The sequence below is a fragment of the Rhizobium acidisoli genome (assembly GCF_002531755.2).
GTDB lineage: Bacteria > Pseudomonadota > Alphaproteobacteria > Rhizobiales > Rhizobiaceae > Rhizobium > Rhizobium acidisoli.
The window spans coordinates 114,594-229,936 of the sequence record NZ_CP035000.1; the positions used below are offsets into that span (position 1 = coordinate 114,594).

The 115,343-nt window shown below is 61.0% G+C and carries 103 protein-coding genes and 3 pseudogenes (1 of these 106 only partly in view); 46 read left to right on the plus strand and 60 right to left on the minus strand.

Going from position 1 to position 115,343, the window contains the following annotated elements:
* Window positions 1-95: 95 nt before the first annotated feature.
* From CO657_RS26195 to CO657_RS26205, 3 genes are all read right to left on the minus strand, one after another.
* The gene (locus tag CO657_RS26195) at window positions 96-1,244 is read right to left on the minus strand and encodes an ABC transporter ATP-binding protein (RefSeq protein ID WP_054185271.1); all 1,149 of its coding nucleotides are present in this window, start codon (window positions 1,242-1,244) and stop codon (window positions 96-98) included.
* A 329-nt stretch (window positions 1,245-1,573) separates the two neighbouring features.
* Window positions 1,574-2,515, minus strand: coding sequence for a PfkB family carbohydrate kinase (locus tag CO657_RS26200; protein ID WP_054185272.1), 942 nt, complete (start codon window positions 2,513-2,515; stop codon window positions 1,574-1,576).
* Between the two features lie 3 nt (window positions 2,516-2,518).
* Complete coding sequence (locus CO657_RS26205) at window positions 2,519-3,319, minus strand: beta/alpha barrel domain-containing protein (RefSeq protein WP_054185273.1); 801 nt, start codon at window positions 3,317-3,319, stop codon at window positions 2,519-2,521.
* Window positions 3,320-3,566: 247 nt separating this feature from the next.
* Here CO657_RS26205 and CO657_RS26215 point away from each other — a divergent pair, with 247 nt between their 5' ends.
* Window positions 3,567-4,328 carry a DeoR/GlpR family DNA-binding transcription regulator gene (locus CO657_RS26215; RefSeq protein WP_054185285.1) on the plus strand — a complete coding sequence of 254 codons (762 nt, stop codon included), beginning with the start codon at window positions 3,567-3,569 and terminating at the stop codon, window positions 4,326-4,328.
* Window positions 4,329-4,407: 79 nt separating this feature from the next.
* Here CO657_RS26215 and CO657_RS26220 read toward each other — a convergent pair whose 3' ends face one another.
* Window positions 4,408-5,226 carry a sugar phosphate isomerase/epimerase family protein gene (locus CO657_RS26220; protein ID WP_054185274.1) on the minus strand — a complete coding sequence of 273 codons (819 nt, stop codon included), beginning with the start codon at window positions 5,224-5,226 and terminating at the stop codon, window positions 4,408-4,410.
* Between the two features lie 285 nt (window positions 5,227-5,511).
* On the opposite strand from CO657_RS26220, the gene CO657_RS26225 reads away from it, so the two are divergent.
* Window positions 5,512-6,660 (plus strand): Gfo/Idh/MocA family protein, encoded by a 1,149-nt coding sequence (locus tag CO657_RS26225; RefSeq protein ID WP_054185275.1) that lies wholly within the window; start codon window positions 5,512-5,514, stop codon window positions 6,658-6,660.
* A complete protein-coding gene (locus tag CO657_RS26230; RefSeq protein ID WP_054185276.1) occupies window positions 6,657-7,592 on the plus strand; it encodes an alpha/beta hydrolase in 936 nt (311 codons plus the stop codon). The genes CO657_RS26225 and CO657_RS26230 overlap by 4 nt, the downstream gene beginning before the upstream one ends.
* 20 nt (window positions 7,593-7,612) lie before the next feature.
* Here the strand turns inward: CO657_RS26230 and CO657_RS26235 are convergent, their stop codons facing one another.
* Window positions 7,613-8,647 carry a LacI family DNA-binding transcriptional regulator gene (locus CO657_RS26235; protein ID WP_054185277.1) on the minus strand — a complete coding sequence of 345 codons (1,035 nt, stop codon included), beginning with the start codon at window positions 8,645-8,647 and terminating at the stop codon, window positions 7,613-7,615.
* 373 nt (window positions 8,648-9,020) lie between these two features.
* Here CO657_RS26235 and CO657_RS26240 point away from each other — a divergent pair, with 373 nt between their 5' ends.
* The 7 genes from CO657_RS26240 (at window position 9,021) to CO657_RS26270 (ending at window position 15,600) form a co-directional block, all read left to right on the plus strand.
* The gene (locus CO657_RS26240; protein WP_054185278.1) at window positions 9,021-10,268 is read left to right on the plus strand and encodes an ABC transporter substrate-binding protein; all 1,248 of its coding nucleotides are present in this window, start codon (window positions 9,021-9,023) and stop codon (window positions 10,266-10,268) included.
* Between the two features lie 152 nt (window positions 10,269-10,420).
* Window positions 10,421-11,359, plus strand: coding sequence for a carbohydrate ABC transporter permease (locus CO657_RS26245; RefSeq protein WP_054185279.1), 939 nt, complete (start codon window positions 10,421-10,423; stop codon window positions 11,357-11,359).
* Window positions 11,360-11,364: 5 nt separating this feature from the next.
* A complete protein-coding gene (locus CO657_RS26250; RefSeq protein ID WP_054185280.1) occupies window positions 11,365-12,207 on the plus strand; it encodes a carbohydrate ABC transporter permease in 843 nt (280 codons plus the stop codon).
* A gap of 181 nt (window positions 12,208-12,388) precedes the next feature.
* Complete coding sequence (tnpA, locus tag CO657_RS26255) at window positions 12,389-12,808, plus strand: IS66-like element accessory protein TnpA (protein ID WP_082366448.1); 420 nt, start codon at window positions 12,389-12,391, stop codon at window positions 12,806-12,808.
* A complete protein-coding gene (gene tnpB / locus CO657_RS26260; protein ID WP_054186397.1) occupies window positions 12,789-13,142 on the plus strand; it encodes an IS66 family insertion sequence element accessory protein TnpB in 354 nt (117 codons plus the stop codon). Before tnpA ends, tnpB begins: the two co-directional genes overlap by 20 nt.
* Window positions 13,143-13,195: 53 nt before the next feature.
* Window positions 13,196-14,785 carry an IS66 family transposase gene (gene tnpC / locus CO657_RS26265; RefSeq protein ID WP_128715614.1) on the plus strand — a complete coding sequence of 530 codons (1,590 nt, stop codon included), beginning with the start codon at window positions 13,196-13,198 and terminating at the stop codon, window positions 14,783-14,785.
* 476 nt (window positions 14,786-15,261) lie between these two features.
* Complete coding sequence (locus CO657_RS26270) at window positions 15,262-15,600, plus strand: hypothetical protein (protein ID WP_054186090.1); 339 nt, start codon at window positions 15,262-15,264, stop codon at window positions 15,598-15,600.
* Between the two features lie 44 nt (window positions 15,601-15,644).
* On the opposite strand, the gene CO657_RS26275 is transcribed toward CO657_RS26270, so the two are convergent.
* On the minus strand, window positions 15,645-16,688 hold the full coding sequence (locus tag CO657_RS26275; protein ID WP_054186089.1) for an SIR2 family protein: 1,044 nt from the start codon (window positions 16,686-16,688) through the stop codon (window positions 15,645-15,647).
* A 1,409-nt stretch (window positions 16,689-18,097) separates the two neighbouring features.
* Between CO657_RS26275 and CO657_RS26280 the strand changes: the two genes are divergently transcribed.
* Together CO657_RS26280 and CO657_RS26285 are read left to right on the plus strand one after the other, a co-directional pair.
* Window positions 18,098-18,739 (plus strand): DUF47 family protein, encoded by a 642-nt coding sequence (locus CO657_RS26280; protein WP_054186087.1) that lies wholly within the window; start codon window positions 18,098-18,100, stop codon window positions 18,737-18,739.
* Window positions 18,739-19,740, plus strand: a complete 1,002-nt coding sequence (locus CO657_RS26285) for an inorganic phosphate transporter (protein ID WP_054186086.1) — start codon at window positions 18,739-18,741, stop codon at window positions 19,738-19,740. The genes CO657_RS26280 and CO657_RS26285 overlap by 1 nt, the downstream gene beginning before the upstream one ends.
* A 55-nt stretch (window positions 19,741-19,795) precedes the next feature.
* Here CO657_RS26285 and CO657_RS26290 read toward each other — a convergent pair whose 3' ends face one another.
* From CO657_RS26290 to CO657_RS26315, 6 genes are read right to left on the minus strand one after another with little or no spacing between them, the layout of a single operon-like run.
* The gene (locus CO657_RS26290) at window positions 19,796-20,770 is read right to left on the minus strand and encodes a sugar kinase (protein ID WP_054186085.1); all 975 of its coding nucleotides are present in this window, start codon (window positions 20,768-20,770) and stop codon (window positions 19,796-19,798) included.
* Between the two features lie 18 nt (window positions 20,771-20,788).
* The gene (locus tag CO657_RS26295; RefSeq protein WP_003591396.1) at window positions 20,789-21,604 is read right to left on the minus strand and encodes a carbohydrate ABC transporter permease; all 816 of its coding nucleotides are present in this window, start codon (window positions 21,602-21,604) and stop codon (window positions 20,789-20,791) included.
* Window positions 21,604-22,545: a carbohydrate ABC transporter permease gene (locus CO657_RS26300; RefSeq protein WP_003576105.1), complete on the minus strand. Its 942-nt coding sequence runs from the start codon at window positions 22,543-22,545 to the stop codon at window positions 21,604-21,606. Before CO657_RS26300 ends, CO657_RS26295 begins: the two co-directional genes overlap by 1 nt.
* Window positions 22,545-23,873, minus strand: coding sequence for an ABC transporter substrate-binding protein (locus CO657_RS26305; RefSeq protein ID WP_054186084.1), 1,329 nt, complete (start codon window positions 23,871-23,873; stop codon window positions 22,545-22,547). The genes CO657_RS26300 and CO657_RS26305 overlap by 1 nt, the downstream gene beginning before the upstream one ends.
* Window positions 23,874-23,928: 55 nt before the next feature.
* Window positions 23,929-24,606 carry a GntR family transcriptional regulator gene (locus tag CO657_RS26310; RefSeq protein WP_012556246.1) on the minus strand — a complete coding sequence of 226 codons (678 nt, stop codon included), beginning with the start codon at window positions 24,604-24,606 and terminating at the stop codon, window positions 23,929-23,931.
* Between the two features lie 7 nt (window positions 24,607-24,613).
* Entirely contained in the window at window positions 24,614-25,498 is an 885-nt protein-coding gene (locus CO657_RS26315; protein WP_054186083.1) for a dihydrodipicolinate synthase family protein, read from the minus strand.
* A 319-nt stretch (window positions 25,499-25,817) separates the two neighbouring features.
* Here CO657_RS26315 and CO657_RS26320 point away from each other — a divergent pair, with 319 nt between their 5' ends.
* From CO657_RS26320 to CO657_RS26330, 3 genes are read left to right on the plus strand one after another with little or no spacing between them, the layout of a single operon-like run.
* Window positions 25,818-26,804, plus strand: a complete 987-nt coding sequence (locus tag CO657_RS26320) for a TerC family protein (protein ID WP_054186093.1) — start codon at window positions 25,818-25,820, stop codon at window positions 26,802-26,804.
* 58 nt (window positions 26,805-26,862) lie between these two features.
* On the plus strand, window positions 26,863-27,171 hold the full coding sequence (locus CO657_RS26325; RefSeq protein WP_054186082.1) for a hypothetical protein: 309 nt from the start codon (window positions 26,863-26,865) through the stop codon (window positions 27,169-27,171).
* Window positions 27,117-27,785, plus strand: coding sequence for an exopolysaccharide biosynthesis protein (locus tag CO657_RS26330; RefSeq protein ID WP_245293086.1), 669 nt, complete (start codon window positions 27,117-27,119; stop codon window positions 27,783-27,785). Before CO657_RS26325 ends, CO657_RS26330 begins: the two co-directional genes overlap by 55 nt.
* A gap of 131 nt (window positions 27,786-27,916) precedes the next feature.
* On the opposite strand, the gene repC is transcribed toward CO657_RS26330, so the two are convergent.
* The 7 genes from repC to CO657_RS26365 all read right to left on the minus strand — a co-directional run bounded on the left by repC (window position 27,917) and on the right by CO657_RS26365 (window position 34,732).
* Complete coding sequence (gene repC, locus CO657_RS26335) at window positions 27,917-29,221, minus strand: plasmid replication protein RepC (RefSeq protein WP_054186080.1); 1,305 nt, start codon at window positions 29,219-29,221, stop codon at window positions 27,917-27,919.
* A 154-nt stretch (window positions 29,222-29,375) separates the two neighbouring features.
* Window positions 29,376-30,377, minus strand: a complete 1,002-nt coding sequence (gene repB / locus CO657_RS26340; RefSeq protein ID WP_054186079.1) for a plasmid partitioning protein RepB — start codon at window positions 30,375-30,377, stop codon at window positions 29,376-29,378.
* 3 nt (window positions 30,378-30,380) lie between these two features.
* On the minus strand, window positions 30,381-31,574 hold the full coding sequence (gene repA / locus CO657_RS26345; RefSeq protein WP_003591382.1) for a plasmid partitioning protein RepA: 1,194 nt from the start codon (window positions 31,572-31,574) through the stop codon (window positions 30,381-30,383).
* 277 nt (window positions 31,575-31,851) lie between these two features.
* A complete protein-coding gene (locus CO657_RS26350) occupies window positions 31,852-33,159 on the minus strand; it encodes a hypothetical protein (RefSeq protein ID WP_054186078.1) in 1,308 nt (435 codons plus the stop codon).
* A 117-nt stretch (window positions 33,160-33,276) separates the two neighbouring features.
* On the minus strand, window positions 33,277-33,681 hold the full coding sequence (locus CO657_RS26355) for a type II toxin-antitoxin system VapC family toxin (RefSeq protein ID WP_054186077.1): 405 nt from the start codon (window positions 33,679-33,681) through the stop codon (window positions 33,277-33,279).
* Window positions 33,678-33,911 (minus strand): AbrB/MazE/SpoVT family DNA-binding domain-containing protein, encoded by a 234-nt coding sequence (locus CO657_RS26360; protein ID WP_054186076.1) that lies wholly within the window; start codon window positions 33,909-33,911, stop codon window positions 33,678-33,680. Before CO657_RS26360 ends, CO657_RS26355 begins: the two co-directional genes overlap by 4 nt.
* A 68-nt stretch (window positions 33,912-33,979) precedes the next feature.
* Window positions 33,980-34,732 carry an SDR family oxidoreductase gene (locus CO657_RS26365; RefSeq protein WP_054186092.1) on the minus strand — a complete coding sequence of 251 codons (753 nt, stop codon included), beginning with the start codon at window positions 34,730-34,732 and terminating at the stop codon, window positions 33,980-33,982.
* 342 nt (window positions 34,733-35,074) lie between these two features.
* On the opposite strand from CO657_RS26365, the gene CO657_RS26370 reads away from it, so the two are divergent.
* The 7 genes from CO657_RS26370 to CO657_RS26400 all read left to right on the plus strand — a co-directional run bounded on the left by CO657_RS26370 (window position 35,075) and on the right by CO657_RS26400 (window position 42,506).
* Window positions 35,075-38,710: a PAS domain-containing protein gene (locus tag CO657_RS26370; RefSeq protein ID WP_054186075.1), complete on the plus strand. Its 3,636-nt coding sequence runs from the start codon at window positions 35,075-35,077 to the stop codon at window positions 38,708-38,710.
* Window positions 38,707-39,348, plus strand: coding sequence for a response regulator transcription factor (locus CO657_RS26375; protein WP_054186074.1), 642 nt, complete (start codon window positions 38,707-38,709; stop codon window positions 39,346-39,348). The genes CO657_RS26370 and CO657_RS26375 overlap by 4 nt, the downstream gene beginning before the upstream one ends.
* 2 nt (window positions 39,349-39,350) lie before the next feature.
* Complete coding sequence (locus CO657_RS26380; protein WP_054186073.1) at window positions 39,351-39,728, plus strand: response regulator; 378 nt, start codon at window positions 39,351-39,353, stop codon at window positions 39,726-39,728.
* 1 nt (window position 39,729) lies between these two features.
* Window positions 39,730-40,422, plus strand: a complete 693-nt coding sequence (locus CO657_RS26385) for a response regulator transcription factor (protein WP_054186072.1) — start codon at window positions 39,730-39,732, stop codon at window positions 40,420-40,422.
* A 210-nt stretch (window positions 40,423-40,632) separates the two neighbouring features.
* Window positions 40,633-40,992: an ArsR/SmtB family transcription factor gene (locus tag CO657_RS26390; protein WP_054186071.1), complete on the plus strand. Its 360-nt coding sequence runs from the start codon at window positions 40,633-40,635 to the stop codon at window positions 40,990-40,992.
* 192 nt (window positions 40,993-41,184) lie between these two features.
* Window positions 41,185-41,850 carry a nitroreductase gene (locus tag CO657_RS26395; protein ID WP_054186070.1) on the plus strand — a complete coding sequence of 222 codons (666 nt, stop codon included), beginning with the start codon at window positions 41,185-41,187 and terminating at the stop codon, window positions 41,848-41,850.
* An 83-nt stretch (window positions 41,851-41,933) separates the two neighbouring features.
* Entirely contained in the window at window positions 41,934-42,506 is a 573-nt protein-coding gene (locus CO657_RS26400; RefSeq protein WP_054186069.1) for an NADPH-dependent FMN reductase, read from the plus strand.
* A 60-nt stretch (window positions 42,507-42,566) separates the two neighbouring features.
* Here CO657_RS26400 and CO657_RS26405 read toward each other — a convergent pair whose 3' ends face one another.
* The 6 genes from CO657_RS26405 to CO657_RS26430 form a co-directional block, all read right to left on the minus strand.
* Complete coding sequence (locus CO657_RS26405) at window positions 42,567-43,754, minus strand: galactarate dehydratase (protein WP_054186091.1); 1,188 nt, start codon at window positions 43,752-43,754, stop codon at window positions 42,567-42,569.
* Between the two features lie 12 nt (window positions 43,755-43,766).
* Window positions 43,767-44,978 carry a mandelate racemase/muconate lactonizing enzyme family protein gene (locus CO657_RS26410; protein ID WP_054186068.1) on the minus strand — a complete coding sequence of 404 codons (1,212 nt, stop codon included), beginning with the start codon at window positions 44,976-44,978 and terminating at the stop codon, window positions 43,767-43,769.
* The gene (locus CO657_RS26415) at window positions 44,975-46,726 is read right to left on the minus strand and encodes an ABC transporter ATP-binding protein (RefSeq protein WP_128715615.1); all 1,752 of its coding nucleotides are present in this window, start codon (window positions 46,724-46,726) and stop codon (window positions 44,975-44,977) included. The genes CO657_RS26410 and CO657_RS26415 overlap by 4 nt, the downstream gene beginning before the upstream one ends.
* A gap of 7 nt (window positions 46,727-46,733) precedes the next feature.
* Window positions 46,734-47,855 carry an ABC transporter permease gene (locus CO657_RS26420; RefSeq protein WP_054186156.1) on the minus strand — a complete coding sequence of 374 codons (1,122 nt, stop codon included), beginning with the start codon at window positions 47,853-47,855 and terminating at the stop codon, window positions 46,734-46,736.
* 8 nt (window positions 47,856-47,863) lie between these two features.
* On the minus strand, window positions 47,864-48,850 hold the full coding sequence (locus CO657_RS26425) for an ABC transporter permease (RefSeq protein WP_054186173.1): 987 nt from the start codon (window positions 48,848-48,850) through the stop codon (window positions 47,864-47,866).
* A 122-nt stretch (window positions 48,851-48,972) separates the two neighbouring features.
* The gene (locus CO657_RS26430; protein ID WP_054186157.1) at window positions 48,973-50,910 is read right to left on the minus strand and encodes an ABC transporter substrate-binding protein; all 1,938 of its coding nucleotides are present in this window, start codon (window positions 50,908-50,910) and stop codon (window positions 48,973-48,975) included.
* A 293-nt stretch (window positions 50,911-51,203) separates the two neighbouring features.
* Here CO657_RS26430 and CO657_RS26435 point away from each other — a divergent pair, with 293 nt between their 5' ends.
* Genes CO657_RS26435 through CO657_RS26475 form a run of 9 tightly spaced genes read left to right on the plus strand, consistent with a single transcriptional unit; the run spans window position 51,204 to window position 59,888 of the window.
* Window positions 51,204-51,917 carry a FadR/GntR family transcriptional regulator gene (locus CO657_RS26435; protein ID WP_012556232.1) on the plus strand — a complete coding sequence of 238 codons (714 nt, stop codon included), beginning with the start codon at window positions 51,204-51,206 and terminating at the stop codon, window positions 51,915-51,917.
* 21 nt (window positions 51,918-51,938) lie between these two features.
* Window positions 51,939-52,769: an NAD-dependent epimerase/dehydratase family protein gene (locus CO657_RS26440; RefSeq protein WP_054186158.1), complete on the plus strand. Its 831-nt coding sequence runs from the start codon at window positions 51,939-51,941 to the stop codon at window positions 52,767-52,769.
* Window positions 52,766-53,653, plus strand: coding sequence for an SMP-30/gluconolactonase/LRE family protein (locus CO657_RS26445; RefSeq protein ID WP_054186159.1), 888 nt, complete (start codon window positions 52,766-52,768; stop codon window positions 53,651-53,653). The genes CO657_RS26440 and CO657_RS26445 overlap by 4 nt, the downstream gene beginning before the upstream one ends.
* A 19-nt stretch (window positions 53,654-53,672) precedes the next feature.
* Window positions 53,673-54,626, plus strand: coding sequence for a dihydrodipicolinate synthase family protein (locus CO657_RS26450; protein WP_054186160.1), 954 nt, complete (start codon window positions 53,673-53,675; stop codon window positions 54,624-54,626).
* A 44-nt stretch (window positions 54,627-54,670) separates the two neighbouring features.
* The gene (locus CO657_RS26455; RefSeq protein ID WP_054186161.1) at window positions 54,671-56,257 is read left to right on the plus strand and encodes an ABC transporter substrate-binding protein; all 1,587 of its coding nucleotides are present in this window, start codon (window positions 54,671-54,673) and stop codon (window positions 56,255-56,257) included.
* Between the two features lie 5 nt (window positions 56,258-56,262).
* On the plus strand, window positions 56,263-57,357 hold the full coding sequence (locus CO657_RS26460) for an ABC transporter permease (protein ID WP_054186162.1): 1,095 nt from the start codon (window positions 56,263-56,265) through the stop codon (window positions 57,355-57,357).
* A 4-nt stretch (window positions 57,358-57,361) separates the two neighbouring features.
* Complete coding sequence (locus tag CO657_RS26465) at window positions 57,362-58,294, plus strand: ABC transporter permease (RefSeq protein WP_054186163.1); 933 nt, start codon at window positions 57,362-57,364, stop codon at window positions 58,292-58,294.
* A complete protein-coding gene (locus CO657_RS26470) occupies window positions 58,291-59,148 on the plus strand; it encodes an ABC transporter ATP-binding protein (RefSeq protein WP_054186164.1) in 858 nt (285 codons plus the stop codon). Before CO657_RS26465 ends, CO657_RS26470 begins: the two co-directional genes overlap by 4 nt.
* Window positions 59,145-59,888 (plus strand): ABC transporter ATP-binding protein, encoded by a 744-nt coding sequence (locus tag CO657_RS26475; protein ID WP_054186165.1) that lies wholly within the window; start codon window positions 59,145-59,147, stop codon window positions 59,886-59,888. Before CO657_RS26470 ends, CO657_RS26475 begins: the two co-directional genes overlap by 4 nt.
* A 32-nt stretch (window positions 59,889-59,920) precedes the next feature.
* Here the strand turns inward: CO657_RS26475 and CO657_RS26480 are convergent, their stop codons facing one another.
* Entirely contained in the window at window positions 59,921-60,763 is an 843-nt protein-coding gene (locus CO657_RS26480; protein WP_054186166.1) for an alpha/beta fold hydrolase, read from the minus strand.
* 190 nt (window positions 60,764-60,953) lie between these two features.
* Here CO657_RS26480 and CO657_RS26485 point away from each other — a divergent pair, with 190 nt between their 5' ends.
* Window positions 60,954-63,833, plus strand: a complete 2,880-nt coding sequence (locus tag CO657_RS26485; RefSeq protein ID WP_054186167.1) for a helix-turn-helix transcriptional regulator — start codon at window positions 60,954-60,956, stop codon at window positions 63,831-63,833.
* A gap of 182 nt (window positions 63,834-64,015) precedes the next feature.
* Entirely contained in the window at window positions 64,016-64,624 is a 609-nt protein-coding gene (locus tag CO657_RS26490) for a class I SAM-dependent DNA methyltransferase (RefSeq protein ID WP_054186168.1), read from the plus strand.
* A 60-nt stretch (window positions 64,625-64,684) separates the two neighbouring features.
* Here CO657_RS26490 and CO657_RS26495 read toward each other — a convergent pair whose 3' ends face one another.
* On the minus strand, window positions 64,685-65,779 hold the full coding sequence (locus CO657_RS26495) for a hypothetical protein (RefSeq protein WP_054186174.1): 1,095 nt from the start codon (window positions 65,777-65,779) through the stop codon (window positions 64,685-64,687).
* 432 nt (window positions 65,780-66,211) lie between these two features.
* Between CO657_RS26495 and CO657_RS26500 the strand changes: the two genes are divergently transcribed.
* A complete protein-coding gene (locus tag CO657_RS26500; RefSeq protein WP_003572688.1) occupies window positions 66,212-66,415 on the plus strand; it encodes a cold-shock protein in 204 nt (67 codons plus the stop codon).
* 159 nt (window positions 66,416-66,574) lie between these two features.
* Here the strand turns inward: CO657_RS26500 and CO657_RS26505 are convergent.
* Both CO657_RS26505 and CO657_RS26510 read right to left on the minus strand, forming a co-directional pair.
* Window positions 66,575-66,915, minus strand: a pseudogene (locus CO657_RS26505) (GMC oxidoreductase); the annotation flags it as partial.
* Complete coding sequence (locus CO657_RS26510; protein WP_054186169.1) at window positions 66,912-67,154, minus strand: DUF982 domain-containing protein; 243 nt, start codon at window positions 67,152-67,154, stop codon at window positions 66,912-66,914. The gene CO657_RS26510 and the pseudogene CO657_RS26505, both read right to left, overlap by 4 nt.
* A gap of 200 nt (window positions 67,155-67,354) precedes the next feature.
* On the opposite strand from CO657_RS26510, the gene CO657_RS26515 reads away from it, so the two are divergent.
* Window positions 67,355-67,924, plus strand: a complete 570-nt coding sequence (locus CO657_RS26515; RefSeq protein ID WP_054186170.1) for a nucleoside 2-deoxyribosyltransferase — start codon at window positions 67,355-67,357, stop codon at window positions 67,922-67,924.
* Window positions 67,925-67,998: 74 nt separating this feature from the next.
* On the opposite strand, the gene CO657_RS26520 is transcribed toward CO657_RS26515, so the two are convergent.
* Window positions 67,999-68,319 carry a YkgJ family cysteine cluster protein gene (locus CO657_RS26520; protein ID WP_082366407.1) on the minus strand — a complete coding sequence of 107 codons (321 nt, stop codon included), beginning with the start codon at window positions 68,317-68,319 and terminating at the stop codon, window positions 67,999-68,001.
* A gap of 322 nt (window positions 68,320-68,641) precedes the next feature.
* On the opposite strand from CO657_RS26520, the gene CO657_RS26525 reads away from it, so the two are divergent.
* On the plus strand, window positions 68,642-69,559 hold the full coding sequence (locus CO657_RS26525; protein ID WP_054186171.1) for a DMT family transporter: 918 nt from the start codon (window positions 68,642-68,644) through the stop codon (window positions 69,557-69,559).
* 188 nt (window positions 69,560-69,747) lie between these two features.
* Window positions 69,748-70,197, plus strand: coding sequence for a pyridoxamine 5'-phosphate oxidase family protein (locus CO657_RS26530; protein WP_054186172.1), 450 nt, complete (start codon window positions 69,748-69,750; stop codon window positions 70,195-70,197).
* Between the two features lie 22 nt (window positions 70,198-70,219).
* On the opposite strand, the gene CO657_RS26535 is transcribed toward CO657_RS26530, so the two are convergent.
* A complete protein-coding gene (locus CO657_RS26535) occupies window positions 70,220-71,212 on the minus strand; it encodes an IS481 family transposase (protein ID WP_128715616.1) in 993 nt (330 codons plus the stop codon).
* 170 nt (window positions 71,213-71,382) lie between these two features.
* A complete protein-coding gene (locus CO657_RS26540; RefSeq protein ID WP_054183961.1) occupies window positions 71,383-72,627 on the minus strand; it encodes a DUF763 domain-containing protein in 1,245 nt (414 codons plus the stop codon).
* 117 nt (window positions 72,628-72,744) lie between these two features.
* On the opposite strand from CO657_RS26540, the gene CO657_RS26545 reads away from it, so the two are divergent.
* A complete protein-coding gene (locus CO657_RS26545) occupies window positions 72,745-74,301 on the plus strand; it encodes a phospholipase D-like domain-containing protein (protein ID WP_054183960.1) in 1,557 nt (518 codons plus the stop codon).
* On the opposite strand, the gene CO657_RS26550 is transcribed toward CO657_RS26545, so the two are convergent.
* Window positions 74,248-75,207, minus strand: coding sequence for a lysylphosphatidylglycerol synthase domain-containing protein (locus CO657_RS26550; RefSeq protein ID WP_054183959.1), 960 nt, complete (start codon window positions 75,205-75,207; stop codon window positions 74,248-74,250). The two genes, CO657_RS26545 and CO657_RS26550, sit on opposite strands and share 54 nt — an antisense overlap.
* A gap of 114 nt (window positions 75,208-75,321) precedes the next feature.
* Here CO657_RS26550 and CO657_RS26555 point away from each other — a divergent pair, with 114 nt between their 5' ends.
* On the plus strand, window positions 75,322-76,050 hold the full coding sequence (locus tag CO657_RS26555; protein ID WP_054183958.1) for an endonuclease/exonuclease/phosphatase family protein: 729 nt from the start codon (window positions 75,322-75,324) through the stop codon (window positions 76,048-76,050).
* A 41-nt stretch (window positions 76,051-76,091) separates the two neighbouring features.
* Here the strand turns inward: CO657_RS26555 and CO657_RS26560 are convergent, their stop codons facing one another.
* The 4 genes from CO657_RS26560 to CO657_RS26575 all read right to left on the minus strand — a co-directional run bounded on the left by CO657_RS26560 (window position 76,092) and on the right by CO657_RS26575 (window position 80,361).
* Window positions 76,092-76,598 (minus strand): hypothetical protein, encoded by a 507-nt coding sequence (locus CO657_RS26560; RefSeq protein WP_054183957.1) that lies wholly within the window; start codon window positions 76,596-76,598, stop codon window positions 76,092-76,094.
* A gap of 110 nt (window positions 76,599-76,708) precedes the next feature.
* On the minus strand, window positions 76,709-77,845 hold the full coding sequence (locus CO657_RS26565) for an NAD(P)/FAD-dependent oxidoreductase (protein ID WP_054183977.1): 1,137 nt from the start codon (window positions 77,843-77,845) through the stop codon (window positions 76,709-76,711).
* A gap of 85 nt (window positions 77,846-77,930) precedes the next feature.
* Window positions 77,931-79,469: an amino acid ABC transporter permease/ATP-binding protein gene (locus CO657_RS37965; RefSeq protein ID WP_054183976.1), complete on the minus strand. Its 1,539-nt coding sequence runs from the start codon at window positions 79,467-79,469 to the stop codon at window positions 77,931-77,933.
* Window positions 79,470-79,533: 64 nt separating this feature from the next.
* Window positions 79,534-80,361, minus strand: a complete 828-nt coding sequence (locus tag CO657_RS26575; protein ID WP_054183956.1) for an ABC transporter substrate-binding protein — start codon at window positions 80,359-80,361, stop codon at window positions 79,534-79,536.
* A 182-nt stretch (window positions 80,362-80,543) separates the two neighbouring features.
* On the opposite strand from CO657_RS26575, the gene CO657_RS26580 reads away from it, so the two are divergent.
* Window positions 80,544-81,614 carry a LacI family DNA-binding transcriptional regulator gene (locus CO657_RS26580; protein WP_054183955.1) on the plus strand — a complete coding sequence of 357 codons (1,071 nt, stop codon included), beginning with the start codon at window positions 80,544-80,546 and terminating at the stop codon, window positions 81,612-81,614.
* 24 nt (window positions 81,615-81,638) lie between these two features.
* Here CO657_RS26580 and CO657_RS26585 read toward each other — a convergent pair whose 3' ends face one another.
* The 11 genes and pseudogenes from CO657_RS26585 to araD all read right to left on the minus strand — a co-directional run bounded on the left by CO657_RS26585 (window position 81,639) and on the right by araD (window position 92,036).
* The gene (locus tag CO657_RS26585) at window positions 81,639-81,902 is read right to left on the minus strand and encodes a hypothetical protein (RefSeq protein ID WP_054183954.1); all 264 of its coding nucleotides are present in this window, start codon (window positions 81,900-81,902) and stop codon (window positions 81,639-81,641) included.
* 85 nt (window positions 81,903-81,987) lie between these two features.
* A complete protein-coding gene (locus tag CO657_RS26590; RefSeq protein ID WP_037074096.1) occupies window positions 81,988-82,218 on the minus strand; it encodes a hypothetical protein in 231 nt (76 codons plus the stop codon).
* 313 nt (window positions 82,219-82,531) lie between these two features.
* A pseudogene (locus tag CO657_RS26595) lies at window positions 82,532-82,780 on the minus strand (hypothetical protein).
* A 67-nt stretch (window positions 82,781-82,847) separates the two neighbouring features.
* A complete protein-coding gene (locus CO657_RS26600) occupies window positions 82,848-83,255 on the minus strand; it encodes a hypothetical protein (protein ID WP_054183953.1) in 408 nt (135 codons plus the stop codon).
* Between the two features lie 35 nt (window positions 83,256-83,290).
* Window positions 83,291-83,581 (minus strand): hypothetical protein, encoded by a 291-nt coding sequence (locus CO657_RS26605; protein ID WP_054183952.1) that lies wholly within the window; start codon window positions 83,579-83,581, stop codon window positions 83,291-83,293.
* A 171-nt stretch (window positions 83,582-83,752) separates the two neighbouring features.
* A complete protein-coding gene (locus CO657_RS26610) occupies window positions 83,753-84,814 on the minus strand; it encodes an Ldh family oxidoreductase (protein ID WP_197283900.1) in 1,062 nt (353 codons plus the stop codon).
* Between the two features lie 71 nt (window positions 84,815-84,885).
* Window positions 84,886-86,406 (minus strand): ABC transporter substrate-binding protein, encoded by a 1,521-nt coding sequence (locus tag CO657_RS26615; protein ID WP_054183950.1) that lies wholly within the window; start codon window positions 86,404-86,406, stop codon window positions 84,886-84,888.
* Window positions 86,407-86,731: 325 nt separating this feature from the next.
* Window positions 86,732-88,249, minus strand: coding sequence for an aldehyde dehydrogenase (NADP(+)) (locus CO657_RS26620; RefSeq protein ID WP_054183949.1), 1,518 nt, complete (start codon window positions 88,247-88,249; stop codon window positions 86,732-86,734).
* 117 nt (window positions 88,250-88,366) lie between these two features.
* Window positions 88,367-89,077: a ribonuclease activity regulator RraA gene (locus CO657_RS26625; protein WP_054183948.1), complete on the minus strand. Its 711-nt coding sequence runs from the start codon at window positions 89,075-89,077 to the stop codon at window positions 88,367-88,369.
* Window positions 89,078-89,099: 22 nt separating this feature from the next.
* Window positions 89,100-90,290 carry an L-talarate/galactarate dehydratase gene (locus tag CO657_RS26630; protein WP_054183947.1) on the minus strand — a complete coding sequence of 397 codons (1,191 nt, stop codon included), beginning with the start codon at window positions 90,288-90,290 and terminating at the stop codon, window positions 89,100-89,102.
* Between the two features lie 9 nt (window positions 90,291-90,299).
* A complete protein-coding gene (gene araD, locus CO657_RS26635; RefSeq protein ID WP_054183946.1) occupies window positions 90,300-92,036 on the minus strand; it encodes an L-arabinonate dehydratase in 1,737 nt (578 codons plus the stop codon).
* 143 nt (window positions 92,037-92,179) lie between these two features.
* Between araD and CO657_RS26640 the strand changes: the two genes are divergently transcribed.
* Window positions 92,180-92,899: a GntR family transcriptional regulator gene (locus tag CO657_RS26640; RefSeq protein WP_003591308.1), complete on the plus strand. Its 720-nt coding sequence runs from the start codon at window positions 92,180-92,182 to the stop codon at window positions 92,897-92,899.
* Window positions 92,900-92,928: 29 nt separating this feature from the next.
* On the opposite strand, the gene CO657_RS26645 is transcribed toward CO657_RS26640, so the two are convergent.
* The 5 genes from CO657_RS26645 to CO657_RS26665 all read right to left on the minus strand — a co-directional run bounded on the left by CO657_RS26645 (window position 92,929) and on the right by CO657_RS26665 (window position 98,369).
* Entirely contained in the window at window positions 92,929-93,876 is a 948-nt protein-coding gene (locus CO657_RS26645) for a 2-hydroxyacid dehydrogenase (protein WP_054183945.1), read from the minus strand.
* Window positions 93,873-95,507: an ABC transporter ATP-binding protein gene (locus CO657_RS26650; protein WP_054183944.1), complete on the minus strand. Its 1,635-nt coding sequence runs from the start codon at window positions 95,505-95,507 to the stop codon at window positions 93,873-93,875. The genes CO657_RS26645 and CO657_RS26650 overlap by 4 nt, the downstream gene beginning before the upstream one ends.
* Window positions 95,500-96,441, minus strand: a complete 942-nt coding sequence (locus CO657_RS26655) for an ABC transporter permease (protein ID WP_197283899.1) — start codon at window positions 96,439-96,441, stop codon at window positions 95,500-95,502. Before CO657_RS26655 ends, CO657_RS26650 begins: the two co-directional genes overlap by 8 nt.
* A 3-nt stretch (window positions 96,442-96,444) precedes the next feature.
* Window positions 96,445-97,359, minus strand: coding sequence for an ABC transporter permease (locus CO657_RS26660; protein WP_054183943.1), 915 nt, complete (start codon window positions 97,357-97,359; stop codon window positions 96,445-96,447).
* Between the two features lie 134 nt (window positions 97,360-97,493).
* A complete protein-coding gene (locus CO657_RS26665) occupies window positions 97,494-98,369 on the minus strand; it encodes a DMT family transporter (protein WP_054183942.1) in 876 nt (291 codons plus the stop codon).
* A 453-nt stretch (window positions 98,370-98,822) separates the two neighbouring features.
* Here CO657_RS26665 and CO657_RS26670 point away from each other — a divergent pair, with 453 nt between their 5' ends.
* Complete coding sequence (locus tag CO657_RS26670) at window positions 98,823-100,010, plus strand: hypothetical protein (RefSeq protein WP_054183941.1); 1,188 nt, start codon at window positions 98,823-98,825, stop codon at window positions 100,008-100,010.
* Between the two features lie 87 nt (window positions 100,011-100,097).
* Here CO657_RS26670 and CO657_RS36935 read toward each other — a convergent pair whose 3' ends face one another.
* The 7 genes from CO657_RS36935 to CO657_RS26700 form a co-directional block, all read right to left on the minus strand.
* On the minus strand, window positions 100,098-100,259 hold the full coding sequence (locus CO657_RS36935; RefSeq protein WP_003591297.1) for a hypothetical protein: 162 nt from the start codon (window positions 100,257-100,259) through the stop codon (window positions 100,098-100,100).
* 105 nt (window positions 100,260-100,364) lie between these two features.
* On the minus strand, window positions 100,365-102,254 hold the full coding sequence (gene malQ / locus CO657_RS26675) for a 4-alpha-glucanotransferase (RefSeq protein WP_197283903.1): 1,890 nt from the start codon (window positions 102,252-102,254) through the stop codon (window positions 100,365-100,367).
* A gap of 26 nt (window positions 102,255-102,280) precedes the next feature.
* The gene (gene treZ, locus CO657_RS26680; RefSeq protein ID WP_054183974.1) at window positions 102,281-104,038 is read right to left on the minus strand and encodes a malto-oligosyltrehalose trehalohydrolase; all 1,758 of its coding nucleotides are present in this window, start codon (window positions 104,036-104,038) and stop codon (window positions 102,281-102,283) included.
* Between the two features lie 142 nt (window positions 104,039-104,180).
* On the minus strand, window positions 104,181-104,471 hold the full coding sequence (locus CO657_RS26685; protein WP_054183939.1) for a type II toxin-antitoxin system RelE/ParE family toxin: 291 nt from the start codon (window positions 104,469-104,471) through the stop codon (window positions 104,181-104,183).
* Complete coding sequence (locus CO657_RS26690) at window positions 104,464-104,721, minus strand: type II toxin-antitoxin system ParD family antitoxin (RefSeq protein ID WP_003591288.1); 258 nt, start codon at window positions 104,719-104,721, stop codon at window positions 104,464-104,466. Before CO657_RS26690 ends, CO657_RS26685 begins: the two co-directional genes overlap by 8 nt.
* Window positions 104,722-104,815: 94 nt before the next feature.
* Window positions 104,816-106,492 carry a response regulator gene (locus tag CO657_RS26695; protein ID WP_054183937.1) on the minus strand — a complete coding sequence of 559 codons (1,677 nt, stop codon included), beginning with the start codon at window positions 106,490-106,492 and terminating at the stop codon, window positions 104,816-104,818.
* A gap of 10 nt (window positions 106,493-106,502) precedes the next feature.
* A complete protein-coding gene (locus CO657_RS26700) occupies window positions 106,503-112,802 on the minus strand; it encodes a HAMP domain-containing protein (protein WP_054183936.1) in 6,300 nt (2,099 codons plus the stop codon).
* Between the two features lie 169 nt (window positions 112,803-112,971).
* Here CO657_RS26700 and CO657_RS26705 point away from each other — a divergent pair, with 169 nt between their 5' ends.
* From CO657_RS26705 to CO657_RS26720, 4 genes and pseudogenes are all read left to right on the plus strand, one after another.
* Window positions 112,972-113,424, plus strand: coding sequence for a hypothetical protein (locus CO657_RS26705; RefSeq protein WP_054183973.1), 453 nt, complete (start codon window positions 112,972-112,974; stop codon window positions 113,422-113,424).
* Window positions 113,425-113,451: 27 nt separating this feature from the next.
* Window positions 113,452-113,733 carry a hypothetical protein gene (locus CO657_RS26710; RefSeq protein WP_054183935.1) on the plus strand — a complete coding sequence of 94 codons (282 nt, stop codon included), beginning with the start codon at window positions 113,452-113,454 and terminating at the stop codon, window positions 113,731-113,733.
* Window positions 113,705-114,597: pseudogene (locus CO657_RS26715) on the plus strand (alpha/beta fold hydrolase). Before CO657_RS26710 ends, CO657_RS26715 begins: the two are co-directional and overlap by 29 nt.
* A gap of 153 nt (window positions 114,598-114,750) precedes the next feature.
* Window positions 114,751-115,343, plus strand: partial view of an ABC transporter substrate-binding protein gene (locus tag CO657_RS26720; RefSeq protein WP_054183934.1) — the 5' portion only. Its footprint extends 433 nt past the window's final position; 593 of the gene's 1,026 nt are visible here — the first part of the coding sequence; the start codon lies at window positions 114,751-114,753; its stop codon lies off the right edge, out of view.

Genomic DNA, 115,343 nt, shown 5'->3' on the forward strand with positions numbered 1-115,343 from the left:
TCTCTAGGTCGAATGTTGAAGATAAACGCCGGTTTCGGCGCCGAAAGGAATGGCCCTTAGTCGAACTGCCATCAGCGCCTCCCGGATCTGCCTCGTCAGTTCAAAGCCATATGCGTTTGAGGATGGAAAAAGTGCAGTTTCGCCGGGTCGATTGCCAGATTGATCGATTGGCCCGTCTCGACCGTGCTGACAGCCTCGAAGCGGGCGACGGCGTTGGCGGCACCGCTCAAATCTTCGACGGCATCGGGGTCGCCCGAGTCGATCCGGACCGCGTCGATCTTCAAGTGCACGATCAACTCGGAGCCGAGCTCCTCGATCGACTTCACGACAACCGGGATCGTCGGATAGGAGGCTCCGGACGGCAACCGGCTGTCATAGAGGTCTTCGGGCCTGACCCCAAAGATCAGCGCCTTTCCCTCGAAGGCGGAAAGGCCGGGAGCCCGCTCGAAGGCGCTGTCGGACAAGGGGATCGAGAAGCCCGGCAGATGGATCCGCATGCCCTCCAGCCGCCCTTCGAAGAGGTTCATCGACGGCGAGCCGATGAAGCCTGCGACAAACGCATTGACCGGGCGGTGATAGAGGGCCTTGGGCGTGTCCACCTGCTGGAGCACGCCGCCCTTCAGCACCGCGACGCGATCACCCATCGTCAGGGCTTCGGTCTGATCATGCGTCACGTAAATCGTCGTCACGCCCAGCTGCCGCTGCAGGCTTGCGATCTCGGCGCGCATCTGCACACGCAGCTTGGCATCGAGGTTGGAAAGCGGTTCGTCCATCAGGAATGCCGCGGGCTCGCGGACCATGGCGCGACCCATCGCAACACGCTGGCGCTGGCCGCCGGAAAGCTGGGCCGGCTTGTTGCCGAGCAGGCTTTCCAGCTGCAGGATCTTGGCAATCTCGTGAACGCGCTTGGTTCGCTCGGCCTTGGTCTTTCCGGCCAGCTTCATCGAAAAGGCAATGTTGTCGAACACCGTCATGTGCGGATAAAGCGCATAACTCTGGAAGACCATGGCAATGTCCCGGTCCTTCGGCGCAAGATCGACGACGTCCTGACCGCCGATACTCAAGGTTCCACTGCTGATTTCCTCAAGCCCGGCGATCATGCGGAGCGCGGTCGATTTTCCGCATCCGGACGGGCCGACCAGGATCAGAAACTCGCCATCATGGATCGTCAGGCTCAGATCCTTGATCGCATGGTAGCTGTTTCCATAGGTCTTGCAGATTTTGTCCAGTACAACCACAGCCACGTCTCATCCTCCCGTGTCAGTCCGCTCACGTCTTCGACCGGCGCTCTTCCCGCCACCTCCGATCCTTTCGACAAGAAAGCTCAGGCCTGAGCTTCAATGTCAACAAAAGAATCGAGCGCATTCCACGTCAGCGTTGTCGACACCTCACCGTATCCATTTGAAATATTTCACATTTAATCCGAAAAATAAGATTAATCTGCGCGCTAATATTTTTTTACGCGCGTAATTTTTATAACCGGCGCGAAAGCTTTTGAAGGATCTTTAAACCCTGCGATCAAGGTGTTGTTCTGCTCGGGCGGCAAGCCAGGTCGACACCGACTAACGGCACACTAATCGTGACATCCAGGAATCGGGCGCGGCGCCGGCGCATTTTCCCCTGCCATCCATGCCAGACAGGTCCGGTTGTCCGGAAGGCCCCGGCGCCCTCCGCGTGCGGTCACGGAAATGGCAGCAGCCACCGTGGCATAGGCTACGCAATCAAGCGGGGTTTTGCCCTCGGCAAGGGCAAGAGCGTAGGCCCCATGAAAACAGTCGCCGGCGCCGGTCGTGTCGACCGCCTGAACCTGATAGGCCGGCAAAAGCCACCGGGTGGGATCGCCTTTCTGGCGAAGGCAGGTCCCTCGTTCGCCATCTGTCAGCACGACAGCGGACCGATCCGTTGACCAGAGCTTCTCCAGGATGGTCCTTGGATCATCTTCACCGGTGTACTCTCTGGCGAAAGCGAGCGGCAGCACCAGATGGTCGGCGAAGGCGAGGAGCCGGTCCGTCGCGGCACCGACCGTCCATTCGATATCGGCTATCACGGCAAGCCCGAGTGAACGCGCCCGCGCCACGACGCTTTCCGAATGCGTGGCATATCCATCGATCAGCAGGACCGGGGCCTGCATCAAAACGTCATCGGGGAGCGCCTCGGATGTGCCGTGCAGCACATCGTCGTCATAGGCGATGAACCGGTCGCCGTCGGGAGCGACGGTGATCACGGAGCGGATCGGCGCGGCAGCGGCGTGGCGGGGCGCCAGGGATATGTCGACGCCCTCACGCTCGAGCTCGGCACCGGCCGGGTCGGTCGCAGGTTCATCGCCGAGCCAGCCGATAAAGCCGGCGCGCCCGCCAAGCCGGGCGACAGCAACAAGGGCCGTCGCCACGTTGCCGCCGTGATCCGTGGCACGCTTCGTCACCTTCCCCTTGCCGGCCGAAAGCCCGCGATCGACATAGATGATGTCATCGATGGCAAGGGCGCCGAAACCCAGAACCTGGAGCGGGCGCAACACCTCTCACACACCGGCAGCCGCCAGCGCCTCCTCTGGCGCCATCCCCTTATGGATGACGAGCTTGAAGGCGCGCGCGGCCATGGTCGTATCGCCGTGGCCCCACAGGTTGCGGCCGACGACGGCCCCTTTGGCGCCAGCCCGCAGGGCTTCCGAGGTCTGGACGAGCGCGCTGAGCAGCGTATCGGTCTTCGGGCCGCCGGCAATCACGACCGGAATCGGGCAGGTGGCGACGGTCTCCCGGAAGGATTCGAAATCTCCGGTGTAGCCGACCTTGATCACGTCGACGCCGGCTTCGAAACCGATGCGCACCGCATAGGCGATTTCATCCGGGGTGAACACGATCTTGCCGCCGTCGGAGAAATCGCGGGGATAGACGTGGGCAACGACCGGCATCTCGAAGCGGGCGGCAGCGTTGACCGTATCGGTGAGCCAGCGGATGTACTCTCCTTCGGTGGCGCCGCGCACGGGGATGGCGACAGCCAGAGCATCCGCGCCATAGCGGACCGCGTCTTCCGGGGTGGCGATGAGCTGGCGAATCCGGTCGTCGGCCGTGAAGCAGCCGCCCTGAATGACGAGGGCTGCCTTGCCGGCATAGTCCGACCAGAGGTGGCGGGCCGCGCCGGGCTGGATGCTGATGTAGTCGGGGCCTCCGGCCATGACACGCCTCAGCGCCCCCGGCAGATCGGCAAGCCCGCCCTCCCGGACATTGCCATAACCGACAAAATGATCGACCGCGCCGCCAAACAAATGACCCGACGGGTTCGAGAACAAGCGTGCGAGGCGAATTTTGGTTCCGAGACCCATGGCGAGACTTCCTTTGCGATTGCGGCGTTGCGACGGCCGGCGTCGTTGCTGAGAAAATCCTAACTCGAAAGCAAACAAATGTTCAATATTTCGAATTCTTTCGTTTTTCACATGGAAAGAGATTTTTTGACGTGCATTTCGGCGGAGTAGCGGCTATTTTTGCAGATGAGGCTGCAGGATGGTGCGGCAAACTTTCGCTTTTCAAAAGGCGCGCAGCTTCAAAGGGCGCGCGCAGTCGGGATCGCATATGCTTGCAGAACAGCGGCGGCAGCAGATCATGCTGGAACTTCAACGGGTCGGCCAGGCGCGCACCCGCCAGCTCGCGGAATTCTTCGAGGTCTCGGAAGTGACGATCCGCTCCGATCTCGAAATCATGGACGCGAAGAAGCAGCTGATCAAAACCCATGGCGGGGCAATCGCCCTGCCGTCCGACTCGCCGGCCGCAGCCTTCGAGGAGCGCATGCAGCACAATTTCGATGCGAAGCGGCGCATTGCCCAGATGGCCGCGCGGCAGATCATCGACAACCAGTCGATCGTGTTCGACAGCGGCTCGACGCTGCTGCATGTGGCCATGCAGATGCCGCCGGTCAACAACGTCGTGGTTGCGACGACGGCGATGAACATCGCCCAGCATCTGATGTACCGGCCGGGGCTCGACGTGCACATGATCGGCGGCCGGGTATTCCCCAGCTCGGTCAGCACGATCGTCTCGGATTCCGACAAGGCGGTCGGCGGCCTTGTCGCCCACCAGGCTTTTGTCGGCGCTCATGCGATCGATCAGGCCTTCGACGTCGTCGATGTTTCCGAGGATATGGCGCGCACCAAGCGCAACCTGGTTCGCATGGCCCGGCGCGTCGTGCTGGTGGCGGATTCAAGCAAGTTCGACATCGGCGCCTCCTCCAAAGCCTTCTCGCTGTCGCGCGTCGATCTGATCATCACCGACAGCAACATGCCGCACAGCATCCGCCACCGGTTGGACAAGCTCGGCGTGGAGGTGCGCTACGCGTGACCGGCAGGCAACCTCCCAGCTGAGAAAAGTTTGGGTGCGCACGAAAGCTTTTCGGCCGAGGCCGGGAAAACGAAGTCGCCTAAAACCCCAGTCGTCGAAGCGTCTCGCGGTTCATTCGAACCGCCGTGGCGGGATCGGTTCCGGCATAGTCCGACTCTTCCTCCACCACGATCCAGCCGGTGAACTCCGGCGCCTCCCGAACGGCCGAAATCACCGCCGGCACATCGCAGACGCCTTCGCCGAGCATCGCCCAGATCCCGCCGGCATCGACATCCTTCAGGTGCACGTAGCGGATGCGGTCACGGTAGGCCGAAAGCGTGTCGTCGATCTCCTGGCCGCCACGCAGGATATGGCCGGTATCCGGCACCCAACCCACGCGTGGATCGAGGAGAGCAAACAGCCGGTCATAGTCGGCTCTGGTGAAAAGCAGCGTATTGTGGTGCGAGGAAGGGTGGACGGCAACGGCGACGCCGGCCGATCGTCCGATCTCGGTCGCACGATTATAGCACTCCGCCGCGATGGCGAACTTCTCCTCGCGCGGACCATCCGAGACGACCGTAGCCGATCCCATCGACACCATCGCACCGGGAAAATGCGCCACGAAATCCACCCATCGCCGGGCCGTCTCCAGATCGGAGGCGATCTTTTCGGCAACCGTGAAGCCGCTGGTGGAGCCGAAGGCAAAAGAAACCAGCGTCAAACCGGCATCCGCGAGTGTCCGGGCAAAGCCGGCTGGATCGAGCGCGTAGTGACCGATCATCGTGTCGGTGATCTCAAGACCGGCATATCCGCCATCCGCAATGGCGCGCACCAGATCATCCGGCCCACCGCTCCAACCCTTGCCCAGCATTTCCCAGGTGAATGTCTGGCAGCCGATCTTCAGCGCAGCATTGTTCATGAGTTGGTCCTGACCTATTTCGTTGGCGACAGCCGATATTGAAGCCAGAGCCCGCCCAACGAACATCGAGGCGCCTGGCATCCGACATTTGCAAAAAAGCCTTCTTCAAGAAGGAGTCGATATCCCGAACGAAGGGTTTTTCCCCGGGGAATTGCGAAGCCTCCCAGCGTCTTGTCATTTTGTAGGGGAAAATGTTACCGTGCGTCAACATAATTTATTCCTCGCGCATTCAACGCTATGCATCCCCAACTCTCCGAATACGGAACGGCAAGGTCAGGTTCTTCGATGGCACAGACCAATCATATGAAACTCAGGATCGGCGTTGTGGGATGCGGCAGCATCTCACTCGCCTATATGCGCAACGCGCCGCTGTTTCGCGGCGTCGAAATCACCGCTTGTGCGGATATCAATGCAGATGCCGCCAAGCGGCGCGCAGCCGCGTTCAACCTGCGGGCGGCCGACGTGGACGCCCTCATTGACGATACGAATATCGACCTCATCCTCAACCTGACGATCCCGGCTGCGCATTTCGACGTCTCGATGCGGGCGCTGTTGGCGGGCAAACATGTCTTCACCGAGAAGCCGCTCGGCGTCACGGCCGCGGAAGGGCGCCTGCTGGTCAATGCGGCCGCCGAAAAGAGCCTCATGCTCGGTTCAGCACCGGACACCTTCCTGGGGGCGGCGGGGCGCCATGCCCGACGGCAGATGGAAGCCGGGGCTATCGGCAGGCCGGTAACGGGAACAGCCTTCATGATGGGCCGCGGCATGGAGCATTGGCACCCGGATCCCAGCTTCTACTACCAGGCCGGCGCAGGCCCGGTAATGGATATGGGCCCCTATTACCTCACCATGATGGTCAATCTGATGGGGCCGATCCGCCGTGTGCAGGCCGTCGCCACAAGCGGAGAGGAAGAACGGCTCATTACCGCCGAAGGGCCGAAACAGGGCACCACGTTCAAAGTGGGCACGCCGACCAGCGTGCTTTCGCTGCTGGAATTCGATTGCGGCGCCACGGTCACCTTCGGCACCTCCTGGGACGTCTTCCGCCACTCCAACCACCCGATCGAGCTGCACGGCACCGAAGGCTCGCTGCGCCTGCCCGATCCGGACAATTTCGGCGGCGGCGTCGCGCTCTCCAGCCGTGGCGCGCCCTGGCTGGAAACCGATACGTCAAGCGCACTCTTCGGCGCCGTCAACTGGCCGATTGCAGCGCCGGACCGCGCCAACTACCGCATGCTTGGCCTTGCCGATCTCGCCCGCGCCATCATCGAGGCCCGTACGCCCCGCGCTTCGGGCGATCTCGCACTGCATGTGCTCGACGTCATGGAAGCAATCCTCCGGGCAGGTGAAACCGGTGTCGCCCAGACCATTCCGAGCACCGTTGCCCAACCAGCGGAATTGCGGGAAGACGAAGCAAGGAGCCTGCTCGCATGACGCAACTGGATGAATCCGCAAGACGCGCACTGGCCTGGCCTGGCGATCCGCAGGAGCCGGTGGAAAGCTGTACGCCGGCGCTGGCGCGACAACAGTATCTGGACGGTTTCGCAGATATTCAGTGGCCGCTCGAGGATGTGGCGGAGATCCTGGAAAGGCATGCCGGCACAACCCGCTTGAAGATATGGCGCGGCCGCACCGCGCCGCACCAGCAGGCCCCCGCCTTGCTGTATATCCATGGCGGCGGCTTTGTGATCGGCGCGCCGGAAACCCATGAAGACATCTGCCGGAGCCTTGCCAATATGGCCGGCGCCGTCGTGGTTTCGCCCGACTATCGCCTCGCCCCGGAACATCCCTTTCCGGCGGCGATCGAGGACTGCGCGGCCACGCTCGTCTGGATGAGGGATCAGGCCGATGCACTCGGCATCGATCCGGCGCGAATTGTCATTGGCGGCGACAGCGCCGGCGGAAATCTCGCCGCTGTCATCGCTCTTCTGGCGCGGGACGGACAGGTGCCTGATGTCATCGGCCAGGTGCTGATCTATCCGGTGACCGACCAGACGCAGGCAACCGACAGCTACTTGCGTTACGCAGAAGGCTTCGGCCTGACGGCAGCGGCAATGCGATGGTTCCGGGACCACTATCTGCCGGACCCTGCGAGCGGATCCGACTGGCGGGCCTCGCCGCTTCGCGCAACGTCGCTGGCGGGCGTGGCGCCCGCCGTCGTCATCCTTGCCGGCCACGACGTGCTGTTCGACGAAGGCGCCCTCTATGCCGAGCGGCTCAGCTCGGAAGCCCAGGCGACAAGCCGGACATGGCCCGGACAGATCCATGGCTTCGTCTCGAAGCGGCGGGCCATTCCGGAGGCGCAGGAGGCTCTCGAAGCCATTGCAACGGCATGGCGCGCCATGGACCCGGCGCTGACGCGTTAAGCCGCAACCAACGACTGATCTCAAGCCGAGTCGCGCATCACCAGCGTCGCTTCCAGGATCACCCTGTTCGTTGAGGGGGTCGTCCCCTCGTCCTCGCTTTCAATATGAGAGAGCAGCAGTTCCACCGACTTCGCCGCGATCTCCGGTGCGTTCTGGGCCATCGTCGTCAGCGACGGGCAGGTATACCGACTGAGTGGGTGGTCGTCGTGCCCGGCAATCCGCACGTCGCAGCCGTCACTGCGGCCGATTTTCAGGCCGGATGCGAAGGCCGCCGCCATGGCGCCGAAAGCGAAGCGGTCGTTGGCGCAGAGCAGTGTTTTGCCGGGCAGGCCGCCACGCGCAAGAATCCTCTGCATCTGCTCGTATCCGAGACGCTCGAACTCCCAGGACGGCGGTGCGTCGCAATCGATGACCAGCGGCGAATGCCCTTCCCTTGTCATGGTCGCACGGTAGCTCGCCTGCCGCTCGCCGGCGTTTTCCGTCAGATGCGGAATTTCCAGGAATATCGGCGGCTCACCGGACCGGCAGAGATATTGCACAATGGCTGCCATGCTTTGGGCGTTGTCGTTGCCGACATAAGGAAGATCGCCGCTGGCAGGATTGTCGAAGCAGACGACGGGGATGGCGTCCTTCAGTCTTTCCAGCGCGGAACGGCGCGAACCGGCCCCGAGCGGCGCCACGATCGCGCCCGCCACCTTCAGCGACAGTAAGGTCCGTACTGCCTCCGCCTCCAGCTCCGGCCGCGTGTGCGACGAGATTTGGACCGGCCAAAATCCCTTGTCGCGCAACTCGAGTTCGATCAGCGACACGACCTGCACATAAAAGGGATCCGACATGGTCGGGACCAGGATCCCGATATTCCTGGTCCGTTTGCGATTGAGATGCCGCGCGAAAAGGTTCGGCTCGAAATTCGACTTCTTGAGAGCCGCCTCGATGCGCTTGCGTGTCACCTCTTTGATCTGCGAGGGATCATTGAAATATTTCGACAGCGTCGGACGCGACACGCCGGAGGCGGTCGCGAAATCATCCATCGACTTATAACTCTTCTTGGCCATTCAGTTCCTTAACGGCGGGATGATCACGTTGGATCGGATTGATAATCGCAGTGGCGGCACTGCCTTTCTAAACACGAAATAGTTGCCTCCATCCACCCGTTCCTCTCCCATGCCGGCAGCTGCAAACTTTCATTTGTTTACGAAAGTAAAGAAAAAATGCATCACAAGCAATACAAATTCTGCGAAAAAATCTCGGTCGCGACGTTGGACAATACACTTTTTTATCAATGATTTAGAAAGGCATGCATCACCCACACCGACGTCAATTTTTTCCCGCGTCGCATTTCTTCATTGACAGAAAGGCGCCTCAGGGAACCTAATTTGCCTACGGTCTTGAGGAGGATCGATCACTGACAATCTATGGGAGGCACAGATGAATATCAGAAAATTCAGCGTGACCATGCGGGCTGCCGTGGCGGTGTGGGCGCTTTGCGCCACCTCGGCATTCGCCGACACCACCATCGAATTCATTCAATGGTGGGAACCGGAAATGCCGTCCGGCGCACTGCGCGGCATCATGAACGATTTCGAGGCGGCGAATCCCGGCATCAAGGTGACGCTCGTCAGCGGTCCCTATGCCACGACCCGTGACCAGATCGTCGTCGGCGCCGCCTCCGGGACCTTAAGCGACGTCGTCGGCCTGGATGGCGCCTGGGTCAACGGTCTCTCCAAGCAGGGCGCGATCGCCTCCATGGACGAACTGATGGAGAAGGCGAAATACGACAAGAGCCAGATCACCGATATCGTCAAGGTCGACGGCAAGAGCGTGATGTTCCCGCTGGCATCCTTCGTCTACCCGGTCTTCGTCAACCTCGATATCGCCAAGGCGGCGGGCGTCGACAAGCTGCCAACCACGCGCACGGAATTTGCCGAAGCCGCCAAGAAGATGACCGACGCGTCAAAGAACCAGTATGGCTGGGTTCTGCCGCTATCGCTGCAGTCTCCAAGCGGAATCCAGAACGACGTGATGTCCTGGGTCTGGGCCTCCGGCGCCTCGATGATGAAGGACGGCAAGCCTGACCTCGAAAATGAGGCGGTCGTCGGCACGCTCGATTATCTGGCTTCCCTCAACAAGGAAGGCGTTATTTCTCCCGGCATTTTCGCCAAGAAGGAGCAGGACAAGGTCGAGGAATTCGTCAATGGCCGCGTCGGCATGATGGTCGATTCCCTCGCCCATGTGAATCTCATCCGCGAACGCAATCCGAAGCTCAAATTCGGCATCTCCGCCTTGCCGGCGACCGACGGCTATACGGGCAAACGCGGCATGCCCTATGCGTCCTGGGGCATCGGCATCAGCGAGGGCAGCAAGCATAAGGAAGAAGCCTGGAAGCTGGTGGAATATCTGATGAGCCCAGACGTCAACGGCCGCCTGGTGTCGATTGCCAACGCCTTCCCCGGCAACGTCCATGCCAAGCCGGACTTCGTGGCGTCGGACCCGATTTTCGCCGAAGCTTTCAAAATCTTCCAGAGCGGCTATCCTGCCAACGAATTCGTCGGCCTTCCGGTTGCTGAAGAGCTGATGCGCGACATGAACGTCGAGGTTCAGAAGATGTTCGATGGCGGCCAGTCGGCCAAGGACGCGGCTGCCAATACCGAGAAAGCCTGGCTCGCGAAGTTCTGATGCCTGTCGCCCGGAGGTGCCCAGCGGTTCCGGGATAACGACATGCATAACACGAAGGATAAAGCACATCGCTTTCACGAGATCGCCGGCAGCGCGACGTGGCGCTGCCGGCGTAAGTCGTCAAATCTCGGCAGAATGGGAAGTCACAGCTCATGGTTCATTCCGCTCCGGCTCTGGTGGCTGCGCAAGTCAACGCGCGGAAGAAAAGATGGCTTCGTTACAGCACCTTGAGCAAGCTGGTGCCGTATTTCTACGTGTCGCCGGCGACCTTTTTGCTTGTTCTGCTGATGCTGTTCCCGATGGTGATGGTCTTCAAATATTCACTGATGGACGGCGCCATCATGAAAAAGGACGCTGCATTCGCGGGCGTCCAGAATTACCTGACCATCTTCGAAAATCCGGTCTTCTGGCAGTCGGTCGGCCAGACGATGTATTTCACGATCATGAGCGTCGTCTTCCACTTCATCATCGGCCTGGCCTTCGCGCTGCTGCTGAACACCAACCGCGTCGATCCGCTGATCAGGAGCATATTGCGTGTGCTCTTCATTCTGCCGTGGCTGTTTACCGCCGTCATCATCGCCATCATCTGGCGCTTGCTGCTCGACCCGAACGGCGTCGTCAACAGCGTGCTGATGGCGCTCCATATCATCAACTTCAAAGTCGAGTGGTTCTCCTCGACCCACACCGCCATACACGCCCTGACCTTTGCAAACATCTGGGCGGGTTATCCGCTCTACATGGTCAGCCTGCTTGCCGGTCTCCAAGGCATTTCGAAGGAGCTTTACGAGGCAGCCGGGATCGATGGCGCCAACGAACTGGAAAAATTCTGGTACATCACCATTCCGCAACTGATGCCGATCATCATCAGCATCGCGCTTCTCGACTTCATCTGGACGATGCAGGTTTTTCCGCTCGTGTGGATGACGACGGGCGGCGGTCCGATCTACTCGACGGAAGTGCTTTCCACCTTCACCTACAAGCTCGCCTTCTCCCAATATGAATTTTCGCTGGCTTCGGCGAGTGCAATGATCATCCTGATCATTTCGATGAGCGTCACCTACTTCTACATCAAACACCAGCAGCGCAGGTGACCGCCATGGCAAAGCGTTCCAAGAACTCGATACTGCCAACCATCCTGACCTATCTCGGGCTGGCCGTCGGCCTTGTCTTTTCGTCTTTCCCGATCGTCTGGATGTTTTTCAGCTCACTGAAATCGAACACGGAGATCTTCGCTCTTCCGCCGCGGCTTTTGCCGGAGGATTTTACCCTGGCCGCCTATCTGACGATCTTCAACGATCCGGTGAAAGTGCGGTTCTTCATCAACAGCTACTTCGTCGCCGGCGTCGTCACCTGCCTGACCCTCGTCATCGCCATCCTGACCGCCTATGGCTTCAGCCGCTACTCGTTCCGCTTCAAGAACACCTTGAACATCTTCATCATCAGCACCCAGACCGTTCCGCCGATCACCCTTCTCATCCCCTATTTCGGCATGGTCGTCGCCTTCCGGATCTTCGACACCTATCTGGCACTGATCCTGACCTATATGGTCTTCACTCTGCCTTACGCCGTCCTGCTGATGACAGGTTACCTCAACACCTTGCCGAAGGAATTGGACGAGGCCGTCCTTGTCGACGGCGGCTCGAGCTGGACGGCGCTGTGGCGCGTCATTGTGCCCGTCTCCATCCCCGGGATCGTCGCCACCGCGGTCTACACCTTTCTGCTGGCCTGGAACGAATTCCTCTTCGCGCTGACGCTGACAAAATCGATGGATCTCAGAACCGTTCCGATCGGCATCCAGCTGCTGATGGGCCAGCACGCTTTCGAATGGAATGAAATGATGGCGATGAGCGTACTGGGATCCCTTCCCCTCCTGGTGCTTTACCTGGTTGCCCAACGCTATTTCCTGGCGGGCATGACCGCCGGTTCGGTCAAAAGCTGAGGGATACTGTCCGGAACGACAAAACCGGGCGCGGTCCCCGGCGGCGTAACGCCAAGAGAGAACCGGTACTTCTCAGGCATTGCCTCGGCCGATTGCTCGTAAGCGCGAATTTCTATGCGCCTTCTGAGGCGCAGTGCTCTGATGCATGAAGTGTCCACCAAAAATAGGTGGACACCAAATCATGAACGATACTCCTAAACTGCAGGTGCGGCTTGTTGGTCGCGATGGCCGCCGTCGATATGACCCTGCGTCTCGTGATCTGCTCGTTGCAGCGTGTTTAGAACCCGGCGTTTCGGTCTCTCGGCTAGCACGGGAATACGGTGTGAATGCCAATCTCGTTCGTAAGTGGATAAAGAAGGAACTGGAGCAGCATCCTTCGCCATCGGTCTCGGCTTTTGTTCCAGTTCAGATTGCTCCAGCTATGCGGCCGGGTTCTGGCGGCGATTTACTGACGAAGAGCGTGGCGGCGGGCAAGCCGTGTCATGCATCCAAGGTGAGCGCACTCCTACCCAACGGGATCAGCCTGACCGTCGAGTGCGACGATGAGAGTCGACTGATCGCAATCATAGGAGCGTTGGGTCATGTTCAGACTGGGCGCTGATCTGAAGGTCTACCTGCATCGAGAGCCCATCGACTTCCGGGCCGGCATCAACAGCCTTGCGGTCCTGGTCCAGGAGACGATGGCGTTGGACCCGTTTGCTCCCGCAGTTTTTGCCTTCTGCAATCGTCGCCGTGACCGGGTTAAGCTGCTGTTCTTTGACCGCTCGGGCTTTGTGTTGATCCTGAAGCGGTTGACGGAAGACAAGTTCCGATGGCCGCGCCGAGAGGCGGCGGTGGTTACACTGACGACCGAGCAGCTCCACTGGATTCTCGACGGGATTGATATCGACGCGATGATCCGTCATCCGGTGCGGCAATATCAGATCGCCGGTTGAAGGCGGCGAATTGAACTGTTGACGCAACGGGGCGGTTCAGATTCAAAACTGGGATGACCCGAACCGGCGAGCCGAGCGTTGCAGAACTGATGGCGCAGTTGGCGGCAAATGCCGCCGAAATCGCTGCGCTCAAAGCTGAGAAGGAAGCGCTCTCGCGACGGGTCGTCAAGCTGGAAGAAGAACTGGCGCTCGCAAGGCTGCATCGATTTGCGCCGCGCAGCGAAAAGCACATTGACCGCCTCTTCAACGAAGCCGAAGAAGCCGCGGACGAGAGTGATCGTGATTATGGCGACGGCGTTGCCGATCTCCCGGATACAGGCCTGCCAGCAGTCGATGGCGCCGTGGGTAAAAAGCGGGGCCGCAGACCTCTACCAGAAGACCTGCCGCGCGAGCGTGTCGAATACGACCTTCCCCACGATCAGAAGGCCTGTCCATGCTGCAACAGCCAAATGCATCGCATGGGCGAGGCCGTTACCGAGCAGCTCCATATCGAGGTCAAGGCAAAGGTCCTGCAGAATGTGCGGTTCAAGTACGCCTGCCGCCATTGCGACCGTACCGGGATCAACACGCCTGTCGTTATCGCATCGATGCCGCCGCAACCATTGCCGGGCAGCATTGCCACCGCCTCGACACTGGCTTTCGCGCTCGTCCACAAATACGTCGATGGAACGCCGCTCTACCGCGTGGCTCAGACATTCGAGCGTGCCGGCGTTCCGATCAGCCGAGGTGCTCTCGCTCACTGGGTGATTGGCTCGAGTGAGAAGCACCTGCATCGTATTTATGACGCTCTGAAGCTGCGGCTTCGATCGCAGCCTCTTGTTCATGGCGATGAGACGACCGTTCAAGTCCTGAAAGAAAAGAACAAGGAAGCCACCAGCACGTCTTACATGTGGGCATACCGCAGCAGCGAGGACAGTGACGAGCCAATCGTGCTTCTCGATTATCAACCGGGCCGCGGTCAGGTCCACCCGCAGACCTTTCTCGGCGACTACCGCGGCATATTGGTGAGCGATGGCTATACAGCCTGGCGCACATTGCATGGCGCAACCCATGTCGGATGCATGGCTCATTCACGGCGGCGCTTTGTCGAGGCTCTCAAAACCAGGAAGAATGGAGGCGGACCGCCGGAGCAGGCGCTCCGCTTCTTCGAGCAGCTCTATCGGATCGAAAAGCAGGCACGAGAGAGCAAGCCCAACACCGGTGAAACGCAGGCCGATTGCGTTCGCCGTTTCCGGCAACAGCATAGCTTGCCTGTCCTGGCCGCACTCAAGTCATGGCTCGACAATATCGCGCCAAAGGTCGTACCGGATACCAAGCTAGGCGATGCCGTGTCCTACACCCTGAACCAATGGGATTATCTGACGCGCTACACCAGCGACGGCATGATGCCGATCGATAACAACATTCTGGAACGCGACATCAGAGTTTTTGCGACCGGAAGAAAATCTTGGCTGTTCAGCGATACCGCCGACGGAGCCAGGGCAAGCGCCGTGATCTACAGCCTGATGCTAACTTGCCGAGCCTGCGGCGTCGATCCGCTCTCCTGGCTGCGCCACGTGCTCACTGAGTTGCCTCAGCGCAAAGAAGCCGACGACATCGGCAACCTGCTGCCGTTCAACTTCTCCAAACCCTCCGCCGACTGATAGAGCCGGATATCGCTTCGCAAAAAGAGCCCGTTCGGAGATGCCGCCAACGTCAATGTGCATGGAAAATCTCGCTTACGATTGCTCTGCCTGATAACGGGCGTTGCTCACTTGCCATGATCAAATGTTCAGATGAACATTCGTCCTAAATTCTGCGGGTGCATAGGCAGTGCGGCCCAGCTCAAGGCTTATGTCCCGAATTCTTCAGCCATCAGGAAGATTCGGACGCATCCGGCTGAATTCTTGCTATTATTAAGGGTTGAGCACTCGATCCAGAAAGGGGGTGATGCCGCTTGGGCCCGATCGAACCTCTAGACTTGTGACCAGGCCCGCCTAGTGCGGGCCTTTTCTTTGAGAGTACGCACTACTCCCGCCTTTCCCGGAATGTCTCCCCTGTGGTGGAGAAGCTACCGGACTCCCCGCAACCTTCATCACGGAGATCCCATGAGGAAACTCTTCTGCGAAAGGACCCACTAATGACCCATAAATTTCGCAAGGGTGACATCGTCACCCTCCAGGCAGTCGTTGACAACCACTATAGCGACAACGAAGTGAACTACCCCGTTCTGAGTGGGAAGGTCAGCATCAGGGTAGGTGATCAACGCGACACCTTTCTGGTGACGCCCGATCAGCTCGAGATCCGCGTGCCTCACTTTTCCAAGGGTGATCGTATTCGTAAAACCGACTCAAAGCACATCGAAGGGACGGTCGTGGCGACCGTCGAAGATAAGGTGTGGGTCCAGTTCGACCACGGAGCAGCTATGGGTACAGTGGATGCCACGGCCATCGAAATGATTTCTAGCTCCGCATCGTAATCGAGGCAAGTCGGCGGGGGACGGACCAACAGTCTCACCGCTGCTTACATCATGAAATTCAAATGTTGAGTCTTGAAAAATTCAGCACACTTCATGCCATACTTGATATTGATCCAGTTATGATATCTCGGATCCTCACTATTGTTGGCATAAAGCGCTGTAATTTGCTTCTTGAGTTTCCTCTCAACATCCGGCGTTAGACCATAACCAGTTGCGTAGACTTTCGTGAAGTAGCTCTTTGCATCATCTACCGACGCGTTGAGTAGGCGCATATTCTGATTGGCGAAGGCGAAACCCATAAAGACAATGTTTCGTGCGTCTCTAATGGCCTCGTGTATATCTTCTACCAAATTATCTTCTTGGATCGATTCTGACCATGTGATCAGGCTTTTCGTAACGTGGTACAAATCGACATGCTCAAGCGGGGTCCCGAATGCGACCCGACTGATGTCTCCGAGCGATCCGTAAGGGTGAATGATGTTCATGCTCTTGACGATTTGCCGAGCTAGCTTGCGATCAACGTCGCGATAAGCCCGCTGGATTGCATACTCGAGGTAATGCTCGATGCAGCGGTCGTAATTGAAGCAGATGATCGAGATATTGCTACCGATTGTTTCGACTTCACTTGCTCTAACTCCCTCGAACAGTTTTCTTGCAAACGGTCCAATCCACGAGCTGTCGGCATTGTCCCAATTGACGCCATCAGCTAGGCTGCCCGCATGGGGGACGAGGTTCGAATTGACCTCTGCATGCATGATCGCAAACGCGATTTGGAGTTTGCTGATTTCAGCGATCACCGCATCATCGCTGTGGCGATTGATGTACTCGTCGATCGATTCCGCCGTGACCACGCGCCTATGAATGTCGACAAAGCCCTGAAAGATCCTCTTGATCATCTCGGGATCGTCTTGATGCTTGCCATAAACCGCTTCGTAGATCGCCCTTGCTCCTCTCGACGGATAGGCTCCGCCATCAAACAAGAAGAAACTATTATCGCGGATTTGTGTGAGCAGGTCCCAGCCGACTGGTAATCCGAACTCTTGGCTGGCACCCGCGCCAATCACAAATGTCGTGTTGTCTTCGTACATTCTCGCTCAATTAAATCCGTAAGAACCGAGAAGGGCTTTTCTAACAAGGGGCCTACCGCGCCGAGCCCCACATTCACCATTTGCGTGAACTGTCTAACGACGACAACTGATTTGCCATCCCTCCTATGAATTATCCGCAGGAATCTTGCGCCCCAAACCGGAGGCAAGTTCGTCGATGGAATGCTCATTCTAGGCCATGAACTCATAAATTGAGTAGAATCGGTCAGGGTCTGTGCCATTACCGAGGAGCGGCCTGTTCAACGTCCCGGGCAAACCAACCTGTGGCCCACTTAGCAGGATCGCGGATCAGGTCCTGGGCTCGCGAGAGGAGATCGTGGATCTGGTTCATGATGTCGCTTTCTTCTGCTGGGCGTCGAGCTCCCGCATGATCTTCAGCTGCCGATCGACTTCGGCGGCCGACAAGGTTCCGGGGAGGCGAGGCCGCCATGCCTTCATAGGTGGCGATCGTCAAAGGCCCACGGTCTGTGGTGACGTGCTGGATGTTCACGTTGGTCATCTTCAGGATTGGAATAGGGGGGAGGTGACCCTTTGTTACTTCATGCTCAGGAAGGGTCTTCGTCTCGGGAGGCCCAGCTATTAGTCCCGGCTGGGCACCGGCGCAGCGCTTTCGTGACTGCTCTACGTGTCCGAGGGGTCCATGGCTTCGGAATTGGGATCGGCGGGCTGTGGATAACTGGCTTTCGGCAAACGATTCGGAGAATCGTCAAGGCGATTCCACCGGCTCGATCAACCGAATCATCAGGTGTGACCGAAAAGCGAAACTTTGTTCGCCGTCCGTTCACGCCTTTAATCCACAGACCGTGCAGCTTATGCCATTGAAACTACACGAGAAAAAAATTTGACTTGTGGACGTTGGGGCATACACAGATTTCGCCCTTGTGCGCGAATACTGAAGTCTCGTACATTGCTCGTGTTAATGCACCAAACAGCGGAGGTGACCATGGTCAACATGGTACTGAAGTGGGCGGTGATAGCTACGTACGCGTCGATGACGATCATATACGGTCTTCACTTCGCTGCGGAAATGAAGGAAGCCGTCCCATGGTTTAAGCACCATGAAGACGGCTCCGATACGACCACGAAACCGTGAAAGCGGTAAGCTATCGAGAGAGCCGGTGTTCCCGCACTGGCTCTTTTCGTTTTCGTGTAAGCATAGCTTTAGCCATTGCACGAGTCCTGTCAAAGGATTTTTCCCTTCATGGGAATTTCAGGACTCCAACTCGACTTCTAGCCTGTTAATTGCCCGCGTCGAGTCTTTCGATTTAATTTCTGCGGTTCGAGGATTGCAATTCCTGATTCACCCTTCGGACAATTTGTCCATTGACCTCGAGGCTTTCCATGACAGCCACCGTGCTTTATGACGCTTTTGTGACAGCCATGGAGCGCCGATGTTAAGCTGGTTTCGAAAACTCATGCCGCGGGAAGATCGTTTCTTCGATCTCTTCGCCCAACACTCTAAGACCGTCGTCGGTGCGGCCGAAGCGCTTAACGAACTCTTGGGCGGCACGGACATTGAAGGCCATTGCGCCCGGATCATCCAGTTGGAGAATGAAGCCGACGACATTACCCGCGAGGTGCTGCTTGCGGTGCGCCGCAGTTTCGTCACGCCGTTCGACCGCGGCGATATCAAGGATCTCATCCAGTCGATGGACGATGCGATCGACATGATGCAGAAGACGGTGAAGACCATCCGGCTGTTCGAGCAGAAAAGCTTCGACCCCGTGATGCAGGAAATGGGAAAGACGATCGTCCAGGCGGCCCATTTGATCGCCGAGGCCCTTCCTCTTCTCGACCGGATCAGCACCAATGCTCCTCGCCTGGCCGCGCTGGCGGAAGAAGTAACACGGGTCGAGGGCCGGTCCGACGAGTTGCATGAGCAAGGACTGAAGGATCTTTACCGCCGCCACGGCGCATCGAATGCGATGGCATATCTTATCGGCAGCGAGATCTATGGCGAGCTTGAGAAGGTCGTCGACCGTTTCGAGGATGTCGCCAATGAAATCAGTGGCATCGTCATCGAGAACGTTTGATGGAAGCCACCCTCGCCCTCCCCCTTCTGGCCGCTCTCGTGGCCGTTGCACTCTTCTTTGACTTCCTCAACGGCCTGCACGATGCGGCCAATTCCATTGCCACGATCGTGTCGACGCGGGTGCTGCGTCCGCAATATGCAGTGTTTTGGGCGGCTTTTTTCAATTTCATCGCCTTCTTGTTCTTTGGTTTGCACGTCGCAGAAACACTCGGGACCGGCATTATCGATCCGGCCATCGTCACGCCGCAGGTGATCTTCGCGGCATTGGTGGGCGCGATCGTCTGGAACATTGTCACCTGGGTCTTCGGCATCCCTTCGAGTTCATCGCATGCACTGGTCGGCGGGTTGGTCGGTGCCGGTCTGATGAAGACAGGTTTCAGTTCGATCGTGTGGAGCGGATTGTTGAAAACGGCCGGCGCCATCGTGATGTCGCCGGCGATCGGGTTTTTCCTTGCGCTGCTGCTCATCCTGATCGTGTCGTGGATCTTCGTGCGACAGACGCCTTTCGCTGTCGATCGGACATTCCGGGTTTTCCAGTTTGTCTCCGCCTCGCTCTATTCCCTCGGCCACGGCGGCAACGACGCTCAAAAGACGATGGGCATCATTGCCGTGTTGCTCTATTCGCAAGGCTATCTGACCGGCGGCTTCCATGTGCCGCTCTGGGTCGTTCTCTCATGCCAAGGCGCAATGGCGCTCGGCACGCTTTGCGGCGGATGGCGCATCGTCCACACCATGGGATCGAAGATCACGCGCCTCAACCCGATGCAGGGCTTCTGTGCCGAAACCGGCGGAGCATTGACGCTGTTCGGCGCAACTTGGCTGGGCATCCCGGTCTCGACGACGCACACGATCACCGGCGCCATCATCGGCGTCGGTGCCTCCCGACGACTGTCTGCTGTTCGCTGGGGCCTGGCCGGCAATATTGTTATTGCCTGGATTGTCACACTTCCCGCCGCAGCAACGATTTCAGCGCTCTGCTACTGGCTTTCGGACCTCTTTTGATCGTGATGTCGCTCAAAATGTGCGGGGATTCTGGATTGCGATTCACAAAACGCGCTTAGCGATCTCTCATCGTCGTCACCAGCGCGTCCCAACCCCGCAGCGCATCGCAAACCTCGGCTCTTGTGGGCGCGCCGATACGGCCACCGAACACCTGGCATTTGAGCGCTGCCGCCATGGAGGACAAGCGCATCGTCTCGGCGATCGACATGCCTTCTGCGATCGCCAGAGCGAAAGCGCCGTGGAAGATATCGCCTGCTGCGAGCGTATCGACGGCCTTCACCTTCGGAGCGGCAAGATGGGCGATTTCGCTGGTTTGGTCGTCGAACCAGAAAGAGCCGTTTTCCCCTGAGGTGACGCTGGTGAAGGCGTGCTCGAACTTTCGCCGGAGAAGGCCGACGGCCTTCGCCGGCTCGGCAGTTCCGGTCAGGCGCTCGGCGGCCGGCTGCGAGAACACGATGTGACTGGCAGCCGGCGCCAGCATCTCGATCACGCCGTCGCCTGCAACGTCGCCATCGAGGATGGCCGGCTTGCCTGCCTCTCCGGCGGCCGACAGCGTCCGCAATGCAAGCTTCGGCCAACGAACGTCGACCAGCACCGCATCGAAAGCGGACAGGTCCTGCTTTGTGACCGGCTTGACCGTCTCGTGCAGGGCCGCATCGTAGAAGGGCACGATCAAACGCTCGCCCTGATCGTCGACAAGGATCGTCGAGACCGCCGAATGGGCGCCTGCCACACGGACCATACCGCCCGTATCGATACCGCTCTTGCCCAGGTCGGCAATGATGCGTTCGCCGGTGGCATCATCACCGACCGCGCCCCAGAGGCTGGCATGGCCGCCCAGCCGGGCGACGGCAAAGGCCGCGCTTGACGCCATACCTTCGGCGATCTGCAGCATATCGTAGGGGAGAATTTTGCCTTGGCCGGTCGGCAACGAGCGCACGCGAAACAGCGTGTCCAGGACGGCCGCGCCGACGCACAAAACGCTGCGCCCCGGATCGGCAGGCGAATCGAACACGGAAGAACTCGTCAAAACCGTCGTCTCACCTGCTCACTTGACGGCGCCGGCCGTCAGCCCCGCCACGATCTGCCGTTGCGCAAACACCGTCAATATCAGCACTGGCAAGGTAACGATCAACGCCGCCGCCGCAAGCGGCCCCCAACTGACCTGTTCGAATGAGAGCATGTTGTAGACCGCGACCGGAAGCGTTCGCGTCTCGCGGCTGGCGAGAACGATGCCGAAGACGAAGTTGTTCCAGGAGAAGATGACCGACAGGATGAAGGCGACGACAATGCCGGGCTTGGCGATCGGCAAGGCGACCAGGCGGAAAATCTGCCAGGGCGTCGCGCCGTCGATGCTTGCAGCCTCTTCCAGCTCCATCGGCGTCGTCTCGAAATAACCGATCATGATCCACACGACGATCGGCACGGTGACGACGAGATGGATGATGATCTGCGGCATCAGCGTGCCGAGCAGGTTCAGCCACTGGAACAGCAGGAAGAGCGGGATCAGGAAGGAAAGGCCGGGCGTCATACGCGCGATCATGATGACCATCGCAGACTTCTCCGCCTTTAGCCGCGCGATGCCGTAGCCGGCCGGCACGCCGATCAGCAGCGCCAGAAGCGTCGCGGCCCCCGTCACCAGCACCGAATTCCACAGATAGAGGAAGAAGTTGTTCTCTTCGAAGACCTTCAGATAATTCGTCCAGGCGAAACGCTCCGGAATGAAGATCGGCGGATAGGCGCCGTTGTCGATCTCGTATTTCAGCGACAGCGAGATCATCCAGAGAAAGAACAGAACGACCGGTGAGATCATAACCAAGGCGACGAACAGCAGTCCGATACGATCGAGTGTCTTGCGCTTCATCAGCGTGCCTCTCCATCGGACCAGTTGGCGCGCTGCCGGAGCATCAGAAGGACGAAGGAGAGCAGGACGATGAGGACGAAGAAAACCACAGCCATGGCCGAGCCATAGCCGATATCGTAGTAGGCGAAAGCGGTGTTGTAGAGATAGATATTAATGGTTTCCGACGCCGTTCCCGGGCCGCCCTGGGTCATGGCATAGATGATGTCGAAGCTTTTCACCGCATCGATGCTGCGGATGATCACCGCGATCATCAGGAAGGGCGCGATCATCGGCAGCGTCAGATAGCGGAATTTCTGCCAGACATTGGCGCCGTCGATCTCCGCACTTTCATAGGGTTCGCGCGGGACCGCCGCCAGGCCGCCGAGCACGATCAGCATGATAAGCGGCGTCCATTGCCAGGTCTCGACCAGCACCAGCGAGGGGATGACGCTGCTCTGATTATAGATCCACTCCTGCGGGCCGATACCGATGAAGGAAAGAAGATAGTTGAGGACGCCGAGCTGCGGATGGAACATCATGGTCCAGACAAGGGCGATGGCGACCGGTGTCGCCATCATCGGCATCACGAATATGCCGCGCAGAAGGCCGCGCAGCGGAAATTGCGTATCGAAAATCAGTGCGGCGAGCGTCCCCAGGAAAAGGGGCGCCACCACGGAGAGCGTCGTATAGAGCACCGTATGCCACAGCGATTCCCAGAAGCGCATGTCCACGGCCAGGCGGGCATAGTTGTCCAGCCCGGCAAAGACCTGGGACTGGCCGAGCGTCCAGCTGTTGACGCTCATCCAAAGGGTAAACACCCATGGAAAAACGATGACCGCCGCAATGACGATCAGCGCCGGGATGACGAAGGGCCAGTAGTTGGGAGCAACGCGACCCGCGTTGCTCCTTCCCTTCGAGGCGGCCTTGGCGGCTGCGGCCGTTTCGATGCTTGCCGAGGCCATTATCCCTCGCTTTTCGCCAGGACGGGTTCGAATTGCGCCGTCGCGGCCTTGAGTTCGGCTTCCGGATCGGCGCCGCCAATCATATTGGTGAGACCGACGCCATAGATGTCGCGGAACTCCGTAACCGGAATGATGACCGGCAGCGCGAGCTGCGAGATCTTGCCGGAACCGACGACGGCATCGAGCCACGCGCCGGGCATCTTGACGCCTTCGCGGACCTTCGCATCCTCAAGGACGGACTGGCGGAAAGGAACACCGGCACCGGCCTGCAGCAGGCGGGCACCCATGTCATGCGAAATCGCCCATTGGCAGAAGAGGTAGGCGGCTTCCTTTTTCTGGCTGGCCGCGACGACGCCAAGCCCGTCGCCGAAGGTTCCCGCGGCCTGCGCCTTCGGTCCCTTCGGCATGATTCCGTAACCGACCTGGCCGACGACGCGCGACTTTTCCGGATTCTCGATCGGCGGTGCAAAGCCGACGCCGTCGAGCCACATGCCGATCTTGCCCTGCAGGAAGGCCGACTGGGCCTCGGCCCAGTTGAAGCCGGAAACGCCGGGAGGGGCGGTCTTGGTCATCAGCTTCTGGTAAAGCTTGGCGGCATCGATTGCTTCCGGCGATGTCGTGCGCAGCTTGCCGTCAGGGCCGAGCGGGCTCGAACCATAACCAAGCAGCAGCGACGTCCAGACCGGCGTGTTGGCGTTCTTCAGGCCGCGGGCGACGAAACCATAGGTATTGGTCGACGGATCCGTGAGGGCTTCGGCCGCACTTGCCAGCTCTTCGAACGTCGTCGGGTAGGAAAGACCCTTCTTTTCGAACAGCGCCTTGTTCCAGTAGATGATCCAGTAATCGACCGAGAAGGGAAGAGAACGCAGAGCGCCGCCGGCGTCCTTGGCGAAGGCGAGGCCGGCTTCGGCGAAATCACCCTCCATCAGCGATGGGTCGGTCAGCGCGGGATCCTTGAGGAAGCCACCGATATCGGCAAGCCAGCCGCCCTTTTCGAACTGCCGCTTCTGCACGTGATAGCTCATATGCACGACGTCGAAGCTCGGCTTGCCGGAGCTGAGCTCGATCGTCGTTTTCTGGCGCTGCTGCTGCTCGGGCGTCGCTTCGGCATTGACCTTGATGCCGGTGAGCTCCTCGAATTCGGGCAGGTATTTCAGAAGTATTTCGCTGCGCGGACTCTTGACCAGATTGACCTCGAGCGTGGTGCCGGTGAAGCGCTTCCAGTCGACGGCAGCAGATGCCGAGCGCATGCCGAGCATGCTGCTTGCGCCAAGCGCGGCCGTGCCCGCCAGAAAACCTCTCCGCGTCGGATTCAAAAATGATGGCATGTGATTTCTCCTCCTTTTGCCGGCGATCTCCTCATCTCCGGCTGATTATTCCCGATTAGATCCTCAGCGCACGGTCCCTTGCACCGTTGATGTGTGCGACAAGGCTGTTGACGGCGTCCTCCGCCGATCGTCGTTCAATCGCCTCGAGCACCTTCAGATGCTCGCCCATGACAGGCCCGACGTGACCCTCGATGCGAAACCGGTCCTGGCTGATCAGGCGCATCTTGATCGAGTTCACGCGGTAGGCGTTCGAAATGATGGTATTGCCAAGCGCATCGATAAAGGCGTCGTGCATGCCCCAATCGACGGCCTGCGCGCGCAGTTCCAGTTCATGCGAGCCATCGCCGCTTCGAATGGCGTCGGCGATATCCCGATGCTGCTTCAACAGCCCGGCGATCGTCTCGTCCGACGCCGACCGGGTGAAGAGTGCCACCGCCTCCTTCTCCAGGAAAACGCGCAGCTGGAATGCCTCGCGGATCAGATTGAGATCGATGTGAGCGATCTGCAGCCCCCGCTGCGGCACGGTCTTGATCAGGCCTTCGGCTTCCAGCCTGGGGATGAGCTCACGGATGGCGCCGAGCGTCAGTCCCGTCAGCTCCACGAGACGGCGCTGGGACACGAACTGGCCGGGACGCACGTCACGCGCAAGAAGATGGCGCGTGAAGCTCGCATACGCCTTTTCCCGCAGCGTCGGCTGCTCGTCCATTCCGTCCATCGCCTCTTCCCGCAGCATGCCTGACCTATGCCGCTTTCGACTGGAAAAGCTTATCGAAAGCAAGAGCGAGTTGCATCTGCCCCTCACCCGATATTGAAGCGAGTGGTGGACGAACCGCAAGCCAGATTTCCTCCGACATCACGTGCGCCACCATCGTCTTCACGGCGGGGACAACAGGATATTTCAGCAGTTCGGCCACGAAACCCTCGATGCGGGGGTCGTCCTTGCCTTCTTCGGCCATCAACTTGACGTCGCGGGGCACGAAATTCGCCATGCCGGATATCGCCCCCTGGCCGCCGAGCCGTACGCCCTTGGCAAGGTGGCGTTCGTCACCAATCAGGATGATGAGATCGCCATGCGCCTTGAGCAGGCTTTCGGTATACGGCCAGTCGCCGGAAGAATCCTTGACGCCGGTCACGATCTTGGGGAAGGCGGTCCGCAGCCGTCCGATCAGCGACACGGTCAGCGGAACCATGGTGAGCGAAGGAAGGTTGTAGACGATGATATCGCGCGCCTTGTCGCCCAGCATGGCGAAGACGGCCGAAAACCACTGGAAGACACCGTCGTCGCTGACATTCTTGAAATAGGACGGCGGGGCGAGAAGGATATTCCGAGCGCCCTTGGAAAGTGCATGGTCGGCCTGCATCGCCGCATCCTCGGCGGCGTCGACCAGCACGCCGACGATGATGTTTTTCGCCGCGATCCCGGCATCGAGAAAGGCCGCGAAGACGCGATCACGTTCCCGGCTTCCGATCGAAGAGCCTTCACCCGTGGTCCCGAACAGCGTGACGCTGGAGCATCCGGCAGCAAGGCATCGCCTTGCCTGCGCGATCATAACATCGATCGCGATATCGCCATTGCCGTCGAACGGCGTGGCGAGAGCGACTGACAGCCCGAATTTCTGGGTCAAATATATCCCTCCCAATTATTGGGATCAGACGTAGCAGAGTAACATGTTAGTTGTAAAGAGATGATTGCATGCGGACATTTCTGGTGCCCGAGCGTGCTCGAAACGCGAGAGGTGTTTTCGATCGACGCATCAATAAGTTTACGAAACCAAACATGGGCCGATTCCCGAATGCAAAAATCCGCACCGGGTTCTTGAACCGGAAACGGAGTATTCCCATCTGTCGCCTGACCCGCTGGTCCGGGCCCCTCTGGTGAGAGCCGTCGGCGCTCTCGCGATGTCGGACCCTTCCGACATCATGCGCCGACAGAGGTTCCATTTCTTGGAAATATCATTTTTGTTCGTGGAGTGGCTGGGCAAGCCTCTCTGGATGTGGGCTGGCTTTTTGGGCCTCGTGATCGCAATCCTGTCGTTCGATCTCGGCATTCTCCATAAAGAAAACAAGGAAATCGGCGTCGGCGAAAGCATCAAGCTTTCCGTGCTTTACATCTCGCTCGGTCTCGCCTTCGGCGGCTGGGTATGGTGGTATCTGGGAGCCGAATCCGGCCTTGCCTACATGACGGGCTTCGTCGTCGAAAAGACGTTGGCTCTCGACAATGTCTTCGTCATTGCTCTCATCTTCTCCTTCTTTGCCGTTCCTCGCCTATATCAACACCGCGTGCTCTTCTGGGGTATCCTCGGCGTCATTATATTGCGCGCCATCATGATCGGCGTTGGTGCGACCCTGGTGGCCGAGTTCTCATGGCTCCTCTATGTCTTTGCCGCGTTCCTGATCGTTACCGGCATCAAGATGCTGGTGATGAAGGATGCCGAGCCGGATGTGTCGAAGAACCCGCTCGTTCGCTTCATGCGCAACCGCTTTAATGTTACCGACAGTCATCACGACGAACGCTTTTTCGTGAAGCAGGCGCATCCGCAAACCGGCAAGATGGTCTGGTTCATCACGCCGCTCTTCATGGCCCTCGTCCTGATCGAAGTCGCCGACCTCATCTTCGCCGTAGATTCGGTTCCCGCGATCTTTGCGATCACGACCGACCCGTTCATCGTCTACACGTCGAATATCTTCGCGATCCTCGGCTTGCGCGCCCTCTACTTCGCGCTGGCGGCAATGATCCACCGCTTCAAATATCTGAAGCCGGCCCTTGCGATCGTCCTAGTATTCATCGGCTCGAAGATCTTCGTCGCTGACATGCTGGGTCTGGAAAAATTCCCGGCTGCTCTCTCCCTCGGCGTCACCTTTGCGATCATCGCGAGCGGTGTCGTCTGGAGCCTGCTCAAGACTCGCGCCAAGCCACAGCCTTCCCGCTGATCTGCCCGGCACACCGCTCGGCCACCTCACAACTCAACGAACCTGAAGGAGCACATCCATGTTCTCAGAAATTGTCGCTGCGATTTTTTCAATGTTTTTCATCGAACCGCTGCAAGCCGAAATAGCGGAGCGTGTGGCGGCGGCCAAGGCGCCCCCCGAGATCGTGCGCGCCTCGCAAGATTGCCTGGCGGCAGAGGCGCCCCGCCTTCTCGATCGCGCAACGAATAATATGGGTTGGGCGGTCTCCAATGCCGTCAGCGTTTCGCTTGGCTGGAGTGATCCACTCGATCTCTTGGACAGGAGCGCGCCGGGTTGCGCAGCATTGGTGATCACTATGAAACAGAAGGGAGAAGACAGCACAGTATGAGGGGACGGAGCGAACAGCGGTGGCAGAGCGAAGGGATCGCATCCAGCCGCCTCCGGGAATTGGCCGCTCTTGGCCAGGCTGAAGGCAGCATTGAAATCGGAAAGGCTTTGTCCCTCATGGGGCAAGCCGGCACTACCCTCGTCATCCTGCTTCTGACGCTGCCGGCGCTTACGCCGATACCAGGACCTTTCGGAATGGTCTTTGGAACGGCGCTCGCGCTGGTCGCGCTTCAGATTGCTTCTGGATGCGAAACCATCTGGTTGCCGGCAAGCCTTAGGCGGCGTCACCTGTCGTCAGGCACTATCGATGTTACCCTTCGCTACGCGGGCCCGCTGATCGTTCAGGCGGAAAAATTCACGCACCGCGACCGGCTTGCTGTCCTGACCCGCAAACCAGTTCAAATGTTGCTGGGCTTTCCCATCTTCCTGCTGGCAATCGCCATCGCTCTGCCCATACCCTTTGGAAATTTTCTGCCGGCCTTCGCCTTGATCGTCATTGCCGTCGCCCTCTTGGAACGCGATGGGCTCGTCACGCTGATCGGGCTGATCTTGTCGGTCGCGGCTTTGGCCGCAACGGCCGCTTTGGCATATGGCACCGTCACCGCATTTGTGTGAACTGAAACCCAGGATCGATCGTCGAGGCGGTTGGAAGGCTTGTGGGGCCATCGTCGTCTTTTCCCTCCCGCCGTTTGGGTGGCTCGGACTGGATCGACTAATCGCTTCATTTTTTCGATCCCGGCGCTTGATCACCCGGCATGACGTCTTAGCCCGCCATTGGCTCGCGCAAGCGCCATCAGCATCGGGCCGATCGCAAACTCGCCTCTTTCAGTCCTTCGGGTGAGATCGCGGAGATAGCCGCCGGGCGAATTGATGTGCCCTCCCCTTTCCAGGATGCAGGCGATTACGGTCGCGGCATTTTCCGGCCCCATGCCGGCGCAGGCTTCCTCATAGGCCGAGGGACTGACGCCGAGCATCGAGCGAACGACGACGGCGGCCGACATCAGATCCCGCCAATTGCCGATCGCGCCTCCCGGCCCATAGTCGAGAATGGCAGGGCAGGCTTGAAGAACGAGGCCAAGCGGGAAGGATTTCAGGCCGGGGCCGGACACCGGAGCGGCGGCATCCGATACCTTGCCGACCATTCCAGCCGCCGGTTTGAGCGACCTCGGCCTTTGCTCGGCCGGCGGTTCCGCAGTCCCCTCGTTGTTTGTCGCCGCCTTTTCGCCCTGCTTCGTTTCGAAGCTTGGTTCAAGTTCATAAGGGGAGTCGGGGTTTGAACTCTGTTTGTGACGCTCAATCTGAGACTCATTGGCGTCTATTTTTTGTCTTTTAATGTGCCTTTGCAGCAGGTTGACGGCTTCGTCCCGCAGCAGCCCCATCTCGTCGAGCAGCGATGCCAGTTCGTCGATACCAGCCACGCGCGGAATCCTGGCGACGATTGCGCGAAACATCATCGTCATCTGCTCCCAATCGCCCGGAACCGCTTCTTCAATCGCCGTTGAAATCAGCTTGGAAATATCGCGCCGGCAGACCGTCAGGCGCTCCCTGGTCGCCCGCAGCAACTCCCGGTCGGCAATCGCCTGGGCGGCCAGACCCTCGATCTCGGCCGCGCGTGCAAGCAGCGGCGCGATGCTGAAGCCGAAAGCCTCGCCAATGACCCCTGCCCTGTCGCGCCGGGCATAACGCTTACCGTTCGGACTGTCCTTGCGCAGGATAAGACCCGCCTCGACCAGCACCGCCAGATGCCGCCTGAGCGTTGCCGGCGTCATGCCGCGGGCGCGAAGCGACAGCTGCGCGTTCGACGGAAAGACGATCAGGCCTTTCTCCTCGGAGATTTCGTCATCGGGATAGAAGGTCAACAGCGCGTCGAGCACCGTCAGCGCCCGATCGGTCACGCCGAGGGCAGGCCGCGCTTCGCAGATTGCCCGAAACAGCTTCCACTTGCTGCGTTTCATTCCCGGCTCGATGGTCTCGGCCAGTTGCTGGTTTGCCAGCATGCCAAGCGACATCGGCCGCCGCCCAAAGGGCGTCGTCACATATCCACTCTCCATTTGCCTTCACCTTCGTTCAGGCAAAAGAAAACCATCCACCAATTTGGTGCCTAAGACGCTTGACTGTGATTCGTGGAAATGCGATTCTCGATGTGCTTAAGATCTGAGAAGGGCTTCCACGACGCCGTCGTTGGGGGCCTTTTTCTTTTGCGCGCTACGCTCCTCTGTCCTTGTTGAACTCCTGGAACAGGCCCTTCAGCCTTTCCTGGACGAATTGATCGAAACCGGGCGCGATCTTGCCGTCGAAGACGAAGGTTGCACCGGACGCTGTCTTTTTCACCGTCACCGGCACGCCGCTAACCTGGGTTTTGGCAATCGCCGGCTTTGGGGCCGATGTCCGCTTGGTTGCGAGCACAAATGCGCGCTGAAACCGTTCGTCGCTTGGAATTTTGCGAGCGTCGTCCGCGGACAACTCGGCGATGATCCTCTCGATATCGGCACCGTCCAGCCGATCGCCCAGCTCCAGCCACCGCCGGCGGCCGATATCCGGCGCCGCACCGATGGTGTTGATGAGATCAAGCGGAACCTGCCGTATGACAATCAGCATTCGCGACAGCGCCGCCTTATCGACGCCGAGAGCCGCCATGATCACATCGCGGCCAAAGCTTCGTTCTTCAAGCCTCGATGCAAAGAGCGCACGCTCGATGTAGGAAAGGTTGGTTCGAGCGCTGTTTTCCTGTCCCTGGCTGACGACCAGCTGGCCGTCGGTGAGATCGCGGATGACCGCGCGCACCCTGATGCCGATTTCTCTGGCGGCGGCCAGGCGACGATGGCCGTAAGCCACCTGATAGCGTCCCCTGATTTCGGGATGCGGCCGCACAAGGATCGGAACCTGCTGCCCATGCTCGCGGATCTGTTCGACAAGCTGTGCGAGTTCGGCCGCGTCGATCGCCAATCGATCGCTGACGAAGGACGCGTCGATCAGGCCGGGATCGAGATCGACGATGGTCTGGCCGGCGGCAAGCTGCCGTTCCAGTTCACTCGCCCGTTCCATTTTTTCGGTAATGTTGCCGAGCGTCTTGGTGATGCCGCCGACGGGTGCGGCACTGCGCTCCTGCGGCACGAATCCCGCGATCGGGCGATTGTCGCGCGGCGCGACGGTTTCCACCCTGGCCGGGCTCGGAGCAGAGATTTCGATGAGGTTCTTGCGCGCCATCGACTATTTCCTTCCCCAGGTGGAGCGAATATGCGCCTCGATCTCGCTGTTCACCAAGTTGAGGGACTCCAGGGCCCGATCATAGGTTCCGCGGGTGAATTGCGATCGCTCGACCTCGTAAAGCGTCTGCTTGGTGACGCCGGCATCGGAGACCGCCGTCGACTTCACCATGGCATTATGGAGCATTCGATTGCCGAAGATTGCCCGCATGAAGCCGGTCATCTGGCTCTGCGGTCCGTCATTCGGCTCGAAGCGCGTCACCAGATAGCGCATCCAGTCATAGCTGGTGCGTCCGCCGGCCTTCTCCACGACCGACATCAGCTCGCTCGTCATCGTCAGGAACTGCGACATCGACATGACGTCGAGCATCTGCGGATGGACGGTGATCAGGACCGATGTTGCCGCGCAGAGCGCCGACATCGTCAGAAACCCCAGCTGCGGCGGGCAGTCGATGACCACGACGTCGTAGAGGCTTTCGATTTCGGTCAGGACCTCGCCGATGCGGGCAAAGAACATCGTCTCCGCCCTACCCGACGACATCGCCTTCGGCGTCTCGTGCTCGAATTCCATCAGCTCGAGATTTCCGGGAATGAGATGCAGATTGGGCGTGTAGGTGGCGCGCACGATGTCGGCGATGGGGCGCGGCTGCTCATAGCGGATCGCACCGTAGATCGTTTCGCCCTCTCCAACGTCGAATTCCGGCTGATGACCGAACAGGGCGGACAGGGAAGCCTGCGGGTCGAGATCCACGGCAAGCACGCGGTAGCCTCGCAACGCCATGAACTGCGCCAGATGGGCCGCGGTCGTGGTCTTGCCCGAGCCGCCTTTGAAATTCATGACGGAGACGATCTGGAGCTTTTCTCCCGGCCTGCGGGCCGGCACATATTTCGGCGTTCCGTTTCGCTCGTCGAGGACCCGGCGAATGCGATCCATATCCGTTGCGCTGTAGAGCCGCCGTCCATTTGCCAGCGGATCGGGCCCATGGCCATCGGCAGCCACCTGCCGGAGATAACCTTCGCCGATGCCGATGAAAGCCGCAGCTTCGGCCGGCGAAAATGTTCTGATGGTCTTTTGAGAAAGCGGCGGGAAGATTTTTGCCTGATGCTGCTGAAGTTGATAGGACAACTCCTTCGCATCTGTTGCCAGAAGTGAGGGGAGATGCTCTTGATCGTCCTGGAGAGCAAGACTCGGCTGCATGATCTGTTTCCCAAATAACTGCGCAATTTTGAACGAAAGCGCCTCAGTTGCGCATTTACTATATGCCGCGATTCGTGACCGAATTACAAATGCTTAACCAAAAGACGGCCGGAGGCATGTCAAACGAGGGCGTGAATCTGGCAGTTTCGCGGCTCAATCGGCGGGTGATTCGCACTCTCCCACGGTGCTGACGAGCAAGGCCGGCGCTGGTGTTATGCACATGAAATTCATTGAATTTTATGTGAAGCCGCCGGCGGGACGGAAAGGCTCGGCCTGTCTATTGTCCGTCGTCTTTCAGGTAGTTGCTGCCGTTGATCACCAGGAGCCCGTCGGACGCTTTGTCCGGTTCGAATATGCTCATGGTTTCCGTCTTGCCACTCGCGTCGGTGAGGTCGAGACGATAGCCGGAAAGCGTGTAGCGTCCGCTGGCGCCCGGCCGGTTGCCCGACGTGGTGACGCCCGATCGCGATCCGCCGATTTCGTTCGTCATCGAGGCGCCGGACCAGCCTGTGCGTTCAAACGTGCCGTTTGAATGAAGAACCAGCGTGCGGCTGGAAGCGACCGATCCCGACGAGGTCGCGGTCATGCCGCTCGAGGCGAAGGTGGAGACCCATTCGCCGTCGAGCGTCGCGCCATCCTTAAACGGCGGCACCGCCCGATGGTCATCCTCGTCGATCACCAGGTCGTCGCCTTTTTTCGAGAATGGCTTCGTCTCGGTCTCGATCGTGCCGTAGGCGGAGGTGACGCTGCGCATCTCGATCGACCCGGCGTAGGAGAAGAAGCCGCCGCCGGTGAGCTTGTAAAGGCCGCAGTCGGTCGGGTCTTCCTTGCAGTGCTCGGCAATGCTCCGGCCGCCCTTCGGCAGCTCCGTACTGAACAGGCCCTTCGGATCGAACATAGTGATCTCGCTATCGGAATAGAAATCCATGCCGCCGAAGACATTCGGCCGGACACCGGTATCGAGATGGGTGAAGACGCCGTCGAGCCCGCCGTCGCCGCCTGCCGGCACAAGATCGAAATCCTGATCGGAGGGATCAAGCTTGACCGAACGCACCAGCGCCTCGAAATCGGCTTCGGCACTTTCGCTTCGGTCGCCATTCAGGTTCAACAGCACAAGCTGAAGATAGGCCTGCTGCTTGTCGCCGGCGATGCCGACGACGATCTGACTGATGCTGACATTTTTTTGATTGATGCCGCAGCGTTCTTCCACACGGATGTCGTGGCCGTTTATCGTTATCCCGTAATGCTTGATCAGGATATCTTCCTTGGCCATGTCGGGCAACGTCGCGACGAAGGTCTTCATGCCGGCCGTGAGGGACGCGCGCGGGCTCGACAGCGGCTTGGTGATCTGGATCAGGGCACTGCCGCGCTTGTCGTCATCCGTTTCCGGAAAATCCTTCTGCAGCATAAAGAGATCGCCCTTGCCCGCCTTTCGCCAGCCGGCATCGGGCAGCGTCACCGTCAGGCCGCCGATATCGGCGGCCGCGGCAAACGCCGACGGACAGGAGAAGAGACAAATAAGGCCGAGAACGAGCCCCAGGGCCGAGCTGATCCGGCCGATTCGATCGATATATATGCTGCCCATGCGCCCTACCCGCCCGTTTCGGCAATCGCCAACGGGATTTGGAGCCGTGCAAAAGCTTTTCAACCCGGAGCTTTCATGAAGATTTCTTGAAACCTCGCATAGGCGACGGCCTATGCCTCAGGAACCGGGCGCTATCAATTTCAGCGAGGGGAAATAGCTGCGATAGCGGCCGACATCTCGCGTCAGGAGCGGCAATTGTTGCACGGCAGCGTGAGCGCCGATGAAGAAGTCGGGAAGCACGCCGGTGCGCGTCCCGCCAGCCCTGCGATATTGCGTGAACACCTTGCCGGCAAGAAACAAAGCGGGCTTGGGTATAGGCCTCATGTCGAGGCCAGCCTCTTCCACAAAAGCCTCCAGCGCCTCGATCCTTTCATATCGAACCGCAAGTTCGGCATAAATTACATCGTTGATCAGCATGGGACCTTCGATACTCGCTGCCTCGAGTTGGGCAATAGACCAATCCGACCATTTCGGATCGTCGGTCACGAGGTCCAGGAGCACATTGGTATCGACGAGTGTCACGTGTCGCCGCGTGTCAAAGCCATGATGGCTTCCGTATCGAGGCCCTTGCCGGCATGACCGCGCAGCTTCTCGAAACGGCTGGCAGGCCGCTTCTTGTCGGCGCGCGTCAGAACCACACTGCCGTCGGCAGCACGATGAAAATCGACCTTGCTGCCTGGAACGATGCCAAGCATATCCCGCACGGGCCGGGGAATGGTCACCTGCCCTTTCGCGGTAACGGTTGTGGCCATAGCGAGCGCCTTTGTAATACTCTGTTGACGGAAGGTATTACTTCATCCGAGAAATTTCAAGGCTGCCGCTAATCCGCCATCGATTGGTAGAGCCAGTCGGGTAGCGTCTGCGCCGCCACCCGTGCGCCGGCATCGGGAAGCAATGCGTCATCGGTCAATTCGACACCAAAATACGAGGTTGACGGATCCGTTATTACCGGACGCTCGTCTTCGTTCGCGGCGAGATAGATCCGTGCGACGTCATCGATACCGAGCTGTTCCGGGCCGCCGATTTCGACGATACCGCCCAAAGGCGTGGCGACGGTCAATTCGGCCAGAAAGGCGGCGACTTCCGCGGCTGCGACCGGCTTCATCAAGGCTGGCGGCAGCCGGAAGACGTCGCCTTGCGCGCCGATGTCGATCAATCCGTTTATGAACTCGTAAAACTGGGTGGAGCGGAGGATTGTGTAGGGGCGATTTGAAGCACGGATGAGATTTTCCTGCACCATTTTCGCGCGAAAATAGTCGCTTTCCACGAGCCGGGGCGTGCCGACGACGGAGAGGGCGAGATAATGCCCGACGCCTGCCTCGGAGGCGGCGGCAAGCAAATTCTTCGTCGACGCCCTGAAGAAATCCAGTGCCGCGCTGTCGCCGAATGATGCGGCGTTGGTCACATCGACGACGGCGTCGGTTCCCGCGATAGCCGCGTCAAGGCCTTTGCCGGTCACCGTATCGACGCCAAACGACAGGGACGCGTCGGTAACCTCGTGGCCCGATCGGCGCAGCCTTTCGCTGAGCCGCGTTCCGATGAGACCGCTTGCTCCCACCACGGTGATTTTCATGTCGGCATCCTCGCGATCTTTTGGATCGACCATGACCCGAAGCCCAAAACCCTTCCATCATGCGTGTGGCTCGGCGCCTTCGCCTTAGGTATAGCGGAGTAGACCTAAGGTCTAGGATGACCCACCGGAACGGGAGTGATCTCACACTTGCTCTTTCGCGCCGAGGATCCGGGCTCGGTGCAACACTACCCCTCCGCGCGATGTATGGAATTCCATGAGTTGCGGCTGTGCTATGACGGGACTACGGTTCGCAGCATGAGCTCGCCAGCCCCGACATCAAGAACGAGTGCTGCACCAAATGCGAATGATCCCCCTGCCTTGTCTGCCCGGCAGGAGCGGTGGATGATCAGCGTCTGGTCGCACCGCCCCCGCGCCCTGTATCTGGGGCTCTTCATCGCCGCCTATGTGCTCGGCTGCGGCTTTGCCCAATCACTTGCGATCGTGCCGGGAACGGGCATTTCCATCTGGCCTCCGGCCGGGCTTTTCATCGCAACGCTCATCCTCGCCTCCAGGCGCAGCTGGCCATGGTGGATATTGGGGGGGTGCTTGGCTGAGCTGTTCAGCAATGCCCTCTGGTTCTACAGTCCGCTGCCGGCGGCCTTTCTGATATACGTCGGCAACGCTCTTGAAGCCGTGGTCGCGGCATGGCTGGTCAATCGGGCCTTGAAGCGGCCGGCTCAGCTGGAAACCTTGCAGGAGGTTCTCGCATTCGTCGTCCTGGGCGCCGGAATTGCGCCAATCGTCAGCGCGACGGTGGGAAGCGCGACCCTCTCATGGTTCGGCATTCAATCGCAATCCTTCGTAACCGCCTGGCCTCTCTGGTGGATCGGTGATGCAACCGGTGTCCTGATCGTCGCGCCGCTGGCGCTCTCCGTCTTTCATAACTGGCGCGGCAAGACCCGCCTCTCGGCGGCGCAATGGGTGGAAGCTTGCGTCCTTGGGCTGATTTTTCTCGGTGTCGCCGCTCTTTCGCTCAGCGGCTACCTTCCCTTCGCCTACATCATCATGCCGCCCCTTCTTTGGGCCGCGGTCCGCTTCGAGTTCAAGGGCGCGGCCATATCGCTCGTGCTCCTCGCCCTGATCACGGCCGTCTTCACAATCACAGGCGCCGGCCAATCTGTCGGCGATGCCGAGTCCCAGAAACACAAGCAGATCATGCTGCAGCTTTTCCTGGCGATCTCGGCATTTTCGGCGCTGATCGTCGCCGCTATATCCAGGCAACATCAGCTGGCCGTGCTCACATTGCGGCAAAGCGTTGAGACGTTGCGCGACAGGGAGCAAGAGCTCTCGCAGCTTGTCGACATGGTTCCGAGCCACGTCTGGCGTCTGACACCCGAGGGCGAACCGACCTTCTTCAATAGACGAATGGTCGACTTCCTCGGCCTCGATGTCGCGGATACGGACAGGCCCGGCATGAGCCGGCTGGAAGCGGTCATCGAGGCCATCATTCACCCCGATGATGCAGCAGGCTTCCGGGAGGCTCTCAATCATAGCCTCGTCACCGGCGAAAACTTCGCCACGCGGTATCGGCTGCGCCGTGCCGACGGCGTCTATCACTGGATGTCGAGCCGCGCCGAACCGATGCGGGATCAGACCGGCATCATCGTCCAATGGTACGGCCTTTGCCACGACATCGACGATCAGGTCCGTGCCGAAGAGGCGGTGCGCCAGAGCGAGCGAGCGCTGCAGCAGATGATCGACGCGGTGCCGGTTCGCGTCTGGAGCGTGGAGCCGGCGAGCGGGTCGGTCTATTTCAACAAACGCTATCAGGATCATTTCCGCGCCGTCATCGCCAATTTCGACGCTCTCGGCGAGCCGCGCATCGAAGACCTGCTGCGGCAGCTGATTCACCCCGAAGACGCGCCCGACGTCCAGCGCACGCTGCGGAATTGTTTCGAAAGCGGCGGCGGCACCGCCATGCGGTTTCGCTGGCGCGAAAAAGACGACGTCTACCGCTGGGCGGAGTGCCGGGTCGAACCCCGGCACGACGACGATGGAAGGGTCGTGCAATGGTACGGCGTGTCTCTCGATATCGACGAGGAGGTGCGTGCCCTCGAGGCATTGCGTGATCGCGAACGCGAACTCTCGCAGCTCGTCGACATGGTCCCGGCCCAGATCCGGCGGCTGACACCGACAGGCGAGCCTGTCTTCTTCAACAAGCGCCTGATCGATTTCTTCGGTCTCGACGTCGGCGACATGGATAAGCCGGGCGTGAGCCGCCTGTCGGCTGTCATCAACACTCTCGTTCATCCCGATGACGCACCGAGGCTGCTTCAGACGATTCATCATTCCCTCGCCAGCGGCGATCCCTTCTCGATCAAATACCGTATGCGCCGTTTCGACGGAGCCTATCGCTGGGTCGACGGCCGCGCCGAGCCGCTGCGGGATCAGAACGGCACGATCACGCAATGGTACGTCATCTCGGTCGATATCGATGACGAGATGCGCGCGCAGGAAGCCTTGCGCGACCGGGAACGCGAACTCTCGCAACTGGTCGACATGGTTCCGAGCCTGCTCTGGCGGCTTGATCCGGAAGGGACCCCGACCTTCTTCAACCAGCGCCTGAAAGATTTTCTTGGTCTCGACATCATTGATATGGAAACGCCGGGGATGAGCCGGCTTGCGGACCTCATCGAGGCCGCCGTCCACCCCGACGATTCCGTCAGCCTCACCCAAGCACTCCACCATTCCCTCGCCACCGGCGAACGCTTCTCCAAGCAGTATCGCCTGCGACGCGCCGACGGCATCTATCGCTGGATCAAAGGCAGCGCCGAGCCGCTGCGGGACGAGAGCGGCCGGATTGTCCAATGGTACGGCCTCTCGCACGACATCGACGATCAGCTGCGTGTCGAGGAGGCGCTGCGAGAAAGAGAGCGCTCGCTCTGGCAGATCGTCGAAACCCTGCCGGCCATGATCGATTGCGCGGCCCCCGACGGAGAACCGGTCTATCGCAACCCCCAGCTCCGCGACTTCCTCGGATATAAGCTCGAAGAGCTTGATGGAACGGGGAAAACCCGGCTGGACGGCACGCTCGACGCCGGCGTTCATCCCGACGACGTGGCAGGTGTCAAAGAGAATTATGCGCATTCATTGTCCACCGGCGAGCCCTATGCGCGCCGGCATCGTCTGCGGCGCTACGATGGCGAATATCGCTGGGTCGAGACGCGCGCTGCGCCGATGCGCAATGCCGAAGGCGTCATCGTCCAGTGGAACGTCATCTGCCTCGATGTCGACGCTGAAGTTCGGGCGGAGGAAGATCTGCGTCAGGCGCGCGAGGGCCTTGCGCGGGCGAGCCAGGTGGCGAGCCTTGCCGAGCTTTCGGCCTCCATCGCTCACGAGGTAAATCAGCCGCTCGCGGCCGTCGTCGCCAACTCGCATGCCTGCCAGCGCTGGCTGATGGCCGAACCGCCGAATATGGAGCGGGCGCAGAGGACGGTCGAGCGCATCATCCGCGACGCCAACTCTGCCGCCGATGTCGTCAGCCGCATCCGCGCCCTGTTCAAACAATCCGCAGACAGAAGGGTTCATACGACGCTTTCAGGCGTCGTCAGTGAAGCGCGCAACCTCATGGCCGAAGAAGCGGCGCGCCGTCGCGCCCGTATGGACGTGGAGGTTGACGGCAACCTTCCGCTCATTGCCATCGATCGCATCCAGATCCAGCAGGTTCTGATCAATCTCGTCCGCAACGGCATCGAGGCGATGGACACGGTCGACGGCGACAGGGTGATCGGGATGCGCGTGCGCCATATGGGGAATGCCATTCAGACCGAAATCAGCGATCGCGGTCAGGGTATCGAGTTCCCCGAGAAGATGTTCGAACCTTTCTTCACGACCAAGGAAAACGGCATGGGCATGGGTCTGGCGATTTGCCGCTCGATCGTCGAGCTGCACGGCGGACGATTGTGGGCAGAGAAGAACGATCCGCACGGGGCGACGTTGATCTTCACCTTGCCGATAGAAACGAAGGCGGCGTCATGACGGACGATGACCATATTGTCTTCATCGTCGATGACGACGAACGTGTCCGGGAGGCGCTCAGCGAGCTCATGGACGCACATGGCATGCGCGCCATCGCCTTCGAATCCGCCGGCGATTACGTGAGGGCGAACAAGCCTGATGTGCCGGCCTGCCTCATCCTCGATATCGAGCTACCCGACATCAACGGCCTCGATCTGCAGAGGCAGATTGCCGACGGCGATCATCCGCCGATCGTCTTCATTACCGGCCATGGCGACATCCCCTCCTCCGTGCGTGCGATCAAAAGCGGCGCCGTGGATTTCCTGACCAAACCGTTCAGTGACGCGGACCTCCTGACGGCAATCCATGCAGCGCTCGCCGAGGATCGGGAAAAGCGATCGGGACGCGCCGAACTCGACATGCTCAAACGACACTATCTCGACTTGACGCCGCGTGAGCGCGAAGTGCTGCCGCTCGTGGTCAGCGGTCTTCTCAACAAGCAGGCGGCAGCCGAACTCGGGATCAGCGAGGTTACGCTGCAGATCCATAGAAGAAACGTGATGCAGAAAATGGCGGCGGCGTCGCTCGCCGATCTCGTACGGATCGCGGAGAAACTGGAAATACCGATTACCCACTCGCGCCGGGTGGGGGGGAATTGAACATGAACGAGACAAGACATATCGTCGCAATCGTCGATGACGATCCAAGACTGCTTGAATCGATGGGCGACCTTCTGGAATCGGCGGGTTATGTGGCCCGCGGCTTCCCGTCGGCGGGCTCGCTGCTCATCAGCGGGCTGTCGGAGCTCGACCTACTCATCACCGATATCGGAATGCCTGGCATCGACGGCTTCGAACTTCGTGACTTGGTGAGAAAATCACGTCCCGAGTTGCCAGTGTTTCTGATTACGGGCCGCCATGAGATAGCCGATCAGGGCCGCGCTCAGGGAGGCGGCGGTTTCTTCCGCAAGCCCTTCGATGCCCAGGCGCTGCTGGCGGCTATCGCCAATGCTTTACACCAATCGAGAGATGGAGGGTAACATGAGAGTTGACCAGCCGTTGCTGCGGAGATCGGCGCCGTTATCATTGCAGGGCAGATATGAAGAGGATCAGCCGCTCGTCATTATCGTCGATGACGACGCATCGGTTCGCGAAGCGCTGTCGGAGCTGATCCTGTCGGCGGGTTTCCAGTCGGTCAGTTTTGCCTCGACCCGCGAATTGCTTGATGCCGATATCTTGGAAAACCCCGGCTGTCTGATCCTCGATGTGCGCATGCCCGGAGCAAGCGGTCTCCACCTGCAGAGCCATCTGGCCGAAAACGGCATTTCCAAGCCGATCATTTTTCTGACCGGCCACGGCGATATCCCGATGACCGTCCAGGCGATGAAGGCGGGTGCTGTGGATTTTCTCACCAAGCCGGTGCGGGACCAGACGCTGCTCGACGCCATCACTGCGGCCATTGCGATGGATGCCGAACGACGGGCGGAAGCCGCAATCGCCAAACGCAATGTCAAACGCCTGGAGACGCTGACGCAGCGCGAGCGTGAAGTTCTGCACGAAGTGGCGCGCGGACGCCTCAACAAACAGATTGCCTTCGATCTCGGCATCAGCGAAGTGACGGTCAAACTGCATCGCAGCAACGTCATGCACAAGATGGAGGCCACCTCGATCGGCGAACTGATCCGGGCCTGGGAGACGCTGCCGGCGCAAATGCGGCAGGCTGGCTCGCGTTAGTTTTTTCCCGGGCGCTTCCCAACGGTTGAGGAATGCCGGCCTAAAACATCCGTTGCCTGTCCATTTGATGCGCGCCGTATCCGATTCGCGTTGAAAAAGACGGCGCGGCGCCGGCAATGGGTTTCGCCGTCGCTCCCATGCGTTATCTCTAAATTAAAGCTCAGGGATATGACTTCATACCCGGCTTAGATTTCATAAAGGAGATCACGCCTGAACAATCAATCATCAGCCGCGCCTTCCCCTGAAACCAACGCCTTCGACATCGAAGCAAACTTCTTGTCGGCCATGGGGAACGCCAAACGGCTTCACATCCTGCATGTCTTGACCGAAGGAGAAGTGTCGGTGACCGACCTGGCCGAGGAAGTGGGATTGAGCCAATCGTCGACTTCCCAGCATCTGGCAATTCTTCGAGAACAAGGACTCGTGCAGACGCGAAGGGTTGCCCAGACGATCTTTTATTCGCTTCAATCCGGCACAGCGAGGACGATGCTCGATACGCTCGCAGAGATCTTCGGATCGCGCCGTCAATCGCCACCAGAGCGCGTCCACGCCGGGCGCCTGATGAAGTGACCAAGCCTCGCTCCTGCCGCTCGTGATTGGTCTCCAATCGCTGAGGATAGGATGACCTTGCAGACAATCAGGTCACATCGAGCCCTGATGGACGTTTGATGTACGCCTCCTAGACCAGGGTGTGATTACGCCTCCGTTGCGAATGGAGATAATCAACCACACCAGCAACGAAACGGTCAGGAAGAGGCGATCATGGACGTATATGAGGCAGTCACCAGCCGACGGTCGGTGCGCGGATTTAAAGACAGGCCTGTGGCAAGGGAGATCCTTGAGCGCGTGCTGTCGGCTGCGGCTTGGTCGCCGTCGGGATCGAACATCCAGCCATGGAATACCTACGTGATGACCGGCGCGCCGCTGGCCGAACTCAAGACATCCGCCGTCGAGCGCGTCGCCCACGGCGACGCCTGGGACAAGCGGCAGTACGAGATGTATCCGCCGGCGCTGAAGTCCCCTTATGGAGAGCGCCGGTCCGCTTTCGGCAAGGAGCGCTACAGCGCGCTCGGCATTGCGCGGGAGGATTGGGAGGCGCGCCAGCGGGCAGCGATCGCCAACTGGAACTGCTTCGGCGCGCCCGCCGCCCTGTTCTGCTACATCGACCGTGAGCTGGGTCCGCCCCAATGGGCCGACGTCGGCATGTATCTGCAGACCGTCATGCTGCTGCTCCGAGCCGAGGGACTGCACAGTTGCCCGCAGATGGCGTGGTCACAGGTTCACGAGACGGTTGCGGAGGCCTTGTCACCCCCGGACGGGCTCATCCTCTTCTGCGGCATGTCGATCGGATACGAGGACGCAGCGGTCAGTTTTGCCCGTACGGGCCGCGCCCCGCTTGCCGAGACGGTCACTTTCGTCGACAATTAGGCGCTTGCGCTCAAAGGACGAGAGATCCCTTCCATGTTTCCTGCGCATGATGCGTCCTATCGTGCGCGATATTGGAGAACGCCATGACCACGCATAAAGTAGGCTATCTCATTGGCAGCCTTGCCAAGGGCTCGATCAATCGCAAGCTGGCCAAGGCGTTGGTGCGGTTCGCCCCGCCGGAACTTGAAATGTCGGAGATATCCTTCAAGGACCTGCCGCTCTACAGCTACGACTATGACGCCGACTACCCTCCGGCCGGCAAGGCATTCAAGGCTGATATCGCGGCCGTCGACGCCGTGCTGTTCATCACGCCCGAATACAATCGATCCATACCCGGCGGGCTGAAAAACGCAATCGACTGGGCAAGCCGCCCCTACGGCACCAACTCGTTCACTCGCAAGCCTTCAGCAGTTATCGGCACGTCGCCGGGCGCGATAGGCACAGCGGTTGCCCAGCAGAATTTGCGCAGCGTGCTCAGCTTCTGCAATTCGCCCCAGATGAATGCTCCGGAAGCCTACATCCAGTTCACACCGGGGCTGATCACCGATGACGGCGAGGTTACGAATGAGGCCACCGCGGATTTCCTTCGCAAATTCATGCAGGATTTCCATGTTTTCATAGCACGGGTTCGCTCGGTCCTGCCAAAAGACGCCTAGATTGCACTTAAGAGGAACTGGCCGCTCCCATGCGGCAGCGGCCGGTTCCCCGTTTTCGTCTTAAGCGAAGGCGTAAGAACCGTCCGGCCGCTTTGGGACGCGCCGCTGCCAGTGGATGTAGCCTTCCTCCTCCATCGCCTTCTCGTCCATCTCGACGCCCCAGCCAGGCCGATCCGGGCGCAGCTCGAGATAACCGTCCTTCGGCAGATAGGGATCGACGACGTAACGGGTTTCCCCTTCCCGCTTCTCGATATTGTTGCCACCATAGACGTAGGCCTGGCCCTTCGGCAGCCGGTATTCGAGGATGCGGAAATTCTGCGCCGCGGCCGAAAAATGCACGTTGACCGCCGTTGCCAGCGGCCCCATCGGATTGTGCGGCGCAACGCCGACGAAGAAGGCTTCGGCAAGTGTCGCAATGCGGCGCATTTCGCTGATGCCGCCGACGACGCAGATATCCGGCTGGATCAGATCGGCGCCCTTGACCTGCAGCAGCCGCAGGAACTCGTTTCGGCTGTAAAGCGACTCACCGGTGGCGAGGACGCAGTTGAGCCCCTGTTTCAGGTCGCCCCAGGCCTCGATGTTCTCAGGGCGTAGCGGCTCCTCGAAAAACAGCGGGTCGTAGGGCGCCAGCGCGTTGCCGAGCTGGCGAGCGGCGATCGGCTCGAAAATCTTGGCGTGGGCGTCGAAGGCGATCTCGTATTCGTCATTGACCGTTTCGCGCAGCGAACGGAAATAGTCCGCCGAAGCTTTGACGACATTGCCCCAGCGATTGGCGTGCATGTCAATCCGCCAGGGGCTGAGCTTGAAGGCGGTGAACCCCCATCCCTCCTTCAGGCGATCGAATTCGTCGCGGGCCGCCGGCGCATCCGGTGCGGTGTAGACCCCGGCATAGACTTTGATGCGGTCGCGCACTTCGCCGCCGAGCAGCTTGTAGACCGGGACGTTCGCCGCCTTGGCCGCCAGGTCCCACAGGCAATGATCGAGCGCGGAGATCGCGGCAAGACCGAGCGCGCCCGGCGGGAACCGGCTTTGCTGGATCAGCAGGTTGACCAGATAATCGACGCGTGTCGGATCCTGCCCGGCCACAAACGCGTAGAGATAATCGAGCAGCGGCGGCAGCGCCTTGTCGGGGCCGTGATTGTAGCATTCGCCCCAGCCCGTCAGCCCGTCATCGGTATCGAGCGCGACGATCACGCGCGGACGGTCCTTGTCGCGGGTCATGAAAACCCGCATGCGGTCGATCTTCATCATTCTGTCCTTCTAGCGATTGAAATAGCTGCGGCGCGCCACGCGCGTCTGCACATAGACATGCTCTTTGTCGGTTCCGGGATTGTAGGCGCCGGCGGCTTGCGGCACCGAGACGTTGCCGCCGCTTGGGAAGCGCGCCACGAAGGCCTCGTCGATATCGCAGCCGAGGCCGGGACCATCGGGAACGGCGATCAGGCCGTCGACCTGTTGCGGATGCGGCACGATCGTCTGGCGGCGGCCGTCCCAATCGTCGTCGAGGCGCTCGAGAATGAGGGCATTCGGGATGGCGGCCAGCAGATGCAGGGCCGCATATTCCGCCACCGGCCCGAGCGAGCCGGAATGCGGCGCCATCTGAATATGATGGGCCTCAGCCATGGCGGCGATCTTCTTCATTTGGGTGATGCCGCCGGCCCTGCCGGTGTCCGGCTGGATGACGTCGACCAGTTCCTTTTCAATGAGCTCGCGCTCGCCGAAAATGGTTGCCGAGCGCTCGCCGGCCGCAAGCGGCACATGAGCGGCGTCGCGGATGCGACGGTAGCCGTCGATATTCTCCGGCGCGATCGGATCTTCCACCCACATCAGCTCATAGGGTCCGAGCGCCCGCACCAGCCGGCAGGCATCCGCAGGCGTCAGCCATGGCGGCCCATGCAGATCGATGGCGATATCCATGTCGTCGCCGACCGCATCGCGGAGTGCTGCGACCTTGCGGACCGGGTCGGCGACGCCGCCGCACTTGATCGCCTTGATGCCGCGCGCCTTGAGCGCAAGCGCCCGCTCGGGCGTATTGGCATGCGAATAGATCGGAATCCGGTCGCGCACCTTGCCGCCGAGCAGCATCCAGACCGGCACGCCAAGCGCCTTGCCCTTGATGTCCCAGAGCGCCATATCAATCCCGGTCATCGCGCCGCCGCCGACAGTCCCGAGCATGCCATGGCCCATCATGGCGACATGCATCTTCTGCCACAGCCGTTCGATATGGGCCGGATCTTCGCCGATGAGGAGGGCCGCAAGGTCCTGGATCGCCGTCTCGACGACACGCGGCCAGCCCGAGCATTCGCCGATGCCGGTAATGCCCTCGTCGGTGTCGATCTTCAGAAACAGCCAGTTTCGGGTGCCTCCGAACTGCTTCGCGGCACCACCGCCGGGAGCTTGGTCGGACGCCCAGTTCGAAGGGTCGGGCTGACCGACATGCATGAGAAATGTGCGGATGCCGGTGATTTTCATCTCTGAGAACTTCCATTTTTCAGATGGTCTGGCTTCAGATTGCCGGGCTCCAAATCGACGGGCGCGACGTAGCGGAAACGCCTGGAGTGATCGCGGTCGCGCGGATCGGGGCGTGGGATCGCCGATATCAGCGCCTGCGTGTAGGCATGCTCGGGTGTGCGGCAGACCTGCTCCGCCTCGCCGATTTCGACGAGCTGGCCTTTGTACATGACGCCGACACGGTCGCACATGTAGCGGATGACGCCGATGTCATGGCTGATGAAGATATAGGCTAGGCCGAGCTCGTCCTGCAGGCGCATCAGGAGGTCGAGCACCTGCGAGCGCACCGAGACGTCGAGCGCCGAAGTCGCCTCGTCGGCAACGATCACACGCGGATTGAGCGTAATAGCGCGGGCAATGCCGATGCGCTGGCGCTGACCGCCGGAGAATGCGTGCGGGTAGCGTTCGCGCGCCCTCGGATCGAGGCCCACCTGTTCCATGAGGTGACAGACCCGCTCCTCCAGCGCCCGCCCTTTGGCGACACCGTTGACGAGCAACGGCTCGCCGATGATCTGGGAGACGGTCATGCGCGGATTGAGGGAGCCGAACGGGTCCTGAAACACCATGCGCAATTCGCGGCGTGCCGCAGCCAGCGTCTGACCCTTTGCCGTTGCCAGATCGATGATGTCGCCGCCGGCATTGCGATAGAGGATTTCGCCGGCGGTGGGATCGATCAGCCGCATGATCGAGCGGCCCATCGTCGTCTTGCCGGATCCGCTTTCGCCGACGATGCCGAGCGTCTCGCCCGGCAGCAGCGAAATGGAAACATCGTCCAGCGCTTTCACTTCACCGAAATCCATCGAAACGTTGCGCAGTTCGAGGATCGGCGCTTTCGTCCTGTCGAGCGGGGGGCGTGCGAGGCGGATTTCGGCCTTCTGCTCCAGCTTCAGCACCGAGCCGATCAGCATGCGGGTATAGTCGTCTTGCGGCGCATGAAAGATCTGCTCGACCGGCCCATATTCCTTGGCGACGCCGTTGTGCATGACCAGCACGTCATCGGCGATCTGCGCCACGACGCCCATATCATGCGTGATGAACAGAACGGCCATGCCGTTGGCCTTCTGCAGCCGGGCGATCAGGTCGAGAATTTCGGCCTGCGTCGTTACGTCGAGCGCCGTGGTCGGCTCGTCGGCGATCAGCAATTGCGGTTTGCAGGCGAGCGCCATGGCGATCATCGCGCGCTGGCGCATGCCACCGGAATATTGGAAGGCATAGCGGTCCAATGCCTTTTCCGGCGAGGGAATCTCGACCTGCTTCAGCAGCGATATGGCTTCAGTGCGTGCCTCCGCCTTGCTCATCCGGGTATGCAGGCGAAGCGCCTCGACGATCTGGTTGCCGACCGTGTGGATCGGCGACAGCGACGACATCGGCTCCTGGAAGATCATGGCGATGTCGCGGCCGCGGATCGCCCGGATCTGGCGCCCGCGCGGATTGAGGCTGGTCAGATTGGTCGAGCCGCCGTTCTGGTCGTTCAGGATGATCGATCCGGCCGCAATCCGGCCGGGTGCATCAACGATCTGCAGGATTGAACGCGCCGTCACCGACTTGCCGGATCCGCTTTCGCCGACGACGCAGAGCGTCTTGCCCGGCTCGATCGAAAAAGACAGATCGCTGACGGCGCGAAAGACGCCGGTGCGCAGCGGAAATTCGACGGTGAGGTTCTTCACTTCGAGCAGCGGCCTGCCGGCAATGGGAACGATATCGGTCATGCCGGCCTCATTTGTTGTAGGGATCGGCCGCGTCGCGCAGGCCGTCGCCGAGAAGGTTGAGCGCCATCACGGCAACGACAACGGCGCAGCCCGGCATGAAGAGCCAGGGTGCGGTGGCGATCGAGCGAATGTTCTGGGCCTCGCGCAGCAGCACGCCCCAGGAGATGGTCGGCGGCTGCAGCCCGAGCCCCAGGAAGGAAAGCGAGGTTTCGGCAAGGATCATCGCCGGCACGGCAAGGGTGATCGACGCGATGATGTGGCTCGCGAAACTCGGCAGCATATGGCGGAAGATGATGCGTCCCTCGCGAACGCCGTCGAGCCTGGCGGCAGCGACGAATTCCTCGGTGCGCAGCGACAGGAAGCGGCCGCGAACGACACGGGCGAGCTGCGCCCAGCCGGTCAGCGACAGGATGATCGTGATCATCATATATTGCAGCGTTGCCGGCCAATCCTGCGGCAGCGCCGCGGCCATCGCCAGCCAGATCGGGATCGTCGGCAACGACAGCACGAAATCGATCAGCCGCTGCATGAAGAAATCGATGCGGCCGCCGTAATAGCCGGAGATGCCGCCGATCACGATGCCGAGCATCAACGACAGGAAGACGCCGACGAGACCGATCGATAGGGAAACCTGCGAGCCTTGCACCGTCCGGCTGAAGACGTCGCGCCCAAGCCGGTCGGCGCCGAAGAGAAGCAGCGGCGTGGTCTTGTCGGGCGAAGCGATCAGATGGATGTTTGTGTTGAACAGGCCGAACACGGAATATTCATAGCCGCGCCCGAAGAACTGGACGTCGACACGCTTCGTCGTGTCTTCCTTGAAGATGGCGGCCAGCGTTTCCGGATCGCGGGTGAGCTTCATCGGATAATAATGCGGGCCGAAGGAGAACCCGTTCTCGGTATCGATCAGATGCAGTTTCTGCGGCGGGTGAAAGGTCGCCCGCGCATTCTGCAGGTTCGGATCGTTGATGGCGAAGAAGCCGGGAACCAGGGCAACGATATACATCATCACGGTGACGACGAGCGCCACCATGGCCAGCCGGTGCCGGCGGAAAGCCCACCAGATCAGCTGCCATTGCGATGCGACGGCGGCGCGATCCGGCTGAATATTTGTAATGGCAATGTCGGCCATATCGGCTCCTATTCCAACCGGATGCGGGGATCGACCAGCGCAAGCAGGATATCGCTGATCAGAGAGCCTATCAGCGTCAGAGCGCAGATCAGCAGAACGAAGGCACCCGCCAGATACATGTCCTGAGCCATCAGCGCCTGCAGCAGCAAAGGTGCGGCCGTCGGCAGGTTGAGCACGATGGCGACGACGACCGAGCCGGAGATGAGGTTGGGCAGCAGCCAGGCAATGGTCGAGATGAACGGATTGAGCGCGATCATCATGGGGTATTTCATCAGCAACCGGAATTCCGACAGACCTTTTGCCCGTGCGGTGGTCACGTAAGGCTTCGGCAGTTCATCGAGCATGTTCGCGCGCATGACGCGGATGAGGCTCGCTGTCGACGAGACCGCAAGAATGATGACGGGAAGCCAGAGATGCGAGAATAGGTCGACCATCTTGGCGAAGCTCCAGGACGCGTTCTCGTATTCCGGCGAAAACAGCCCGCCGACATCCTGTCCGAATTCGACCGCCGCGATATACATCAGCACCAGCGCCAGCAAGAAGGACGGAACGGCCAGGCCGAAGAAGGTGAAGGCGGTGAAGAAATAGTCACCGATCGAATATTTGCGCACGGCGGAATAGACGCCGATCGGCAGCGCGATCGCCCAGGTGGCGATCAATGTCGACAGAGCCAGAACAAGCGTCAGCGCCATTCGCTCCCAGATCAGATCAGAGACCGGCTGCTGCCATTCGAAGGAGATGCCGAAATCGCCGCGCGAGAGGATGCCCCATATCCATTTGAAATATTGGATGAGCATCGGATCATCGAGGCCGAAACGCTCACGCAATTGCGCCGCGGTATTCTGATCGACGATCTCGTTGGAGGCTGCCAGCGTCGCGATATAAGTGGTGACATAGTCGCCGGGCGGCAGCTGGATCAGCACGAAAGCCAGGAAGCTGACGGCAAAAAGCGATGGAATCATCCATAGCAAGCGTTTGGCGATGAAGACCAGCATGGGCGCCTCTTGCATTGAACGCCGCCTTCCGTGCCTTGCCGGCTGTCAGGGCCGGCAAGGCATCTCGGAGGGCGAACCGAAAGAAAGCGCCGTACCGTCAGGCACGGCGCCGGAGATCCAAATCAGCTTGTGAAGGTGAACTGCTGCGGCAGCGCAGGCCCCGGATTGGGCCAGGACCAGCTGTCCGGCTCCTTTTCGGGCACATTGCGCAGATTGTTGCGGATGATGCCGAAGCCGCCGACGGCAAGGCAAAGCCCGACGGTCTCGAATTCCTCCGCTGCGATATCGAAGATCTGCTTCATGACCGCGCCGCGCTTGTCGAGATCGGCCGTCGAACGCGCCTCGTCGAAAAGCTTCATGCGCTTCTTCTGGCTCTCCGGCGGTTCTTCGCCGCGTGCACCGTTGGAGGTGTACCACAGCGTCCACGGAATGGCGTAACGCGAACCTTGCGGATGGAAGGCGAAGAAATCGCGCGGATCGAGCATCGGATCGAGACCGCCGGGGCCCGGCCACACCTGCGCATCATGGGCATTGTCGTCGCCGCGGGTGTAATAAAGCGCCCGTTCGATGGTATTGACCTTCATGTCGATGCCGATCTGGGCCCAATGCGTCTTGACCAGCTCGAGTGCGTCGACGAGGTCGGGATAGAGCGTCGGAATGACGTCGATCGAGAAGAACACCTTTTGGCCGTCCGGTCGGAGGCGGAAACCGTCGCCACCTTTCTTGTAGCCGGCCTGATCGAGCATCGCGCCTGCCTTGTCGGCGTCAAATTCGGTGAACTGGCGCGCGTATTTCTCGTTGTACCAGGGATGGGTCGGACGCGGCCCGGCCTGGTAGGGCTCGCTCTGCCCGAAATAGACGATATCGATGAGCTCCGGACGATTGATGCCGATCGATAGCGCCTGCCGGAACGACTTATCCGCAAACATCTTGCGCATGGCAGGATCTTTGTGGGTGATGTTGAAGTAGATCTGGCACTGCTGCGAGGCCGAAGGCACGAGCGTCAGCAGACGATAGTCGCCCTTCTGCATGTTCTGGGACAGCGTCGGCTTGTTGGCAAGCACGCTGATATGGCGCTCCTGGATGTCGATCTTGCCCGAGATGACGTTCAGCATCAGCGATTCGACGTCCTGCGAGATGCCGAAGTTGATCTCATCGATATAGGGAAGCTGATTGCCCTCGGTATCGACCTGCCAGAAATAAGGATTGCGGGTCATGACGACACGCGTAGCGCCACCGACATAGGGTTCCTTGACCACCCATGGATCGAGCGTCGGCTTGTCGACATTGCCCCATCGTGTCGGGATCTCGATGTCGCCGCAGCGGCTGCGGAACAGCTCCGTCCAGCTGGTGACGCCGGCCTTCTTCGCATCGGCTTCGATGTTGGGATTATATTTCGGTAGGAACTGGCTGCAGTAGTGCTTCGGAAAGAGCGTCGGATGCTGCCCGAGCGGCGTGGCGAGGTTTTCCAGGTAAAGCGCGTTGGCAGCAGCAAAGGTGAACTTCACCGTATGATCGTCGATCTTCTCGACGGTAACCGGCTTGCCGGCGACAGCAAGCTGCGCCGGTGTTGCACTGTAGAGCTCGGTGTTCTTGACGCAGTCTTCGATCGCGAAAACGACGTCATCGGCGGTGAAGGGATGACCGTCCGACCAGCGCACACCCTCGATCAGATGGAAGGTGAATTGCGTCGCGTCGTCGCTGACTTCCCAGCGCTCGGCAAGGTTCGGCTCCACAGCGGTAAATTCGAGGTTCCAGCGTACGAGGCTCTGGTTGCCGACCATGCGCAGAATGCCGTTATGGTCGGATGAACCGCGAAGGCCGCGGCGCAGAGAGCCGCCATAGGTGCCGACTTTTTCGAACGGCTTGACGACCATCGGCTTCTTCGGCAGGCGCTCGGCGAGCGGCGGCAGTTTTCCATCTTTCACAAGTTGTGCAAGGGCGGGCGCTTCGCCGCCTGCGGCGAAAGCGCGGCCCGCGATGGACAGCGCCGCTGCACCGGCCATGCCGCCAAGCACGGCGCGGCGGGTAACGCCGCGCGACAGAATTTCATTAGGCATCGAGTTCCTCCCTTTCTATGCCGGCGCAACTTTTGAGCCGGCTGATGCGGCGGGCTCCCGACCTGCCGCTGCGCCCTCCTCGGCGCCCGACCGAACCATAGACATGTTCCCAAATGATTACAAGAGTTGACAGATAATTACAAATTTTGTAGCGATGCAGCATGGAAGCTTGAATACCGCGCCTTAAAAGCCAGACTAGAGCGCATAAAAGACGTCGATCTGTCAGAATCTGTGCACTACCATGGGCGAGTCGCTGGCGGACCACAGCCTGGCGTTCAGAGAAAAGGACGATAATGACATTCGCGGCCGACGCCGTTTCGAACAGAGGCGCAACGCGCTTCAGCGACATCATCTACGAGAAGATCGTGGGGATGATCGCCGACGGCAATTTCCCGGTAAACGAACGGCTGCCGTCGGAGACGAAGCTTGCCGCCGATTTCGGCGCGTCGCGGCCCGTCGTGCGCGAGGCGCTCGAGCGCTTGAGAGCCGATGGTCTGGTCGTTTCGCGCAAGGGCTCCGGCTCCTATGTCCGGCAAAGACCGGATTCGTCGATGCTAAAAATGGTGCCTGTGGGATCACTCGCCGATGTCCAGCGGTTTTTCGAATTCCGCGCCGGCCTCGAAGCCGAGGCGGCGGAGCTTGCCGCGCGAAACTGGCAGCCGGCCGACAAGGAGAGGATATCGGCAGCGCTTCTTTCGATCGAGCAATGTCTCCGCAACGGAGAGCTCGGCGCCGAGGAGGATCAGGCTCTGCATGATGCCATCGCCATGGCGACCGGCAATCAGTTCCATATCACCGTGCGCGAATGGTTCAGGCCGCATTTCGCCATCGGGCATTCCGTTACGCGAAGCCTGAGCCTGAAACGCACGCTGGAGCAGATCCGCAGCGTCCAGGACGAGCACGCGGTGATCGTGGAGGCGATCTTCGCACGCCGGGAAACCGAAGCGCACGATGCGATGAAGAAACACATACTGAACGCTCGCGCCCGCATGTTCCAGGGCGTTTGAGCGAGAATGGGAGGAAGAACGATGAAACGGATCGCTTTGACGGGGGCTACTGGGCGTGTCGGAACGCTGCTGCGCCCGCTCCTCCGCGCACATTTCGGGCACGTCAGCCTGATCGATCTGCAGGAGCCTGCCGGGCTTGGCGACAACGAGACCTTTGTCAGGGCCGATCTCACAAAGCTCGACGAGGCTACAGCTGCGCTGAAGGATATCGACGGCGTCGTTCATCTCGCGGGTATCGCAAGCGGCACCGACATGAACGCCATTCTGCACGCCAATGTGCTTGGAACCTACAATCTCTACGAAGCGGCGCGGATCAACAAGGTCGAGCGGGTCGTCTACGCCTCGAGCAATCATGCGACCGGCTTCTATCCGCGTGGCGAAATCATATCGCCGCTCGATCCGATGCGTCCCGACAGCCCCTATGGACTTTCCAAATGCTGGGGCGAACTGGTGGCGGGGCTTTATTACGACACGTCGGGCATTCGCTCCCTTTCGATCCGCATCGGCAATGCCGGGACCTATCCCAACAGCGAACGATCGATTGCGATCTGGATCAGCGCGCGGGATCTGGCGCAGTTGGTGCGGATTGGGCTGTCCCACCCGTCGATCGCCGCGACGGTCGTCTACGGCGTTTCCGATACCGACGAGAAATGGTGGGACAATGATCTGGCGACAAGGCTCGGCTACCGGCCAGAGGACCGGCCGCGCGATCACGCCCGCATCGAACAGGGATCCGAAGGACCGGTTGCATTGGCGTTCCAGGGTGGCGGGTTCTGCGAAATCAATCACGACGGCACCATCCGCATGCGCGATGCCGAAGGTTTGGCCAAGAGCCTCGAGGCGGCCGAATGACGGCGCCTCGGATCATCCGCCCGCAAATCCGTTCCGTCATCCAGCAGCCGCTGACGGTCGGTGAATCGCCGGTATGGGACGATGAGACCGGCACGCTGTGGCTCGTCGATATCCTGGCGCCGGCGGTTGTCCGTGTCTCCCCGCAAGGAAAGATCGACCACTTCGACATGCCGGCGCCGATCGGCAGCCTCGGGCTTTGCCGCGATCACAGGATCGTCGTCGGCCTCCAGACGGGCGTCCATCTCTTCGATCCTGTCTCGGGAAAAATCGGGTTTCTGTGCGATCCGGTCGGGCGCGATATCAATGGTCGCCTGAACGACGGCAAGGTCGGCCCCGACGGGCACTTCTGGGTCGGTTCGATCAGCGAAGCCAAGCCGCAGGTCAATGACGCAGCGCTTTTCCGCGTCGGCGCCGATGGCAGCATGCGCACCGTTGCAACGGGGCTGACGAGCTCCAACGGTCTCGCCTGGTCGCCGGACGGGCGGCGGATGTACCACTCCGACAGCCGGCAATGTTTCCTGCAGGCATTCGACTTCGATCCCGAGACGGGCAGTCTCGGCGAAGGACGTCGGCTTCGCAGCTTCACCGAAGATGAAGGGCGGCCGGACGGGGCGACGACCGATCGCGACGGATTTTACTGGAGCGCCGGCGTCTCGGCCGGCCGCCTTAACCGCATATCGAGCGAAGGCGAAATCGTCGAGATCTACATTCTGCCGGTCCCGGCACCGACCATGCCGTGTTTCGGAGGGCCTGATCTCAGCACCCTCTTCGTCACCAGCCTGTCGACGGACCGCACCGGGCAGTTCGAGGCGGGCACGGTCATCGCCTTCGACGTGGATGCAGAGGGGCTGCCGCCCTTCCGCTTCGGCAACCAATCATCTTGAAAGCGAACGGGGAAGAAAAATGAGCATCGCGATCATGCGCAAGGCGCTCACGGGCGTTTCGGGTGTTCCCGTCACGGCCTATGACGGCAAAGGCGAAGTCGAACCGCGGATTACGGCCAAGGTCTATGCGCGGGTGGCGGCTGCCGGCATTCACAACATCGTCGCTGCCGGCAATACCGGGGAATTCTACGCGCTGACGCCGCAGGAGATCCGGATCGTCCACGAAGCGGCGGTATCAGGCGTCAACGGCCGCGGGCCGGTGACGGCGGCGGTCGGACGGTCGCTGCGCGAGGCGATCGGCATGGCGAGGGATGCGGCCGCGATCGGCGCAACCGCCGTCATGTCGCATCAGCCCGTCGATCCTTTCGCAGCACCTTCGGCCCAGATCGGCTATTTCTGCAATCTTGCCGATGCGTCCACCCTGCCGCTCGTCGCCTATGTCAGGGCCGAGGGTTTCGGTGTCGACGATATCGTCCGCCTCGCCAATCACGGCAACATCGCCGGCATCAAGTTTGCCACGACCGATCTGATGCTCTTGTCGCGCGCGATCCCGGCGGCCGATCCCGATGGTGCGCTGTTCGTCTGCGGCCTGGCCGAGAGCTGGGCGCCGACATTTACCGCAGCCGGGGCGCGCGGCTTCACCTCGGGCCTCGTCAACGTTGCGCCGCAGCTTTCGCTTGCCGTCCACGCCGCGCTCGAAAAGGGCGACTTTGCCGCGGCACGGGCGATCGTCAACACGCTCGAGCCGTTCGAGCGGATGCGAACCAAATTCCGCAACGGCGCCAATGTGACCGTCGTGAAAGAGGCCGTCACCTATTCCGGCCTCGATGTCGGCCCCGTGCGCGTGCCGGGGTTACCGCTGCTCGACCAGCATGATCGCGAGGAACTTCATCGGCTGCTTCGAGGCTGGGAGGCCGAGGGCAGTATTCAAACTGATCCGGACCGGCAGCAGTCCGCCAAGGCGGCCGGCTGAGTTCGACACTATTTCCGCAAACAACAGGATTGGGAGGTCTAGAGATGCTGAAACAGCTACTGACAACGATCGCAATTACCGGCGCCCTGATGACGACGCAGCCTGCCTGGGCTGCCTCGCCGCCCAATATGCTGGTCATCGGCACCAATCTCACCGGTATCCGCACGCTCGATCCGGCCCAGAACAATGCCCGCACCGTTTCCGAGCTGATCTCGAACCTCTACGACAACCTGGTGCAGCTGTCGCCGGACGATCTCAAGACGCTGAAGCCGATGCTTGCGAAGCAATGGAGCGTCTCGGACGACGGCAAGATCATCACGCTCACCCTGCGCGACGACGCCGTCTTCCAGAGCGGCAACAAGGTGACCGCCGAGGATGCGGCCTGGTCGATCCAGCGCGTCATCAAGATGGGCCAGGTCGGCTCCACCGACGTGGCGCTTTGGGGCTTCAAGCCCGATAACGTCGAAAAACTCGTTCGGGCAAAGGACGAGCATACGCTCGAAATCGAGCTGCCGCAGTCGGTGAATACTGATCTGGTGCTTTATTCGCTGGCCGGCTCGTCGATCGGCATCGTCGACAAGAAGACGGTGCTGTCGCATGAGGCGAACGGCGATTTCGGCGGCGCCTGGCTTTCGGCCAATTCCGCCGGCAGCGGACCATTCAGCCTGGCGCAATGGCGGCCGAACGACGTGGCGATCTTCAATGCGCAGCCGAAATATTGGGGCGGCAAGCCGGCCATGGCCCGCGTCGTTGCCCGCCACATCCCCGAATCCGGCAATCTCAGGCTGCAGCTCGAAGCCGGTGACGTCGATGTCGGCCAGTATGTGGCCAGCGGCGATCTCGATGCGCTGTCCACCAACAAGGATATGGTCATCGACAATGTCCCGGGTCTCGGCTTCTATTATATCGCCCTCAACCAGAAAGACCCGGATCTGCAGAAGCCGAAGGTTCGCGAGGCCTTCCAGCACGCCTTCGACTGGAAGGCGATCTCCGGCAACATCATGCGCTATACGGGCTTTCCCTGGCAGTCGATGATCCCGCGCGGCATGATCGGCGCGCCCGACGAGGCTGCCGCCCGCTATGATTACGATCCCGCCAAAGCCAAGCAGCTGCTGGCGGAAGCTGGATATCCGAACGGCTTGAAGAAGGTGCTCAATCCGTCGGGGGCAGCGACCCTGCCCTTCGCCGAAGCGCTGCAGGCGAGCGCGCGGGCCGCCGGCCTCGATCTCGATCTGGTGCCCGGAGAGTTCACGCCCGCCTTCCGCGAACGCAAGTTCGAAGTGCTGCTCGGCAATTCCGGCGCCCGCCTGCCGGACCCCTTCGCCGTCGCCACGCAATATGCCTTCAACCCCGACAATAGCGACGAGGCGCGCCTCGGCAGCTATTATCTCTGGCGCACGGGCATGAAGGTGGACGACCTCAACACTCTCATCGATCAATCGATGAAAGAGCGCGATACGGCCAAGCGCACGGATATTTTCAAGAAGATGGACGGCATCTATGCCGGTATGGCCGCCCCGCTCGTCATCTTCTTCCAGCGAACCGACCCCTATGTCATGCGCGCCAACGTCAAGAATTATCACGGACACACGACATGGTCGACGCGCTGGCACGACGTGACCAAGGAGTAGAGCGCGTGGTAAGCGCCGATCTGACATCGAAGCAGGAGAGCCGCCGCTCTCAGGCGGGCGGGTTCGCCGATGCGGCCCCGCACCCCTTGATGAGCCTGCTGCGGCGCCTGGCGGGACGCGTGGTGGCTGTTGTCACCACGCTGCTCGGTCTGCTTTTTCTGACCTTCTCGATGGGCCGCCTGCTGCCTGCCGATCCGGTACTCGCAATCACCGGGCCGGAGGTCAGCAAGGAAGTTTATGATCGGGTTTATAACGAGCTGGGGCTCGGACAGCCGATCTGGATGCAGTTCCTCTCCTATGTCGGAAAGATCGCCACCGGCAATCTTGGCACGTCGGCGACGACGGGCCAGCCGATCCTCACCGATCTGATGACGATCTTTCCCGCCACAATCGAGCTTGCGATCATCGCCATGATCATCGGCGCCATTATCGGCATTCCCCTAGGCGTCACGGCTGCCGTCAGGCGCGGAACCATCATCGATCACATCGCCCGGATCGTCGCCCTTGCCGGCCACTCCATCCCGATCTTCTGGACCGGGCTGATGGCGCTCTTCCTCTTCTATGGCAAGCTCAAGTTGGTCGGCGCATCAGGCCGGATCGACGTCTTCTATGAAGGCCTCGTCACTCCGATGACCGGCTTTCTGCTGATCGACGCGGCGATACAGCAGCAATGGGACGTGTTTTACAACGCGCTCGGCCACATCATCCTGCCGGCGTCGATCCTCGGTTACTACTCCGTCGCCTATATCAGCCGCATGTCGCGAAGCTTCATGCTGGAACAGCTGAGCCAGGAATACATCATCACCGCGCGGGCAAAGGGGCTCGGCACCCGCAAGGTCGTCTGGCGCCATGCCTTCCGGAACATTCGCGTGCAACTCCTGACGATCCTGGCGCTGACCTTCGGCGGGTTGCTCGAGGGCGCGGTGCTGATCGAGACGGTTTTCGGCTGGCCGGGGCTCGGCCAGTATCTCACCCGCGGGCTGCAGATGAACGATATGAACGTCGTCATGGGTTCGGTTCTGACGATCGGCGCCGTCTTCCTGACGATCAACATCCTGTCGGATGTGCTCTACCGCATCCTTGATCCGAGAACACGGTGACGCCATGACGATCTCCTCAGAAGATGCAGACGCCCACACCCTCGGCTTTCGCAGTTGGTTGCGGGCCGATGAGCCTCAGGGTTGGTTCCAGTCGTCGGCGCAGCAAATCCATCAGGGCTGGCTGAAATTCAGCCTGCATCCGCTTGGGCTCGCCGGCCTTGCCGTCATCGTGCTGTTGATCGTCGTGGCGACGGCCGCCCCCTTGCTCACCAGCTACGATCCGATCGTGCAGGATATGGCCGGGCGGCTCGCGCCGCCCTCTGCTGCCCATCTTCTCGGCACCGACAATTTCGGCCGCGACGTCTTTGCGCGGGTGATCTACGGCGCCCGCACGACGCTCTACATCATCATGCTGGTGACGATCATCGTCGCACCGCTCGGCCTGCTGATCGGCACCGTCTCCGGCTATTTCGGCGGCATCGTCGATGAGATCCTGATGCGCATCACCGATATCTTCCTCTCCTTCCCAGGCCTGGTGCTGGCGCTCGGCTTTGCCGCCGCCCTCGGGCCCGGCATCACCAACGCGATCATCGCCATTTCGCTGACGGCCTGGCCGCCGATCGCGCGGTTGGCGCGCGCCGAAACACTCAGCCTGCGCAAGGCGGATTATATCGCCGCCGTGCGCCTGCAGGGCGCGACATCGCTTGCGATCATCACCCGCCACATCCTGCCGATGTGCATTCCCTCGGTCATCGTCCGCGTCACCCTCAATATGGCCGGTATCATCATCACTGCCGCCGGTCTCGGCTTCCTCGGCCTCGGCGCGCAGCCGCCCTGGCCGGAATGGGGCTCGATGGCCGCCAGCGGCCGCGAGTTCATGCTCGACAGCCCCTGGGTAATCGCCGCGCCCGGCATCGCCATCGCGCTCGTCAGCCTCGCCTTCAATCTCGTCGGCGATGCGCTGCGCGACGTGCTCGACCCGAGAGGTTCGGAATGACAGAGCCGCTCATCGATATCCGCAATCTCGAAATCGCCTATGGCGGTGGCCACATGCGCGCGGTGCGCGGCGTGAGCTTTACGCTCGGACAGGAAAAACTCGGCATCGTCGGTGAGTCCGGATCGGGCAAATCCACCGTCGGCCGCGCAATCATGAAGCTGCTGCCGCCGACCGCGATCGTTCGTGCCGAGCGGATGGCCTTTCGCGACGTCGACATTCTCAAGGCCGACGAACCAAAGATGATGACGATCCGGGGACGGCGGATCGGGCTAATCCTGCAGGACCCGAAATATTCGCTCAATCCTGTGATGCGGATCGGTGAACAGATCGCCGAGACCTACCGTTTCCATCATCCGAAGGCGGGCGCGAAGCAGACCTACCAACAGGCGCTCGAGATGCTCGAAGCCGTCCAGATCCGCGATCCCGAGCGCGTCGCTCGTCTTTATCCCCACGAAATATCGGGCGGGATGGGCCAGCGCGTGATGATCGCCATGATGCTGATCGCCGAACCCGAGGTGCTGATCGCCGACGAGCCGACCTCGGCGCTCGACGTCACGGTCAGGCTCGAAATCCTGGCGCTGCTCGACGAACTCGTTTCACGCCGCAATCTCGGACTGATCTTCATCAGCCACGATCTCAATCTGATCCGGAATTTCTGCGACCGCGTCCTCATCATGTATGCCGGCCGCGTCGTGGAAGTGCTGGAGGCGCGCGATCTCGACAGGGCGAAACACCCTTATACGCAGGGGCTGCTGGCATCCCTGCCGACGATCGACAATCCCCCTGCCCGGCTGCCGATCCTGAAGCGCGATCCGGCCTGGCTTGACGACCTCGCAGTGGAGGTGCGGCCATGATCCGGATCGACAATCTCACCATCCGTTTCGGACACGGCCAGCGGCCCGTTGTCAGAGATGTGAACCTTAACGTCGAGAGGGGGACGGCGTTCGGCCTGGTCGGCGAATCCGGCTGCGGCAAGTCCACGGTTCTCAGAGCCCTCTCCGGCCTCAATGCCAATTATGACGGTAACATCGAACTTCAGGGCGAGACGCTGGACCGGCAGCGCAGCCGGCCGTTCTATCGCCAGGTGCAGATGGTGTTTCAGGACCCCTACGGATCTCTCCATCCCCGCAAGACCATCCGCTCGCAGCTGAAGGAACCGCTGCGCAACCAGGGGCTGGAGGCGAATTCCGTCGACGTCAACGCTGTCCTCAGATCGGTCGGCCTCGATCCGGCGCTGAGCTACAGATTTCCGCATCAGCTCTCCGGCGGGCAGCGCCAGCGTGTGGCGATCGCCCGAGCCCTGATGCTGAACCCCGATGTTCTACTTCTCGACGAACCGACGTCGGCGCTCGATGTCTCTGTCCAGGCCGAGATCCTCAATCTGCTGCAGGATCTGCGCACCGAGCGCGGTCTCACCTACCTCCTTGTCAGCCACGATCTCGCCGTCGTCTCCCACATGTGCAGCCGCGTCGCCATCATGGAGGCAGGCGAGATCGTCGAACAGGTCGATATCGAGGCTCTGCGCCGAGGCGCCGTCGAACATCCCTATTCGCAACGCTTGCTGCGGGCGAGCCGAATGTATGGCAGGGCGTAGCCGTCGATCGGCACGCCCTGCTGCTTCGCCGGTCACCGCAAGTGGGCGTCGATAGCGGAAATGATCTCTTCCCAATCATTGGGATGAATTTCGTGGCCCCCGCCTTCGAGCCGGACAAAATTCGCTCCCTTGACGGTTCGTGCCAGCAGTTCGCCATGCTCAACCGGATAAATCGGGTCCGCCGTTCCATGTATGACAAGGAGGGGCGCGGCCAGTTCTGTCAATTTTCCTTTCAGGGTCTGCCCGCCCCTCAGCATGAAATGATTGGTGGCACTGACGAAGTTTTTCGCCCGCCTGACATCCCGTTCGACAAAGGCGCGCGCCCGCCCTTCGTCATAGGAGTGCGCCGCGCCGGCGATCATCCGGGTGTCTTTGACAAGGAATTCGATCACCTGGGCATTGTCTGTCCAGTCGACGGTCTCGCCCATCGAGGCGTGCGCCATGTAAGCGTCAGTGGTGTGCGGCAGGGCGCTTGTATCAATACCCATCGGCGTGGTGGACATCAGCGTCAGCGTCTTGACGCGTTCAGGATGGGAGAGCGCTGCGATCTGGGCAATCGTGCCACCCAACGACATTCCGATCAGATTGACGCGGTCAATGCCGTAGCCATCGAGTATCCTGACGGCGTCCGCAGCCATATCGTCCATCGTGTAAGGCGGCTCCCCCGGCTCGTAGATCGTCGAACGGCCGGTGTCTCGATTGTCATAGCGAATGACATAAAATTTCCGAGCGGCGAGCTTTTGGCAGAATTCGTCCGGCCACCACAGCATCGACGCCATCGCGCCCATGATCAACAGGATCGGCTCATGCGCCGGGTCGCCAAAGGCCTGTGCGGCGATCTCGACGTCGTCAAATTTGATATTGCGTTCAGTCACTTGAAGCGTCCTTTATGTGTATCGGGTGAAGCGGCGAAGCCTTGGCTCCTGGTATTAGCAGGCATCCCCATGTTGGGGCTAAGGCAGGAGCGCCGCATCAGGCATTTTGCCTAGGACAGGTTCAAAACATGCATGGGATGACTACGCTTCCATCTCTGCTAATCTTGAGCTTCACCTATCGGAGGACTTTGTGTCGACATCCCTCAAAAAGTCCCTGTTCTCAGGCCGTGCAGCAGAACTCGATGCGATGGAATCCGCGTTCCGGGACGTCTCCGGCGGCCGGCAACGCTCCATTCTTCTCGGGGCGGAAGCAGGCGGTGGCAAGAGCCGGCTGGTCGAGGAGTTTGCCGACCGACTGTCAGGCCGTGCGTTGATCCTGAAGGGCGGCTGCATCGAGCAGCGAGAATCGGCATTGCCCTATGCGCCGGTCACCGCCGTGCTGCATGAACTGGTTCAACTGCGCGGCGGGACGGCGGTCCGGTCGCTTGTCGGCGCCGCGAGTGCGCGCGAGCTGGCTTGGCTTCTTCCCGAATTCGGCGAAACCTCTGAACGGTTTGATGCGGGCATCGCAAGAGCGAGGCTGTTCGAGGCGTTGAGGAAGTTGTTCGAAGAGCTCGCCCGGGAAATGCCGCTCGTCGTGGTCGTCGAAGACATTCACTGGGCCGACCAGGCCACTTGCGATCTGCTTCGTTTCCTCACGACGCGGCTGAAGAAAAGTCGGATGATGCTGATCGTCACCTACCGACCTGAGGAGACCAGCGGCAGCAACGCACTGCGAACGACCATCGCGGACCTCTCGCTGTCCGAGGCTGCCGAGGTGTTGAAGCTTCCCCGCCTGAAGCGCGCCGAAGTCGCCGCGCAGCTCGAGGGGCTGCTCGGGCGCCCGCCGACACCGGCCGTCATCAATGAGGTCCATGCGCGTTGCTGCGGGATCCCGCTTTTCACGGAGGCGCTTATCGATGCGAGCGGAAACTTGCGTACAGAATTTCCTGGCTCGCTCAACGACTACCTGCTGAAAAGCGTCAGGGAGATGCCGGCGTCGACGGCAGAACTCTTGAAGGTGATGGCGCTTGGCGGCCCGCATATCACGCATGCGCTTCTTCGCAGCGTGACTGAGAAGTCCGACATCGAACTGGCAGAATTGCTGCGGCCTGCGATTTTGGCAGGGATCCTGGTGCCGGATGGCGACGGATATGCGTTCCGCCATGCGCTGATCCACGAAGCGGTGCGGGGTGACCTGATTGCCGGCGAAAGGATGGCCATCCATCGCGCCTATGCCGAAGTGCTCGAACGCGGCCCGCTTCCGAGCTACCGGGTTTGGCATTCCGTTGCGCTCGCCCGCCACTGGCACGGCGCCGGCCAGGCCGAACCTTGCCTGCGATGGGCGTGGCAATCCGCCGTAGAAGCCGCCGCCACCTTCGCCTATGCAGACCAGATGGAGATGCTGAAGCTCGTGCTGGCAGCCTGGCCCGACGTGGATCATGCGGCTGACCTGATCGGCGCAGATCATTGCAGGGTGTTGGAATTGGCTGCCGATGCGGCCTGCTGGGCAGCGGAAGCCGAACAGGGGCTGGCTTTTGTCGAACGTGCTCTCGCCGAAGTGAATGCCGAGCGCGACAGCGAACAGCTGGCAGCCCTTCTTCTGCAGCGCGCGGTGATGCGTCAGCACACGCTGATCCCAGGTGAGATCGCCGATCTTGAGCGAGCGCTTGACCACGCGGTCGATCCAACCAGGCTGCGTGCGGACGGACTGGGGCAGTTTTCCCGCGCTCTGATATTGCGGGGAGAATTCGATCGCGCCAGGCTCTTGGGCGACGAACTGAAGGACCTGTCGGAGAGGCTCGATGACGAGGAATACCGCATCGAGGCACTGATCGTCGCGGCGTCCGTGGACATGGCCGCGGGCAACTCTCGCATCGACGCCTTCTGGAACGTGGCTAAGCGCGCCGGTCAGGCATCCATCGGCCGGGTCGAGGTGCTGGCGGGCGCAGCCCTGCTTCAAGCCCTGCTCGAGACAGGAGACTACGCTCAGATCATCGACATCGGACCGGCGATCTTTGCCCGGACCGTCGAATTCGGCCAGGCCCGGTATATCGGGGCAATCGTGGGTTCGCCCTTGTGCCGCGCCCTGCTCGCCGTCGGCCGCGTTTCCGAAGCCATTGAGACATGCGAACGGATGGCGGCATTGGATCCGCTGCCGCTGGGGCTGGTTCATGTTTTCGAATGTCAGGCGGAGATCGCCCTGGTCCTGGGGGATTCGGATCGCGTTGCCGCAGCGGCAAGCGCCTTGCGCGCTCTGCCACCCGGCCCCCAGGTCACGGGCCGCATGACGGCCAATCTTTTGCGACTCGACCTCGAAAGCACCGCGCTGGCGGGCGATATGGATCAATCTGCGATCCTGATAAGATCGGCTTCGACCCAGTTGGAGAAGCAAGGAGGCGTCTCTTGGCCGCTCTTGGCCTCTGCCATGCGTGTCGCCATCGACGCGAACCGGAAAGATGTCGCCCGGCAGCTCGCGGACCTCGCCGCTCGGACTCCGTGCCGCAATGTGGTGGAGCAAGCCGAGAGGCTCACTATCTCGGCCGAGATGTCGCGCGCGACGGTTTCCGACCTCGATGCCTGGGAAGCGGTTGCCCAAAGCTGGGCTGATTTGAGCCAGCCCTTTCGGCAGGCATATGCCCTGATGCAGGCCGGGATCGCTGCGGTGAATGCCGGCAAGCGCGCCAGGGGTGCGGACCATTTCGGGCGAGGTGCGGATCTTGCCCATTCGATCGGCGCGCGCCTGCTTTCCAATCAGATCGAGACGCTGGCCGCAAAGGCCCGCATTGATCTGCGAGGCGGGAAAGAGGGCAGCACGCCGAAGGCGCCGCTTGGCCTGACGGATCGGGAATTCGAGGTGCTCAGGCTTGTCGCCGCCGGACAAAGCAATCGCGAGATCGCCGATAATCTGTTCATCTCGTCGAAAACGGCGAGCGTTCATGTCTCCAACATCTTGAGCAAACTCGCCGTCCCCAGCCGCGGTGCTGCGGCCGCCATGGCGCATCGGCTCCGGATGGTTGATCCGGCATAGATGTGAGCTTCAAGGAGTCCTGGCTAAGTCGTCCTGATATCCGCCGCTTTCTCGAAGCCCGCATCGCATTCCATTTTTTCACGGCCTAGGCATTTTGCCTGATGTGCTTAGGCGGCCTTACGTCGAGCATGATGATATGGCGCCCCGAGCGGTGCCCGGGATTTCATCAATCGGAGGTCAAAATGCACATCTCTTCCACCGCCTTGGCCGATACCCAATGCACGATCGATTCCTATGAAGGGGATGCCGATGACTATAGCCGCATCGTTAATCCCTTTCCCGCGCCGGGCCTGGAAGCCGCGCTGCGACAGCTCGCCATCGCCGCCGGCAAGGGCGGCCGGGTCCTTGAGATCGGGTCAGGGCCTGGGTGGGATGCGGATTTTCTCGAGACACGGGGTGTTTCGGTAAGACGAACCGATGCCACGCGACGGTTTCTCGAGTTGCAGGCAGCGCGCGGCAAAGAGGGCGAGCTCCTCAATGTCATCACCGATGACCTCGGCGGCCCTTATGACGCGGCGATCGCTCTCTGTGTTCTCATCCACGTGCCTCGCGACCAGACCGGCCACGTCCTCGAAAAGATCGCCGCCGCGCTGCGCCCCGGAGGCCTCTTCCTGGTGACGATGCGGGATGGAGACGGGGAGACGAGCGGCGCCTACCATATGACCTACTGGCGCCGCCACGACTTCGCGCTGCGCATCAAGGCGGCCGGCCTGGATCTTGAATGGGATTCATATCGCATGAGCCGCAACAACGAAGCGTGGCACACCTTTTACACCCGACGACCGGGATGAGGCGCCGCATTTTCGCGCGAGGCTGCTAGCAGGCGTTCCGATCAAACGATAGGGCGCCGGCTATTTCCAGCTCGTGTAATCGGCGGCGGTGCAACCAAACGGCGCGCGGTCCTGGCCAAACCGCTTCTTCAGCTGCTCGCATCCCCACACGTTCAACGGCGCCGGCATGAGGTTGTTGATGTCCATGCCAGGTGATTGGAATTGCGTTGGCGAGCTCGTGACGTACCAAAGCCAGAAGCCGACTACACCGACGACGATCAGAAGCAACGTCCCGAAGAAAAGCTGCAGCCGCCTCAAGACCGATACCGTCTTTTTGGGTTCTTCGATCAACGCCGGCGCAGCCTGATCGCCGTCTTGCTGCTGCCCCAGGGGTGCAAGAGCCGCGGCGCGCTCGGCATCCGTAAGCTCGACCCGCTGCAGACGATCGTCCAGAAGCACCGGCAGGGCCGTATTGCCGTGCCTGACGGCCATTCCGATCGCCTTGCCATTGGCTTCACCGACAATCAGCGGCTCCTGTCCGCTCTTCATCCGCGTGTAAGCCGATCGTCCCGTTTTGTCGGCGGCGATCTTGTCATTATAGGTGATGGAAAGGACGCCGCGTTTGCGGTCGAATGCACTGATCTCGACTGGGACGGGGATCAGCCTGGCAGGCCGGCGCAATTGCCCCTTGACCCGCCAAATGCGGATACCAAGAAAAATCATGCCCAGGCTCATGCCGCCAAGCAGGACCACGAACAGCGTGAGCGTGATGATCCTGTTCCAGAGCATGTCCAGACCCAGGCTCATTGTCGCGAGTTCCGGATGGTCGGCGGAAATCACCAGATCGGTTTCATAATCGCCGGTATGGAAATCGACGAACATGACCTCGACCTCAGTGTCGTAGTTTCGTCCGCCGTAGCTGTAGACAAGGCGTGCCTCGCAGTCGGTGAAGACTGCCTTGCGTGTCGTGCATTTCCCGTTTTGCACGTCGCCATTCTCTAGCACCAAAGGGTTCTGGCTGATGTGGAAATCGCGGATCACACCGGGTGCTTCCGAGACGAATAGAAAGACGGCCAATGCCAGGATAGTGGGCGTTGACCAGAAGTAAGCGTTCGGCGTGGAGATGACGTTGCGCGCCAGTGAAAGCGGGCGGCTGGGGAGAACAAGCGAAGACAACGGCGCAGACCCCTCAAATGACAGCGCGGCGCGCCGGTAAAGCTTCATACAGCGGCCGATGACCAACGAGCGGAGTTGGCGTCATCCAGACCGGCTTGCACAATCCCATTGTGTGATACCGATCTACAACCTGTTATGGGCGATCGGCAATGCTTTTCTACACGCGCGGGCGGCAATCCTGCGTTGATTCTGTCGATGACGCGGGCGCAAACGAGAAACAGATTTCGGCGATGCCTCCGGACGCACCATCGAGACGATGAAAAACGGTCGGATCGTCAGGCGATCGGCTGTCAGGAGCCGGTTTGACCCTCGCCAAAACTGTTGCCTCTTCGCCTTTAAAGTTGCGTCACCGGTATGAAGGTTGATAGAGGAGCGGCGGCGGTATAGTTTCGCTTTCGCAAATCGACGAATGACACAAGGAATAGTTATCTCATGCCGACAGGTACGGTTAAATTCTTCAATGACGACAAGGGCTTCGGCTTTATCACCCCCGAGGATGGCGGACAGGACGTGTTCGTGCACGTGTCTGCTCTGCAGCGCGGCGGGTCGCTCCGCGAAGGCGACAAGGTCAGCTTCGACGTCGGACAGGATCGCAAGACCGGAAAATCGAAGGCTGAGAACGTCTCAACCCTCTGATTCAAAGTCGAAGATCACCCAACCCGCGTTGAGCGGGTTGGGCTCGTCGCAACGCCATAGGCCGCGACGACGGTAATCGAGGTCTGTGCGTGTCGTTTTGGGGTACCGGGACGGCAGGAATGCTTCACGCATCCACGTCAGGCCGACGCGAGGCGCTCTCTACGCCTCGGATAGAATGCTCTCGGCCGCCTTCTCGGCAATCATGATCACCGGCGAATTGGTATTGCCCGAGACGATGGTCGGCATGATCGAGGCATCGACGACCCGCAGCTTCGCCAGCCCACGCACCCGCAATTGCGAATCAACAACCGCCATCGTGTCGCTGCCCATTTTACAGGTGCCGACCGGATGGAAGATCGTTGTGGCGATATTGCCGGCGCGGCGAATCAGATCCTCGTCACTCTGGTATTGCCTGCCCGGGAGCCTCTGTCGGTACCTGGCGGTAACCCCCGCTCCTCTATAAGGTGGGGGGCATGCCCGATCGATTTCGTTGCAACTAACGGAGCACGCCGGCTTCTTCGGCCGCGACTTTGAAAGCCAATGCGGCTGCGGTTGCATCGGCTTGCCCGTGGATGGCGTCCGTGCAGATCTTCTTGGCGGCGGCGAAGGATGCCGCTTTCTCAGGTGGCCAACAGGTCATCAGATATGCGAGCGCGTCCCTGCTATTGCGGATACTTTTAAGATGGTCGCCATCCCCAACGATGACCTCAACGGGCTGGTCCCAAAAATCGCGGCGCATCGACATCTCCTCAGCTCTTCGGCTATGGCTGAACGTCATCTGCGCGGGCTCGTTCCAGCATGGGACTTTGGTCCCATACGATCGGGCGGACGATCCGTCTGCGCTGCACGTGCGCGGTTCTTGTCCACTGGATTGTGATCTTCATTCCCTCTACAGAAGGGACGTATTCCGAGCCCGTCCCCTTAAGGTGCAATTCATCTATGACGAAAAAAATTTATCTCGCAGGTCCTGAAGTGTTCCTTCCAAACGCCCGTGAAATGCTCGACCGGAAGGCAGCGCTTGCCCGCGAGGCGGGACTTCACCCACTCTCACCCGGTGATCTGGAAATCCCGCAGACGAACTCGAAGCGCGAGCGGGCGGCAGCGATAAACGCGGTGGACGAGAAGATGATGATGGAGGCCGATGCCATCATCGCCAATCTGACACCGTTTCGCGGCATTGCCGCCGATACCGGGACGGCTTTCGAACTCGGCTTTATGTGCGCAAGCGGCAAGCCTGTCTTCGCCTACACGAATGTGGCCCGCGATCACAGCGGACGGGTGAGCGATCTTTATGGCGGCGCCGTCGCCTATGATGCCGAAGGTCGGCTGCGAGATCCGAACGGGATTGCGGTCGAGGATTTCGGCTTGGCCGACAATCTCATGCTGCACGCCGGGATCGAGCGGCGCGGCGGCGTCCTCATCGTCGGAGACGCGGCTCGTGACGCGCTCTATACGGACTTATCCGCGTTCAAGACATGTCTCGCCATCGCAGTCGAGAAGTTGCGCTAAAGGACTTCGTCCAGGCGTTTGTCGAGATCCGCCGTCCGTTGGGCTTTCACGCTGAGCTATGGATTTGGGTCCGCTTAAAACGCTGACCTATCCGAAGGAAGCGTTAATCCGAAGGCGTCGCGCGCCATCAGGCAGGCAGCATCTCCGGGAATGCATTCGCGACAAACGACCGGCCGAATATCGTAGACGAGGCAAGATGTCTCAACACCGACCCGACCCGACAATGCAGCGCAACGCGACCCGTCACAACGCATTCCCGTTTCATCTGCGGCGACGAAGCGGGGGGGCAGCAAATCGAGCGCAGCATCACTTTCCGTGGAAAACCTTGGCCAGTCAGATGAAAAGGAGCAACACGCACCGCAGGTTTGGCAATCTAGATCGCTTAGTGAGTTCATACGCAGCTCCTACCACGGCACCTGCCAACAACGCAAAGTGCTTGATCCGGAAGATGACTGCCCAGCCTAGTCGGCCGTGATCATTTCTTCGGGGCGGGCCTAATTTACGGCGGCGCGGTTTCAGGCGGCCTCTACGAAGTTCTCGCTGTGACGTTCACAGCATTTTTAGGCATTCCTTTAAAAGCTGCCAATGAAGTGCCGAACGATAGAAGAGCGCGAACAAACAAAATCGCGGATGAAACTGACCATTGACATTGGCGGTGTTAAGGCCGAAGCCGCACTCGGCTTCGCAATGCGCGGCCTTTTCACGAGGATTTGAGAGATGAAGACGAAGGCGGCTGCAGCCAACGCCGGAAACCTGATCATGACGGGTATCGTGCTGATGCTGCTCGGCGATCTGCTCTTTGCGCTGAACGATGCGATGGGCAAGTGGCTGCTCACGAACTTCGCCCTCGGCCAGGTGCTGGTGATCCGCTCGGTCGGCTCTTTCATCGTGCTCGGGCCGATGATCGCACGGCAAGGGCCGATGGCCCTGTTCCGTGTCGAGCAGAAGCGCCTCCAGTTCATACGTGTTTTCATGGCGACCGCCGATGTCGCCCTGTTCTACGCGGCCGTCGCCTATCTGCCGCTCGCCGACGTCATGACCTTCTATATGGCCGGGCCGATCTACATAGCCGCGCTCTCGCATTTCTTTCTCGGGGAAAAGATCGGCTGGCGCCGCTGGCTCGCCGTTCTGGTCGGCTTTGCGGGCGTCGTCATCGCGCTGCGTCCGTCGACGGCGATGCTGTCGCTTCCGTCGCTCTTCGGCCTTGCCGGCAGCCTTGCCTTTGCGCTGTCGCTGGTGATGAGCCGTTATCTGCGTTCGACCAGCGACACGACCCTGGTGACGTGGCAGACGATCGCGGCCCTTGCCACCGGCACCGTGCTTAGCATCGGCAATTGGCAGCCGGCAACGCTCGTCAATTGGTCCGGCATGCTGCTGCTCGGTGTCGTCGCCACCTGCGCGCATCTCCTGATCACCCGCTCGCTGAAGCTCGCGCCGGCTTCGCTGCTGGCGCCGATGCAATATACGCTGCTGCTCTGGGCGATCGTGCTCGGCTACATCTTCTTCAACGACATTCCCGATATGCAGATCATCGTCGGCGCCGCAATCATCGTCTTTGCCGGGCTCTTCATCTTCCATCGGAAGAACTTGAAAGAGACGGTTCCGGTCGAAGCCGTCCCGCCCGACGGCCATTGAGGCTATAGCGCCGCTTGTCTTTCAGCTTCGCATAGGACGCTGCTGTAACCCCTGGAATTCCTGCATACTTCCATCCTTGAACCTGCGGGAATAAATCAAACGGTCGGAGGCTTAGTCACTCAGGCTTTCCACGGAACAATTTGGACGCCTGCACGCTACTCTCGAGCATTCAAACCCGGGAGACCGCAATGGAATCCATGACCCTCGAAGACCTATCCTCGCAACTGAAGAAGATCGATTTCTGCATGCTGTCGACGAACGCCGGATCGGGCCGCATCTCGGCCCGACCGATGAGCAATAATGGCGACGTCGAACATGACGGGGATTCCTGGTTCTTTTCGTATGAAGACAGCAGGAAAATCACGGAGATCGAAGGCATCGACATCGTCTCGCTGACGTTCACGGCACCGCCCAGTCTCCTCGGCAAACCGGGGATCTTCATCGCTGTCGAGGGCGTCGCCTCACTGGTGCGCGACAAGGCGGCATTCGAAGACCATTGGGTGCCCGATCTCGAGCGGTGGTTTCCTGAAGGTGTGGACACTCCCGGGATCGTTCTCATCAAAGTCTCGGCGTCCTCCATCCGCTACTGGGATAGTGAGGAAAACGGCGAGGTCACCCTACCCGGATCAGCGAGCTAAGAGAGCGGCATAACGGAGTGCCCTAGATGTTTAGTCCCGGCATTTGCTGGAGCGGATCGAGGGTAAAACGTTCTGGCTGTGAAGCCCATGCTTTGCAGATGAACTCGTAGGGTGTGAGGCCCTTGAGGGTCTTGAGCCTGCGGCCGAAATTGTAAGCGGCGACGAAGTCGGCAAGATGCTGGCGCAGTTGATCGTGGCTTTCATAGTAGAAGCGTCTGACGGTGGCATCCTTGATGGTTCGGTTCATTCTCTCCACCTGACCGTTGGTCCATGGATGCTTCACCTTGGTGGTGCGGTGCTCGATATCATTGGTGGCGCAGGTGTATTCGAAGGCATGGGCCCAGAAACGCTCGCCATTGGCGATCGCCTCCTTGATCAGCGGTACAGCGGAGCCTCCAGCGCCGGGCGTGGTGAACTGGATCCCGTTGTCGGTGAGCACGGTGTGGATCTTGTAGGGGACGGCTGCAATCAAGTGCAGGAGGAACTCGCGCGAGACGGCGGTGGTGGCCTTCTCGTGCAGTTCGACGAAGGCAAACTTCGAGGTGCGATCGATGGCTACGAACATGTGTAACTTACCCTGTTCGGTGCGCACCTCGGCAATGTCGATGTGGAAGTAGCCGATCGGGTAGCTCTTGAACTTCTTCTTCGCCGGTCTGTCGCCGTCGACATCCGGCAGGCGGCCGATGCCGTGGCGCTGCAGGCAGCGGTGCAGCGACGACCGTGTCAGATGCGGGATTGTCGGCTGCAACGCATAGAGGCAGTCATCGAGCGGCAGCAGCGTATACCGGCGAAAGGCAACGATAACGGCCTCCTCCTCGACGGAGAGCACCGTCGATCTCGGCTCTTTCGGGCCGGTCGGAAGGTCCGCAACAGAGGACCGCTTCCGCCACTTGGCAACGGTCTTCTGATTGATCCCGTAACGCTTCGAAAGCGTCCTTAGGCTCTCTTGACTATGTTGTATCGCTCGACGGACTGCCTCTGTCGTCGTGGCGCTCCCATGAAGAACTTGGCCCATAACGCATCCTTTGATTCGGAAGACAAGGATGCCCCATCAAAGCCTGGGATCAAACACCTAGAACAGGATGATTTTAGGCCCGTTTGGCCTAAAATCTGAATCCTGCTCTAAATTAAAGAGTTAGAGCAGGATGTCGCCCGAAAACCGCTCACTCTTTTCGGCATCATGCTCTAGTCTGCGGGCGGCGGCTCCCAGCCGAAGACGCTCCGGCCGCCGAAATCGGCGGAGTGGCGGAATTCGCCGGCGATGATTTCCTTGAGGTCGGGACCTGTCACATAGCGTTCCATCTGCCTGGACTGGTCATCCAGGCGCTTGAGCGCCTGCAGCTCTTCCTCCCGTCCGAGCCTGCCCTTCTGCACTGCCGATTTCATCACCCCGATCGTCTCGTCATAGACCTTGAGCGGCACCGGGAAAGGATGGCGGTCCTTGCCGCCGTGGGCGATCGAGAAGCGTGCCGGATCGGAAAACCGGCAGGGCGCGCCGTGGACGACTTCGGCCACCATGGCCAGCGCCTCCACCGTGCGGGCGCCGACACCGGGAACCAGCAGCAGCTCTTCGAAATCCGCCGGCCCTCGGTCGGCCGCGGCGGCGAGGTTTCCATGGAGGCGCCGCATATTGACATCGCTCTCGCGCACATCGTGATGCGCCGGCATGATCAGGTGCGGCAGCATCGGCTGCTCGGCCGGCTCGGGCGGCGGCTGCTCGACACGCAGCAGCGCGGCGGCCTCGCGGATGATGCGGTCGGGACCGAGTGTTGCCAGCAGATCGAGCTGGCCGCGCCGCGACCGCTCGGCGCGCCTGTCGGCCAGATTGACGATCGTGCCCTGGCTCCTGCCCTCGATTGCCGCATGCGGCGAATCGACAAAACTCTCCAGCCCTTCCGACAGCCAGTGATAGCGCCGGGCCTGCCGCCTGTCGCCGTTCATGCCCTGTTGCACGACCACCCAATGGCCGTCATCGGCAACGATGAAACCGTGCAGATAAAGATCGAACCCATCCTGAAGCGCAGCGCTGTCGACCTTGGCGATGAGACGGCTCGTCGTCGCCAGGCCTTCGCCATCGAGGCCGACGCGTTCGCCGATCGAGACGAGCTCCTGCGGGGTTTTGCGCGAATGCGCGCCGCGGCCGCCGCATACATGCAGGCCGAGTTCGCCGGCGCGCGGTTTCAGCCCGCGCTTCAACGCGCCGAGAACGCTTGTCGTGATGCCGGAGGAATGCCAGTCCATGCCCATCACTGCGCCGAAGGACTGGAACCAGAAAGGGTGGGCGAGCCTGCGCAGGAATTCGTCACGGCCGTAGTGATGCACGATCGCTTCGGTGATCAGGGCTCCGAGCCGCGTCATCCGGTCGCCGAGCCAATGCGGCACACGTCCCCCGTGAAGGGGAAGATCGGCACTGCCTGCGCGTTGTGACATTTCGTTTCCTTACGCTTCCATCACCGGAAAAAGTCAGCCCGGCCGCCTCTTCCGACGCCGCACGGAACCCAAAAATATTCCAGGCGTTTGTTTTCGCAGTTAGAAGCCGAGGCAATCATGACCGCAATCGAGACCGTCTTCAATAACCCGAGCCTGCCCCAGGCAAAATCGCAATGGCCGGACGGCCGCGAAAAACAGAATAACAGCGCGTTGCGCCTGGAAGGCAGCGCCGAGAAGGCGGCCTTCCTGATCAACGGCAACCGATATTTCGCCGAAGTTTCGCGGGCGCTGCGCCAGGCACGGCGCACGATCTGGATCATCGGCTGGGATTTCAATCCCGACATCCCATTAGAGCCGGAGAAATCCGACGAGACTTTGGCAGACCTGTTGCATGGGCTCGCAGAGGCCAATCCCGAACTCGAGATACGCATCCTAATCTGGGCGCTCGGGCCGGTCTATTCGGAAAAATCCCTGCAGGTGCTTCGCAAGAAGAACTTCCCGAGGAATGCCAGGATCGACCTGCGTTTCGATCTTCAAAGTGCCGTTCGCGGCTGCCACCATCAGAAACTCGTTTGCATCGACGACGCCGTCGGTTTTATCGGCGGCATCGACCTGACGTCGCGGCGATGGGACACAAAACGCCATCATGCATGGGACAGGCATCGGCGGGACCCCGAGGGCGTGTCCTACGATCCGCTGCATGACGTTCAGGCGATGGTCACGGGCGACGCCGCCCGGCTGATCGGCGATATCGCCAGGCGGCGCTGGGAAACAGCCACCGGCGAAGGGCACCGGCCGCTTGCCGAGCGCGCGCCCTTTCCCTGGCCGGACGATCTTGCCGTTTCGCTGCGGGATATCCCGGTAAGATTCGCGCTCACGGAGCCGGCGACGAGCTTGCGCGCCGGCATCAGCGACGGTATCGCCTCGACATTGGACATCATCTCCCGGGCACGGCACCTGCTTTATATCGAGGCGCAATATCTCGCCTCCTTCCGCGTCGCCGATGCCATTGCCGCGCGGCTGCAGGAGGAAGACGGGCCCGAGGTCGTTATCATCTGCACGCGCAGCTCCCACGGGCTGATCGAAAAGATTATCATGGGCGGCAATCGCGACCGCGTCATCCGCCTTCTCAAACGGGCCGATCGCGCGAACCGGCTGCGGGTCTATTTTCCCGTTGTGCCCGGGCCAGCCGTGCCCGGGCCGACAGTGCCCGGGCCAATCGTCCCCGGGCCGACAGCGCCGGCCACGGTCGACGAGGTCGAGGTGCTCATCCATTCCAAACTGATGATCGCCGACGATGAGCTGGTGCGCATCGGCTCATCCAATCTCAACAATCGCTCCGAAGGGATTGATTCGGAATGCGATATCCACTTCGAGTCTGAAACAGACGAGCACCGCCGCGCGGTGGCGGAGCTGCGCAACCGCCTGCTTGCGGAATATCTCGGAACAGGCACCGAGACCTTTGCAGCCGCCTACGCGCAAAGCGGCTCGGTGATCGAAGGGATCGAGGCGCTGAATGGTGGCGCCCAGGGTTTGAGAGAATTCGCCATCGAGCTTTCCGGCAGCATCTCACCGGTCAGAGGGACCGGATTCTTTGACCCGGCCCGGCCTTTCCTGCCGCTACGCCGATTGGGCCTCGGCGCGCTCGTCCGCCTCCTCGTCCGTCCGGCGTGATCTTCGGAAGACGATCTCACTGATGAGGAGAAGCGCCGTTCCGAGCGCCAACGGTATGAAGAAATAGGCGCAGCGAAACGCGATCAGCGCGCCGATCGAGGCTTCCTGCGGCACCGCATAGGAGACGGTCGCCTCCAGGACGCCGAGCCCACCAGGAACATGGGTTGCGAGAATTGCCGAATTGGCCAGCACATACGCTGTCACCGACCTGAAGAAAGCGACGTCGCCGAAGGCCGAAAGCATCTGGTGCAGGCAGGCGGAAACGAGAATGAAGTTGATCGTCCCGACCACGACCTGCGCGACGGCAATCGAAAATCGCGGCAGCTGAAACGACCATCGCCAAAGCCGCAGCTTGCCGCGGATGAAAAACGCCAGCGCCGCATAGACGACCGGCACGATGAGCGCCAGCACGCCGAAGATGCGTACGCTGGCCGGATCAAGCCGCAACAGGCGCCCGGCATCACCCGGATTGACGATCAGAGCAAGGCCGCCGAGCGTGATCAGCCCGAGCCCGACCGTGACGCCGCAGAACAGGATGATCTTCGCCACGTCCTCGGTCGTCAGTCCCCAGCGCGAATAAAAGCGGTAGCGGAAGGCACCGCTGCTCAGCCCGGCAAAACCGATATTGTGGCCGAGCGACAGGCTGATGAACGAAGCCAATGCAATTTTGGGATACGGCAAGGATTTGCCGAGCGAACGGATCGCCAGCAGATCGAAACAGCCAAGACATAGATAGGATGCCGCAGCAAAGAGAAGCGCTGTACAGAAGCTTGAAAGCGGTATGCTGCGAACCGACTGGACGATCTGGTAGAGGCTGTACTGCTCGAAGATGCGATAGAGAAGAAAGACCGCAAAACCAAGGGCGGCAACCAGCAGTCCATTCCAGCTCATGCTTTTCAAACTCATCGATTGTCCTCGGGAGTGCGAGCGCGGTGGGTCGATAATCTGGAACGATCAAACGAGTTTTGTGTTCCCCCGGAACAAGGTCGATGTCCCCATGGGACGAATTTCAGCGGGCCCATGGCGGAAAAATCAATCAAAGTCCTGACTTACAACGTGCACAGCTGTATCGGTAGCGACCGTAAGCTCGATCCCGGGCGCATCGCTGCGGTCATCGCCGAGGCACAAGCCGACATCGTCGCGCTTCAGGAGGTCGATGTCCTCAGGCGCCGGACTGGCGGCATCGACCAGGCCCATATGATCGCCTCACTTCTCGAGATGCAGGCCCATTTTCACCCAGCGCTGTCGGTCGCCGAAGAGCAGTATGGCGATGCGATCATCACCGCTCTGCCGACGGGCGCGGTCAAGGCCGGCCCGCTGCCATCCATCGGCGAACAGCGCGGCGCCATTTCCGTCGAAATCCTGGTCGGCAACAGAAAACTGCTGGTCGTCAACACCCATCTGGGCCTTCGCGGCCGCGAGCGCATGCGGCAGATGACGACGCTCTTGAACGCGGGCTGGCTGCGCGGCACGGCGGACGAACCGCTTCCCACTATTCTCTGTGGCGACTTCAACGCCATTCCGTCGTCGGCGACGTACCGACTTGCCGCGCGATCGCTGAAGGACGCCCAGCGCGCAGGCAATGCGCGGCCTAGAGCGACCTTTCCCGCCCGCTACCCGCTGATGCGTCTCGACCACGTCTTCGTCACCGACGACCTCATCGTCAAGCAGGCGACGGTTCTGGAAAACCGCCTGGCAAGGGTCGCCTCCGACCACCTTCCTCTGCTCGCGGAAATTGCCTTCGCGTAAAACGCGCGCCGCAGCTCTTCGGATAGGATCGTCGCGCGCTTCTACCTGGCAAACTTCCGGTTCATCGCGGCCGCCACCAATGGCAGTGCCGTCGTCGTCACGGTTCCGAGCGGCAGCAGCCGGATGCCTCTCGTGATGACGAATGCTGCAGCCATTGCGCCTGCCAGCTTGAGCCAGGGCTGATTGCCAAGCTGCGCATGGGCGCTCGCATCGGCCCAGCGGGCGTTCTCAGCAACGACGGTCGCCGCCTGTCGCTGGATCACGTGAAGGCGGGCGCTGAGGTTTTCGAGTTCTTCTCTCAGGTCTCGCAGACGGTCTTCCAACACATGATCACCGGAGACCAGGAGACGGTCTTCGACAATGCCTTCAACCGGAGCCTGGCGGCCGAGCGTCGCAATATAAGCCAGATATTCGGCCTCGCTCGCGAAGCCCTCACGCCTGATGAGATCGGGATTGGCGTTCGCCTCTTCGAAGGCAGCCGGCGCAGTGTCGGCATTGTCGCGCCCATCCCCATTCGTACCGGTGTCCCCGAATTCGTCCTTGAACATGATGCATCTCCCGTTGTTCCTGGCGATAGAACGCTCGAAGGATCAGAAGGATGCATCGGCCGCGGTTTTGGGGCGGGGTCCGGTCGGGACCTCCGCGCCTGCCACAACCGTCATCGTCGCGACGCGCCGAAACGTTCGGGCCGAAACGCCGCCAGCAGCGGATGGCGGCGGCCGGTGGCGATCTCGTCCGCAAGCAACTCGCCGGCGATCAGGCCGAGGGTCGCGCCGCTATGGCTGAAGGCGACGAAATAGCCCCAGATCGACGGCAGCTCGCCGAAGACCGGCTCGCCGTCGCCCGGAATGGGCTTCGGGCCGACCCCATAATCGTCGACCTCAAGCGTCGGATTGCCTTCGAGAACCCTTGAAGCTTCGCGCAGCAGCCCGTCCAGCGTCGATTGCCTGACCTCATAGCTGCCGTCCGGCTTCACTCCGACCTCTTCCTCGGACCAGGCCGAATCGAGCGCGAAACCGCCATTGGGTGTGGGCCGGATGGCGACGCGGGGAGTGTTGAGCACGGCCTTCAGCGCATGGCGGATCGGCTTGGTCCTGACGAGCAGGGCGACCGGCGTTGCATCGTCGATATGCTGGCCGGCTTCGGCGACGATTGCCGGAACGGCGCCGCCTGCGGCAAGCAGCACGGACTCCGCTTCCCAATACCTGCCGTCCGCGGTGCTCACGCCGCGGACGCGGGCGCCTTCGACATCAATTTTCGCGCGCCCGGCGTCCGTCACGATCTCGCCGCCGAGAAAACGGAATTCCTCCGCGAGAATGCCGATCAGGGATGGGAGATCGACCCAGCCTTCCCCGGGATTGAAGATCGCACCCTGAGGCGTCACCGCGCCGGCGTCGACACCGGGCGTGGTTCCGGCAATGTTTTCCTGCGCCAGCCATTGCGCGTGATAGCCGAGATCGCACTCATAGTTGAAGATCTCGGCAATCTCATTACCGGCGTCATCGGCATCCCAGGTCAGCCCGCCATCGAAACGCAGCCAGGGCGCATCCGGATATCGGGCGGCGAGCGTTCGATACCGGTCGATGCCGGCAAGGCGCAGCCGGTGATAGGCATCGGAGCGTCTCCGGGCCGAATTGAGCCAGGCGAGCGAACGGCCGGAAGCGCCATTGGCGAGCGGCCCGTCACTGACGAGCACGGTGGCGATCCCAAGGCGCGCGAGATGGACGGCCGTCGAGACGCCGAATATGCCGCCGCCGATGACGACAACCTTCGAAGGTTTTGGGGAAGCATTCATGTCGATAACCTTGTTTCCTGCTATGTCGAACGAATTCCGATGCATCCGTCGTGAGAGACGGCGGCGGCATGCTTCACGTCAGGGGCTAGAGGACTTCAGCAAGGAAGCGCTTCAGCCGCTCGCTTTGGGGATTGTCGAAGATCTGCTGTGGGCAACCGGCCTCGACGATCCGGCCCTCATCCATGAACACCACCTGATCGGCGACCCTGCGCGCAAATCCCATCTCGTGCGTGACGACGGCCATGGTCATGCCCTGGCGGCCAAGCGCCGCCATCAGGTCGAGAACGCCCTTGACCAGTTCGGGATCGAGCGCACTCGTCACTTCGTCGAACAGGATAAGCTCCGGATCCATGGCAAGAGCTCGCGCGATGGCGACGCGCTGCTGCTGCCCACCCGATAGACCTGCCGGGCGATGATCTCTGCGCTCGGCAAGACCGACCTCGGCCAAACGCGCCTCGGCGATGCGTCGCGCCTCCTGCCTCGGCATCTTCTTGATCTTCGTCAGGGAAAGCATGACGTTCTCAAGCGCTGTATGATCGGGAAAGAGGTTGAAGTGCTGGAAGACCATCCCCACCCGCCGGCGCAACCGCTCCGGTTTCATGGCCAGAATGCTGTCGCCATCGAGCAGGATGTCGCCGCCTTTCGGTTCCACCAGCCTGTTCATGCAGCGCAAAAGCGTCGATTTGCCCGAGCCGGAGGGTCCGATGATGCAGGTGACGGTCCCGGCGGCGATGTCGAGGTCGACGCCCTTCAGCACATCGAGATCGCCATAGGCCATGCTCAGATCCCGGATGTTCAGGGCGCCGCCCTGGAAGCGCGGTTTCGTCTCTCCGGAAGATTTGGCCGCGGGCTGCGGGACGGCAGCGGCCTGCAATTCGCTGACCTCGGCCAGACCGCTCGCAGCACCCATGCCGCGGCCCTGTTTTCCCAGACGCAGTCTCACGTCGATATAGTTGACCAGGTGGGTGAGCGGCACGGTGATGACGAGATAGAAGAGGCCCGCCAGCAGCAAGGGCGACAGATTGCCCGTTACGACAGCCTGATCCTGCCCGACGCGGAAGATCTCCCGCTCGGAGGCGAGCAATCCGAGGAAATAGACGAGGCTGGAATCCTTGACGTTTCCGATGAACTGATTGACCAGCGCCGGCAGGACGCGCCGGATGCCTTGCGGAACAACGATCAGGCGCATGCCCTGCCCGTAGCTCATGCTCAGCGCCCGGCAGGCTTCCATCTGGCCGCGCTCGACGCTTTGGATGCCCGAGCGGAAGATTTCGCCGATATAGGCCCCGGCGATCAGGCTGAGCGCCAGGATGCCGAGCGGGAATGGCGACGGGCCGAAGATCTCGCGTCCGATCCGGGCAAAACCCTGACCGATGATCAGGATCGTGACGATCGCCGGCAAGCCGCGAAAGATATCGGTATAGATGCGCGCGGGCAGCCGCAGCCAGCGGGACTGCGAGATGCCCATCACGGCGAGAGCCATGCCGATGACGACGCCGAGCACCGTCGAGGCGGCGGCCAGGATCAGGGTGTTCTTCAGGCCGACGCTGATCATGCTCGGCAGCACTTCCGCCATGGCGTCCCAATCCAGGAAGCTGCGGCGCAGATTTTCAAGCCAGTTCATCGAGATCCCCATCGAAGCCCTCGCCGGGCATAAGGCCGTCCGCCGGAGCGGACGGCCTGCGGCCTCACTTCTTGGGAAGATACTGGTCCGGCATCGGCGAGCCTGGGAACCATTTTTCGTAGAGGGTCTTCCAGGTGCCGTCCTGCATCGCGTCGTGAAGGGCGCCGTTCAGCGCCGTGCGGAAGGCATCATTCCCCTTGCGGATCACGAAGCCCGCCGGCGCATCGAAGGACGGGATGTTGACCGCAATCTTCAGCGCGGGATAGCGCTCGCCATATTGTTTGGCAGCCTCGTAATCGAGAAAATGCGCATCGACCGTTCCGTTGTTGAGGGCGGCGACGGCGGAATTGTTGTCGGGGAATTTCACCAGATCGGTCCCACCGAAGTTCTTGGCCGCATAGACTTCCTGCAAGGTCCCCTGCACGACGCCGAGACGCTTGCCCTTGAGGCCGTCGGCATCCTTGATGCCGGCATCCGCGGTCAAAACCGAGAGATAACCGGCAAGATAGCCGTCGGAAAAGTCGACGGTCTTCTTGCGGGCTTCGGTGGTGCCGATCGCGGCGACGGCAACGTCGAACCGTTCGTTTGCCACCGACGGCAGGAGGGCTGAAAATTCCTGACCCGTGAAGGTCACCTTGTCTTTCGTAAAGCCGAGGCGGGAGACGACGTTGAGAAACAGCTCGATATCGAAACCGGTGAACTGACCGTCGGCCGTCGCAAATGTATAGGGCTTGGAATCACCCATCGTGCCGACGCTGATCATCCCCGTCTCGATCAGGTTATAGGGATTGTCGGCCGCAACCGCAGAGCCTGCGCCCATCGCAAGAAGGCACGTCAATATGCCGGCCCGCAATGGGGCAAGGGTGGCCGCAAATGTCTCAAAAGGCTTCATCGTCGTTCTCCGCTCTGAAAGGAATGCTCTTGTCGGCATGTTGGTTCGCCCAGCCCCTGCCACGCATCAGCGGCAGAGATTTAAGGACAGGATACCGGTCTCCGCTAAAAAGAGACCGGTCTCCCGACATAGTTGATATCTGTCAATTGACCGGTCGTCAACAACTCTTGTAGTCCTCGGTTATGGAAGATTCCGCTCATCCCAAACGCCCAGTCACGGTCGCCGACGTTGCGAAGGCCGCAAAGGTCTCGAAGGCTACGGCCGCACGTGTGCTCGGCGGCTATGGCGTCGTCAGCGCCCAGATCAAGGATCAGGTGATGGCGGCCGCCGCCGCGCTCGAATACCGCCCGAACGAGCTTGCCCGGAGCATGAGCACGGGACGATCCGGCATCATCGGCGTCGTTGTCGGCGATATCGAGAACGCTTTCTTCAGCCTGGCGGTGCGCGGCATCAGCGATGCGGCCCGCCTTGCCGGCTTCAACATCATCATCGCCAATTCGGGCGAACAACTCGATGCTGAAAGGTCGGCCATCGACCTGCTGATCGGCAAGCGCGTCGATGGCCTGATCGTCACGCCCGCCCGTTGCGACCGCCTCGATCACCTGCAGCATGTCCGCCGCACCGGCGTGCCGCTGGTGCTGTTCGACCGGGCCATCCCGGAACTCGATGTCGACGCCGTGACCGGCGACGACCGGGAGGCAGCCCTCACCGCGACACGGTATCTGATCGGCCAAGGGCATCGCCGCCTCGCCTATGTCTCCGCCATGGATGCCGAGAAAGGCGGGCTCACCGATATCGCGCTGATTTCGAATTCCGCCGTGCGCGAACGCGTGGAAGGCTTCGTCAGCGCCCTGGCCGAGGCGGGCTTGCCGAACCCTCTTCATTACATCAGGCTCGGCGCCACGGACCAGCATCAGACGGACGCCGTGATGAAACGTCTGCTTTCGGAAACAGCGCCGCCGACGGCGCTGCTAGCATCCGACAGCCTCGTCGGCTTGCGCATTTTCAAGTCGCTGCAATCGCTCGGCCTGTCGATGCCGCAGGATGTCTCGATGATTTCCTTTCTGGACGCCGACTGGACCAGCGTCACCGTTCCACCGATCACCATCGTCGACCAGCGCGTTTACGAGCTAGGCAAACTCGCCGGCGAACGGCTCGTCGCCCGCATCGAGCGCACACCGCTTGCCGTCGAACATCTGCGCGTTACCACGAGCCTTGTCCTGCGCGGCTCCGTGGCGACGATCGGCCCGTGAGATCCGGGCTAAAGCCGAGATGCTCTAATCATAGAGCTCGCCATGACCAATCTGCTCCTGCCTGGCAGATTTCTCGCTGATCGCGGGATCGTCGGCCGGATCGGGATCTTTCTTGTTGGCATCATGCAGAAACTGGGCGGCTTCAAGCAGCGCTGATGTTATCTCTTCGGTTGCCCATCCGGCTTCATTCGCCGCTGCAATCAGTCCTTCCAATGCGTCGCGCGCGGCATCGGTCGCCTCTTTGAAGCGTTGCGCGGGCGCCTCGGTTTTCGGTGATGGAAAGGTCATCGGAATTCCCTCCATTGGCTATTGGAGATGAACGCAGCCCGCGGGAAATGGATGCACGATCATGCGGATTTCGGCGACTTCCGCCTCAGATGACCGTCTGCAACAGAAACGGCGAGCGCTCCAGCGGACGCTGGGCAAGGATCCTCAGCATCGCCGGGCCTTGTATGCCGGTCGTCGTCGTCGAGCGGCCGTCGTGATAGACCACCGTCATAACGCGGCTGAGGCTATCGTACCTGATCTGTGCGATCGTGCGCGTGTGAACCTGAAAGATGAATTCGTGGGGCTGAGACTTTCGCCTGGACCGCTTCGAGCTCATTGTGATGCCCCAGCAAAATGATGGCAGCATTGACCCGGCCGTCCCCGGCTCAGGATACGCGTGATAGTCGACAACACATCCCTCATCGAGTGCCTCCAATGCGCTCAATATTCGACCAAGCGACAAAGCGGTCAGTTCCGGCAATCGAACCGGCGACCTCCAGGTCAGAGACTTGGCCTCACACTACAGACGCCGATCAAGCACATATTGTTTCCACGGTCGCGTGACATCGGCGTGACATGCAGATCACTGCTCGAAAACTTGTCCGAAACGGGCATTGTGAGGTGTCGGTTCCACCAGGGGCGACAGCCCATCAATGCAATGTTCTATGTATCCCATGGGTACGGGCGGCGTGCGGCCAGTATCCGACGGTGCGCGCGAGCTACCGAATGGCTTCGTCCACGACGAAAACCGCATCCCCGAGCCGTTCGATCTCGCAATCCAGTTCGTACACCTCGACTTCGTCAAGACCTTCAGTGAGCAGCAACCGCTTGCTGGCCTCGATCAGGCGTTCCGTGCGCCCGACAATATCGAGAGCGCTTCGTATGATGATGTCGAGCATGCCGTTGCCCTCGCTTGAATGACCAAGTGTCGGGCATAATCGGAATGCTGACAATCCCGAAATCTTGTCAGATGCGCGCGCGGATCGTGTCGTAGAAATTCCGCACCTCACGCAGCGCCGACTGGTGGCGACGGCGCGGCAGAGAGGCGCGGTGTCCCGCGAAGGCGAAGGCAGCCGCGACCGCAGCAACGAGAAGGAGCGTCGAGGCCGGATAGAGTTTCACCGCCGCTTCCGTCTGACGCATCGCTTCCCCGGCCCCGCCCTTTACCGATAGGGCGCCATCGAGGATTTGCCGCTGGAGCGTGTCGATTTGCTGTCGTAGCGCGCTCAACTCCTCACCCAGGCCGTGATCAGGCTGCCGGGGAACGCCGACGGAGGCCGTACTCCGATCGATAACGGCTTTCGGCACCGGCTCGCCGATCTTGCTTCCTTCGGGGTCGAGGGTAGCCGTCTCAATGCTCTTGCGTCGCGGCATGATCCATCTCCTTAGCAAACGGTGATCACTCTGTGCTAGTCGTCATCGAACGAGAAGACCGGCCGATAGTGGCGCTCGGCAATCAGCAAGCTCCGGTCGGGCCGGATGATATAAATTTCCTCGACCTGCCGTCCCCATTGATCCGTGAAGCTGTGTGGGAAAGAAGACCCCACGGGCGATTTGGTCAACTTCGTCCGAGGCTGGCCATTATAGGTGATGCTGCCGGGGATGGGGGCCAGCCCAGCCGACGTGTAATATCCTTCGCCGGTCGTGCAGCCCGTCAGGATAACGGCAAAGACCAGCCCAAATCCCGTGCTCCGCTTCATAGAACCTCCAGCCGTTCCGTCCTTTGGGCGTCACTCATTCCATCGCCAATGTAACAGGGGACGATGGACATTGTTCCAGAATCGGCTGGAGACGTCGCAACGAGTTGCCCAACAGCATAAGGCTTGCCTTGAACGTATGGGCTTGGCATTCGAGCCCGACCTTGAAGGCCTTCAAGCGGCGACTGCAGGAATAGGCAAGCCCAGGATCTCGGCATGTCGGCAAAGCTTCTCCCAAGCCGCATCGCCGACCGGCACGCCTTCGTCCAACGCAGCGCGGCGCCTTCGCGCCGCGCTGTCACCCGGCATGCGGACCGGGCCGTCGTTCCACGGCGCGGAGGGGTTGCTGCGGCAAGCAGAGGCGAGAAAATCGGACTGCGCGGTAAAGGCGTCCAGCCCTGCGAAAAAGGCGGGATCGATGACCTGAAGAAAGGCGCTTTGCGAAAACACGCCAAGCGGTGCGTTCGCCCGGCCCTTGCCGGAAAGCCCCTGCCCCAGCAACTCGACGATCAGTCCGAGCCCAAAACCCTTGTGTCCCTTCAATTGGCCGCCAAGGGGCATCATCGTTCCGCCGCGTTCTGTCACCTCACGCGGGTCATCGGTCGGCTCGCCAGCGGCGGTGAAAGCCCAGGCCTCGGGGAATTTCTTGCCGGCCTTCGCCAGATTTTGCGTCATCGTCGTGGTTGTGATCGAAGCCGAAACATCGATCAGGATCGGATCCTCCGATGTCGGGAAACCGGCCGCCATCGGGTTCGGCGTCAGGAGCGGCTTGGTGCCGCCATAGGGCGCGACACGGCTTGCCGCAGGATGCGACACCGATAGCTGCACGATCAGGCCCTGCTCGGTAACCTGCCGCATGAAGGCCGAAAGAGCGCAGGTATGATGGCAGTTTCGGATTGCCGCGGTGACGACGCCATGATCGCGCACGCGTTCGCAGGCCTGGTCGATCGCCTTGGTCAAAAGCCACGCGCCGGGCAAGGATTTGCCGTCCCAGACAAAGGCCGCGCCGCGGTCATTGACCACCTCATAGCTGCCGGATTTCGCCAGCGAACCGTCCTCCAACGCTTCGACATACCAGTTCAGCAGACTGACGCCATGCGTTTCATGGCCGATCATGTCGCCCTCCACCAGGACGGCGGCCGTGGTTTCGGCCTTGTCCGGCTCCATCCCGGCGCCGGTCAATATCTGCTCGGCGAATTGAGTGAGGGCAATGCGGTCAATCAGCGGCATAGGCATCCATCCGTCATGTCATGGAAGACGCGGGCCATCCGAAAGAGCGTGGCCCGCGTTTAGGTACGCAAACCAGCTTACTTGAAGCGGATCTGCGACAGCTGCAGCTCGGAATTCGTCGCGATCGTCGGCTTGAAGTCGAGACGCGGCGAAACGCGGGTGAAACCGACCATATGGAACATCGGAATATCGGCGATGATCTCGGTGTTCACCTTGGCGAAAAGCTCCTTCCAGAGTTTCGTGCGCTCGTCGCCGGTGGCTGAGGTCGCCTTGGCGATAAGGGCGTCGACCGCGGGATCCCGAACCATGGAATGGGAGCCGTCGGTGGCGTATTTCACGAATGCTGTGAAGACGGGATCGCCGGTGGCATTGTCGTGCTGCGACTGGGTCAATGTCGGACCGGAATCGGCGACGAAGGGTGCAACGAAATAGCCGTTCCACACGGAAACATCGTACATGTCGAGCTTGACGTTCAAGCCGACGTCCTGAAGCATGGCCATCATCGCTTCCATCGCCTCGGTGGCGTTGGGATATTGCCCGTTGCGGCCGATAATGCGGATCTGCTGATCGACCGGCACGCCGTCGGCTTTTGCCGCTTTGACCAGTTCCTTTGCTTTTTCGGGATCATAGGGCCAGGCGGGGATATCGGCATTATAGCCGATCGTGGTGGGTACGACGAGTTGCGTGGCGATCTTTGCCTGTCCGGGAAACAGCGTTCCGAGCATGGCCTGACGATCGATGGCGAGGTTCATCGCTTCGCGTATGCGCCGATCATTGAGCGGTGCTGCGCGGGTATCGATGCGCAGCGATGTCGTCTCCGAATTCGGATAGGCGAAATCGGTTTCCTTGTTGGTGGCATCCTGCACCGACACGGCCGGAACGATATCGGCTTCGCCGGCATCGACCATGGCGGCTGCGACCGCGCTATCCGAGCGGAACAGATAGGTCGCCTGCTCCACCTGCGGCTTCTCCCCCCAATAGTCCGGATTGCGCTTCAGCACGATCGACTGGCCAATCTCCCATTTGTCGAATGTATAGGGGCCGGTGCCGATCGGCTTGCGGGTAAACTCGTCTGCAGGTGTCGCTTCGGCCGATTCGACGGCCATCACCGTCATCAGCAACGGAAGAATCGGCTGCGCCGGTTTTGTCGTAATGCGGATGGTATTGGCATCAGGCGTCTCGAAGCTGAATTCCGTGCCGCCGAAATATTTGCCGCCAGTCTCGCAGCTGAGCTTCTTGTTCTTGTTGCGCTCGATCGTGAACTGGACGTCTTTGGCGGTGAACGGCTTGCCATCGTGCCATTTGACATTCGGGCGCAGCTTGAACTCCCAGGTGTCGTCGTCGATCTTCGACCATTCCGTCGCCAGGCGGGGTTTGAGGCCGCCATTGACGTAATCGAATTCCACCAGCATCTCGTTGACGTTTTCGGAAATGACCCGGCCGACGTCCTGGCGCGCTGCCATGCAGGGCTCCACGACATCGACGGTTTCGGCAAGCACAACAGTGACGTTGCTCTTGGCATCCTCAGCGTGGGCCGAGCCGATACTCAGCCCGATCACCGCGGTTGAAAAGCAGGCAGCTACCAAATGCAGTTTCATTTCGTTCTCCTCCCATGCGCCGGCGGCGCTATTTACAGCAAACCTCGTCTTGTTTCGCTGGTCCCGCCCTCGCCTCCTTCCTGCGAGAGCGACGCTAATACATAAGCGCACTAATATACTAGTTGAGAAGTGCGATCAAGCGCGGCGCCCGAACCACGAGCTGTCACCCGCCTGAATTCTCGTTTTTTAGCCGTGGCGAAGCGCGTCAGTCAGCGCATCTCTTCATGGGTAAGACCCGCTCAGCGGCGCACCCATTGCGCCCGCCTCAAAGCCGGCGATTGATCGCGAAGTTTCGTCACCGCGATCAATCTGATACTTCTCGGTCTCAGTTGCGCAGATCCGGGGGCAACAGGCCGGCGGGGAAATTCTGGTAAGCGACGGGGCGCAGAAACCTGCGGATTGACATGGTCCCGACGCTGGTCGCACCGAAATTGGTCGATGCGGGATAAGGTCCGCCATGCACCATGGAATCGACAACCTCGACGCCGGTTGGGAAGCCATTGACCAGCAATCTACCCGCCCTCCTTTCCAGGATCGGCAGCAGGTCGCGGGCAAGGCCAAGATCTGCGTCATCCATATGGATCGTCGCAGTCAGCTGTCCCTGGAAGCTTTCGGCAAGGGTGAGCATCTCTTCCGGCGAGCCAACCCGCACGACGAGACCGAGAGAGCCGAAGACCTCTTCGCTGAGCGAATGATCGGCAAGCCAGGCCGAGCCATTGGTCTCGAACAGGTTCGGGGCGGCGTCCCGGCCAGCGCTCTCAACGGAAAGAACCGGCGCGACGGCATTGCTCGCCCGCATGCGCTCGACACCGTCGTGATAGGCGGCGGCGATGCCTTGGGTCAACATCGTCTGTGGCGCCACCTTTTCGAGAGCCGACTTGGCAGCGCCGGTAAACCTGTCCGCCTCCGGCCCATCGACCACGACGGCGATACCGGGCTTGGTGCAGAACTGGCCCGCCCCAAGCGTCAGTGAGCCGGCCCAGCCTGAGCCTATCGCCTCCGCCCGGGCAGCGGTCGCCGCCGGCAGCAGGAACATCGGATTGACGCTGCCGAGTTCCCCGAAAAACGGGATCGGTTCGGGGCGCTGGGCGCAAAGGTCGAAGAGCGCACGACCGCCGGCAAGCGATCCGGTAAAGCCGACCGCCTTGATGGCGGGATGCGTGACCAGAGCCGTGCCGACATCGCGGCGCCCGCCCTGGATCAGGCTGAAGACGCCGGCCGGCATTTGGGTGCGCTCGACAGCAGCGGCGATCGCCTCGGCAATGATCTCGCCGGTGCCGGGATGGGCTGAATGTCCCTTCACCACGACTGGGCAGCCGGCGGCGAGCGCAGCGGCCGTATCACCACCGGCCGTCGAAAATGCCAGCGGAAAATTCGAGGCGCCGAAGACGGCGACCGGGCCGATCGGCCGCTGCACCAGACGGATCTCAGGCCGCGGCGCCGGTTGCCGATCGGGTTGCGCCGCATCGATGCGAGCGTCAAGATGCGCGCCCTTGCGGATATGCTCGGCAAACAGCTTGAGCTGACCGGTGGTGCGAGCGCGCTCGCCATTGAGCCGGCCTTCCGGGAGCCCGGTTTCCTCGGTTCCGATCAGGGTGACGGCATCGCCGCGTCTGTCGATTTCCTCGGCGATCGTCTCGAGGAAAATGGCGCGCTGCTCGCATGTCTTTGCGGAAAACGCCGTGAATGCGGCTTCGGCGGCGCGGCAGGCGCGGTCGACCAGTTCCGTGGTGCCGACGGCGAAATCATGGGCCGGGCCGTGTGCCGGCTCGGAGCGAAAGGTCGTCGTTCCGGCAATCCACTCGCCGGCGATCAGATGCCTGCCTGAAGGGGTCCAGCTCATTGTTATCTCCTTGGCGGAGCCTCGCTCCGTCCTTGTGCGGTGATTGCGCAAGATGCGCTGCGTAGAACATGATGCCGAAAAATGTGCACGGTTTTCGGGCTTAATATCAATCCTGTTCTAGCGGCCGTTCACCTTCCGCCATGCGGCAAAGAGCGTGAGATTGCTTTCATCGGTGGCCGGATAGAGACCAATAATCGTGTGTCCCTGCTTGACACGCTCCGTGACGAAGTCCTCGTATGCGGTCATTTCGACCGCTTCGTCGGCGATCTCGTCGGCGATCTCCGCCGGGATGACGATCACGCTGTCGTCGTCGCCAACCATGATATCACCAGGGAAGACCGCCACGTCGCCGCAGCCGATCGGTACGTTGATGTCGATCGCCTCGTGCAGCGTGAGGTTGGTCGGGCTGGAGGGACGATGGTGATAGGCGGGGATATCAAGGCCGCCGATGGTCATGGCGTCGCGGAAGCCGCCGTCGGTGACGACGCCGGCCCCGCCGCGCATCATCAGCCGGGTAATCAAAATGTCGCCGGCGGAGGCGGCGCGCGGATCCTTGCGGCTGTCCATCACCAGAACATGGCCGTCCGGGCAGGTCTCGATGGCAAGCCGTTGCGGATGTTTCGGGTTGCGAAACACGTTCATCGCGTTGCGGTCCTCGCGCGCCGGCATGTAACGCAGGGTGAAGGCCGGCCCCACCATATTGCGGCCCTTCGGCTGCACCGGCCGAACATCCTGGACCGTCTGGTTTCTCAGGCCGCGCTTGAACAGCGCCGAGCAGAGCGTCGCGACCGATACACCCATCAGCTTTTCACGGGTTGCGGGGTTCATATTTCCATCTCCTCGTTCGAATTCAGCCGCCAAAGCTGCGCGTTTCCACGGTCCAGTCACGGGCTTTGCCCGTCAGGCTGCAACCAAGCCCCGGACGGGCGGGCACGATCATCCGGCCATCGCTGATTTCGAGCTGTTCGTTGAACAGCGGCGCCAGCCAATCGAAATGCTCTACCCACGGCTCGTGCGCATAGGCAGCCGCCAGGTGCAGATGGATTTCCATGGCGAAATGCGGCGCCAGTCGCATGCGTTTCGCCTCGGCTTGCGTGCAGATGCGCAGAAAGGGCGTGATGCCGCCGACCCGCGGCGCATCCGGCTGGATGAAGTCGACCGCGTCGGCGCGGATCAGGGCCATATGTTCGTCAGCGCTTGCCAGCATCTCGCCGGTGGCGATCGGTGTGGCGAGTTCACGCGCCAGTGCGGCATGACCTTCGGCGTCATAGGCATCGAGCGGCTCTTCGATCCATTCGAGATTGAGCGGCTCGACCAGCCGGCCGAAGCGCAACGCCGTCGTGCGGTCCCATTGCTGGTTGGCATCGACCATCAGCGGCACGCGGCCGTCGATATGGCTGGTCACCGCATCGAGCCGGCGAAGATCGATCATGGGATCCGGCTGCCCGACCTTGATCTTGATGCCCCCGATGCCGGAGGCGATCGAGTGATCGATGGCATCGCGGATTTCCTCGACGCTCGACGACAGGAAGCCGCCTGACGTGTTGTAGCAGGCGACGCTGTCGCGATGGGCGCCAAGCAGTTTGGCCAGCGGCAGGCCGGCGCGTTTCGCCTTCATGTCCCAGAGGCAGATGTCGATGGCGGCAATGGCCTGTGTCGCAATGCCGGAACGGCCGACCGAGGCGCCGGCCCAGCAGAGCTTGTCCCATATCCGCGCTGTATCGTTGGGATCTTCGCCGATCAGATTGTCGGCAATCTCGCAGGCATGTGCATAAAGCGCTGGTCCGCCCGCCCGCTTCGAGTAACTGAAGCCGAGACCGCTATGGCCAGCGTCGGAGACGATCTCGCAAAACAGAAATGCCACCTCCGTCAGCGGCTTCTGCCGCCCGGTCAAAACCTTGGCGTCGCTAATCGGCCGCGCCAACGGCAGATAGGCGAGCGACAGGGTGACCGATCGGATGGCGTCCAGCTTGGCCGGACCGGCCGCAAAGCCAGCCTTGGGCGGCTGTGCGGGGATCGTGCGTCGATTGAGATCAAACATCGTGGTGCCTCAGTTGATAGCCGGTTCCGGAGTCTTGCCACCGAACTCCGTCGTCAGGAAGTCGAAGTCGCAGCCTTTGTCGGCCTGCTCGATATGCTTGGAGAACATAAAGCCGTAACCGCGCTCGTAGTGTCGCGTCGGCACCACCCAGGCAACGCGGCGGGCTGCGATCTCCTCTTCCGAAACCAGCATATTGAGGCTGCGCGCCGGAATATCGAGCTCGACCATATCGCCCGTTTTCAGCAATGCCAGCGGCCCGCCGATGTAGGATTCCGGCGCGGCGTGCAGCACACAGGCGCCGAAACTGGTTCCGGACATGCGGGCATCGGAGATGCGCACCATGTCGCGCAGGCCGAGTTTCAACAGCGCCTTCGGCATCGGGATCATGCCCCATTCCGGCATGCCGGGCCCGCCCTGGGGGCCGGCATTGCGCAGCACCAGTACCGTGTCCGGCGTCAGGGGATAATCGGGATCGTCGATGATCTTCTTCATCTCCGCATAGCTGTCGGCGACCAGAGCCGGGCCGCAATGGCGGTGGAATTTCGGGTCGCAGGCCGCCGGCTTGATGACCGCGCCGTCGGGACACAGATTTCCCTTGAGCACCGCCAGCGAACCTTCGTGATAGACCGGGTTCGACAGTGGCCGGATGACGTCGTCATTGTAGATCTTCACCTGGTCGAGGCCGTCCACCAGCGGTTTGCCCGTGACGGTGATCGCGGTTGGATCGAGCTTGTCGCCGAGCTGCTTCATCAGTGCCCGCAGGCCACCGGCATAGAAGAAATCCTCCATCAGGTAGGTCGATCCGGAAGGCCGGATGTTGGCAAGAACCGGCGTCGTGCGACCGATGCGATCAAGGTCATCGAGCTCCAGTGGCACGCCGGCGCGCCGTGCCATGGCGATCAGGTGAATGATCGCATTGGTCGAGCAGCCGGTCGCCATGGCGACGGTGACGGCATTGTCGACGGCCGCCGGCGTTATGATCTGGTCGGGCGTCAGATCCTCCCACACCATATCGACGATGCGGCGGCCGCAGGCCGCCGACATGCGCTGGTGGTTGGCGTCGGCTGCCGGAATCGACGAAGCGCCCGGCAGCGTCAGTCCCATCGCCTCGGCGATTGCCGTCATGGTCGACGCCGTGCCCATGGTCATGCAATGGCCGAAGCTGCGGGCAATGCCACCTTCGATGCCCTGCCATTCCTCCTTGGTAATCGTGCCGGCACGCCGCTCATCCCAATATTTGAAACCGTCGGTCCCGGAGCCCAGCGTCTTGCCGGCATAATTGCCGCGAAGCATCGGCCCGGCCGGCAGATAAACAAAGGGAATGCCCATGCTGACCGCGCCCATGATAAGGCCGGGTGTCGTCTTGTCGCAGCCGCCCATCAGAACGGCGCCGTCGACAGGATGGCTGCGCAACAGCTCTTCCGTCTCCATCGCCAGCATGTTGCGATAGAGCATGGTGGTCGGCTTGACGAAGTTTTCGGAGAGGGAAAGTGCCGGCAGTTCCATGGGAAACCCGCCCGACTGAAGAATTCCGCGCTTCACCCATTCCGCACGTTCGCGAAAATGCATGTGACACGGCTGCGCGTCCGACCAGGTGTTGATGACGGCAATGATCGGCTTCCCTTGCCAATCCTCCGGCGCATAGCCCATCTGCATGGTCCGCGACCGGTGACCGAACGAGCGCTGATCATCCGGCAGCATCCATCGGGCCGACCGCAATTGCTCGTAAGTTTTCCTCGCGGTCACGGCTTTCTCCCATCTTTTTGCGCACTCATCTGCGCTTGCTCTACCAACTGATATTTTAGTTTTCCATATATATCAACGGCAACTTTGCATTCTTGTGCATTAGGTCGCGCAAAGCTATGAATGGAGTGAAAGGATTGCCTCATATGAATTCTCAGTTCGCTTCCACATTCGGCCTGACTGCCCCCGGTTTTCCAGCCGCGGCCGGCAGCACGGTCCAGCGCGTCTATGATGATCTCAGAAAGCGCATCATCACCATTCAGCTGCCACCGGACACCACGCTGTCGCGCACCGAGCTTACCGAGACCTATGAAGTCAGCCAGACGCCCATTCGCGACGCGCTGCAGCTTCTCAAACAGGAAGGCCTGGTGCGGATTTACCCGCAGTCCCGCACTGTCGTGACCAGGATCGACGTTCTGCAAATTTACGAGGCGCATTTCCTCCGCGTCGCGCTGGAATCGGAAGTCTGCCGCCGCCTCGCGACCGATCCTGATCCGGATCCGAGCGTCATCACGCGCGCCCGCTCGATCATCAAAATGCAGTCGGCCGTCGCCGACGACATCGACCAGGTTGCTATCTTCCAGGAGCTCGACGAACTCTTTCACCAGACATTGTTCGCAGGCGCCAAGCGCAGCAGCCTGCATCAACTGGTTCGCGAGCGGTCCGGCCATCTCGAACGCATTCGCCGTCTGCATCTGCCCGAAAAGGGCAAGATCACGAGCATTCTCGAGGGTCATCACGCCATCATCGACGCGATTGCCGCCCGCGACGAACAGGGTGCCGTCGATGCGATCCGCGAGCATCTCAGCCGCACAGTCGCAAAAGTCGAAGACCTCAGGAAGGAGTTCCCGGACTACTTCGTCTGACCCCGCCGCGCTCCTGCTTTCCGCCGGGCTCAATTGACCGGCGTCAGCAGCGGCTTGCCTGCGAAGAAGGCCGCAAGGTTGTCGACCGTCAATTGCGCCATCCTGTCGCGCGTTTCCTCGGTGCCGCTGGCGTGATGCGGATAGAGCACAACATTATCGAGTGTTGCAAAGCGCGGATCGGGATTGGGTTCGTTCAAGTAGACATCGATGCCGGCCGAGGCGATCCGCTTTTCCTGCAAGGCTCGGATCAAAGCCGGCTCATCGACCACGGTGCCGCGGGCAATGTTGATGAAGCTGCCGGTCGGGCCGAGCGCGTTCAGCACCTCAGCCGAAATCAACCCTTCGGTTGACGGCCCGCCCGGTGTCGCGACAATCAGGATATCGGCCCAGTCCGCCAGTTTTACCAGCTCGTCGAAATAGGCAAAATCGTTGCCGGCTTTTTTCGTCCGCCCGGAATAGCCGACCGTCAGCCCGACAGCTTCGCATCGCCTGGCAATCGCCATACCGATGCGACCGAGACCAACGATCCCGGCCCGCTTTCCCGACGTCGACGTCGTCAGCGGCATCATGCCCTTGCGCCCCCAGTCGCCGGAACGAACATAACGGTCCCCTTCCGGCAGGCGCCGTCGCGCCGCCAGCATCAGGAGCAGCGCCGTGTCGGCAACGTCGTCGCACAGCACTTCGGATGTGTTGGTGAGTTTGATGCCGCGCCGCGTCATCGCCTCGACATCCATCTGATCGTAGCCCGCCGAGGAACAGGCGGCCAACTTCAGTGCCGGCAATTTCGCAAGCAGCGTCTCATCGATCGTCACATGGCCGTTGCAGACCAGAGCCGTGCAGATCGGGCCGGCTTTCTCAAGCAGAGCATCCCGCTCTTCGCCTTCTGCAAGATCCAGCCGGTGCAGCGTATAGGTTTCCTCCAGCACTGCCATCTGACGGGACCGGAGCGGATAGGCGACGATGACATCGGGCTTCATGCGGGAACAAGTCCTTCCTGTATGCGGCGTGTGGCCCGCCTTGTGGCCTGGATTTCCGGATCGGGATCGAGGCCGGCGGCAAGCAGCGCCTGGGTGTAGGGGTGGGAGGGCGCGTTGAAGATCTGGTCCACCGGCCCTTCCTCGACAATCTCGCCGGCCTTCATGACGATGACGCGATCGGCGAAATCGCGAACCACCGGCAGATCGTGCGCGATGAAAAGGTAGGACAGGTTGAATTCGCGGCGCAGGCCGTCGAGCAAGGCAATTACCTGCGCCTGGATCGACACGTCGAGCGCCGAAACCGCCTCGTCGCAGATGATCAGTTTCGGCTCCATCGCCAGCGCGCGGGCAATGGCGATGCGCTGGCGCTGGCCGCCGGAAAATTGATGCGGATATCGATCCGCCATCTCCGGTTTCAGGCCGACCTTGACCAGCAATTCGGCCACCCTCTCCTTCCATCTCGCTTTCGGCAGGATATCCGGGTGAATGACCCAGGCCTCGGAGATCAATCGGAATACGGTCATCCGCGGGTTGAGCGACTGCGTCGGGTCCTGAAAGACCATCTGCAAATCGCGACGCAGCCCGAATATTTCCCTCGGGGTCATCGCCAGCAGATCGCTGCCGCGGTAGAGCACCTTGCCCTCCTGCGGATCGTCGAGACGAACGATCGCCCGGGCAAGGGTCGACTTGCCGGAACCGCTCTCGCCGACAACCGCGACGGTCTCGCCTGGCATGATGACGACGTCCACGCCTTTCAGGGCCTGGAATGCGCCGAAACTCTTCTTCAAGCCGATGGCGCGCAACAGGGGCTCGCCTTGCCGGTCACGCTCTTGCGCCATCGCGCCCTTTCCGGGTGCGGCGGCAATCAGCTTTTTCGTATAGGCGTTTTGCGGGTTGCGATAAACTTCGGCCGCATTGCCGGTTTCGACGACGCAGCCTGAATTCATTACTACGACGCGGTCGGCGATCTCGGCGACGACGCCGAGATCATGCGTGATCAGCAGCAGACCCATTCCGGTTTCCTGCTGCAATTCCTGCAGAAGTTCGAGCACCTGTGCCTGCACCGTAACGTCTAGCGCCGTGGTGGGTTCATCGGCAATCAGGATGTCGGGCTTGCAGGCGATCGCCATGGCGATCATCAGGCGCTGCCGCTGCCCGCCGGAGAACTGAAACGGATATTTTCGCATTGCCGCCTGCGGATCGGTGATGCCCACCCGCTCCATGAGTTCGAGCGCCCGGGCCCGGGCCTGCTCCGCGGACTGACCGTGCGTGGTCATCATCTCGGTGATTTGCCAGCCGACCGTGTAGACCGGATTGAGATGGGCCAGCGGGTCCTGAAAGATCATGGCGATCCTGGCGCCGTTGATCGAACGCCGCTCCTCAGGCGTCATTGTCAGCATGTCGCGCCCATTCAGGAGAATGGTGCCGCTGGTGATCTTGCCGGGCGGCATGTCGATCAGGTTCATGATCGCCGAGGCGGATACCGACTTGCCAGAACCGCTTTCGCCTAGGATTGCCAGCGTCTCGCCGCGATCGAGATGCCAGTTCACGTCCTGCACCGCCTTGACGGTGCCGCCGAGCGTGTGGAACTCGACCGAGAGGTTACGAACGTCCAGAAGATGTTCAACCATTTTTCTTGCCTCTCATTTCCCGGCCTTTCATTTCAAGCCGCCAGCGTTGCGTCGGATCGAGCGCGATGCGCAGCCAGTTCGACAGAAGATTGAGCGACAGCGTCGTCAGGATGATTGCAAGGCCGGGCCAGAAGGACAGCCACCAGGCATTGGTAAGATAGGGCCGCCCTTGAGCAACCATGAGACCCCAGGTGATCTCAGGCGCCTGAATGCCAATCCCCAGAAACGACAGTGAGGATTCCGCAAGCATGACGAAAGCGAAATCAAGCGTGGCGATGGTCACCAGCGTCGGAAAGATCACCGGCAGGATGTGTTGGAAGACGATGCGCCGGTCCGATGCCCCCATGACCTTGGCCGCCTGCACGAACATCCGCTCGCGCACCTCAAGCACCTCGGCGCGGGCGGTGCGCAGATAGATGGGTATCCGGGTAATCGCCAGGACGAGGACGATATTGGTGACCGAGGGTTCGAGCATATAGAGCACGATCACCGCCAGAAGCAGCGACGGAAAGGACATGATGACGTCGCCGAGGCGCATGATCCATTGTGCGGCGGAAGAGCGGCTGTAACCGGCCACCAGACCGAGCGCCGTGCCGACGACTGAGGATGCAAGCACCGCCGCCGCGGCAACCAGCATGGTGTTTTGCGCCGCCACGACGACGCGGGCCAAAAGCGGCCTGCCCAGCGCATCGGCGCCAAGGATGTAAAGCCATCCGCGGGTGATATCGAAGGGCGGCGCGTTTCGGCCCCGCAGGTTCTGCTTGGTGGCGATGCCCTCCAGCAGAAACGGGCCGAACAGCGCACAGAGAAGAACGATCAGCAGGAATAGAGCGGCAAAGAAAGCCAGCTTGTCCGCCCACAGCATGGTCAGCCAGCGCCCGATCGGGCCGCTCGGTTTTTTCTCGATGAGGATTTGTGTGTCGGTCATCGCCATCGCTCAATACCGGATGCGCGGATCGAGCAGCGCATAGGCAATGTCGATCAACAGGTTCATGATGAAGATCGCCAATGCCGAGACCATGATGACGGCCAACACGACGGCGAAATCGCGAAGCAGGATGGAATCGATCATCAGCTTGCCGATTCCCGGAAAACCAAACACCGTCTCGACGACGACGGCACCGTTCAAGATGGCGGCTGCCTGGTCGCCGATGACGGTGATCACCGGCAGCATGGCGTTGCGCAATCCGTGAACGAAGATGATCGAGTTGGAACGGACGCCCTTGGCGCGCGCCGTCTTGACGTATGCGGAAGACAGAACGCTGATCATCGAGCCGCGCACCACCTGCAGGATCAGGCCGAAGGGCCGGATGAACAGCACGCTGACCGGCAGGACCCAGTGCCAGAAGGTTCCCGTTCCGGATGTCGGCAGGACATGAAGTTTGACGGCGAAAATGACGATCGCCACGATGGCAAGCCAGAAATCCGGGGCCGCAGCACCGATCAGCGAGAAGAAGGTGGCAAGACGATCGAAGACACCGCCGACGCGAAACGCCGCGAGCGAGCCAATGACGATCGCAGCAACCGTCACCAGCGTCATGGTGATGACAGCCAGCCAGAAGGTCCAGACGAAGGCCTCCAGCACGACATCCATGGCAGGACGAGCCTGCCGCAGCGACTGACCGAAGCTGCCCTGCGCGAGATCCGCAACATAACGGCCGAACTGGATGATCAACGGGTCGTTGAACCCGTTCATTTCGCGGAATTGCTGGCGCATTTCCGTGGTCGCATCAATCGGCAGGTAGAGATCGGTCGGATCGCCGGTGAGCCGGGACAGGAAGAACACGATGACGATAAGCACCACGAGCGATACGCCGCTGGCGATCGCGCGTTTGCCGATGAAACTCTTCATGCCACTCCTCCCGAGTGAAACCCATAGGGACCGTTCGCCTGGTCCTCGCGTGTCCGCCGTCATGTTCCCGTCGACAAGCGTGAACTGAAATATTAGTGCATCTAGAATTTTTGTGAACCCCCTTTCTCAAATCGTCAGCTCTTATCGACCGGCGGCTTCCGTCTCCACGCCATACCGCCCGTGCCGATGATGGTTGCGCCAATGATGACTGCCGCGCCGATCCACGTCTGAGGCGCAGGAATTTCCGAGAAAAACAAAAAGGCCATCAGCGCCACCACCGGCAGCCGGAGAAAGTCGAGTGGCGCCAGAACGCTTGCAGCCGCCATGCCGAAGGCGCGGGTGATCAGCGTCATGTTAAATGCCCCGAGGGCCCCTTGCATGGCGAGCAGCCCGAGTTGGCTCCAGCTCGGCATCGACCAAACCGGCAGCATGACGATCAGGCCAAGCGGCACCGTCGTGATCAGGTTCCATGCAACCAGCCGGTCCGCGCTGTCCCTCAACGCCATTCGCCGCAGCATCAACTGGCTGGCCGCCGTCAAGACCGCTCCCGCCAGCGCAAAAAGCAGCCATTGGTCGAAACCGGACGCTCCAGGGCGAATGATGATCATGACGCCGATAAAGCCTGCCACGATGCCGGCGACGCTGGAAACGCCGACACGCTCCTTGAGCACGAGCCATGCACCGAGAACGAGAAACATCGGCATGGTGAAATTGATCGCTGTGGCATCGGCCAGTGGCGCATGCGCAAAGGCGATGAACAAAGCAACCAGCGAGGCAAGCTTCAGACCCGCACGCACGACATGCAGGACCCGGTAGGGAGAGGCTCTCAGACCAATGCGAGACACGATCCACGGCGAGACGGCGAGGAGCCCGAAAAACGACCGGAAAAAACCGATCATCAATGGATGCACATCGCCGGCCAGCGAACGCACGATGATTGCGTCGAGACTGTTCAAAAAGGCGGCCGCCACCATCATGCAGACGGCAAGGCCTGTGCGACCGGGCTGCATTCCATTTCTCCTGATCGACGAGTGCAGCCCATGCCATATCGGTCGTTCGATACCGCAAGCGCGCTGACCAGCATCTGCAGCCACGGTCTTATCGCGATCCGCCAGCGGCCGTCTACACTAAAATACAAATATATTAGTTTTAAAAAATGCGAGCTGAGTGGCTTCACGTGGCAACGGAATTTCAGGGTTGCAAGAATCGAGGGAACACATTCTACGTCTGAGAATGAGCCGCAAAACGACCCATGCTGGAGAAAATCACGCCGTCCATCCTCTAGGGAAGGCCGGCTATATCTCCTCTGCCCGACAGTTCCGGCGGTGCCTGACCTCCTCACCACCGAATTAGCGGCCAGATGTAACCGCGACATCCCTCCCAGCTCTCGGGCCTTCAGAGCCGGACGGAGAGGTCCGGGAATTTCACAACCCCACGTCTAATTACTCCATAAGGATATTTTCATGAAGCATATGCGCAATCTTCGCCTGATGATGGCAAGCACTGCCTTCCTGGCGCTCGCCGGCCCTTCCTTCGCGCTTGACGGCGCTGATATGATGAAAAAGCTCAATGCAGCTACCAGTGCCGGCGGCACTGTCATCACCTTCGAAAAGGCTGATGTCGATGGCGATACGGTAACCGCGACGGGCGTCCAGGTGGGATCTGCGAGCCTGCCCGGCGATACTTTGAAGATCGGCGAGCTGACCTTCGAGGGCGTCGAAGAAACCGAAGGCGGCGGCTATCACGCCAAAACCGTCTCTTTACCGGATATCGACATGAGCCAGGAAGAAGGCCGTTTCACCGCAAAGGACATCGCGATCGCGGGCCTGACGATTCCGGCCAATGCCACGGGCGAGACGCTGAACGACATCCTCCTTTATGAAACGGTCAGCACCGGGCCGATCGCTCTCAACGTCAAGGGCAAGGACGTGTTTGCCATCGAGGGCATCGAGTCGAACCTCGAGCGCCAGGATGGCGGCTTTACTTATGACGCCAATGTCGCCGGCCTTAAAGCCGACCTGTCGCAGGTCGAGGATGCGAGCGCGAAGGACGCGATCGACAAACTCGGGCTGGCCACGATCGACGGCACGGTGACGATGAAGGGCAGCTGGGAAGTCGATAGCGGCAAGATCGCTGTCGACGAATACGCTTTCGACTTCAAGAATATCGGCCGGCTGAATATCGCCGTCGACTTCTCCGGCTACACGCTGGCCTTCGTCAAGTCGCTGCAGGAGGCGGTGAAGACCGCCGAGGCCAATCCGAACAAGGAAGAGGCCAACCAGGCCGTCGGCCTTGCGATGTTGGGACTGATGCAGCAGCTGACGTTCAACAGCGCCTCGATCCGTTTCGACGATGCCTCGATCACCAAGAAGGCACTCGACTATGCCGGCGCCCAGCAGGGCGTCACAGGCGACCAGCTAACGCAATCGCTGAAAGGTCTTGTGCCGATCATGATGGCGCAGCTCAACCTGCCGGAGCTGCAGAACCAGGTATCGGCTGCCGTCAACACCTATCTCGACGGGCCGAAGAACCTGACGGTCAGCGCAGCACCGGAAAAGCCCGTTCCATTTCCGATGATCATCGGCGCGGCCATGGGTGCGCCGAATACCATTCCGTCGGTCCTTGGCGTCAAGGTCACGGCGAACGACTAAGCTGACGCTCCAGCAGCTGGAGGCGGGTTCGGACCTGCCTCCAGTTCCGTTTCCCCAGCCGGGGTTCGGCGATTTCCTGGAATTGCTCTACAGCTCGTCGCTGCGACGCCTCACGGCGTGCTTCAGCGCGATCATGTGTCTTCGCCGCTCCAGCATATAATCGGCATAGCCGACGCAGAAAAACAGCAACGTCGGGCCGGCGTAGATGATGATCAGGGCCAATGCGATAAGGATGAATGCGGTCGTCATGATCTTGTTTCCATCATATTGGTCGTGCCGCATTTAAGCGGCGACAGCGGATAGGCCCTCATCTCGGCTTTCCCTGTCCTTATTTGATGAAAATTCGCCGGCTTCCTATTCGTTCCGTCCCCGATCGATTTCCATTCGCGCCGCGGAGGCGAAGCGCGGCCTTTCCTCCCGCATCGCCGCCGTTACGCGCTTGAGCAGCGGGACCGACAGCAGATCCTCCAGCAAAACCGAAAGCTTCGGCTTCCAGTTCGGATAGCTGTCGCTGGTGCCCGGAATGTTGGTCGGCGCTTTCTCGTCGGTGAGATCGGCAAGCCGCACCGATGTCAGAAGCGATGGAGTGCGCGCAATGAAACGATAGGCGCTCACCGTCAGATCTTGCAACGCTTCCTGGCTTGCCCGCGCCGCCGTGAGCCGGGGCGGCACGTCGAGGCCAGCGGCGTTGAAGACCGCTTTCAGATACCTCCGCTCGCGCTTGCGGTGTTTGAGATGTTCTTCGGTGAGATCGGGCGGCACGATACCGTGTTCACAGCGATCCTGAATGTCGGCGCCGCGCCACCAGCCGGCAAGCGTCTGGTGGTCATGCGTCGAAATGCAGGCGAGCGCGAGGACCGGATAGGCATCGGCGGGCTTGAAGCCCTTCTCATCCTGTTCATAGGAAAGGATCCGGTAGGAGAGAATGCCGGCAGTAGCCAGATCCTCTTGCAAGCCTTCAGGAATCATTCCGAGGGACTCCCCGATGACAAGGCATCGATGTTCAGCGGAAACCTCGGCGAGGATCTGCAGCAGCCGGTCCTCGGGATAGCGGACATAGGCGCCGCTATCCGGCCTGCTGCCTAGCGGAACCAGGAAAAGGCGGCGGATCGCCGGGGCGTGATCAATACGAATGGCGCCCGCGTAGCGCATGGCGGTGCCGACCATGCGCCGGTAAGGCGATATCTCCCCTCCGGCAATTTCGGATGGCAGGTATCCGGCGAGGTGCCAATCCTGCCCATCGACGGCGAATGGATCGGGAGGACTGCCGATCGTCGCCTGCGAGACATAGATATCCGGCTCGCTCCACGTCGCCGAGCCGTCGACCGCCTCCCCGACGGCAAGATCGAGATAGAGCCCTATCCTGAGGCCGGCCTTGCGCGCCCGATCCGCCGCCTGCTTCAGCTGGCGGTGGGCGAGCCATTGCAGCCACATGTGAAAGCGAACGTCATCTGCATGCTCGCGTTCGAAATCGCCGACAGCGGCGCTGTCGAAGCGCTGCAACTCGGCCGGCCACCGCTGCCAGCCGGCGCCCGCCCCGCGCTCGACCATGAAAGCGGAGAGGCATTCGAACAGCGCATGCAGCCGAAGGCTGTCGCCGCCTTGCGCGACAAATGCGTCGAAATCGGCCTCGTCGTCAACACGGCGTTGTCGCCGCGCCGACCAGAGATCACGAAGGGCTCCAAGCTTGGTCCGCGCGACGCCGATGTAGTCGACGAGATCGCATTGGCGAAGGCGCTCCAATTCCTGTTCGAGTTTGGGATTGCCGGCAAAGCCCGGCACTTGATCGACCGCGATATAGAACGGGTTGAGATGCTGGCGGCTTGACGGTTCATACGGGCTGCAGCGGTCGGGATCGGCGAGGAATGGCGCGTGAAGCGGGTTGAGACCGATGAAATCCGCCCCCAGCGATCCCGCCAGATCGGCCAAATCGGCGAGATCCTGGAAGTCTCCTATGCCCCAGTTGCGTGCAGAACGGAGCTCGTAAAGCTGCAGGCTCACGCCCCAGACCCGTGTGTCGGATAGGAAATCCGGCAGAAAAGACACCGGGATCTTCCTGCCATCCGGCTTGGCCTTCCGCCGCGGCTCACCGGGCTCTTGATCCTCCGTCAGTTCAATATTCAATGCCGAGAGTATTTTGCGCTTAGTCGCGGCTGAGATCACCACTTCCCGGTTCTCGGGGCTGGGCCTTGTCAGGCTGATGCCGTGGCGGCGGGCGAGTTTGTCGAGCTCTGCGGATTTCATCATTCGACCCTTTCCTCCCAGCGTCCTCACGCCTGGCTCAGGCTCCAGATCACTGCCCAGGGCGCCAGATCGCCGCCGTCGCGTCCGCCGAGATGGAATATCGTCTCATCGTCCTGCTGTTGTGAATCGAGCGCCGCCGCCTCGTCGCCGAGGTTGGCACGCAGATGAAGATGCCGGCCTTCCGCCAGGGACCAATCCACTGCGATCGCATTTCCCGTCGAGCGGTAAACGGCGTTTCCAGACGTCACACCTTTCAGCAAAGGAACGATCTTCCGGTGCCGGAGGTCGAGCAACATTTTGTAGAAATCGAGGATCTCGGAGGAAGCGCGTTTCGACCAATCCAGTTTGGCCGCAGCGAAGGTAGATGGCGCCGTCGGGTCGAGAAGGTCGTCGGCATCGAAGCCCGGCAGACGCGAAAGCTCCTCACGACGGCCTTTCCTGACCTTCTCATTCAACCCCTCGTCGAAATCGCAGAAAAACGGGAAAGGCTCTGCAGCGCCCCATTCCTCGCCCATGAACAGCATCGGAATCTCGGGCGCCAGCAGATAGACGGCGATGACGGCTTGGACGGCTTCGGCCGGGCTCGACGCAATGACCCGGTCGCCTAGCGCCCGATTTCCGATCTGATCATGGTTCTGGATGAAGGAGATGAAAGCCGTTGGCGGCAGGTGAGCGCTCGGCCGGCCCCTGTTCCCGCCGCGATAGGGCATATGTTCTCCCTGGAACACGAAGCCTTCCGCCAGCGCCCGGCCGAGCTTGCCGGCGTCACCGGCGTAATCGGCATAATAGCCGAAGGTTTCGCCGGTCGCAGTGATATGCAGCACGTGGTGCACGTCGTCGTTCCACTGGGCGGTGAACAGCGTCGCTGCGCCCTTTTCGTCACGCTTCAATAAGTCGCTGTCATTCTCCTCGTTTTCGACGATCAGATGAATGTGCCGGTCGACAGCCGCAGCCCTGACGCGGCGGGCAAGTTCGTGAAGCAGATGCTCGTCGCTGTCGTCCTTGATCGCGTGAACGGCATCGAAGCGGAAGCCGTCGAGCCTGAATTCGGTGATCCAGTAGATGGCGTTCTCAATGACAAATTCGCGGATCATCTGCGATCCGTCGCCGTCATAGTTGATGCCGTGGCCCCAGGGTGTCTTGTGATGGTCGGTAAAGAGCGGCGCATAGGACGGGATATAATTCCCGTCAGGCCCGAAGTGATTGTAGACCACATCGAGGAACACCGAGATGCCGCGCTGATGCGCTGCATCGACCAACGCCATGAAATCCTCCGGCCGGCCGTAGCTGCTGTCAGGAGCATAGGGCAAAACGCCGTCATAACCCCAGCTATAACGGCCGGGGAATTCGCTGACCGGCATAATCTGCAACGCCGTGACACCCAGTTCCCTGAGATGATCGAGCCGCTCGATCGCAGCTTCGAAAGTCCCCTCCGGCGTGAAGCAGCCGATATGCATCTCGTAGACGACCATCTCTTCCCATGGCCGGCCGGTCCAGTCACTCGTCTTCCAGCGATAGGACAGGTCGACCACTTCGCTCGGACCGTGCACATCCTGTGGCTGGAACCGCGACGCAGGATCGGGAATTTCAAGACCGTCCGGCAGAACGAAGCGATAGCGCATGCCGGCATGGGCATTCGGTACCGTGCATCGATGCCAGCCATCTTCCGCCGCCTGCATCGGCCGCGGATCGGTGCCTTCGATCTTCAACGATACGCTTTCATGCAGGGGAGCCCAGAGCCGAAACAGCATACCGTCTTCAGTGAATGCGGGGCCGAACGTCATATTGGTCAAGGGAAAGCCTTCGGTGAAGTGAGGATGGGATTTGGGTAACTTCTGCAGGAGCAAAAAGTTTCGTCCGCACGCGGAACACGCGAAAGCGGCCGCCGTCACCGGATAACATATCACTGGCTTACGAGAGGCCGCCTCAATCGAGCCAAGTCGATGGCTCGCGCATCCCGTGGACAATCACGACAATTTCAGCGCCATATTTCGTGGGCTCATAGATGGCGATGTAGCGCCCTTCGATAACCAGACGGGCAGCTGGGCTGACATCCGGTCGAGCAGGCCCCATTTCGGGATGGGTGGCAACCAGCTCGAACTTATCGAAAAGCTTTTGCAGGAGCCTGTCCGCTGCCGGTTCGTTGTGAACGGCGATATCACGCCAGATATCTCGCATCTGACGCTGCGCACGCGGAGGCAACTTGTATTTAGCCACGGGCTGCGCGTTCTGCTTTCAGCTCTTGCAGGAAGCGGGCGGGATCAACCTCTTCGGGTTCGCCGCTAGCTTTACCCTCAGCATACTCCCGCTTGAGTTTTTCCAGCTCAAGCGCGCGAATTTCCTCACGCTGTTCCAACAGCCTCAGGCTATCGCGCACGACCTCGCTGGCGCTGGCATAGCGCCCGCTTTCGACAAGCTCTCGGACAAGCCCTTCATAGCGGGGGCCAATATTGTAGCTGGAGGGCATAGCGATACCTTTCGTTGAAGCGATATTATCAGTTTTTGATAAACGCTACAAATAGAACTGGCCGCTGGCACATGATTGCAAGACGCTTCGACCTTCACGCCGCCGCGACTTTGCCCGAGAGTGCCTTGTCCATCGCCGCCTGAAGCTGTTCCTGGGTGAAGGGCTTGGTCATCCTGAGCATCCGGCCGAGACCGTGGTCTTCGGAAAATTCAGCATAGCCCGAGGCGAGGATGATCGGCAGGCCTGGGAAGGCCGAGCGGAGATGGCGGGCAAGCTCGGCGCCAGTCATGCCGGGCATCGCATGATCGGTGATGACGAGATCGCAATCTGGTCCGTCGGCAAGGAGTTCCAGGGCCTGCGAAGCGGAAGACGCCTCGCGCGGCAGGTGTCCGAGATCCTCCAGCATCGCCACGGTTCCCGTCCGGACAAGCGCATCGTCGTCGACGACAAGAATGGCGAGCGGCCGTGATACCGGGTTCAGGGCTTCCGTCGCGGGAGGCTCGACGGCCGGCTGCGTCTTGACGAAGGCTTCTGCGACGGGCAGCCAAAGGGATACTGTCGTGCCCTTGTCTCTCGCGCTCGATATCTGGATCGAGCCGCCGGATTGCGCCGCCAGGCCATGCACCATCGACAGGCCGAGACCAGTGCCCTTGCCGACTCCTTTGGTGGTGAAAAACGGTTCGGCGGCGCGAGCGACCGTTGCCTCGTCCATGCCCTCGCCATCATCCGACACCGATATCCGAATGTAATTACCGCCCGCGAGACCGGCCGGCCGAGCTTCTTCGGCGGCTGCCGCGGCAACCGTCACGGCGCCGCCGTTTTCAAGCGCGTCGCGGGCATTGACGAACAGGTTGAGCAGTGCCAGCTCCAGTTGGTTGCTATCCACCAGAAGCGGCGCCAGATCCGCCGGAATGCGCTTGTGGATTTCGATGCGCGGCCCCACCGCCTTGGCGAGCAGATCCTCAACGTTTTCGAACAGCCTGAGGAAATCGACCGCCTGCGGCTTGAGCTCCTGGCGGCGGGCGAAGGCAAGCAGTCGCTGGGTCAGCGCCGTGCCGCGCTCGGCCGCCTGGATCGCATTCGTCAGCAGACGTTCGCTGCGTTCATCCGCCGGAAGCCGCTTCTTCAGAAGGCCAAGGCTGCCAAGCACCGCCATCAGAAGATTGTTGAAGTCATGCGCCACCCCACCCGTCAGGTGACCGATCGTGTCGAGCTTCTGCGCCTCGAACAGCTGCGCCAGCGCCTCCTCGCGCTCCCGCGTCCTTTGATCGATCCGGTGCTCCAACTCCTCGTTAAGCTCCCGCAGCTGAGCAGCTGAGGCCTCGAGTTCGGCGGTGCGCTGGCGAACCCGAGCCTCCAGTTCCGCATTCAGCCGTTCGAGTTCTCGCGTCTTCCTATAGAGATCGGCAAAGACCCTGACCTTGGCTCTCAGCACCTCGGGCACGATCGGGACGGAGACGTAGTCGACGGCGCCCACCGCATAGCCGCGCAGCCGGTCGGGTTCGGCCAGCATCACCGCGGAAACGAAGATGATCGGCGTGTTCTGATAGCGCGGATGCTGCCGGATCATGCCGACAAGCTCGAAGCCATCCTGTTCCGGCATGCAAACATCGACGAGGATCACGGCGATTTCGGTGCGCAGCAGGTGCTCGAAAGCTTCGCGCGCCGATTGCGCCTTGATGAGGTTTTCCTCGAGTTCTTCGAGAATGACCTCGTAGCTCAGTAGTTTCGCAGGCTGATCGTCGACGAGAAGGATGTTGACGGGGTTCATGATCGGATCCTCAGCGGTGCAGCCACATGCGAAGCGCCGACAGAAGCTGCTCGGTATTGACCGGCTTCGCCAGGTAATCGGATGCGCCCGCTTCCAGGCATTTCTCCCGGTCGCCCTTCATCGCCTTGGCCGTCAGCGCCAGGATCGGCAGCCGCCGGAACCGTGGCTCCGAACGGATGACCTGCATCGTCTCGTAGCCGTCCATTCCCGGCATCATGATATCCATCAGCACGATCGCCACCGAAGGCTCGTTGTTGATGACGTCGATGGCTTCGCTGCCGGTCGTGGCCGTCAGCACCCGCATTCCCCGGCGTTCCAGCACGCTGCTCAGCGCAAAGATATTGCGGGCATCGTCGTCGACGAGCAGCACGGTTTCGCCGACGAGATCCTCATCCGAGCTGTGCAGTTCCTGCAGGGTGGCCTGTTTTGCCGCCGGCAGGTCGACGACGACCCGGTGCAGGAACAGAGCCGTCTCATCGAGAAGACGTTCCGGAGACTCGACGCCCTTCACGACGACGCTTCGGGCCATGCTGTGCAGCGTCGCATCTTCCTCTGGGGAAAGCTCTCGGCCGGTGAAGACGACCACCGGCACCTCACCGATCTCGGCGTCGTCGCGTATCTGCTCCAGGACGTCGAAGCCGGACATGTCAGGCAGCGAAAGGTCGAGCACCACGCAATCCGGCGGATCCTGCCTGAGGGCGGCAAGCGCTTCCGATCCGGAACCGACACTTGTGATGTCGATGTCGTCATGTCCGAGAAGCGCGGTGACGCTCAGCCGCTCGGCCTCATTGTCTTCCACCAGCAGCAGATGCTTGCGGCGCGGTTGCGCATAGGCCTTCAAACGCGACAGCGCCTTGCCGAGGCCCTCTGGCGTCGTCGGCTTGCTCATGAATGCGAAGGCGCCACGGGTCAGCCCATGCTGGCGATCCTCGTCGAGGCTGATGATCTGCACCGGGATATGCCGCGTCTGCGGATTCTGCTTGAGCTGGCTAAGCACCGTCCAGCCGAGCATATCGGGCAGGAAGATGTCGAGCGAGATCGCCGCCGGCCGGTAGTCCTGCGCGAGTGACAGCGCATCGCTGCCACGCATCGCCACCAGAACCTTGAATCCGCTGTCACGGGCAAGATCGACCAGGACACGGGCATAATGCGCATCGTCCTCGACGATGAGAAGCACCGAATCGCCGGCCGCGATCTGGTGGCGATCGTCTGCCACATGTTCGATGGTCTTCTCGGCGCGGCGGCTCGCCGCCGCCTCGGCGAACTCCACGACATTGGCCGACGGAAGGGACTTCGGCGCAACTGCGCCGGCACCGACATAGGTCAGCGGCAAATAGAGGACGAAGGTGCTGCCGACGCCCGGCGTACTGCGCAGCTGGATCTCGCCGCCCAAGAGGTTTGCCAGTTCGCGGCTGATCGCCAGCCCGAGACCGGTGCCGCCATACTTGCGGCTCGTCGAGGCATCCGCCTGCTGGAACGCCTCGAAAATGATGCGCTGCTTTTCCGGCGGGATGCCGATGCCGGTGTCGACGACTTCGAAGGCGATGACCGAAGGCGCGTGCCGGAGCGACGGATGATCCGGCGACCAGCCGCTCGCTGCCAACGCGACGCGAAGCGTCACACCGCCTTGCGCGGTGAATTTGAAGGCGTTCGACAGCAGGTTCTTGAGGATCTGCTGCAGCCGCTTCGAATCCGTGATGATGCTCTTCGTGACATCACCGCCGATCTCGACCGCGAACGACAGGCTCCGGTTTTCCGCCTCGTGCCGGAATGGCCGGGCCATCACCTCGAGCAGGTTGCTGACGAAAATCTCCTCGGCATCGACCGAAACCGTTCCGGATTCGATCTTCGACAGGTCGAGGATATCGCTGATCAGGTTCAAGAGGTCGGTTCCGGCGCCGTGGATCGTCTTGGCAAATTCGACCTGTTTGCCCGACAGATTGCCGTCGGGGTTTTCGCCGAGCTGCTGGCCGAGAATGAGAATCGAATTCAAAGGCGTGCGCAGCTCGTGCGACATGTTGGCGAGGAATTCGGATTTATACTTCGATGTCAGGGCCAGCTCGGTGGCCTTTTCCTCCAGCGCGCGCCGGGCCTGCTCGATCTCCTGGTTCTTCGCCTCGACTTCGACGTTGCGTTCCTCGAGCTGCTGCGCCTTCTGGCCGAGCTGCTCGTTGGTCTGCTGCAACTCGCGCTGCTGCGTCTGCAGCTCGGCGGCGAGTTTCTGCGACTGCTTGAGCAGGCCTTCGGTCTGCATGGTCGCCTCGATCGAATTGAGGACGATACCGATCGACGTCGTCAGCTGGTCGAGGAAGGACAGCTGCAACTCGGTGAATTCGCCGGCGGAGGCCAGCTCGATTACCGCTTTCACCTGTCCCTCGAAATGCACCGGCAGCACGATCGCGCTTCGCGGCAGGGTCGTGAACACGCCGGAACTGATCGGAACGACATTCTCGGGAAGGTCGGTGACAAGGATTCGGCGGGCATCACTGGCGCACTGGCCGACAAGTCCCTGGCCGAAATCGAGCCGCGGCGGATGCGCCGCCTCGACCCCTTGCGCATAGACCGACAGAAGCGACAGGAACGGCTGTTCCTCATCGGCGTCGACCTGGTAGATCACCCCCTGATGAGCGCTGACGAGCGGCGCCAGCTCCGACAACAGCAACTTGCCGACCAGCGTCAGATCGCGCTGGCCCTGCAGCATGTTGGTGAAGCGGGCCAGGTTGGTCTTCAGCCAGTCCTGTTCGGTGTTGCGCTCCGTCGTCAGGCGCAGGTTGTCGATCATCGTGTTGATATTGTCTTTGAGCTCGGCGACTTCGCCGCGCGCATCGACCTTGATCGAGCGCGTCAGGTCGCCCTTGGTGACGGCGGTCGCCACCTCGGCAATGGCGCGCACCTGCGTCGTCAGGTTGGCGGCAAGCAGGTTGACGTTGCCGGTGAGATCCTTCCATGTGCCGGCCGTGCCCGGAACATTCGCCTGGCCGCCGAGACGGCCTTCCACGCCCACCTCGCGAGCCACCGTCGTCACCTGATCGGCGAAGGTCGCAAGCGTATTGGTCATGTTGTTGATGGTTTCGGCGAGCGCCGCCACCTCGCCCTTGGAGGCGACGGTGAGGTTCTGCTTGAGGTCGCCGTTCGCCACCGCCGTCACCACCTTGACGATGCCGCGCACCTGTTCGGTCAGGTTGGCAGCCATGACGTTGACGGTGTCGGTCAGGTCCTTCCAGGTACCGGCCACTCCAGGCACCTGCGCCTGGCCGCCAAGCTTGCCTTCGGTGCCGACTTCGCGGGCGACGCGCGTCACTTCGCCGGCAAAGGCGTTGAGCTGGTCCACCATGGTGTTGATGGTGTTCTTCAGTTCGAGGATTTCCCCCTTCACGTCGACGGTGATCTTGCGTGAGAGGTCGCCGCGCGCCACGGCGGTCGTGACTTCGGCGATGTTTCGAACCTGGGTCGTGAGGTTGGCGGCGAGCAGGTTGACGTTGTCGGTCAGGTCCTTCCAGGTGCCGGCAACGCCGGGAACGACGGCCTGACCGCCAAGCCTGCCATCGGTGCCGACTTCGCGCGCCACGCGCGTCACTTCACCGGCGAAGGAGCGAAGCTGGTCGACCATGGTATTCAACGTATCCTTCAGCAGCAGGATTTCGCCGCGCACGTCGACGGTGATTTTGCGCGACAGGTCGCCATTGGCGATTGCGGTCGCCACCTCGGCGATGTTGCGCACCTGCGCCGTCAGATTGCCGGCCATCGAGTTGACACTGTCGGTCAGATCCTTCCAGGTGCCGGCGACGCCGGAAACCTGCGCCTGGCCGCCGAGCTTGCCTTCGGTGCCGACTTCGCGGGCGACACGCGTCACCTCACCGGCAAAGGCGTTGAGCTGGTCCACCATCGTATTGATGGTGTTCTTCAGTTCGAGGATTTCCCCCTTCACGTCGACGGTGATCTTGCGCGACAGGTCGCCGCGCGCCACGGCGGTCGTCACTTCGGCGATGTTGCGCACCTGGCCCGTCAGGTTGGAAGCCATGGAATTGACGTTCTCGGTCAGATCCTTCCAGGTGCCGGCGACACCCGGCACCTGCGCCTGACCGCCGAGCTTGCCTTCGGTTCCGACTTCGCGCGCGACGCGCGTCACTTCGGAGGCGAAGCGGTTCAGCTGGTCGACCATGGTGTTCAGCGTTTCCTTGAGTTCAAGGATTTCCCCCGAGACCGAAACGGTGATCTTCTTCGACAGGTCGCCATTGGCAATCGCGGTCGAGACCTCGGCGATGTTGCGCACCTGCGCCGTCAGATTGCCCGCCATCGAATTGACGCTGTCGGTCAGATCCTTCCAGGTGCCGGCGACGCCGAGCACGTTGGCCTGGCCACCGAGCCGGCCTTCTGTGCCGACCTCGCGCGCCACACGCGTCACCTCGCCGGCAAAGCCGTTCAGCTGATCGACCATCGTGTTGATGGTCTCCTTCAGCTCGAGGATCTCGCCCGACACGGTGACGGTGATCTTCTTCGACAGGTCTCCCTGGGCGACGGCGGTGGCGACTTCAGCGATGTTGCGCACCTGCCCCGTCAGGTTGGAAGCCATGGAATTGACGCTATCGGTCAGATCCTTCCAGGTGCCGGCGACGCCGCGCACATTGGCCTGGCCGCCGAGCCGGCCCTCGGTTCCGACTTCGCGGGCGACACGGGTGACTTCCGAAGCGAAGGCGTTCAACTGGTCGACCATCGTGTTGATGGTTTCCTTCAGTTCCAGGATTTCGCCTTTCACGTCGACGGTGATCTTCTTCGACAAGTCGCCATTGGCAATGGCGGTCGAGACTTCGGCGATGTTGCGCACCTGTGCCGTCAGGTTTCCGCCCATCGAGTTGACGTTCTCGGTCAGATCCTTCCAGGTGCCGGCGACGCCGCGCACATTGGCCTGGCCGCCGAGCCGGCCCTCGGTGCCGACTTCGCGGGCGACGCGGGTGACTTCCGATGCAAAGGCATTCAGCTGATCGACCATCGTGTTGATAGTCTCCTTCAGCTCGAGGATTTCCCCCGATACCGTCACCGTGATCTTCTTCGACAGGTCGCCATTGGCGATGGCGGTCGACACCTCGGCGATGTTGCGCACCTGCGCGGTGAGGTTCGAGGCCATGGAATTGACGTTGTCGGTCAAGTCCTTCCACGTGCCGGCGACACCCGGCACCTGCGCCTGACCGCCGAGCCGCCCTTCGGTGCCGACTTCACGCGCCACGCGCGTCACCTCGCCGGCAAAGCCGTTGAGCTGGTCGACCATCGTGTTGATGGTTTCCTTCAGTTCCAGGATTTCGCCCGAGACGTCCACGGTGATCTTGCGCGACAGGTCACCGCGCGCGACCGCCGTCGTCACCTGGGCAATGTTGCGCACCTGGGCCGTCAGATTGCCGCACATGGCGTTGACGGAGTCGGTCAGGTCCTTCCAAGTGCCGGCGACACCCGGCACCAGCGCCTGGCCGCCGAGCTTGCCTTCGGTGCCGACCTCGCGGGCAACACGCGTCACTTCTGAAGCGAAGGAGCGCAGCTGGTCGACCATGGTATTGATGGCCTCCTTGAGCTGCAGGATTTCGCCGCGCACGTCGACGGTGATCTTCTTGGAAAGGTCGCCGTTGGCAACCGCGATCGTCACTTCGGCGATGTTGCGGACCTGCGCGGTCAAGTTCGACGCCATCGAGTTAACGCTTTCGGTCAAGTCCTTCCAGACGCCGGTCACTGCAGGCACCTGCGCCTGTCCGCCGAGTTTTCCGTCCGTGCCGACCTCGCGGGCAACGCGCGTCACCTCGGAGGTGAAGACGCTCAGCTGTTTGATCATCGTGTTGACGATATCGGCCGATCGCAGGAACTCGCCCTTGAGAGCCCGTCCGTCGACGTCGAGCGGCACTGTCTGCAGCAGATCACCCTTGGCGACTGCGGTGATCGTGCGGGTGACGGCCGTCGTCGGCCACAGGAGATCGTCGATCAGGCCGTTGATCGATCCCTCCATCTCCGACCAGGACCCGTCGGACAGGCCGAAGCGTACCCGCGTGCTCGTGCGCCCATCCCGGCCGACGACCTGGCCGACATGTTCCAGCTGCTGGGCCATGCGCTGATTGCCGGCGATAATGTCGTTGAGGGCATCGGCGATCTTGCCGGTGACGCCGGTCAGATCCGATCGCATCCGCACGGAAAAGTCACCGCGCCGGACCGCAACAAGGACCTCCAGAAGCGCGCTGGCGTCATCGAATGCCATGGTTTTGTGGTCATGGCCATTGAGGCTGTCTGCCGCAACGACATCGCGCGAAAATTCACTGGTCTGCTTGCTCACGAAATCCCCCTTGTTCGACTGGAGGTAAATTAGTGCTCAAGTGGAAAAAGGGTATGGCTCGGGCACGCGGTTGCATAGATCGATGTATCGGGCATCAGCCGTCAAACTTTGCCTGCGCTGGAACAGTTTCCGGCCGGCCGTCGTTTCCAACCTGATAATGGAGAGCGACATGTCGAACGTCTCAAGGACAGGCAAGGACGAGATCAACAACGCAACCAGCCCGACCACCTTCGGAAGGTCGGTGGAAAGCCAGGCGCAAATGCAGGATGCGGCGGCGGAAGCCTCGCCCGAAACGGGCGGTGAGATGGTCAACATCTACCGGCTGGAACCGATCGCCGCTCCCGACGATCCGAGATGGGACAATGCCCCCGGCCATGGCATCGTCATCGTGGCCGCCAGAACGCCGGGTGATGCCAGGATCGTCGCCGCCGCGCGCGAACTCGACTTCATGGAAGTGGATGCGGCTCCCGCCGAGGATGTGACGACAGCCAATGCCAGTGCCTTCCGCGACGACAAGCTCTATACTGTCATAGAGATCGACCGGAACAGACGCGATATCAAGCGCGGCATCGTCGAGGGCATGGTCTCGGTCGACACGATACGCCCAGTCCAACCGGATTAGAGGCCACCCCTTTTTATTGGAGTTCTCATGAATACGGCCAATCTGCAGCTCAAAGGGCTGATCATGGCGATGACGTCGATCTGCGACGCAATCGTCGACAAGGACGTGCTCACGCGCGGGGAAATCAACGCCGCGCTCTCGAAAGCCCAAAAGGCGATCGAGGAGGACGACGATCATGAGCTGTCGGGCGCCAACCGCGCCGCGATCCTGTTTCCCATCCGGGTGTTGCAACTCGCCGGTGAGGCCGCCGGGAAAGGCGAACAGCTGACATTTTCGGATTATGCGAAGCTCGTGGGAAAGCTCAGCTGAGCATTTCGAAGGCTTTTCTCTCGAGACCGTCGAGGTCGGGCCAGGTTCGCTTCGTGTCCGCCACGGCGGATCAGGCCCCGCCGTTCTTCTACTCCACGGCCATCCCAGGACACATATGACCTGGGGCAAGGTGGCGGATCTATTGTCTTCTGATTACACGGTCATCTGTCCCGACCTACCCGGCTTCGGCCGCTCCTACCAGCCTGCCGATACTCCCGACAGCAGAAACTCCTCCAAGAGGGCCAAGGCCGACGCCCTCGTCGAGCTGATGCGGCGACTGGGGCACGAAAACTTCGCGGTCGTCGGTCATGACCGTGGAAGCCTGACTGCTTTCCGTATGGCGATGGACCATCCCGACCGCGTACGAAAATTCGTTGCTGCCGATGGCATTCCCGTCATTGAACATCTTGAACACGCAGACTGGAAATTTGCAAGAGACTGGTATCATTGGTTCTTCTTCGCCCAGCCGCAAAAGCCGGAGCGGGCGATCTCAGCTGATCCCCTGGCGTGGTACGACAAACTCTCGCCGGCGCGAATGGGCAGACCGGCCTATGACGACCTGCTCAACGTCATCCAAGACCCCGACGTCATCCACGGGATGATCGAGGATTACCGCGCCGGACTCAGCGTCGACCGTCTCCACGACCGTGAAGACCGCGACGCCGGCCGGAAAGTGAACTGCCCCATGCTCTGCCTCTGGTCGCTGCGCGACGACATGGAGCAGATCTATGGCGATCCCGTCGCTATCTGGCGGAACTGGGCGGACGACGTGCGCGCTTCGGCACAGACAGCGGCCATCATGTCGCTGAAGAGAATCCGGAAGCGATCTCGCAGGCCATCCGGGATTTTTTCGAGAGCGCATAGTGCCAGGCTCGAGCGACGCGGTCCGGTCGCAGGCCATCCGACAGCAATGTTCGACGCTGTCGATTTTGCCATAAGTTGATCAATTTTGTCTTGTTTTCAGGCAGGTCTTGTGGCTATACCCCGCCGCACACACTTACGCACCAGGATTTCTACGTGACCATCCTCAAATCGCTTTTGGCCGCCTGCGGCCTCTCCGCCCTGATCGGCCTTGCCGCAACTCCGACGCTGGCCGGTTCGACGGCCTATCCGCTGACGCTCGAAAACTGCGGCGCTGCGGTGACATTCAAGCAGGCGCCCGAGCGGGCGATCGGCCTCGGCCAGAACAGCGCGGAAATCCTGCTGCTGCTCGGCCTTCAGGACAAGTTGGTCGGCACCGCCTTCTGGCCGAGCAAGGTGCTGCCGCAGCTCGCCGAAGCCAATGCCAAGGTCAAGCTTCTCACAGTCGAGATGCCGACCTTCGAATCGATCCTCGCCGAAAATCCCGACTTCGTGGCGGCCGCCCTGCCGAGCCTGGTCGGGCCGAACAGCAAGGTCGCCAAGCGCGAGGACTTCGACAAGGTCGGGGTGGCGAGCTATCTTTCGCCCAGCACCTGCCTCAGCACCAAGGACGTCAAAGACCAATACGGCAGCCGCGCCGAGCTGTGGAACATGGATCTCCTCTACAAGGAGATCGACGAACTTTCGCAGATTTTCGACGTCGCCGATCGCGGCCAGGCGCTGATTGCCGACTTCAAGGCGCGTGAAGC

Excerpts from the sequence above, each read along its gene's own strand:
- CO657_RS26410 (WP_054186068.1), bottom strand. The coding sequence starts at position 44,978 with ATGAAAATCACCGGCATCCGCACATTTCTCATGCATGTCGGTCAGCCC.
- tnpB (WP_054186397.1), top strand. The coding sequence starts at position 12,789 with ATGTTCAGACTGGGCGCTGATCTGAAGGTCTACCTGCATCGAGAGCCC.
- CO657_RS26580 (WP_054183955.1), top strand. The coding sequence starts at position 80,544 with ATGGAAGATTCCGCTCATCCCAAACGCCCAGTCACGGTCGCCGACGTT.
- CO657_RS26695 (WP_054183937.1), bottom strand. The coding sequence starts at position 106,492 with ATGAACCCCGTCAACATCCTTCTCGTCGACGATCAGCCTGCGAAACTA.
- repC (WP_054186080.1), bottom strand. The coding sequence starts at position 29,221 with ATGGAGAGTGGATATGTGACGACGCCCTTTGGGCGGCGGCCGATGTCG.
- CO657_RS26530 (WP_054186172.1), top strand. The coding sequence starts at position 69,748 with ATGGAATCCATGACCCTCGAAGACCTATCCTCGCAACTGAAGAAGATC.
- CO657_RS26615 (WP_054183950.1), bottom strand. The coding sequence starts at position 86,406 with ATGAAACTGCATTTGGTAGCTGCCTGCTTTTCAACCGCGGTGATCGGG.
- repA (WP_003591382.1), bottom strand. The coding sequence starts at position 31,574 with ATGCAGCCGAGTCTTGCTCTCCAGGACGATCAAGAGCATCTCCCCTCA.
- CO657_RS37965 (WP_054183976.1), bottom strand. The coding sequence starts at position 79,469 with ATGAACTGGCTTGAAAATCTGCGCCGCAGCTTCCTGGATTGGGACGCC.
- CO657_RS26455 (WP_054186161.1), top strand. The coding sequence starts at position 54,671 with ATGCTGAAACAGCTACTGACAACGATCGCAATTACCGGCGCCCTGATG.
- CO657_RS26630 (WP_054183947.1), bottom strand. The coding sequence starts at position 90,290 with ATGTTTGATCTCAATCGACGCACGATCCCCGCACAGCCGCCCAAGGCT.
- tnpC (WP_128715614.1), top strand. The coding sequence starts at position 13,196 with ATGACCCGAACCGGCGAGCCGAGCGTTGCAGAACTGATGGCGCAGTTG.
- CO657_RS26475 (WP_054186165.1), top strand. The coding sequence starts at position 59,145 with ATGATCCGGATCGACAATCTCACCATCCGTTTCGGACACGGCCAGCGG.
- CO657_RS26240 (WP_054185278.1), top strand. The coding sequence starts at position 9,021 with ATGAATATCAGAAAATTCAGCGTGACCATGCGGGCTGCCGTGGCGGTG.
- CO657_RS26555 (WP_054183958.1), top strand. The coding sequence starts at position 75,322 with ATGGCGGAAAAATCAATCAAAGTCCTGACTTACAACGTGCACAGCTGT.
- CO657_RS26280 (WP_054186087.1), top strand. The coding sequence starts at position 18,098 with ATGTTAAGCTGGTTTCGAAAACTCATGCCGCGGGAAGATCGTTTCTTC.
- CO657_RS26620 (WP_054183949.1), bottom strand. The coding sequence starts at position 88,249 with ATGAGCTGGACCCCTTCAGGCAGGCATCTGATCGCCGGCGAGTGGATT.
- CO657_RS26425 (WP_054186173.1), bottom strand. The coding sequence starts at position 48,850 with ATGCTGGTCTTCATCGCCAAACGCTTGCTATGGATGATTCCATCGCTT.
- CO657_RS26305 (WP_054186084.1), bottom strand. The coding sequence starts at position 23,873 with ATGCCATCATTTTTGAATCCGACGCGGAGAGGTTTTCTGGCGGGCACG.
- CO657_RS26585 (WP_054183954.1), bottom strand. The coding sequence starts at position 81,902 with ATGACCTTTCCATCACCGAAAACCGAGGCGCCCGCGCAACGCTTCAAA.
- CO657_RS26220 (WP_054185274.1), bottom strand. The coding sequence starts at position 5,226 with ATGAACAATGCTGCGCTGAAGATCGGCTGCCAGACATTCACCTGGGAA.
- CO657_RS26285 (WP_054186086.1), top strand. The coding sequence starts at position 18,739 with ATGGAAGCCACCCTCGCCCTCCCCCTTCTGGCCGCTCTCGTGGCCGTT.
- CO657_RS26245 (WP_054185279.1), top strand. The coding sequence starts at position 10,421 with ATGGTTCATTCCGCTCCGGCTCTGGTGGCTGCGCAAGTCAACGCGCGG.
- CO657_RS26640 (WP_003591308.1), top strand. The coding sequence starts at position 92,180 with ATGAATTCTCAGTTCGCTTCCACATTCGGCCTGACTGCCCCCGGTTTT.
- CO657_RS26540 (WP_054183961.1), bottom strand. The coding sequence starts at position 72,627 with ATGTCACAACGCGCAGGCAGTGCCGATCTTCCCCTTCACGGGGGACGT.
- CO657_RS26350 (WP_054186078.1), bottom strand. The coding sequence starts at position 33,159 with ATGGGCAGCATATATATCGATCGAATCGGCCGGATCAGCTCGGCCCTG.
- CO657_RS26380 (WP_054186073.1), top strand. The coding sequence starts at position 39,351 with ATGAACGAGACAAGACATATCGTCGCAATCGTCGATGACGATCCAAGA.
- CO657_RS26250 (WP_054185280.1), top strand. The coding sequence starts at position 11,365 with ATGGCAAAGCGTTCCAAGAACTCGATACTGCCAACCATCCTGACCTAT.
- CO657_RS26295 (WP_003591396.1), bottom strand. The coding sequence starts at position 21,604 with ATGAAGCGCAAGACACTCGATCGTATCGGACTGCTGTTCGTCGCCTTG.
- CO657_RS26610 (WP_197283900.1), bottom strand. The coding sequence starts at position 84,814 with ATGCCTATGCCGCTGATTGACCGCATTGCCCTCACTCAATTCGCCGAG.
- CO657_RS26525 (WP_054186171.1), top strand. The coding sequence starts at position 68,642 with ATGAAGACGAAGGCGGCTGCAGCCAACGCCGGAAACCTGATCATGACG.
- CO657_RS26300 (WP_003576105.1), bottom strand. The coding sequence starts at position 22,545 with ATGGCCTCGGCAAGCATCGAAACGGCCGCAGCCGCCAAGGCCGCCTCG.
- CO657_RS26435 (WP_012556232.1), top strand. The coding sequence starts at position 51,204 with ATGACATTCGCGGCCGACGCCGTTTCGAACAGAGGCGCAACGCGCTTC.
- CO657_RS26535 (WP_128715616.1), bottom strand. The coding sequence starts at position 71,212 with ATGGGCCAAGTTCTTCATGGGAGCGCCACGACGACAGAGGCAGTCCGT.
- CO657_RS26515 (WP_054186170.1), top strand. The coding sequence starts at position 67,355 with ATGACGAAAAAAATTTATCTCGCAGGTCCTGAAGTGTTCCTTCCAAAC.
- CO657_RS26520 (WP_082366407.1), bottom strand. The coding sequence starts at position 68,319 with ATGAACTCACTAAGCGATCTAGATTGCCAAACCTGCGGTGCGTGTTGC.
- CO657_RS26710 (WP_054183935.1), top strand. The coding sequence starts at position 113,452 with ATGAATACGGCCAATCTGCAGCTCAAAGGGCTGATCATGGCGATGACG.
- CO657_RS26645 (WP_054183945.1), bottom strand. The coding sequence starts at position 93,876 with ATGAAGCCCGATGTCATCGTCGCCTATCCGCTCCGGTCCCGTCAGATG.
- CO657_RS26365 (WP_054186092.1), bottom strand. The coding sequence starts at position 34,732 with ATGAAAATCACCGTGGTGGGAGCAAGCGGTCTCATCGGAACGCGGCTC.
- CO657_RS26445 (WP_054186159.1), top strand. The coding sequence starts at position 52,766 with ATGACGGCGCCTCGGATCATCCGCCCGCAAATCCGTTCCGTCATCCAG.
- CO657_RS26510 (WP_054186169.1), bottom strand. The coding sequence starts at position 67,154 with ATGCGCCGCGATTTTTGGGACCAGCCCGTTGAGGTCATCGTTGGGGAT.
- CO657_RS26405 (WP_054186091.1), bottom strand. The coding sequence starts at position 43,754 with ATGAAGATCGACCGCATGCGGGTTTTCATGACCCGCGACAAGGACCGT.
- CO657_RS36935 (WP_003591297.1), bottom strand. The coding sequence starts at position 100,259 with ATGACGACCGCATTCATCCTTATCGCATTGGCCCTGATCATCATCTAC.
- CO657_RS26400 (WP_054186069.1), top strand. The coding sequence starts at position 41,934 with ATGACCACGCATAAAGTAGGCTATCTCATTGGCAGCCTTGCCAAGGGC.
- malQ (WP_197283903.1), bottom strand. The coding sequence starts at position 102,254 with ATGAAATCCGCAGAGCTCGACAAACTCGCCCGCCGCCACGGCATCAGC.
- treZ (WP_054183974.1), bottom strand. The coding sequence starts at position 104,038 with ATGACGTTCGGCCCCGCATTCACTGAAGACGGTATGCTGTTTCGGCTC.
- CO657_RS26605 (WP_054183952.1), bottom strand. The coding sequence starts at position 83,581 with ATGAAGCGGAGCACGGGATTTGGGCTGGTCTTTGCCGTTATCCTGACG.
- CO657_RS26325 (WP_054186082.1), top strand. The coding sequence starts at position 26,863 with ATGTTCTCAGAAATTGTCGCTGCGATTTTTTCAATGTTTTTCATCGAA.
- CO657_RS26660 (WP_054183943.1), bottom strand. The coding sequence starts at position 97,359 with ATGAAGAGTTTCATCGGCAAACGCGCGATCGCCAGCGGCGTATCGCTC.
- CO657_RS26490 (WP_054186168.1), top strand. The coding sequence starts at position 64,016 with ATGCACATCTCTTCCACCGCCTTGGCCGATACCCAATGCACGATCGAT.
- CO657_RS26440 (WP_054186158.1), top strand. The coding sequence starts at position 51,939 with ATGAAACGGATCGCTTTGACGGGGGCTACTGGGCGTGTCGGAACGCTG.
- CO657_RS26375 (WP_054186074.1), top strand. The coding sequence starts at position 38,707 with ATGACGGACGATGACCATATTGTCTTCATCGTCGATGACGACGAACGT.
- CO657_RS26230 (WP_054185276.1), top strand. The coding sequence starts at position 6,657 with ATGACGCAACTGGATGAATCCGCAAGACGCGCACTGGCCTGGCCTGGC.
- CO657_RS26310 (WP_012556246.1), bottom strand. The coding sequence starts at position 24,606 with ATGCTGCGGGAAGAGGCGATGGACGGAATGGACGAGCAGCCGACGCTG.
- CO657_RS26650 (WP_054183944.1), bottom strand. The coding sequence starts at position 95,507 with ATGGTTGAACATCTTCTGGACGTTCGTAACCTCTCGGTCGAGTTCCAC.
- CO657_RS26235 (WP_054185277.1), bottom strand. The coding sequence starts at position 8,647 with ATGGCCAAGAAGAGTTATAAGTCGATGGATGATTTCGCGACCGCCTCC.
- CO657_RS26385 (WP_054186072.1), top strand. The coding sequence starts at position 39,730 with ATGAGAGTTGACCAGCCGTTGCTGCGGAGATCGGCGCCGTTATCATTG.
- CO657_RS26465 (WP_054186163.1), top strand. The coding sequence starts at position 57,362 with ATGACGATCTCCTCAGAAGATGCAGACGCCCACACCCTCGGCTTTCGC.
- CO657_RS26550 (WP_054183959.1), bottom strand. The coding sequence starts at position 75,207 with ATGAGTTTGAAAAGCATGAGCTGGAATGGACTGCTGGTTGCCGCCCTT.
- CO657_RS26565 (WP_054183977.1), bottom strand. The coding sequence starts at position 77,845 with ATGAATGCTTCCCCAAAACCTTCGAAGGTTGTCGTCATCGGCGGCGGC.
- CO657_RS26665 (WP_054183942.1), bottom strand. The coding sequence starts at position 98,369 with ATGCAGCCCGGTCGCACAGGCCTTGCCGTCTGCATGATGGTGGCGGCC.
- repB (WP_054186079.1), bottom strand. The coding sequence starts at position 30,377 with ATGGCGCGCAAGAACCTCATCGAAATCTCTGCTCCGAGCCCGGCCAGG.
- tnpA (WP_082366448.1), top strand. The coding sequence starts at position 12,389 with ATGAACGATACTCCTAAACTGCAGGTGCGGCTTGTTGGTCGCGATGGC.
- CO657_RS26705 (WP_054183973.1), top strand. The coding sequence starts at position 112,972 with ATGTCGAACGTCTCAAGGACAGGCAAGGACGAGATCAACAACGCAACC.
- CO657_RS26370 (WP_054186075.1), top strand. The coding sequence starts at position 35,075 with ATGATCAGCGTCTGGTCGCACCGCCCCCGCGCCCTGTATCTGGGGCTC.
- CO657_RS26205 (WP_054185273.1), bottom strand. The coding sequence starts at position 3,319 with ATGGGTCTCGGAACCAAAATTCGCCTCGCACGCTTGTTCTCGAACCCG.
- CO657_RS26670 (WP_054183941.1), top strand. The coding sequence starts at position 98,823 with ATGAAGCATATGCGCAATCTTCGCCTGATGATGGCAAGCACTGCCTTC.
- CO657_RS26600 (WP_054183953.1), bottom strand. The coding sequence starts at position 83,255 with ATGCCGCGACGCAAGAGCATTGAGACGGCTACCCTCGACCCCGAAGGA.
- CO657_RS26360 (WP_054186076.1), bottom strand. The coding sequence starts at position 33,911 with ATGGCCACAACCGTTACCGCGAAAGGGCAGGTGACCATTCCCCGGCCC.
- CO657_RS26420 (WP_054186156.1), bottom strand. The coding sequence starts at position 47,855 with ATGGCCGACATTGCCATTACAAATATTCAGCCGGATCGCGCCGCCGTC.
- CO657_RS26690 (WP_003591288.1), bottom strand. The coding sequence starts at position 104,721 with ATGCCCTCCAGCTACAATATTGGCCCCCGCTATGAAGGGCTTGTCCGA.
- CO657_RS26395 (WP_054186070.1), top strand. The coding sequence starts at position 41,185 with ATGGACGTATATGAGGCAGTCACCAGCCGACGGTCGGTGCGCGGATTT.
- CO657_RS26470 (WP_054186164.1), top strand. The coding sequence starts at position 58,291 with ATGACAGAGCCGCTCATCGATATCCGCAATCTCGAAATCGCCTATGGC.
- CO657_RS26560 (WP_054183957.1), bottom strand. The coding sequence starts at position 76,598 with ATGTTCAAGGACGAATTCGGGGACACCGGTACGAATGGGGATGGGCGC.
- CO657_RS26625 (WP_054183948.1), bottom strand. The coding sequence starts at position 89,077 with ATGAACCCCGCAACCCGTGAAAAGCTGATGGGTGTATCGGTCGCGACG.
- CO657_RS26415 (WP_128715615.1), bottom strand. The coding sequence starts at position 46,726 with ATGACCGATATCGTTCCCATTGCCGGCAGGCCGCTGCTCGAAGTGAAG.
- CO657_RS26225 (WP_054185275.1), top strand. The coding sequence starts at position 5,512 with ATGGCACAGACCAATCATATGAAACTCAGGATCGGCGTTGTGGGATGC.
- CO657_RS26500 (WP_003572688.1), top strand. The coding sequence starts at position 66,212 with ATGCCGACAGGTACGGTTAAATTCTTCAATGACGACAAGGGCTTCGGC.
- CO657_RS26430 (WP_054186157.1), bottom strand. The coding sequence starts at position 50,910 with ATGCCTAATGAAATTCTGTCGCGCGGCGTTACCCGCCGCGCCGTGCTT.
- CO657_RS26590 (WP_037074096.1), bottom strand. The coding sequence starts at position 82,218 with ATGAGCTCGAAGCGGTCCAGGCGAAAGTCTCAGCCCCACGAATTCATC.
- CO657_RS26450 (WP_054186160.1), top strand. The coding sequence starts at position 53,673 with ATGAGCATCGCGATCATGCGCAAGGCGCTCACGGGCGTTTCGGGTGTT.
- CO657_RS26655 (WP_197283899.1), bottom strand. The coding sequence starts at position 96,441 with ATGGCGATGACCGACACACAAATCCTCATCGAGAAAAAACCGAGCGGC.
- CO657_RS26545 (WP_054183960.1), top strand. The coding sequence starts at position 72,745 with ATGACCGCAATCGAGACCGTCTTCAATAACCCGAGCCTGCCCCAGGCA.
- CO657_RS26215 (WP_054185285.1), top strand. The coding sequence starts at position 3,567 with ATGCTTGCAGAACAGCGGCGGCAGCAGATCATGCTGGAACTTCAACGG.
- CO657_RS26575 (WP_054183956.1), bottom strand. The coding sequence starts at position 80,361 with ATGAAGCCTTTTGAGACATTTGCGGCCACCCTTGCCCCATTGCGGGCC.
- CO657_RS26270 (WP_054186090.1), top strand. The coding sequence starts at position 15,262 with ATGACCCATAAATTTCGCAAGGGTGACATCGTCACCCTCCAGGCAGTC.
- CO657_RS26275 (WP_054186089.1), bottom strand. The coding sequence starts at position 16,688 with ATGTACGAAGACAACACGACATTTGTGATTGGCGCGGGTGCCAGCCAA.